The 115,343-nt window shown below is 67.8% G+C and carries 98 protein-coding genes, 1 tRNA gene and 1 pseudogene (2 of these 100 running past the window's edge); 46 read left to right on the plus strand and 54 right to left on the minus strand.

What is annotated here, in order from left to right; translation table 11 throughout:
* Positions 1-261, plus strand: the end of a protein-coding gene (locus tag ASD69_RS02730; protein ID WP_162250602.1) for a diguanylate cyclase. Its footprint begins 1,302 nt before the window's first position; 261 of the gene's 1,563 nt are visible here — the last part of the coding sequence; the start codon falls outside the window, past its left edge; the stop codon is at positions 259-261.
* Positions 262-287: 26 nt separating this feature from the next.
* Here ASD69_RS02730 and ASD69_RS02735 read toward each other — a convergent pair whose 3' ends face one another.
* Genes ASD69_RS02735 through yidD form a run of 3 tightly spaced genes read right to left on the minus strand, consistent with a single transcriptional unit; the run spans position 288 to position 2,748 of the window.
* On the minus strand, positions 288-1,187 hold the full coding sequence (locus ASD69_RS02735; protein WP_056173696.1) for a M23 family metallopeptidase: 900 nt from the start codon (positions 1,185-1,187) through the stop codon (positions 288-290).
* Positions 1,184-2,515 (minus strand): dihydroorotase, encoded by a 1,332-nt coding sequence (locus ASD69_RS02740; protein ID WP_056173699.1) that lies wholly within the window; start codon positions 2,513-2,515, stop codon positions 1,184-1,186. The genes ASD69_RS02735 and ASD69_RS02740 overlap by 4 nt, the downstream gene beginning before the upstream one ends.
* Positions 2,500-2,748 carry a membrane protein insertion efficiency factor YidD gene (yidD, locus tag ASD69_RS21010; protein WP_200943927.1) on the minus strand — a complete coding sequence of 83 codons (249 nt, stop codon included), beginning with the start codon at positions 2,746-2,748 and terminating at the stop codon, positions 2,500-2,502. The genes ASD69_RS02740 and yidD overlap by 16 nt, the downstream gene beginning before the upstream one ends.
* A gap of 278 nt (positions 2,749-3,026) precedes the next feature.
* On the opposite strand from yidD, the gene dksA reads away from it, so the two are divergent.
* The gene (dksA, locus tag ASD69_RS21015; RefSeq protein WP_082576228.1) at positions 3,027-4,103 is read left to right on the plus strand and encodes an RNA polymerase-binding protein DksA; all 1,077 of its coding nucleotides are present in this window, start codon (positions 3,027-3,029) and stop codon (positions 4,101-4,103) included.
* 199 nt (positions 4,104-4,302) lie between these two features.
* Here dksA and ASD69_RS02755 read toward each other — a convergent pair whose 3' ends face one another.
* The 3 genes from ASD69_RS02755 to cysS all read right to left on the minus strand — a co-directional run bounded on the left by ASD69_RS02755 (position 4,303) and on the right by cysS (position 7,640).
* Positions 4,303-5,556: an MFS transporter gene (locus tag ASD69_RS02755; protein WP_056173703.1), complete on the minus strand. Its 1,254-nt coding sequence runs from the start codon at positions 5,554-5,556 to the stop codon at positions 4,303-4,305.
* Entirely contained in the window at positions 5,553-6,005 is a 453-nt protein-coding gene (locus tag ASD69_RS02760) for a SufE family protein (protein WP_056173707.1), read from the minus strand. Before ASD69_RS02760 ends, ASD69_RS02755 begins: the two co-directional genes overlap by 4 nt.
* 258 nt (positions 6,006-6,263) lie before the next feature.
* On the minus strand, positions 6,264-7,640 hold the full coding sequence (cysS, locus tag ASD69_RS02765) for a cysteine--tRNA ligase (protein ID WP_056173711.1): 1,377 nt from the start codon (positions 7,638-7,640) through the stop codon (positions 6,264-6,266).
* A gap of 241 nt (positions 7,641-7,881) precedes the next feature.
* Here cysS and ASD69_RS02770 point away from each other — a divergent pair, with 241 nt between their 5' ends.
* The 12 genes from ASD69_RS02770 (at position 7,882) to ASD69_RS02825 (ending at position 22,324) form a co-directional block, all read left to right on the plus strand.
* Positions 7,882-8,355, plus strand: a complete 474-nt coding sequence (locus ASD69_RS02770) for a hypothetical protein (RefSeq protein ID WP_056173716.1) — start codon at positions 7,882-7,884, stop codon at positions 8,353-8,355.
* 384 nt (positions 8,356-8,739) lie between these two features.
* A complete protein-coding gene (locus tag ASD69_RS02775; protein ID WP_056173720.1) occupies positions 8,740-9,747 on the plus strand; it encodes an N-acetylornithine carbamoyltransferase in 1,008 nt (335 codons plus the stop codon).
* A gap of 145 nt (positions 9,748-9,892) precedes the next feature.
* The gene (locus tag ASD69_RS02780; RefSeq protein WP_056173723.1) at positions 9,893-11,089 is read left to right on the plus strand and encodes an argininosuccinate synthase; all 1,197 of its coding nucleotides are present in this window, start codon (positions 9,893-9,895) and stop codon (positions 11,087-11,089) included.
* 220 nt (positions 11,090-11,309) lie between these two features.
* A complete protein-coding gene (locus tag ASD69_RS02785; RefSeq protein WP_056173727.1) occupies positions 11,310-12,401 on the plus strand; it encodes an acetylornithine deacetylase in 1,092 nt (363 codons plus the stop codon).
* Positions 12,401-13,729: an acetylglutamate kinase gene (locus ASD69_RS02790; RefSeq protein WP_056173730.1), complete on the plus strand. Its 1,329-nt coding sequence runs from the start codon at positions 12,401-12,403 to the stop codon at positions 13,727-13,729. Before ASD69_RS02785 ends, ASD69_RS02790 begins: the two co-directional genes overlap by 1 nt.
* A 1-nt stretch (position 13,730) precedes the next feature.
* The gene (locus tag ASD69_RS02795) at positions 13,731-14,351 is read left to right on the plus strand and encodes a GNAT family N-acetyltransferase (RefSeq protein ID WP_056176448.1); all 621 of its coding nucleotides are present in this window, start codon (positions 13,731-13,733) and stop codon (positions 14,349-14,351) included.
* Positions 14,326-15,288, plus strand: coding sequence for an N-acetyl-gamma-glutamyl-phosphate reductase (gene argC, locus ASD69_RS02800; protein ID WP_056173734.1), 963 nt, complete (start codon positions 14,326-14,328; stop codon positions 15,286-15,288). The genes ASD69_RS02795 and argC overlap by 26 nt, the downstream gene beginning before the upstream one ends.
* A gap of 11 nt (positions 15,289-15,299) precedes the next feature.
* On the plus strand, positions 15,300-16,589 hold the full coding sequence (gene argH / locus ASD69_RS02805) for an argininosuccinate lyase (RefSeq protein WP_056176452.1): 1,290 nt from the start codon (positions 15,300-15,302) through the stop codon (positions 16,587-16,589).
* Positions 16,586-17,767 carry a glutamate 5-kinase gene (gene proB, locus ASD69_RS02810; RefSeq protein ID WP_056173737.1) on the plus strand — a complete coding sequence of 394 codons (1,182 nt, stop codon included), beginning with the start codon at positions 16,586-16,588 and terminating at the stop codon, positions 17,765-17,767. Before argH ends, proB begins: the two co-directional genes overlap by 4 nt.
* Positions 17,764-19,032, plus strand: a complete 1,269-nt coding sequence (locus ASD69_RS02815; protein WP_056173740.1) for a glutamate-5-semialdehyde dehydrogenase — start codon at positions 17,764-17,766, stop codon at positions 19,030-19,032. Before proB ends, ASD69_RS02815 begins: the two co-directional genes overlap by 4 nt.
* Positions 19,033-19,123: 91 nt before the next feature.
* Positions 19,124-21,400: a CocE/NonD family hydrolase gene (locus tag ASD69_RS02820; protein WP_157498928.1), complete on the plus strand. Its 2,277-nt coding sequence runs from the start codon at positions 19,124-19,126 to the stop codon at positions 21,398-21,400.
* 129 nt (positions 21,401-21,529) lie between these two features.
* Positions 21,530-22,324, plus strand: coding sequence for a class I SAM-dependent methyltransferase (locus tag ASD69_RS02825; RefSeq protein ID WP_056173745.1), 795 nt, complete (start codon positions 21,530-21,532; stop codon positions 22,322-22,324).
* Between the two features lie 22 nt (positions 22,325-22,346).
* On the opposite strand, the gene ASD69_RS02830 is transcribed toward ASD69_RS02825, so the two are convergent.
* Positions 22,347-22,724, minus strand: coding sequence for a hypothetical protein (locus ASD69_RS02830; protein WP_157498930.1), 378 nt, complete (start codon positions 22,722-22,724; stop codon positions 22,347-22,349).
* Between the two features lie 304 nt (positions 22,725-23,028).
* Between ASD69_RS02830 and ASD69_RS02835 the strand changes: the two genes are divergently transcribed.
* Entirely contained in the window at positions 23,029-23,811 is a 783-nt protein-coding gene (locus ASD69_RS02835; RefSeq protein WP_056173751.1) for a uracil-DNA glycosylase family protein, read from the plus strand.
* A gap of 4 nt (positions 23,812-23,815) precedes the next feature.
* Here the strand turns inward: ASD69_RS02835 and ASD69_RS02840 are convergent, their stop codons facing one another.
* The 7 genes from ASD69_RS02840 to pgaA all read right to left on the minus strand — a co-directional run bounded on the left by ASD69_RS02840 (position 23,816) and on the right by pgaA (position 31,070).
* Positions 23,816-24,430, minus strand: a complete 615-nt coding sequence (locus ASD69_RS02840; protein ID WP_157498932.1) for a hypothetical protein — start codon at positions 24,428-24,430, stop codon at positions 23,816-23,818.
* Between the two features lie 89 nt (positions 24,431-24,519).
* The gene (locus tag ASD69_RS02845; protein WP_056173757.1) at positions 24,520-24,858 is read right to left on the minus strand and encodes a YciI family protein; all 339 of its coding nucleotides are present in this window, start codon (positions 24,856-24,858) and stop codon (positions 24,520-24,522) included.
* A 23-nt stretch (positions 24,859-24,881) separates the two neighbouring features.
* Positions 24,882-25,190, minus strand: coding sequence for a hypothetical protein (locus ASD69_RS02850; RefSeq protein ID WP_056173760.1), 309 nt, complete (start codon positions 25,188-25,190; stop codon positions 24,882-24,884).
* A 167-nt stretch (positions 25,191-25,357) separates the two neighbouring features.
* Entirely contained in the window at positions 25,358-25,879 is a 522-nt protein-coding gene (gene pgaD / locus ASD69_RS02855) for a poly-beta-1,6-N-acetyl-D-glucosamine biosynthesis protein PgaD (protein ID WP_056173763.1), read from the minus strand.
* Positions 25,876-27,129: a poly-beta-1,6-N-acetyl-D-glucosamine synthase gene (gene pgaC, locus ASD69_RS02860; protein WP_056173766.1), complete on the minus strand. Its 1,254-nt coding sequence runs from the start codon at positions 27,127-27,129 to the stop codon at positions 25,876-25,878. The genes pgaD and pgaC overlap by 4 nt, the downstream gene beginning before the upstream one ends.
* A 4-nt stretch (positions 27,130-27,133) precedes the next feature.
* Positions 27,134-28,954, minus strand: a complete 1,821-nt coding sequence (gene pgaB, locus ASD69_RS02865) for a poly-beta-1,6-N-acetyl-D-glucosamine N-deacetylase PgaB (RefSeq protein ID WP_235567172.1) — start codon at positions 28,952-28,954, stop codon at positions 27,134-27,136.
* Between the two features lie 70 nt (positions 28,955-29,024).
* Positions 29,025-31,070, minus strand: coding sequence for a poly-beta-1,6 N-acetyl-D-glucosamine export porin PgaA (gene pgaA, locus ASD69_RS02870; RefSeq protein WP_082576230.1), 2,046 nt, complete (start codon positions 31,068-31,070; stop codon positions 29,025-29,027).
* 668 nt (positions 31,071-31,738) lie between these two features.
* On the opposite strand from pgaA, the gene ASD69_RS02875 reads away from it, so the two are divergent.
* A complete protein-coding gene (locus ASD69_RS02875; RefSeq protein ID WP_056173772.1) occupies positions 31,739-33,007 on the plus strand; it encodes a S41 family peptidase in 1,269 nt (422 codons plus the stop codon).
* A 93-nt stretch (positions 33,008-33,100) separates the two neighbouring features.
* Here the strand turns inward: ASD69_RS02875 and ASD69_RS02880 are convergent.
* Positions 33,101-33,177: transfer RNA gene (locus ASD69_RS02880), tRNA-Pro, on the minus strand.
* A 196-nt stretch (positions 33,178-33,373) separates the two neighbouring features.
* Between ASD69_RS02880 and hisS the strand changes: the two genes are divergently transcribed.
* The 3 genes from hisS (at position 33,374) to ASD69_RS02895 (ending at position 37,568) form a co-directional block, all read left to right on the plus strand.
* Entirely contained in the window at positions 33,374-34,774 is a 1,401-nt protein-coding gene (gene hisS / locus ASD69_RS02885; protein ID WP_082576232.1) for a histidine--tRNA ligase, read from the plus strand.
* Between the two features lie 303 nt (positions 34,775-35,077).
* Positions 35,078-36,970, plus strand: a complete 1,893-nt coding sequence (locus tag ASD69_RS02890) for an aromatic amino acid ammonia-lyase (protein ID WP_056173778.1) — start codon at positions 35,078-35,080, stop codon at positions 36,968-36,970.
* Positions 36,971-37,022: 52 nt separating this feature from the next.
* Positions 37,023-37,568 carry a 2OG-Fe(II) oxygenase gene (locus ASD69_RS02895; protein ID WP_200943928.1) on the plus strand — a complete coding sequence of 182 codons (546 nt, stop codon included), beginning with the start codon at positions 37,023-37,025 and terminating at the stop codon, positions 37,566-37,568.
* 120 nt (positions 37,569-37,688) lie between these two features.
* Here ASD69_RS02895 and ASD69_RS02900 read toward each other — a convergent pair whose 3' ends face one another.
* Positions 37,689-39,557: a diguanylate cyclase gene (locus ASD69_RS02900; RefSeq protein WP_056173781.1), complete on the minus strand. Its 1,869-nt coding sequence runs from the start codon at positions 39,555-39,557 to the stop codon at positions 37,689-37,691.
* 290 nt (positions 39,558-39,847) lie between these two features.
* On the opposite strand from ASD69_RS02900, the gene ASD69_RS02905 reads away from it, so the two are divergent.
* From ASD69_RS02905 to ASD69_RS02965, 13 genes are all read left to right on the plus strand, one after another.
* Positions 39,848-40,138, plus strand: a complete 291-nt coding sequence (locus ASD69_RS02905) for a YerC/YecD family TrpR-related protein (protein WP_235567173.1) — start codon at positions 39,848-39,850, stop codon at positions 40,136-40,138.
* Between the two features lie 55 nt (positions 40,139-40,193).
* Positions 40,194-41,108: an ATP phosphoribosyltransferase gene (gene hisG, locus ASD69_RS02910; RefSeq protein WP_056173787.1), complete on the plus strand. Its 915-nt coding sequence runs from the start codon at positions 40,194-40,196 to the stop codon at positions 41,106-41,108.
* A gap of 14 nt (positions 41,109-41,122) precedes the next feature.
* Positions 41,123-42,424 carry a histidinol dehydrogenase gene (gene hisD, locus ASD69_RS02915; protein ID WP_056176462.1) on the plus strand — a complete coding sequence of 434 codons (1,302 nt, stop codon included), beginning with the start codon at positions 41,123-41,125 and terminating at the stop codon, positions 42,422-42,424.
* Complete coding sequence (hisC, locus tag ASD69_RS02920) at positions 42,421-43,512, plus strand: histidinol-phosphate transaminase (protein WP_056173790.1); 1,092 nt, start codon at positions 42,421-42,423, stop codon at positions 43,510-43,512. The genes hisD and hisC overlap by 4 nt, the downstream gene beginning before the upstream one ends.
* 22 nt (positions 43,513-43,534) lie before the next feature.
* Entirely contained in the window at positions 43,535-44,614 is a 1,080-nt protein-coding gene (gene hisB / locus ASD69_RS02925) for a bifunctional histidinol-phosphatase/imidazoleglycerol-phosphate dehydratase HisB (RefSeq protein WP_056173793.1), read from the plus strand.
* Between the two features lie 131 nt (positions 44,615-44,745).
* A complete protein-coding gene (gene hisH / locus ASD69_RS02930) occupies positions 44,746-45,348 on the plus strand; it encodes an imidazole glycerol phosphate synthase subunit HisH (RefSeq protein WP_056176464.1) in 603 nt (200 codons plus the stop codon).
* Entirely contained in the window at positions 45,345-46,094 is a 750-nt protein-coding gene (gene hisA, locus ASD69_RS02935; RefSeq protein WP_056173796.1) for a 1-(5-phosphoribosyl)-5-[(5-phosphoribosylamino)methylideneamino]imidazole-4-carboxamide isomerase, read from the plus strand. Before hisH ends, hisA begins: the two co-directional genes overlap by 4 nt.
* Complete coding sequence (gene hisF, locus ASD69_RS02940; RefSeq protein ID WP_056173800.1) at positions 46,088-46,864, plus strand: imidazole glycerol phosphate synthase subunit HisF; 777 nt, start codon at positions 46,088-46,090, stop codon at positions 46,862-46,864. Before hisA ends, hisF begins: the two co-directional genes overlap by 7 nt.
* Positions 46,854-47,519, plus strand: coding sequence for a bifunctional phosphoribosyl-AMP cyclohydrolase/phosphoribosyl-ATP diphosphatase HisIE (gene hisIE, locus ASD69_RS02945; RefSeq protein WP_056173803.1), 666 nt, complete (start codon positions 46,854-46,856; stop codon positions 47,517-47,519). The genes hisF and hisIE overlap by 11 nt, the downstream gene beginning before the upstream one ends.
* A gap of 247 nt (positions 47,520-47,766) precedes the next feature.
* Entirely contained in the window at positions 47,767-49,389 is a 1,623-nt protein-coding gene (locus tag ASD69_RS02950) for a calcineurin-like phosphoesterase family protein (protein ID WP_056173806.1), read from the plus strand.
* A 4-nt stretch (positions 49,390-49,393) separates the two neighbouring features.
* Positions 49,394-49,978 (plus strand): YdeI/OmpD-associated family protein, encoded by a 585-nt coding sequence (locus ASD69_RS02955; RefSeq protein WP_056173809.1) that lies wholly within the window; start codon positions 49,394-49,396, stop codon positions 49,976-49,978.
* Positions 49,979-50,123: 145 nt separating this feature from the next.
* On the plus strand, positions 50,124-50,570 hold the full coding sequence (locus ASD69_RS02960; protein ID WP_082576350.1) for a type II 3-dehydroquinate dehydratase: 447 nt from the start codon (positions 50,124-50,126) through the stop codon (positions 50,568-50,570).
* 21 nt (positions 50,571-50,591) lie between these two features.
* Positions 50,592-50,795, plus strand: coding sequence for a hypothetical protein (locus ASD69_RS02965; RefSeq protein ID WP_056173811.1), 204 nt, complete (start codon positions 50,592-50,594; stop codon positions 50,793-50,795).
* Between the two features lie 540 nt (positions 50,796-51,335).
* Here the strand turns inward: ASD69_RS02965 and mtnC are convergent.
* On the minus strand, positions 51,336-52,031 hold the full coding sequence (gene mtnC, locus ASD69_RS02970; RefSeq protein ID WP_056173813.1) for an acireductone synthase: 696 nt from the start codon (positions 52,029-52,031) through the stop codon (positions 51,336-51,338).
* A gap of 136 nt (positions 52,032-52,167) precedes the next feature.
* On the opposite strand from mtnC, the gene ASD69_RS02975 reads away from it, so the two are divergent.
* Positions 52,168-52,434 (plus strand): hypothetical protein, encoded by a 267-nt coding sequence (locus tag ASD69_RS02975; RefSeq protein ID WP_056173816.1) that lies wholly within the window; start codon positions 52,168-52,170, stop codon positions 52,432-52,434.
* An 18-nt stretch (positions 52,435-52,452) separates the two neighbouring features.
* On the opposite strand, the gene ASD69_RS02980 is transcribed toward ASD69_RS02975, so the two are convergent.
* The 4 genes from ASD69_RS02980 to ASD69_RS02995 form a co-directional block, all read right to left on the minus strand.
* Positions 52,453-53,010: an acireductone dioxygenase gene (locus tag ASD69_RS02980; protein WP_056173819.1), complete on the minus strand. Its 558-nt coding sequence runs from the start codon at positions 53,008-53,010 to the stop codon at positions 52,453-52,455.
* Entirely contained in the window at positions 53,007-53,645 is a 639-nt protein-coding gene (locus ASD69_RS02985; protein WP_056173822.1) for a methylthioribulose 1-phosphate dehydratase, read from the minus strand. Before ASD69_RS02985 ends, ASD69_RS02980 begins: the two co-directional genes overlap by 4 nt.
* Positions 53,646-53,755: 110 nt before the next feature.
* Positions 53,756-55,189 (minus strand): amino acid permease, encoded by a 1,434-nt coding sequence (locus ASD69_RS02990; protein WP_056173824.1) that lies wholly within the window; start codon positions 55,187-55,189, stop codon positions 53,756-53,758.
* A gap of 135 nt (positions 55,190-55,324) precedes the next feature.
* Positions 55,325-56,794 carry an amino acid permease gene (locus ASD69_RS02995; RefSeq protein WP_056173827.1) on the minus strand — a complete coding sequence of 490 codons (1,470 nt, stop codon included), beginning with the start codon at positions 56,792-56,794 and terminating at the stop codon, positions 55,325-55,327.
* Positions 56,795-57,064: 270 nt separating this feature from the next.
* Here ASD69_RS02995 and ASD69_RS03000 point away from each other — a divergent pair, with 270 nt between their 5' ends.
* Entirely contained in the window at positions 57,065-57,526 is a 462-nt protein-coding gene (locus ASD69_RS03000) for an NUDIX hydrolase (protein ID WP_235567174.1), read from the plus strand.
* Positions 57,527-58,100: 574 nt separating this feature from the next.
* On the opposite strand, the gene ASD69_RS03005 is transcribed toward ASD69_RS03000, so the two are convergent.
* The 15 genes from ASD69_RS03005 to ASD69_RS03075 all read right to left on the minus strand — a co-directional run bounded on the left by ASD69_RS03005 (position 58,101) and on the right by ASD69_RS03075 (position 74,006).
* Entirely contained in the window at positions 58,101-60,182 is a 2,082-nt protein-coding gene (locus tag ASD69_RS03005) for a phospholipase C, phosphocholine-specific (RefSeq protein ID WP_056173832.1), read from the minus strand.
* Positions 60,183-60,261: 79 nt separating this feature from the next.
* Positions 60,262-60,645 (minus strand): hypothetical protein, encoded by a 384-nt coding sequence (locus ASD69_RS03010; protein ID WP_056173835.1) that lies wholly within the window; start codon positions 60,643-60,645, stop codon positions 60,262-60,264.
* Between the two features lie 153 nt (positions 60,646-60,798).
* Complete coding sequence (locus ASD69_RS03015) at positions 60,799-61,266, minus strand: GNAT family N-acetyltransferase (protein WP_056173836.1); 468 nt, start codon at positions 61,264-61,266, stop codon at positions 60,799-60,801.
* Position 61,267: 1 nt separating this feature from the next.
* Positions 61,268-61,630 (minus strand): hypothetical protein, encoded by a 363-nt coding sequence (locus tag ASD69_RS03020; protein ID WP_056173839.1) that lies wholly within the window; start codon positions 61,628-61,630, stop codon positions 61,268-61,270.
* Positions 61,631-62,099: 469 nt separating this feature from the next.
* Positions 62,100-62,813, minus strand: coding sequence for a hypothetical protein (locus ASD69_RS03025; RefSeq protein WP_056173842.1), 714 nt, complete (start codon positions 62,811-62,813; stop codon positions 62,100-62,102).
* A gap of 361 nt (positions 62,814-63,174) precedes the next feature.
* Positions 63,175-63,456, minus strand: a complete 282-nt coding sequence (locus ASD69_RS03030; protein WP_157498934.1) for a hypothetical protein — start codon at positions 63,454-63,456, stop codon at positions 63,175-63,177.
* 248 nt (positions 63,457-63,704) lie between these two features.
* Positions 63,705-64,271: an elongation factor P-like protein YeiP gene (gene yeiP / locus ASD69_RS03035; protein ID WP_056173850.1), complete on the minus strand. Its 567-nt coding sequence runs from the start codon at positions 64,269-64,271 to the stop codon at positions 63,705-63,707.
* 123 nt (positions 64,272-64,394) lie between these two features.
* Positions 64,395-65,165, minus strand: a complete 771-nt coding sequence (locus ASD69_RS03040; protein ID WP_056173852.1) for an SDR family NAD(P)-dependent oxidoreductase — start codon at positions 65,163-65,165, stop codon at positions 64,395-64,397.
* Positions 65,166-65,196: 31 nt separating this feature from the next.
* A complete protein-coding gene (locus tag ASD69_RS03045) occupies positions 65,197-66,558 on the minus strand; it encodes an amidohydrolase family protein (protein WP_056173855.1) in 1,362 nt (453 codons plus the stop codon).
* Between the two features lie 196 nt (positions 66,559-66,754).
* Positions 66,755-69,298, minus strand: a complete 2,544-nt coding sequence (locus tag ASD69_RS03050; RefSeq protein ID WP_235567133.1) for an EAL domain-containing protein — start codon at positions 69,296-69,298, stop codon at positions 66,755-66,757.
* A 29-nt stretch (positions 69,299-69,327) separates the two neighbouring features.
* A complete protein-coding gene (locus tag ASD69_RS03055) occupies positions 69,328-70,221 on the minus strand; it encodes a hydroxymethylglutaryl-CoA lyase (RefSeq protein WP_056176469.1) in 894 nt (297 codons plus the stop codon).
* A 2-nt stretch (positions 70,222-70,223) separates the two neighbouring features.
* A complete protein-coding gene (locus ASD69_RS03060; RefSeq protein WP_056173860.1) occupies positions 70,224-72,233 on the minus strand; it encodes a biotin carboxylase N-terminal domain-containing protein in 2,010 nt (669 codons plus the stop codon).
* A gap of 50 nt (positions 72,234-72,283) precedes the next feature.
* On the minus strand, positions 72,284-72,670 hold the full coding sequence (locus ASD69_RS03065; RefSeq protein ID WP_056173862.1) for a VOC family protein: 387 nt from the start codon (positions 72,668-72,670) through the stop codon (positions 72,284-72,286).
* A gap of 115 nt (positions 72,671-72,785) precedes the next feature.
* Entirely contained in the window at positions 72,786-73,175 is a 390-nt protein-coding gene (locus ASD69_RS03070; protein WP_056173866.1) for a VOC family protein, read from the minus strand.
* Between the two features lie 48 nt (positions 73,176-73,223).
* Positions 73,224-74,006, minus strand: a complete 783-nt coding sequence (locus ASD69_RS03075; protein WP_056173870.1) for an enoyl-CoA hydratase-related protein — start codon at positions 74,004-74,006, stop codon at positions 73,224-73,226.
* Between the two features lie 148 nt (positions 74,007-74,154).
* Here ASD69_RS03075 and ASD69_RS03080 point away from each other — a divergent pair, with 148 nt between their 5' ends.
* Genes ASD69_RS03080 through ASD69_RS03090 form a run of 3 tightly spaced genes read left to right on the plus strand, consistent with a single transcriptional unit; the run spans position 74,155 to position 76,543 of the window.
* A complete protein-coding gene (locus ASD69_RS03080) occupies positions 74,155-74,409 on the plus strand; it encodes a FeoA family protein (RefSeq protein WP_056173873.1) in 255 nt (84 codons plus the stop codon).
* A 14-nt stretch (positions 74,410-74,423) separates the two neighbouring features.
* Positions 74,424-76,298: a ferrous iron transporter B gene (locus ASD69_RS03085; protein ID WP_056176471.1), complete on the plus strand. Its 1,875-nt coding sequence runs from the start codon at positions 74,424-74,426 to the stop codon at positions 76,296-76,298.
* A 2-nt stretch (positions 76,299-76,300) separates the two neighbouring features.
* Positions 76,301-76,543, plus strand: coding sequence for a DUF6587 family protein (locus ASD69_RS03090; protein ID WP_056173878.1), 243 nt, complete (start codon positions 76,301-76,303; stop codon positions 76,541-76,543).
* 748 nt (positions 76,544-77,291) lie between these two features.
* On the opposite strand, the gene ASD69_RS03095 is transcribed toward ASD69_RS03090, so the two are convergent.
* From ASD69_RS03095 to ASD69_RS03165, 15 genes are all read right to left on the minus strand, one after another.
* Positions 77,292-78,317 carry a zeta toxin family protein gene (locus ASD69_RS03095; protein WP_056173880.1) on the minus strand — a complete coding sequence of 342 codons (1,026 nt, stop codon included), beginning with the start codon at positions 78,315-78,317 and terminating at the stop codon, positions 77,292-77,294.
* Positions 78,304-78,501, minus strand: a complete 198-nt coding sequence (locus ASD69_RS03100; RefSeq protein ID WP_056173883.1) for a hypothetical protein — start codon at positions 78,499-78,501, stop codon at positions 78,304-78,306. Before ASD69_RS03100 ends, ASD69_RS03095 begins: the two co-directional genes overlap by 14 nt.
* A gap of 156 nt (positions 78,502-78,657) precedes the next feature.
* Entirely contained in the window at positions 78,658-79,020 is a 363-nt protein-coding gene (locus ASD69_RS03105; protein WP_056173888.1) for a hypothetical protein, read from the minus strand.
* Positions 79,017-79,607, minus strand: coding sequence for a polymer-forming cytoskeletal protein (locus tag ASD69_RS03110; RefSeq protein WP_056173891.1), 591 nt, complete (start codon positions 79,605-79,607; stop codon positions 79,017-79,019). The genes ASD69_RS03105 and ASD69_RS03110 overlap by 4 nt, the downstream gene beginning before the upstream one ends.
* A gap of 295 nt (positions 79,608-79,902) precedes the next feature.
* A complete protein-coding gene (locus tag ASD69_RS22585) occupies positions 79,903-81,354 on the minus strand; it encodes a hypothetical protein (RefSeq protein ID WP_056173893.1) in 1,452 nt (483 codons plus the stop codon).
* A 12-nt stretch (positions 81,355-81,366) separates the two neighbouring features.
* Complete coding sequence (locus ASD69_RS03120; protein ID WP_056173896.1) at positions 81,367-82,656, minus strand: J domain-containing protein; 1,290 nt, start codon at positions 82,654-82,656, stop codon at positions 81,367-81,369.
* Entirely contained in the window at positions 82,653-84,344 is a 1,692-nt protein-coding gene (locus ASD69_RS03125) for a molecular chaperone HscC (protein ID WP_056173899.1), read from the minus strand. Before ASD69_RS03125 ends, ASD69_RS03120 begins: the two co-directional genes overlap by 4 nt.
* A gap of 257 nt (positions 84,345-84,601) precedes the next feature.
* Positions 84,602-86,212: a carboxyl transferase domain-containing protein gene (locus ASD69_RS03130; protein ID WP_056173902.1), complete on the minus strand. Its 1,611-nt coding sequence runs from the start codon at positions 86,210-86,212 to the stop codon at positions 84,602-84,604.
* A gap of 176 nt (positions 86,213-86,388) precedes the next feature.
* Positions 86,389-86,781 carry a hypothetical protein gene (locus ASD69_RS03135; protein WP_056173905.1) on the minus strand — a complete coding sequence of 131 codons (393 nt, stop codon included), beginning with the start codon at positions 86,779-86,781 and terminating at the stop codon, positions 86,389-86,391.
* Positions 86,782-86,982: 201 nt separating this feature from the next.
* Complete coding sequence (locus ASD69_RS03140; RefSeq protein WP_056173908.1) at positions 86,983-87,351, minus strand: hypothetical protein; 369 nt, start codon at positions 87,349-87,351, stop codon at positions 86,983-86,985.
* 122 nt (positions 87,352-87,473) lie between these two features.
* Positions 87,474-88,649 (minus strand): acetyl-CoA C-acyltransferase, encoded by a 1,176-nt coding sequence (locus tag ASD69_RS03145; protein ID WP_056173912.1) that lies wholly within the window; start codon positions 88,647-88,649, stop codon positions 87,474-87,476.
* Between the two features lie 724 nt (positions 88,650-89,373).
* Entirely contained in the window at positions 89,374-90,531 is a 1,158-nt protein-coding gene (locus tag ASD69_RS03150; protein ID WP_056173915.1) for an isovaleryl-CoA dehydrogenase, read from the minus strand.
* A 93-nt stretch (positions 90,532-90,624) separates the two neighbouring features.
* Entirely contained in the window at positions 90,625-91,728 is a 1,104-nt protein-coding gene (locus ASD69_RS03155; RefSeq protein WP_056173918.1) for a Glu/Leu/Phe/Val dehydrogenase dimerization domain-containing protein, read from the minus strand.
* A gap of 667 nt (positions 91,729-92,395) precedes the next feature.
* Entirely contained in the window at positions 92,396-93,664 is a 1,269-nt protein-coding gene (locus ASD69_RS03160) for a 2OG-Fe(II) oxygenase (protein ID WP_056173921.1), read from the minus strand.
* A gap of 76 nt (positions 93,665-93,740) precedes the next feature.
* Positions 93,741-94,058 (minus strand): YXWGXW repeat-containing protein, encoded by a 318-nt coding sequence (locus tag ASD69_RS03165; protein WP_056173923.1) that lies wholly within the window; start codon positions 94,056-94,058, stop codon positions 93,741-93,743.
* A 393-nt stretch (positions 94,059-94,451) separates the two neighbouring features.
* Here ASD69_RS03165 and ASD69_RS03170 point away from each other — a divergent pair, with 393 nt between their 5' ends.
* Together ASD69_RS03170 and ASD69_RS03175 are read left to right on the plus strand one after the other, a co-directional pair.
* A complete protein-coding gene (locus ASD69_RS03170) occupies positions 94,452-97,937 on the plus strand; it encodes a methylmalonyl-CoA mutase family protein (protein WP_056173926.1) in 3,486 nt (1,161 codons plus the stop codon).
* A 39-nt stretch (positions 97,938-97,976) separates the two neighbouring features.
* Complete coding sequence (locus tag ASD69_RS03175; RefSeq protein ID WP_157498937.1) at positions 97,977-99,725, plus strand: hypothetical protein; 1,749 nt, start codon at positions 97,977-97,979, stop codon at positions 99,723-99,725.
* A gap of 172 nt (positions 99,726-99,897) precedes the next feature.
* Here ASD69_RS03175 and ASD69_RS03180 read toward each other — a convergent pair whose 3' ends face one another.
* On the minus strand, positions 99,898-101,448 hold the full coding sequence (locus ASD69_RS03180) for an SDR family oxidoreductase (RefSeq protein WP_235567175.1): 1,551 nt from the start codon (positions 101,446-101,448) through the stop codon (positions 99,898-99,900).
* Between the two features lie 293 nt (positions 101,449-101,741).
* On the opposite strand from ASD69_RS03180, the gene ASD69_RS03185 reads away from it, so the two are divergent.
* Both ASD69_RS03185 and ASD69_RS03190 read left to right on the plus strand, forming a co-directional pair.
* Complete coding sequence (locus tag ASD69_RS03185) at positions 101,742-102,299, plus strand: DUF3228 family protein (RefSeq protein WP_056173936.1); 558 nt, start codon at positions 101,742-101,744, stop codon at positions 102,297-102,299.
* Between the two features lie 270 nt (positions 102,300-102,569).
* Positions 102,570-103,787, plus strand: coding sequence for a hypothetical protein (locus tag ASD69_RS03190; protein ID WP_056173939.1), 1,218 nt, complete (start codon positions 102,570-102,572; stop codon positions 103,785-103,787).
* A 374-nt stretch (positions 103,788-104,161) separates the two neighbouring features.
* Here ASD69_RS03190 and ASD69_RS03195 read toward each other — a convergent pair whose 3' ends face one another.
* Entirely contained in the window at positions 104,162-104,647 is a 486-nt protein-coding gene (locus tag ASD69_RS03195; protein ID WP_157489236.1) for a hypothetical protein, read from the minus strand.
* A 386-nt stretch (positions 104,648-105,033) separates the two neighbouring features.
* Between ASD69_RS03195 and ASD69_RS03200 the strand changes: the two genes are divergently transcribed.
* The 4 genes from ASD69_RS03200 (at position 105,034) to ASD69_RS22875 (ending at position 112,184) form a co-directional block, all read left to right on the plus strand.
* Positions 105,034-107,055: a M13 family metallopeptidase gene (locus ASD69_RS03200; protein WP_157498939.1), complete on the plus strand. Its 2,022-nt coding sequence runs from the start codon at positions 105,034-105,036 to the stop codon at positions 107,053-107,055.
* Between the two features lie 563 nt (positions 107,056-107,618).
* Positions 107,619-108,164 carry a hypothetical protein gene (locus ASD69_RS03205; protein ID WP_056173950.1) on the plus strand — a complete coding sequence of 182 codons (546 nt, stop codon included), beginning with the start codon at positions 107,619-107,621 and terminating at the stop codon, positions 108,162-108,164.
* Positions 108,165-108,324: 160 nt separating this feature from the next.
* Positions 108,325-109,647 carry an AAA family ATPase gene (locus ASD69_RS21020; protein ID WP_162250603.1) on the plus strand — a complete coding sequence of 441 codons (1,323 nt, stop codon included), beginning with the start codon at positions 108,325-108,327 and terminating at the stop codon, positions 109,645-109,647.
* 848 nt (positions 109,648-110,495) lie between these two features.
* Positions 110,496-112,184 carry a reverse transcriptase domain-containing protein gene (locus tag ASD69_RS22875; protein ID WP_082576235.1) on the plus strand — a complete coding sequence of 563 codons (1,689 nt, stop codon included), beginning with the start codon at positions 110,496-110,498 and terminating at the stop codon, positions 112,182-112,184.
* A 79-nt stretch (positions 112,185-112,263) separates the two neighbouring features.
* On the opposite strand, the gene ASD69_RS03210 is transcribed toward ASD69_RS22875, so the two are convergent.
* Positions 112,264-112,950, minus strand: a complete 687-nt coding sequence (locus ASD69_RS03210) for a transposase (RefSeq protein WP_056173952.1) — start codon at positions 112,948-112,950, stop codon at positions 112,264-112,266.
* Between the two features lie 1,298 nt (positions 112,951-114,248).
* On the opposite strand from ASD69_RS03210, the pseudogene ASD69_RS22600 reads away from it, so the two are divergent.
* Positions 114,249-115,343, plus strand: a pseudogene (locus ASD69_RS22600) (RHS repeat protein) (its annotated part continues 1,082 nt past the right edge of the window); the annotation flags it as partial.

Consider the following 115,343-nt stretch of genomic DNA (forward strand, 5'->3'; position numbering starts at 1 on the left):
GTCGTGCTGCCCGACACCCAACTGCGCGAGGCCCTGGGCGTGGCCGAGAACCTGCGCTCGTCGGTGAACTGCCGGCCCCTGTCGATCGACGGCAAGCTGCTGGCGTCCAGCCTCAGCCTGGGCGTGGCCGAGCTGATGCCCGAGGAAACCGCCGAGCACCTGCTCGAGCGCGCCGACGCGGCCTTGTACGCCAGCAAGTCCGCCGGCCGCGATCGCGTGACCGGCCACAGCGCTTCGCGCGCGCAGGAACTGGTGCACTAGCGCCCGCGGCGGCGCGAGGCGTGGATTTACTTCGCGCCGGCGCGCACCGCGTCGCCGCGTTCCAGCACCAGCAGCGGATCGATGCGCACGTCGAACCAGTTCATGCCCCAATGCAGGTGCGGCCCGGTGGCGCGGCCGGTGGCGCCGACCGCGCCCACGACCTGGCCCTGCGCGATGCGGTCGCCGACCTTCACGTCGATGCGCGACAGGTGCAGGAAATTCGAACTGATGCCGTGGCCGTGGTCGAGCAGCAGGGTGCCCCCGGTCAGGTACAGGTCGGGCGCGGCGAAGGCGACCACGCCCGCGGCCGGCGCCAGCACCGGCGTGCCCGTGGCCGCGGCGATGTCCATGCCCGAATGGGCTGAGCCGGGCTGGCCGTTGTACACGCGCTGATTGCCGAAGCGCCCGCTGATGCGGCCGCGCACCGGCCACACGAAGGCCTGGGCGAAGTCGGCGCGCTCGTCGTCGCGATCGCGCGCGGCGGTGACCAGGGCCTGCTCGCGGCGGATGCGTTCGGCGATCTCGGGCGGCGGATTCACGGTCTTGGGCGGCACGCCGTTGATCCGTTCGATCGGCCAGTCGCGCGGCAGCACGGCGATGCTCACGCGCTGGCTGCGGCCGTCGGCGTCGATCACCTCGACCTCGACCGGCGCGGCCTGCTCGCGGCCGATGCCGAACACCACCGAGCCGTAGGGCGTGACGCGCAGGGTGCGCGTGCCGTAGCGCACGGTCGCGCCGGCCGGCACCTTGCCGATCACCATCGCGCCTTGCTGCACCGACGGCGGAAACACCACGCGCGGATCGGCGCTGTCCGCGGCCGGCACGGGTGCGGCCATCGGAGCCTGTGCGGGCGGGCTTTGCGCGATCGCCGCGCTGCAGGCGGCCAGCGCCAGCGTCGCCAGCGCGACCGCCGCGGCCGACCTCATCGTGCGAACGCCAGGCGCTGTCCGTTGGCGGCGCCGACCAGACGCGCGCCGTCCCAGGCCAGCACGCCGTTGACCCAGGTCGAGGCGATGCGCGAATGGAAGCTGCGGCCCTCGAACGGCGACCAGCCGCACTTGGACAGCACGTCCTCGCGGCGCACCGTGAAGGGCGTGTCGTCGATCAACACCAGGTCGGCGGCGTAACCCTCGCGCAGGAAGCCGCGGCCTTCGACGTCGAACAGCTTGGCCGGCGCGTGGGCGAACTTGTCGACCACCTGGGCCGTGCTCAGGCGGCCTTCGTGGACCAGCTCCAGCGCGGCGTTGAGCGCGTACTGCACCAGCGGCAGGCCGCTGGGCGCGGAGGTGTAGGGGCGCGCCTTTTCTTCCAGCGTGTGCGGCGCGTGGTCGGTGGCCAGCACGTCGATCACGTCCTCGGCCACGGCGCGGATCAGCGCCTCGCGGTCGCTGGCGTCCTTGATCGCCGGATTGCACTTGATCAGATGACCGAGCGCGGCGTAATCGGCGCGGTCGAAACGCAGGAAGTGGATGCAGGTTTCGGCGGTAATGCGCTTGCCTTCGATCGGGCCGGGCGTGAACAGGGCCAACTCGTCCGCGGTGCTGATGTGCAGCACGTGCAGGCGGGTGTTGTGCTTGCGCGCCAGCGAAATCGCCAGCTCGGTGGACTTCTTGCAGGCCTGGCGCGAGCGGATGTCGGGATGGCATTCGGCCGGGATGTCGTCGCCGTACTTGGCTTTGTAGCGCGCCAGTTCGGCATCGATCATCGGGGTGTCTTCGCAATGCGTGATGATCGGCGTGGGCACGTCGCGGAAGATCGCGTCCAGGGTGACCGGGTCGTCGACCAGCATGTTGCCGGTGGACGCGCCCATGAACACCTTCACGCCCGGCGCGGTTCGCGGATCCAGGCGCTGGATATCGGCCAGGTTGTCGTTGCTGGCGCCCAGGTAGAAACCGTAGTTGGCCCAGGCGCGGCCGGCGGCGCGGCGGTACTTGTCCTCCAGCGCCTCGGCATTCAGGGTCGGCGGGTTGGTGTTGGGCATGTCCATGAAGGTGGTCAGCCCGCCCGCCACCGCCGCGGCCGATTCGGTGGCCATGTCGGCCTTGTACTCCATGCCCGGTTCGCGGAAATGGACCTGATCGTCGATCATGCCCGGCAGCAGGCGGCGGCCGCCGGCGTCGACCACGATTTCGCCGTCGCGCGCGGACAGGCCGGCGCCGATCCGGGCGATGCGGCCGTCTTCGATGCGCAGGTCGCCGTCGTATTCGCGGCCTTCGTTGACCAGGCGGGCGTTGACGATCAGTGTCGATGACATGAGTGTTTTCCGGGGTCCAGGGGCGGCACCGGGTCGTGGCCGCCGGGGTGCAGGGGGTGACAGCGCAAAATCCGCCGCAAGGCGAGCCAGCTGCCCTTGAAGGCGCCGAAACGGGCGATCGCCTGCATCGCATACTCCGAGCAGGTCGGATAGAAGCGACAGCGCGGCCCCAGCAGTGGACTGATCCAGCGCTTGTAACCGCGTAGCAGGACGATGAGGAGGCGGTCGATCACGTTTCCTTAATGCGGACGACCGGTGTCGGATTGCGGTTGCCGCAGTAGTCGGGGCAGGGTATAACAGCGCGCTTTCCTCTCACAAGGCAAGCGCAAGGCAAGGCCGGGCGAACCCCAGTGACAGGGTTGGCCTGACGAGGCGAAAAATGCCGGGTACGGCGGATTTCGCTTGCGGCGGTCGCGCATTTGTGTATTTGATCGCCGAGCGGACCTCGCGGTTCGCGAAGCTTCCGGAACGGTCCGGGAGTTCCCTCAGGGAATAGAAGGACAAGCCGCTCGTGGCAGTGAAAAAACCTGCGAAGAAGGCCGCCAAGGCGGCTAAGAAGACCGTCAAGCCGGCCGTGAAGAAGGCCGCCTCCTCCAAGACTGCGGCCAGCAAAACCGCGACCAAGAAGCCGGCGGCGAAGAAGCCCGCGGCCAAGGTCGCCGCCAAGAAGGTCGCCAAGCAGCCCGCAGTCAAGAAACCCGCGGCCAAGAAGGCGGCGCCGGTCAAGAAGCCCGCGCCCAAGCCTGCGGCCAAGAAATCGCCGGTCGTCGCCAAGCAGGCGGCGCCCGTGAAGAAGCCCGCGGCCAAGCCCGCTGCGCCGGCCAAGAAGCCCGTCGCCGCCAGCAAGGCCCCGGTGGTCAAGAAACCCGTGGTGGCCCCGCCGGCCGCGGCAAGGAAGCCAGAGCCCAAGCCCACCGTCGTCAAGAAACCCGCAGCGAGCCCGCCGACCAAGACCGCACCGGTGGCGACGCCCGCGAGCAAGAACGAACCCGCAAAGAGCACAGTGACCCAACCAGTCTCCAGCAAGTCCCCCACCGCTGCGACCCCGCCCGCCGCCAAGCCCGCCGCAACCCGCCCCCTGGGCAAGGTCGCCGTGGCCGTGGCCGCCAAGCCCCAGGCGCCCGCGCCCAAGGCCAAGGTGAAGGTCGTCCCGTACCAGAACGATGAGGCCACTGGCCGTCCGATCGTGCCGCAGGGCTATCGCCCGGCCGTGGACGAGGAATACATGAGTCCGCTGCAGCTGGAGTACTTCCGCCAGCGTTTGCTCAGCTGGCGCGCCGACCTGGTCGAGGAATCCAAGCAGACCATCGAGAACCTGAAGGACGAAGTCCGCGACGTCGGCGACGAAGCCGAGCGCGCGACCCGCGAAACCGAGAACTCGCTGGAACTGCGCACCCGCGACCGCTACCGCAAGCTGATCAGCAAGATCGACAGCACGCTCAAGCGCGTCGACTCGGGCGACTATGGTTTCTGCGTCGACACCGGCGAAGAGATCGGCCTGGAGCGTCTGGAAGCCCGCCTCACCGCCGAGCGCACCATCGACGCGCAGGAGCGTTGGGAGCACATGCAGAAGCAGATGGGCGACTGAGCCTGGCGGCTCGGATCGCTTGCGAAAGGCCCCGCGCGAGCGGGGCTTTTTCGTTATTGGGCGCGAGCAGGAGCAAATCCCCCTCAATCCCCCTTTTTCAAAGGGGGAGGCAGTGCGTCGAAAGGCCGGCTTGCTGTTCCCCCCTTTGGAAAAGGGGGGCTAGGGGGGATTTGCTTTTAAGCTCGACCGACCAGCGCTGCTACTGCAAATCGCGCAGATTCAAGCGCCGCAGTTTCGGCGCCAGCTTCGCCGTCGCGGCCACCACCGCCAGGGTCATGCAGCCGCCGAACACCACCGACGGCACCAAGCCCAGCAGCTTGGCCGCCACGCCCGATTCGAACGCGCCCAGCTCGTTCGACGAGCCGATGAAGATGCCGTTGATCGACGACACACGGCCGCGCATTTCGTCCGGCGTCGACAACTGCAGGATGGTCGAACGCAGCACCACCGACACGCCGTCGCACATGCCCGACAACAGCAGCATGGTCGCCGACAGCCAGAACTGGCGCGACAGCGCGAAGCCGATGATGCACAGGCCGAAACCGGCCACCGCGTACAGCAGCAGGCGCCCGGCGTGCTTCTGCGGCGGATGCCGCGCCAGCCACAGCCCGACCAGCACGGCGCCGGCGGCCGGCGCCGCCCGCAGGATGCCCAAGGCCTCGGGTCCGTAATGCAGCACGTCGTGGATGAAGGCTGGCAGCAGCGCGACCGCGCCGCCGAACAGCACCGAGAACATGTCCAGCGCCTGCGCACCCAGCACGATCTGGTTGTTGAACACGAAGCGCAGGCCTTCGCCGATGCTCTTGAACACCGGCGCGCGTTCGGCCGCGGGCGCGGGCTCGGTCACGCGCAGGGAAACGATTGCGATGGCCGCGGCCAGCGCGAACGCGGCCGAGGTCAGGTAGGCCGAGGTCATGCCGCCCCAGGCGATCAGGCCGCCGCCCAGCGCCGGTCCCACCACCAGCCCGGTCTGCATGACCACGCTGCCGACGCCGGCGCCGCGCGCGAACTGCTCGCGCTTGAGCACGCGCGCGAACAGCGACATGTAGACCGGCGACAGGAACGCGCGCACCACGCCGTTGATCGCGATCGCCGCATAGATGGTCAGGGTGCCGATGCCGAACGCGCCCGCGGGCAGGTGGCCGCTGGCCACGCCGGCCAGCATCAGGGTGGTCAGCAGCAGGCCCAGGCAGGCGAACATGCCGAGCTTGCGCCGCGGCAGGTGATCGACCGCGTAGCCGGCGAACAGGGCGAAGCAGAAGTAGGGCACCACCTCGGTCAGACCGATCAGGCCCAGTGCGAGGGTGTCCTTGGTGAGCTTGTAGATGTGCCAGCCGACCGTGACCGCGACGATCTGGTACGACAGCATCGCCAGCAGGCGATAGACCAGCAGGCCGACGAAACCGCGGTTATGCAGCAGCGACGGCTCGGGGGCGGTCGCCGCTGCGTTCACAGCCGGCGACGGGCCTGGTCGCGGATGAAGGCCAGCAGCGAGGACAGGCCGTTGCTGCGGGTCGGCGAGAGGTGCTTGGCCAGGCCGATGTCGGCGATGTAATCGGCCTCGGTGGCGGCGATCTCGGCCGCGCTGCGGCCCGAGTACACCCGCAAGGCCAGGTAGATCAGGCCCGAGACGATCGCCGAATCGCTGATGGCGTGGAAATCCAGGCGCTGCGCGTCGCCCTGGGCGACGATCCAGACCAGCGACTGGCACCCGTGCAGGCGGTGCTCCTCGGTCTTCCACTCCTCCGGCAGCGCGGGCAGCTTGCGGCCGAGATCGATCAGGTACTGGTAGCGCTCGGACCAGTCGCCGAAGAAGGCGAACTCCTCGCGGATCGCGGCCTGGGCTTCGGTGGCGGTGGGTTCGAGCGGGAAGGGCGAGATGGGGACGGCGATGGCGTTCATTGCCTGCATATTCTACGCCTCATGCGCGGGAACGGGCGGGACGCTGCGTCGCTGCGTGGGCTGTCTGGTCGCTCGCAAAGCAAATCCCCCTCAATCCCCCTTTTTCGAAGGGGGAGGCAAAAAACCGGTATCGCTGAGCGCCGCGCTTTGCCCCCTCCTTTGAAAAAGGAGGGTCGGGGAGCATTTGCTTTTCGGCACGGCTTAGCGAGCGCGCAAGCCCGGCGTTCGCAAGAGCAGCCGGTGCCGATAGGGCATCGCCTAAGCGCGCTTCCTCACCCAGCGCACGCCCTGCGGGGTGTCTTCCAGCAGGATGCCTTCGCCCGCGAGCTGGTCGCGGATGGCATCGGAGCGAGCGAAGTCGCGGTTCTTCTTGGCCGCGTTGCGTTCGTCGATCAGGGCCTGGATGCGGGCGTCGTCGCTGCCGTCGGCGCCACGGGCGAACCAGGTCGCCGGATCCTGTTGCAGCAGGCCCAGGGCCAGGCCGGCGCCGAGCAGCTCGCGCTTGCGCGCGGCGCGCTCGTCGCCCTCGGCTTTGCGCGCCTCGCCCGCGATGCGCGCGATCTCGGCCAGCGCGTTGGGGGTATTGAGGTCGTCTTCCAGCGCCGCCTCGATCGCGGCCGGAATCTCGAGGCCGTCGACTGCCTGGATATCGGCCAGATCGCGCAAAGTGCCATACAAACGGTCCAGCGTGCGCACGCTCTGTTCGATCAGCGCGTCCGACCAGTCCAGCGGCTGGCGGTAATGCGCCGAGAGCAGGGCATAGCGCAGCGCCTCGGACGGATGCGCGCGCACCAAGTCGTGGATCTTCTCGATATTGCCTAGCGACTTCGACATCTTGGCGCCGCCGAAGTTGAGCATGCCGTTGTGCAGCCAGTGGCGGGCGAAGGTCTTGCCGCCGTGCGCGCACTCGCTCTGGGCGATCTCGTTCTCGTGGTGCGGGAACTGCAGATCGACGCCGCCGGCGTGGATGTCGATGGTCTCGCCCAGGTGGGCGGCGGCCATCGCAGAGCATTCGATGTGCCAGCCCGGACGGCCGCGGCCCCAGGGCGAATCCCAGCCGGGCAGGTCGTCGGTGGACGGCTTCCAGAGCACGAAATCGCCCGGGTCGCGCTTGTAGGGGGCGACGTCGACGCGCGCGCCGGCCAGCATTTCCTCCGGATCGCGGCGCGAGAGTTTGCCGTAACGGTCGAAGCTGCCGATCGCGAACAGGGCGTGGCCTTCGGCCGCGTAGGCGTGGCCGCTGGCGATCAGGCGCTCGATCATCGCGATGATCTGGTCGATGTGCGCGGTGGCGGCCGGTTCCAGGTCCGGCGCGCGCACGCCCAGCGCGGCCATGTCCTCGCGGTAGGCGGCGGCGTAGCGGTCGGTGATGGCCGAGATAGGCACCCCCTGCTCGGCCGCGGCGGCGTTGATCTTGTCGTCGACGTCGGTGATGTTGCGCGCGTAGACCAGGCCGCCGTAGCGGCGGCGCAGCAGGTCGGCGAGCACGCCGAACACCACCGGGCCGCGGGCGTTGCCGATATGCACGTAGTTGTAGACGGTGGGCCCGCACACGTACATGGTCGGGCGGGCGGGATCGATGGGTACGAACGGCTCGACCCGTCGCGTCAGGCTGTTGTAGAGATGCAGGCTCATGGGGGCACGCTATGGTTCGGGCCATTCTAGCGGCAGGGGGCCGCCCGGCGCAGCCGGCATCCGTCCGCTCAGGTCCGCGCGATCCCGATCCGGCCCGAAGCGCTCCTAACGCGCTCGGCGCGCGGAATGAGACTCGCTGCGAGGGCGTCGTGTCGTCGCGGGTTTGGGGGCTGGAGGGTTGATTCAGGTCGTGGCTACACTCCGGTCCTTACAATTTGTTCACGGAACCGATGCGAGCGCAATGAACCGTCCTGACCTGGTAGTCCCACTCTTGCTGGCTGGCGCCTTGGGGGCCCTTTGGGCCGGCGTTGCGTCGGCGCAGAGCACGACGGTGATCCAGGCCGAGAACGTGCGCTACGAGTACGCCCAGGTCCTGCGCGTGACCCCGGTCTACCAGACCCTCACCGCGACCAGCATCGAAAAACGCTGCGACCAGAGCCCGAAACCGGCCACCGACGACTCGCGCCTGTCGCGCATGGTCGGCGCGGTCAAGGACGTGCTGACCCGCGACCGCCACGAGCGCGAACGCCAAGCCGCGGCCGAGAACTGCCGTTCGGTGCCGGTGGAGCGCGAGTTCCGCCAGCCCATCGCCTACGACGTGGATTACGTCTACAAGGGCTCCAAGTACCGCTCGCGCCTGCCCGAGGATCCGGGCAACCGGCTGCGCATCCGGGTCGCCGTGACCCCGGTGGTGGCCCCGCTCAACTCGCGCTGATGCCGATCCGGCATAAGCCCCGGCCCGGTTTCGACTTGCGCCGGCGGGGGCCGCATGCGAGCATTCGCCCCCTAATGACCCACCTGCGCGCCGACGCCGACGTCCTCACCTCCGCCTACATGGCGGCGGGCATGACCTCGCGCGCGCGCCGACCGTTGCCCTGCCAATCCGCTGGGTGACGGTACTCGCCGTCGTTCGTGTAACAAGCCACACACACGAAAAGCCCAGCCTTAGCGCTGGGCTTTTTTGTTTTCTACCGCCGGGATTCGGGATTTGGGATCTGGGATTCGTAACAGCAGCACTACGAGTTCCGTCCCCCGTCGCGCCTCCCACCACCGTTCCCCTGCTTTCCCAATCCCCAATCTCAAATCCCGAATCCCAGCCATGATCAAGCACTTCCTCAACACCCAGGACTGGTCGCGCGCCGACCTCGACGCGCTGCTGGCGCAGGCCGCCGCGTTCAAGCGCAGCAAGCTCGGCGACCAGTTGAAAGGCAAGTCGATCGCGCTGGTGTTCTTCAACCCGTCGATGCGCACCCGCACCAGCTTCGAGCTGGGCGCGTTCCAGCTCGGCGGCCACGCCGTGGTCCTGCAGCCGGGCAAGGACGCGTGGCCGATCGAGTTCGAACTGGGCACGGTCATGGACGGCGACACCGAGGAGCACATCGCAGAGGTCGCCAAGGTGCTGGGCCGTTACGTCGACCTGATCGGCGTGCGCGCGTTCCCGAAGTTCGTCGACTGGGCCAACGACCGCCAGGACAAGGTGCTGGCCAGCTTCGCCAAGTATTCGCCGGTGCCGGTCATCAACATGGAGACCATCACCCATCCCTGCCAGGAGCTCGCCCACGCGCTGGCCCTGCAGGAGCACTTCGGTACCTCCGACCTGCGCGGCAAGAAGTACGTGCTGACCTGGACCTACCACCCCAAGCCGCTCAACACCGCGGTCGCCAATTCGGCGCTGACCATCGCCACCCGCATGGGCATGGACGTGACCCTGCTGTGCCCGACGCCGGAGTACGTGCTGGACGAGCGCTACATGGGCTGGGCCGAGCAGAACGTCGCCGAGAGCGGCGGTTCGCTGCAGATCAGCCACGACATCGAAAGCGCCTACCGCGGCGCCGACGTGGTCTACGCCAAGAGCTGGGGCGCGCTGCCGTACTTCGGCAACTGGGGCCCGGAGAAGCCGATCCGCGACCAGTACCAGCACTTCATCGTCGACGAAGCCAAGATGGCCCTGACCAACAACGGCGTCTTCAGCCACTGCCTGCCGCTGCGCCGCAACGTCAAGGCCACCGACGCGGTGATGGATTCCCCGCAGTGCATCGCGATCGACGAGGCCGAGAACCGTCTGCACGTGCAGAAGGCGATCATGGCGGCATTGATCGGACAGTAATTTCCAGCCCCTCTCCCGCGGCGCGGGAGAGGGCTTGGGGTGGAGGCGCGTTCGCCTTCGCTCCGAAACCTTGACCGCATTCGTTTGCCCTCACCCCAACCCTCTCCCGCAAGCGGGCGAGGGGGCAAAGACAAGAGAGAAAGAAATGAGCAAAGACATCGTCCTCGCCTTCTCCGGCGGCCTCGACACCAGCTTCTGCGTGCCTTACCTGCAGGAGCGCGGCTGGGCCGTGCACACCGTGTTCGCCGACACCGGCGGCGTGGACGCGGAAGAGCGCGCCTTCATCGAACAGCGCGCGGCCGAACTCGGCGTGGCCAGCCACGTCACCGTCGACGGCGGCCCGGCGATCTGGTCCGGTTTCGTCAAGCCCTTCGTATGGGCCGGCGAGGGCTACCAGGGCCAGTACCCGCTGCTGGTCTCCGACCGCTACCTGATCGTCGAAGCCGCGCTCGCGCGCGCCGCCGAATTGGGCACCAAGGCGATCGCGCACGGCTGCACCGGCATGGGCAACGACCAGGTGCGTTTCGACCTGGCGGTGAAGGCGCTGGGCGACTACGAGATCGTCGCGCCGATCCGCGAAATCCAGAAGGAGCACACCGAGGTGCGCGCCTACGAGCAGAAGTATCTGGAAGAGCGTGGCTTCGGCGTGCGCGCCAAGCAGAAGGCCTACACCATCAACGAGAACCTGCTGGGCCTGACCATGTCCGGCGGCGAGATCGACCGCTGGCAGGCGCCGGGCGAGGGCGCGCGCGGCTGGTGCAAGCCGCGTGCCGAATGGCCGACGGACGCGCTGAAGGTGACGATCGGCTTCGAGAACGGCGAAGCGGTGTCCCTGGACGGCCAGAAGATCGCCGGCCACACCCTGCTGGCCAAGCTCAACGGCCTGTTCGCCGAGTACGGCGTCGGCCGCGGCCTGTACACCGGCGACACCACCATCGGCCTCAAGGGCCGCATCATCTTCGAAGCCCCGGGCCTGATCGCGCTGCTCACCGCGCACCGCGCGCTCGAGGAAGCGGTGCTGACCAAGCAGCAGAACCGCTTCAAGCCGGAAGTGGCGCGCAAGTGGGTCGAGCTGGTCTACGAAGGTTTCTTCCACGATCCGCTCAAGACCGACCTGGAGGCCTACCTGGCCAGTTCGCAGTCCACCGTCAACGGCGAAGTCGTGCTGGAGACCCAGGGCGGCATCGTCAACGCGGTCGCGATCAGCTCGCCGCACATCCTCAACGCCAAGGGCGCGACCTACGCCCAGGCCGCGGATTGGGGCGTGGCCGAGGCCGAGGGCTTCATCAAGCTGTTCGGCATGAGCAGCACCTTGTGGGCCGAGATCAACCGCAAGCCGTGATCCGAGCCCCTCTCCCGCGCGCGGGAGAGGGGTTGGGGTAAGGGGGGCGAGCGCCGCAGGCGCAAGCTGCTTTCGCCGTTGCTGTTTCTTCAAGGCAACCGCAAAAGCGCCCTCACCCTGACCCTCTCCCGCCAGCGGGAGAGGGGACTGAGCCGCAAGCCGACGTCGCGACCAAACCCGCAACCGAACCACCGCCCAGACACGACGAGCCACGAACTCCATGCTCCCCGAAGTCCTGAAACACCTCGAAGCCCTGGTGTCCTTCGACACCCGCAACCCGCCGCGCCAGATCGGCACGGGCGGCATCTTCGATTACCTGCGCAGCCAGCTCGAAGGTTTCCGCATCGAGGTCGTCGACCACGGCGACGGCGCGGTGTCGATGCTGGCCGTGCGCGGCAATCCGCGGCGCCTGTTCAACGTCCACCTCGATACCGTGCCGTCCTCGCAGCACTGGAGCGCCGACCCGCACCTGCTGCGCGTGACCGACGAGCGCGCGATCGGCCTGGGCGCCTGCGACATCAAGGGCGCGGCCGCCGGCCTGCTGGGCGCCGCGGCGGTGAGCTCGGGCGATGCCGCGTTCCTGTTCAGCACCGACGAGGAAGCCAACGATCCGCGTTGTATCGCCGGTTTCCTGGCCACCCAGCATGGCTTCAACGAAGTGATCGTGGCCGAGCCGACCCTGTGCGAAGCGGTGCTCGCGCATCGCGGCATCAGCTCGGTGCTGTTGAGGTTCCGCGGCGTCGCCGGGCACGCCTCCGGCGCCAACGCCATGCAGGCCAGCGCCTTGCACCAGACCATGCGCTGGGGCGGCAAGGCCCTGGACTACGTCGAATCGCAATCGCACCAGCGCTTCGGCGGCTTGACCGGCCTGCGCTTCAACATCGGTCGCGTCGAAGGCGGCATCAAGGCCAACATGATCGCGCCCAGCGCCGAGCTGCGCTTCGGCTTCCGGCCGCTGCCGTCCATGTCCATCGACGGCCTGCACGAAACCTTCGGCACCCTGATCGAAGCCGGCGCGATCGAGCGTTACGAGGAAACCTTCCGCGGCCCCTCGCTGCCCGCGGGCGACGTCGCCACGGCCGAGCAGCGCCGTCTGGAGGCGCGCGACCTTGCCGACGCGCTGGACCTGCCGATCGGCAACGCGGTGGATTTCTGGACCGAGGCCTCGCTGTTCTCGGCCGCCGGCCTGACCGCGATCGTCTACGGCCCCGGCGACATCGCCCAGGCGCATACCGCCGACGAATGGGTGAGCCTGGAGCAACTGGAGCGCTACGCGCGCAGCGTCGCCCGCATCATGGGAGGCAATGCCTGATGGCCATCTCCATGGACGCCCATCTGCAGACCCGTCAGACCATCGTGCGCCTGCTGTCCAGCATGGCCAGCGCGAAGGAGATCTCGCAGTACCTCAAGCGTTTCTCCCAACTCGACGCCAAGCGCTTCGCCGTGGTCAAGGTCGGCGGCGCGGTGCTGCGCGACGATCTGGAGGCGCTGACCTCGTCGCTGGCCTTCCTGCAGGACGTGGGCCTGACCCCGATCGTGATCCACGGCGCCGGCCCGCAGCTGGACGACGAACTGTCGGCGGCCGGTATCGTCAAACAGACCGTTAACGGCCTGCGCGTGACCTCGCCGGAAGCGTTGGCGATCGTGCGTCGCGTGTTCCAGTCGCAGAACCTCAAGCTGGTCGAAGCGCTGCAATCCGGCGACGGCCGCGCGACCTCGATCATCTCCGGCGTGTTCGAGGCCGACTACCTCGACCGCGACACTTACGGCCTGGTCGGCGAAGTGAAGCAGGTCAATCTGGCGCCGATCGAAGCCAGCCTGCAGGCCGGTTCGATCCCGGTGATCGCCAGCCTGGGCGAAACCGCGGGCGGCCAGATCCTCAACGTCAACGCCGATTTCGCCGCCAACGAACTGGTGCAGATGCTGCAGCCGTACAAGATCGTGTTCCTGACCGGCACCGGTGGCCTGCTCGACGACAACGGCCGGGTGATCGATTCGATCAACCTGTCCACCGAATACGAAGACCTGATCCAGCAGCCTTGGATCAACGGCGGCATGCGGGTCAAGATCGAACAGATCAAGGACCTGCTGGACAAGCTGCCGCTGACCTCGTCGGTGTCGATCACCAAGCCGGCCGAGCTGGCCAAGGAACTGTTCACCCATAAGGGCTCGGGCACCCTGGTCCGGCGCGGCGAGCGCGTGCTGCAGGCGCAGCGCTGGGACGAACTGGACCTGGTGCGGCTGCGTTCGCTGATCGAATCGGCGTTCGGCCGCAAGCTGGTCGACGACTATTTCGACAGCACCGCGCTCAAGCGCGCCTATGTCAGCGAGAACTACCGCGCCGCGGTGATCCTGATCGAGGCCGAGGGCCGCACCTACCTGGACAAGTTCGCGGTGCTCGACGACGCCCAGGGCGAAGGCCTGGGGCGCGCGGTGTGGCAGGTCATGCGCGAGCAGAACCCCAGCGTGTTCTGGCGCTCGCGCCACGGCAACCCGGTCAATCCCTTCTATTACTCCGAGTCCGACGGCTGCCTGAAGCAGGAGAAGTGGAAGGTGTTCTGGTACGGCATGCAGGGCTTCGACGAGATCGCCGCCTGCGTCGACTATTCCAGCCGGCGCGCGCCGACCCTGGAGGGCTGAGATGGGCGCGAACCAAGCCTGGAGCGCGCAGCCGCGCCTGAGCGGCGAGCACGTCGCGCTCGAGCCCCTGAGCCTTGCGCACGCCGACGGTCTGCGCGCGGCCCTGGCCGGCGGCGAGCTGGCCCGGCTTTGGTACACCAACGTGCCGGCGCCCGAGGGCGTGGACGCCTACATCGAGGCGGCGTTGGCGATGCGCGACCGCGGCCAGGCCTGGCCCTTCGTGGTGCTGGACGGGCAGGGTGGGGTGGTCGGCAGCACGCGCTACTACGATATGGACGCGCAGGTGCCGCGCCTGCAGATCGGCTACACCTTCTACGCCCCGCGCGTGCAGCGCACCGGCCTGAACACCCAGGCCAAGTGGCTGCTGCTGCGGCACGCTTTCGAAACCATGGGCTGCATCGCCGTGGGCTTGGAGACCAGCTGGTTCAATCTGGCCTCGCGCACGGCCATCGCCCGGCTCGGCGCCAAGCAGGACGGCGTACTGCGCAACCACCGCCGCCATGCCGACGGCAGCCCGCGCGACACGGTCGCGTTTTCGATCATCGATACGGAATGGCAGGCGGTGAAGCGCAACCTGGAGTACAAACTGGCACGCGATGCCACCGGAGCCCAGCATGACTAAGACCGTCGGCATCGTCGGCGCGCGCGGCCACGTCGGCGCGGAACTGATCCGCCTGATCGCCGCGCATCCGGGCTTCGAGCTCGGCTTCGTGTCCTCGCGCGAGCGCGAAGGCCAACGCGTGGCCGAGCATTTCCCCGAGGTCGGCGGCGAGCTGCGCTATAGCGCGCCTTCGCACGAGCAGTTGCCCGGCTACGGCGCCGACGCGGTGATCCTGGCCCTGCCCAACGGCAAGGCCGCCGACTGCGTGGCCGCGTTCGACACGGCCGGCGTCGACCCGGTCATCGTCGATCTGTCGGCCGATTACCGTTTCGACGATGGCTGGTATTACGGCCTGCCCGAACTTACCCGCGCGCGCTACGCCGGCCAGCGCCGGATCAGCAACCCGGGCTGCTACGCCACCGCGATGCAGCTGGCGGTCGCGCCCCTGCTGGATGTGCTGGACGGCCCGGTGCAGTGCTTCGGCGTGTCCGGCTATTCGGGCGCGGGCACCACGCCCTCGGACAAGAACGATCCCGACAAGCTGCGCGACAACCTGATGCCGTACGCGCTGACCGGTCACGTGCACGAGCGCGAGGTCACGCGTCAGCTTGGCCACGCGGTCGAGTTCCTGCCGCACGTGGCACCGCATTTCCGCGGCCTGACCATCACCGCCAACCTGCGCCTGAGCCAGGCGCTCACGCGCGAAGCCCTGGTTGCGCGCTATCGCGAACGCTACGCCGGCGAAGCTCTGGTGCGCGTGCTCGACGAGGCGCCGTGGGTCAGTGCGATCGCCGGCCGCCATCATGTCGAGCTGGGCGGTTTCGCCCTGGCCGACGACGGCCGCCGCGCGGTGGTGGTGGCGACCGAAGACAACCTGCTCAAGGGCGCCGCCACCCAGGCGCTGCAGAATCTCAACCTGGCGTTCGGTTACGACGAAACCGCCGGCATCCCCCTTTGAAGGAAGGCTCCATGTCCGATCTGCTCTGGCAAAAACCCGGCGTCAAGGTCGACGCGCGCATCCAGCGTTTCCTCGCCGGCGAGGACGTGATCCTGGATCGCGAGTTCTTCCTGTTCGACATCGAAGCCAGCCGCGCTCACGCGCAAGGGCTGCAGCAGATCGGCATCCTGTCCGCCGACGAGCTGGCCGGGCTGTCGCGCGAGCTCGATACGCTGGCCGCGGACTTCGGCGCGGGCGACTTCGTGCTCGACGAGCGCTACGAGGACGGCCATTCGGCGATCGAATCGCGCCTGATCGAGCGCCTGGGCGATGCCGGCCGCAAGATCCACACCGGCCGCAGCCGGAACGACCAGATCCTGGTCGCCACGCGTTTGTGGTTGAAGGACCGGCTGTCGCGCCTGCACGCGCTGTGCCGCGAAAGCGCGCAGGTCGCGCTGGCGCGCGCCGAAGTCGAAGCCACCCTGCCGCTACCGGGTTACACCCATCTGCAGCGCGCCGTGGTGTCCTCGGCCGGTATGTGGTGGGCGGCCTGGGCGGAAGGTTTCATCGACGACGCGCTGCGCGCGCGCCAGACCCTGGACTGGGTCGACGCCAATCCGCTGGGCAGCGCGGCCGGCTACGGCGTGAACCTGCCGCTGGCGCGCGACCACACCACCCAGGCCCTGGGCTTCGGCCGCCTGCAGGTGTCGGCCGCGTACGCGCAGCTGTCGCGCGGCAAGTTCGAGATGGGCGCGATCGAGGCGCTGTCGTCGGCGCTGCTGGACCTGCGCCGCCTGGCCTGGGACCTGAGCCTGTTCACCAGCGCCGAATTCGATTTCGTCGCCCTGCCGGCCGAGTACACCACCGGCAGTTCGATCATGCCCAACAAGCGCAATCCCGACGTGATCGAGCTGATGCGCGCCAGCTATTCGGCCGCCGCCGCCGCGCGCACCGAGATCGAGCAGTTGCTGTCGCTGCCCTCTGGCTATCACCGCGATCTGCAGTTCTCCAAGGGCGCGATCTTCCACGCCTTCGGCCGCGGACTGGCCGCGTTGGAGCTGCTGCCGGATCTGCTGCGCAATCTGGAATGGAAGCCCGCGCGCCTGCGCGCGGCGCTGGACCCTTCGATGTACGCCACCGACCTGGCGGTCGATCTGGCGCGCGAAGGTCTGCCGTTCCGCGACGCCTACAAGCAGGCCGCCGACCCCGCGCGCTGGGCCCAGGGCGATCCCGAAGCCAGCCTGGCCGCGCGCGTCTCGCCCGGCGCCGCCGCCGATCTGCGCCTGGATAGCCTGCGCCAACGATTGCAGGATCTGACATGAGCACGACGGCAAAGGACTTCGCAGCGCAGCCTTTGCCGTCCTGGCGGCGCGCGGTATTGAAGGTGGGCAGCAGCCTGCTCGCCGGCGCGCCCGACCGGCCGTCCGAGGACGGCCTGGACCCGCGCTACGCCACCGAACTCGCGCATTTCATCGCCCACGCGCGCGCCGAAGGCCGCGAAGTGGTGCTGGTGTCCTCCGGCGCGGTCGCGGCCGGTCGCGGACGCATCAAGACCGGCGGCGACGGCCTGGTGCTGCGCCAGGCGTTGGCCGCGCTGGGCCAGGCCTCGCTGGTCTCGTTCTGGCAGTCGCTGTCGCCCGCGCCGGTGGCGCAGGTGCTGCTGACCCACGACGACCTGCGCCACCGGCGCCGCTATCTCAACGCGCGCGCCGCCTTGCGCGAGCTGCTGCGGCTGGGTGCGCTGCCGGTTATCAACGAGAACGACACCGTCGCGGTCGACGAACTCAAACTCGGCGACAACGACAACCTCGCCGCCGCGGTGGCCTCGCTGGTCGACGCCGACCTGTTGCTGATCGCCACCGACATCGGCGGCCTCTACAGCGGCCACCCGCAGCGCGATCCCGACGCGCGCCCGATCGAGCGCGTGGCCGCGGTGACGCCCGAACTGCTGCAAGCCGCCAGCGGCGGCGCCGGCGCGCTCGGCACTGGCGGCATGCGCACCAAGCTGGAGGCGGGCGCCAAGGCCGCGATGGCCGGCATCGCCACCGCGCTGTTCTGCGGCCGCGACGCCGAGGTCGTGCGCGCGCTCGGCGAGGGTCGTCTGCACGGCACCCTTATCGCCGCGCGCCGCGATCGCGCGCGTGCGCGCAAGCAATGGCTGCGCCACGCGCCCGCCAGCGGCGCGCTGCGCATCGACGCAGGCGCGGTGAGCGCGCTGCAGGCGCGCGGCGCCTCCCTGCTGCCGGGCGGCGTGGTCGAGGTAATGGGCGAGTTCCGGCGCGGCGACGTGCTCGAACTGCGCCCGCACAACGATCCCGCCGCGGCGCCGTTGGCGCGCGGCCTGGCTCAGTACAACGCCGCCGAGACCCGACGCATCGCCGGCCGTCATAGCCGCGAGATCGAGGCGTTGCTCGGCTTCCGCTACGGCGAGGAAGTGGTGCACCGCGACGACCTGGTGCTGTTGGACGCGCAACTCACCGATCTGGAGACACCGGCATGAGCGGCTACGTGCGCAATCTGGCGCTACAGGCGCGTGCAGCCTCGGCCGCGCTCGCGGCCAGCGATGGCGTGACCCGGCGCCGGCTGATCGAAGCCATGGCCGCGCAGTTGGACGCGCAGTCGGCGCAGGTGCTGGCGGCCAATGCTGAGGATCTCGAACGTGGTCATGCCGCCGGTTTGTCGCCGGCGATGCTGGATCGCCTGCGCCTGGATCCCGCGCGCCTGGCCGCGATCGCCGAGGCCCTGCGCGAAGTCGCGGCCCAGCCCGATCCGCTGGGCGAAGTCACCCGCCGCGAGCAACGTCCGAACGGCCTCACGATCGAGCGCCAACGCGTGCCGCTGGGCCTGATCGCGATGATCTACGAAGCGCGCCCGAACGTGACCGCCGATGCGGCCGCGCTGTGCCTGAAGGCCGGCAACGCGGTGTTGCTGCGCGGCGGTTCGGAAGCGCGCGCCAGCAACCGCGCGATCGCCGCCTGCCTGCATGCGGCCTTGCGCGAAGTCGGCCTGCCCGAAGCCGCCGCGACCCTGATCGAGGACACCGCGCGCGAGCACGTGCTGGAACTGCTGCAGCTGTCGGACCTGATCGATCTGGCGATCCCGCGCGGCGGCGAAGGCCTGATCCGTTTCGTCGCCGAACACGCGCGCGTGCCGGTGATCAAGCACTACAAGGGCGTGTGCCATCTCTACGTGGATCGCGCCGCCGACCCGGAGCGCGCGCTGGACTTGCTGATCGACGGCAAGACCTCGCGCCCGGGCGTGTGCAACGCCCTGGAAACCCTGCTGGTGCACGCCGACATCGCGCCGGCCTTCCTGCCGCGCGCGCTCGCGGCTTTGGCCGAGCGCGGCGTCGAGCTGCGCGGCTGCGCGCGCGCGCAGGCGTACTCGGACGCCGTGCAGCCGGCCAGCGAGGCCGACTACGACGCCGAGTACCTGGACCTGATCCTCAGCCTGCGCGTGGTCGACGACCTCGACGCCGCGCTGGCGCACATCGCCCGCCACGGCTCCGACCACACCGAGGTGATCGCCACCGAGGACGCAGCCGCGGCCGAAGCCTTCGTGCGCCGCACCCGCAGCTCGGCGGTGATGGTCAACGCCTCTTCGCGCTTCAACGACGGCGGCCAGCTAGGCCTGGGCGCGGAGATCGGCATCTCGACCACGCGCCTGCACGCCTACGGCCCGATGGGCGTGGAGTCGCTGACCATCGAGCGCTACGTGGTACGTGGGGCAGGGCAGGTCCGGCATCCGGAGTCGAGACAGGCCTGAGCGCCGGCCGGTCCCTGCCGCCATCGACCTTGTGCGACGATTCGGCAGCCTGGATGCATCCCTTCCAGGAACCGTCACGCCTGGAGGGCGAATGTTGCGACCGATCCTGTGTGCATGCTTGTGGCTGGCCGCGTTGCCCGCATTCGCCGATGCCCCCTATGCGTTTCCCGCCGCGGCCGTCGAGGACCGCGCGGCCTTGGACGCCGCGATGCCGATCCTGGCGCGGCAACTGCTGACCGACTATCGCGACGAAGACCGTGCGCGGTACTTGAACAACCGCTTCCGCCTGCAGCTGGTCGCTGGCCAGTACGACGAAGCCGAGCGCAGCCTGGTCGAGATCCGCAGCACCGCGCCAAGCACCGGCCCCGTGCCGGTGCGCCCCAACCTGATTCAGTACGAGCTCTATGCGCGCGCCAAGGCGCTGCAGACGCGCGACGGCACGAGCTTCGAGACGGCGTTCCGGCGTGCGTTCGCCGACGTGGTCGGGGCGATGGACGACCCGACGTCGGCCCTGGCCATGCGAGTGCTGAACCTGGACCCCACCGAAGACGCGCAGGAACGACGCGCGGTGGACGATGCGCTGGCCGCGCAGAAGGGCAAGGCCACGATCGAGCGCGACCCGGCCTTGGGTCTGTCGCGGGTCTATCAGATCGAGCAGGTCTATCGCGACCTCAGGCCATTGCTGCCGCGCTTGGTCGCGCAGGACGACCAGCGCCGCTACACGATCCAGCGCGACATCGCGGTGCGCACGCCCGAAGGCGCGACCGTGTGCGCGCTGGTGGTACGCCAGCGCTCGGCGCCGGCGAAGTCGCCGACGTTACTCAACTTCACCATCTACGCCAATCCGGTGACGCTGCTCAACGAGGCCCGGCGTTCGGCCGCCCACGGCTACGTCGGCGTCGGCGGCGCCAGCCGCGGCAAGGCCTGCAGCCCTGACAAACCCACGCCCTACGAATACGACGGCCGCGACGCCGCGGCGCTGATCGACTGGATCGCGGCCCAGCCCTGGAGCGACGGCCGCGTCGGCATGTACGGCGGCAGCTACGAAGGCTTCACTCAGTGGGCCACGGCCAAGCATCGGCCCAAGGCGCTCAAGGCGCTGATGCCCTCGGCCACCGGCGCGCCGGGCATCGACGTGCCGATGGAAGGCGGCATCACCTACGGCTTTCAGTACTATTGGCCGTTCTACGTGACCAATAATCGCAGCGTCGACAACGCGGCCATGGAGGACTACGCGCGCTGGCAGCGCATGCAGCGCGAGTGGTATGTGAGCGGGCGCAGCTACCGCGATCTGGAAAAGATCGACGGCGTGCCCAACCCGTTCTACCTGCGCTGGCTGGACCACCCCGACTACGACCGCTACTGGCAGGACATGATCCCGTACCGCGAGGAGTTCGCCGACCTCGACCTCAAGGTGCTCACCACCACGGGCTATTACGACGGCGCCCAGATCGGCGCGCTGTACTACCTGCGCGAGCACTACCGCTACCGCCCGCAGGCCGAGCACTATCTGGTGATCGGCCCCTACAACCACATCAGCGGCCAGCGCGGCACGGTCGCCACCGGCGATTGGCTGCGCGGCTACAAACTCGATCCCGTCGCGCAAATGGATATCGGCGTGCTGCGCTACCAGTGGTTCGACTACGTGTTCAAGGGCGCACCCAAGCCGGCGCTGCTGGCCGACCGCATCAACTACCAGGTGATGGGCGCCAATGTCTGGAAGCACGCTCCTTCGCTGGCTGCGATGGGCGAGCGCCGCCAGCGTTTCCACTTCGGCCCGGCAGGCGAGGGCGATCGCTATCGTTTCCTGACGCAATCGTCGGGGCACGACGCCTACGTGACTCAAACCGTGGACATGCGCGACCGCAGCGACGCCGACCGCATGGTGCCCGGTGGCGGCATCGTCGATAAAGTCATCGACACCGCCGACAGCCTGGTATTCGTGAGCGCACCCTTCGCCGAGGCCGGCGAATTCAGCGGCCTGTTCTCGGGACATCTCGACCTGGTGGTGAACAAGCGCGACTTCGACTTCAACATCGGCCTGTACGAGCTCAACCCGCAGGGCGAGTACTTCGAGCTGTCGCGCTACCAGTCGCGCGCCAGCTACGTCGCCGACCTGTCGCGACGCGCCTTGCTCACGCCGGACCAGCGCACCCAACTCGACTTCAGCGCCGGCCGCCTGACCAGCCGGCGCTACGCGGCCGGCAGTCGCCTGGTCGCGGTGGTCAGCGTGCTGCGCAACCCGCAACAGCAGATCAACTACGGCAGCGGCAAGCCGGTGTCCGACGAGACCATCGCCGACGCCGGCGAACCGCTGCGGGTGAAGTGGTACGGCGATGGGTATCTGGAGATTCCGCTCAGCCGTTGAGCGCCGTCCGCATGCGACTCATGGATGGGCCGGGACCGACGCCTTTGTGCGAGGCGTCGCGTCCGGTGCGGGGGGCGGGTGTTAGGGTTTCAACCAGCCCGCGATCGATCGCGAGCGCAGAGAGCCGCCATGCAATCGCCCGACACTACATCGCCGGACCCGCACCCCAAGAGCGTCGGCGGTGCGGTGGACTACGACGCGGAACTGCAGTTGCACGACCGCGTGTTCCGCAGCGCCTGCGCCATCGCCGCCCATGAGCGCGTGCTGGACATCGGCTGCGGGGCAGGGCAGACCACCCGCGATGCGGCGCGTGCGGCGGCGTCCGGTAGCGCGATGGGCCTCGATATCATGGCCCCGGCGATCGAGAAAGCGCGCGCATTCGCCGCAGCCCAAGGCGTGCGCAACGTACGTTTCGAACACGGCGACGCAGCCACCTATCCGCTCCCATCGCAAGCCTTCGACGTCGCCATCAGCCGCTGCGGCACCATGTTCTTCGCTGACCCGCTGGCTGCGTTCCGCAACATACGCAGCGCGCTGACCGAAGACGGCCGTCTCGTCATGATGGTCTGGCAGGCCCGCGAGGCCAACGAGTGGTCCACCGCCGTGCATGGTGCCCACGCCAAATCCACCGCCGCGTTCTCGCTAGCGGACCCGGCGGTCACCGAGCGCCTGCTCGCCGAGGCCGGGTTCGCCCAGGCGACGTTTCAGAACGTACACGAGCCTGTGTACTACGGCGACAGCATCGAGGCCGCCTTGGAATGGATCGAGCAGTTCCAGGCCACCAAGGCCGCCTTGCAATCGCTGGACGTAGCGGCCGCCGCGCGCGAGCGGGCGCGACTGCGCGAAGTCGTCGCGCAGCACTATGGGAATGGAGGCGTGTGGTTCGGTTCGCGGGCGTGGATCGTCAGCGCGGGAGGCCGGTGATGTTGCGAGTCCAGGTGGTCGCCTAGAAGTCGCACCTCAAGCTTCCGTCGATGGTGCGCGTGCTGATCTTGAGCTGGGCTTTGCCCTTCTGCCCGATCAGAGTGAAAGACGGCGGCAGCGAATCGTCGCCAGGGTTGCGAAACGTCAGATCGACGGTCGCCGTCTTTTGGCTGAACTGTTTCAGGGTGTACTGCTTCGACGACAAGGTAATCAGATCGCCGGAGCCCAAGGTCGTCGAGCTGAAGACGACCATCGGGTCGATGTCGGTGTAGCCGATGAACTCCACCTCGTAGTATTGCGGCGATTCGCCGCCGGTGAACCGGCAGGCGGTCTGTGAGGCAGTGGCGGGCTGGCCGAAGAGGGCCAATAGGGCGGTAGCGAGAACTATCCTTGGTCTCATGGGGCGGTTCCTGATGGGGCGTGCCGCAATGCGGCTTCGGCGGGCGAAGAGCTGCTAAGCCGCGATCGCTGGGATGCCGCCCAGGCTGGCTTTGTACACGTGCGTGAGCGGTCGGCGGTCGCGGCCGATCTATGAGGCCTAAGCCATTGAACTTATGCAAGCTGGATGCGGCGAGCCGGTGGAGGCGGGGTCGGAGCCGGTGCGCAGCCTTGCGCGGCAGCCTTCAGTCCCGCCCCGACCATGGCCGCCGACCAGGAAAGACCGCGTTCCTAGATAGCGACGGCGCTAAGCCAGGGAGTCAAGCATGAACACGGACCCGTTCGATACCGGCCCTACGGGCAAATTCCGCACGCTGTGCCAGAAGTATCCCGACGACACGGTGTATCGGGGTGCGGACGGTTTTCGTTCGCTGTGGGGGCCGATCTTCTACCGCGGCCGTGCCAATGGCAGCGCGCGTTTGTTGGTCATCGGCCAGGACCCTGCGCAGACCGAGGCATTTACGCGCCGGATTCTGTCGGGGCAGGCCGGGCGGCGCGTGCAGGGCTTCGTCGAGAAGCTGGGCTACACGCGCAGCTATCTGATGATCAACGCGTTCGTGTACGGCATCTTCAACCAGAACATGGCGATGCCGCACCTCAACGACCCGGAGATTCAGGCCTATCGTCATCAGTGGCTGGAGGCGGCGTTCGCGAAGGGCAAGATCGAAGCGGTGGTGACCTTCGGCAACGCCGCGTTCAATGCCTGGACCGCGTTCAAGGCGACGCCGGCCGGGCAGGCGGTGACGGCCTTCCATCAGAAGGCGCTGCACCCTACGGCCGACAAGCCCGGTGGGCCAATCACGCGCAAGGACCTGCTCGATAACTGGAATGTCGCCCTGAACAAGCTGCGCCCGCACATCCAGAACCCGGACGTAAGCAAGCCCCTGGTTCCCTACGGCAACGACTTCACCGCGGCCGAGCTGCCGGCGATTCCCAGCCGCGACTTCCCGATGGGCCTACAGCCCTGGATGCGCAACACGGACTTCTGGGCGGGCATGTCGGACCCACCCGGCACCGAGCGGGCCAACATCTCCATCGTGGTCCCGTAAGTGCTCAGGCCACCACCGAGGGATCGGCGACTTCGATCACCCGCGGCGTGTCGCCCAAGGCATTCGGGGCGCACCAGACGCGCGCCTGCGCGCCTACACCGGGAACTTGGGTTTGCAGCAGATGCTCGCGCGAGTGCTCGGGATGCCACTGGCCGCTAATCGGCCGGTCGCCGGGGATCTGCACGACGAGCGCGAACGAAGCGACCGCACCGTCTTCGGCGAGCGTCCAGCGCCGCTCGCTCACCCGGCCGGTCGTCGCGATCGCGTTGGGCCCCATTGCGCGCCAAGCCGCTTGCAGCCGAGCTTCGTGCTTCGCCTGCCGGATCGAAGCGATCAACAGCGCCCACAGCGCGGCCGTGAGCCCGCCGATCATGACGGTGAAGATGAGGTTGAACCAGGCGCCGGGCGTGTCGCTGGTCCAGAGCAGATGCAGGGCCCAGGCGGCGCCGGCCGATGCGATCGCGTTCATGAGCGCGAACGACCTGCGCCCGGCGACGCTCATGCGACGTGGGAGTCTTAAAGCCTCCGGCGCCCGCTCCAGCGATGATGCCGTTTCGAGCCGCGGCAAGAGATGGATGACATGGCCGTCGGCGTAGTCGTGCGTGCTGGGCGTCGGCATGCGCGCATGGTAGTGCGCCTTGTCGGATTCGGGCTAGCGTTCGCCGGCAGGGAGCCGCAGGGCCGGCGACGCGACGACCGACGCCGCGATCAGGACTCCGGGTTGTACATGATCTCGCGCACTTCCTGGGCGCAACGGCAGGACGCGGCGAGCTTGGCCGCCCACTGCAGCGCCTCGTCCCGCGAGGGCACTTCGATGATCGAAAAGCCGCCGATCACTGCCTTGGTTTCCGGGTAGGGGCCGGCGGAGACCGAGCCGTCGCTGGCCACGATGCTGGCCTGCTGGCTTAGAAGTCCGCCGCCGAAGATCCAGACCCCGGCGGCCTTGGCTTCGCGCACCACGGCGTGCGAGGCCTCGGATACCGCGGGCAAATCGGCTTCAGGAATCGTCATCGTTCCGTCATCGAACGAGATCAGGTATCGCATCATCTCCACTCTCCCGTGATTGGCGGTCAGGACACTTGCGGTTTGTCGGCGCGTGCACGGCGCACCACGAAACGCCGAGCCAGCCAGGTGAGTAGCACCAGCACGGCGGGGCAGGCCCAGCCGAAAGCGGCGGCGATGGCGACGTTGTCGTCCGCCGCCGGGGCCGGATCCTGGGCGGCGAACGCATAGGCTAGGTTGAGCGCCCAGCCCAGCGCGACCGCGATGCCCGCCGCGACCAGGCCGTGCAGGCGCGTGCGCGATCGCAACAGCCAGAACGCGACTACCGGCAGCGCCAGCGCCGCGAGCAGGAGTGCGAGGACTGCGTAGTGGTCCATGAGCCATCCGCCGAATCCAGCGATAGCGGGATTCTGGGTATCGCGGGGCGCGGCCGTCAATCCGGCCTCGCGGCGCGGTGAGGGCGTTACAGAAGCGGCGCGACCCACGGCCGCACACGACGTCACGGGCCGTTCCGTGGGCGCGGTTCGCGCCGCTCCTGCAAGCCTTAAGCGGGAACGGGTTCCTCGGTGAGCGCAAGCACCGCGCGCACGCCGCGCGGGATCGCTTGAGCGTCCATGTTCAGCACGACGACGCGGCCGGCGTTGAGGGCCGCGCCGATCTCGATGTCGGCGCCCAAAGCACGCGCGATGTCGTCCAGCGGCGCGCTGGGCGGCGCGCCGCGGCGGTCCTTGCCGGAGAAGCGCCAGCGGTTGTACTCGGCCCAGGCGATCAGCAGCACGGTCGCGCACAACGCCAGGGTCGGCAGCGCGATCAGCAGGAAGGGCTCGACCCGGTGCTCGCGCATGTACAGCTCGAAGTAGGCGTTGCGGATGCCCAGCACCCACAGCAGGAAGGTGATCACCGGCATCCACAGGTACACGTACATGCCCCAGAACACCGCGGTCACGAAGCCCCAGGCGGTGCGGCGCAGGCGCGGTTGCGCGCGTCGCTTCTGGATCAGGCGCGAGTCGTATTTGGCCGCGCTCTGGCGGCCGGCCGGGTCGCGGCCAGGCTGGGTGGTGCTCATCGGATTCCCCTGTCAGGACTGACCCAGGTCGCGCGCGTGTCGCGGCGCTTGAGCAGCGCCTTGGGCAACGCGGTGACCGTGGTCGCGAAACTCAACAACCAGTACGCCATCGGGTACCAGATCATCCAGTAGTAGTTGCGGCCGACACCGGTCTCGTAGCGGCGGTCGATGATGATGCTGGCCGCGAACTGCAGCAGGCAGACCATCGCCAGGATCATGCCGTGCCAGGACGGCAGCAGGCTGCGGATGGTCAGCTCCGGCGGCAGCGGCAGGAACAGGCCCAAGGCCCACAGCAGCATGATGAAGGCCATGGTGTAGGCCCAGACCACGCTGAGCATGTATTCGGCCATTACCGCCCACATGCGGCGCTTGCGCCAGGACAGCAGGTCGCGGCTGTGGCGCAGCAGCACTTCGACGCCGCCCTGGGCCCAGCGCAGGCGCTGGCGCCACAGGCCCTTGAGCGTTTCCGGCATCAGGATGAAGCACAGCGCGTTGGGTTCGTAGCGGATGTCCCAGTGGTCCATCTGCAGGCGCCAGCTGATGTCGATGTCTTCGGTCACCATGTTGTCGGACCAGTAACCGATCCGGTGCAGGGCGGTACGCCGGAACGCGCAGATCACGCCCGAGACGGTGAACAAGCGGCCGTACACGCGCTGGGCGCGCTTGATCATGCCGATGATCGAGGAGAACTCGCCCACTTGCAGGCGACCCAGCAGGGTGGAGCGGTTGCGGATGCGCGGGTTGCCGGTGACCGCGCCGACGCGCTGGCCCGAGGCCAGGTGCCAGACCATCCAATGGGTCGCGTACTCGTCCAGCAGGGCGTCGCCGTCGATGCAGACCAGGTATTCCGAGCGCGCGGCCAGCGCGCCCATGCGCATGGCGTTGGCCTTGCCCAGGTTGCGGTCGAGGTGGATCACGCGCAGGCGCGGGTACTGTTGGGCCAGCGCGTTGAGCTTCTCGGCGGTGTCGTCGCGGCTGCCGTCGTTGATGGCGATGACTTCGAAATCCGGATAGCGCTGCGCCATCGCCGCGCCGATGGTCTCGTGGACGTTGTCGCCCTCGTTGTGGCAGGGGATCAGGATCGACACCAGCGGGGTGTCCGCCAGCGGCGGCGGATCGGTGCGCGGGCGCTCGTGGCGCTCGCGGCGCAGGTAGTAGTACAGCCCGCCCGAGATCCAGAAGAACGACATCACGATCGGATAGAAGAACGCGAACTCGAACAGCAGGTAGAGGAGACGATGCATGATCATCGCCTCACTTTTCCAGGTACGGGAACGAACGCGCCGACAGCGCCTCGCGCGCGTCGGCGGTGCTCGGCAGATCGGCGACGAAGTCGTCCGGATACCAGCCCAGATGACGCACGCCCTGGGCGAGCAGACGCCGCACCTGCGCCTTCAAGCGCTCGGCCGGAATCGGCCGGCGACTGCGCCAGTCCACCGTCTGCAGTTCGAACAGGGTCTGGGTGAGCTGCGGATCGTGCGCGCGCGCGGCCGCGACCAGGCGGTCCAGCCAGCGCTCGGGCTGGCGGCTGCCTTCCATCCACGGCATCGCCATCAGCGCGGTGTAGTCGTAGGCGCGGTTGAAGGTGTCCAGGCGCTGGGCGAACCAGGCCTCGCTCTGCGGTTCCAGCACCGGGCGCGCGTAGAGGTTGCGCACGGTCTTGAGCTTGGGCCGCCAGCGTTCGGCGGCGCGCTTGAGTTCCAGAGTGAAGTCGATCAGCTCCTGGGTACGCGCCTGCGATTCCACCGCGGCGCTACCCTTGAGCTCGGTGTCGCGCAGGTAGGCGTCGTCGTGGAACAGCAGGCCTTCCAGGTAGGAGCCGGCGGCGAGGTCGGCGTAGATGCCGGCGACCAGGCGGCGCACCTCCGGCTGGGTGTAGTCGAGGCGATAGACCTCGTCGGCGCGCGCGCCCGGGATCGCCAGCGCGGCGCGCCGGGCGGGATCGGGCAGCTCGTAGCCCAGCACCGGCAGCCAAGCGTAAACCACCACGCCCGCGCGCGACTTGAGCTGCCAGGCGACGCGGTTGAACAGGTCCGCGCGCATCGGCAGGGCGCGATTGGGGAAGTACAAGGCATCGGCCGAGCCGTTGCCGTCCGGGTCGGCGAAGGCCTGCAGGAACACATGGCTGGGCGCGATCTGCTTGACCCGTTCGATCAGGGCGTCGAGGTTGCGCTCGGTCTGGGCCGGGTCGGCGTCGTAGACCGAATCCAGATCCACTTGCAACGCGCGCACGCCGGTGCGCTCGTCGTCGTGGCGCAGCTGATAGGCCAGGTCGCCGACGTTGGGGTTGTTCATCACCAACAGACGCGCCAGGCCGTGCAGGTCCGACGGCATCGGCGTGCTGCGGCCTTCCAGGTCGAACGAGACCGACATGCCGAGCTGCTCGGCGATGTCGTTGGTGACGCTGCTGTAGGCCGCGTACGGCCACACCACCGCGCGCGGGGCGCGGCCGAGTTCGCGCTGCAGGCGTTGTTTGCTGCGCTCCAGGTCGGCGCGCACGCGCGCGAGGTATTCGGCCTCGCTTTCGTAGCGCGCGCTGGCCGGATCGTAGCGACGGGTGACCGCGGCCGGGGTCGAGTTGCCCTGCGGATTGGAGACGATGCCGTGGTGCAGATCGTCGCTGTGGCTGGCGACCTCGATCAGGCCGCTGTCCTGCATCTCGCGCAACTGCGCCCAGGTCACGAAGTCGTCGCCGGTGAACGGACGCGGGCCGTAGTCGACGGTTTCGCCGGCTGGCAGCTCGACCCAATGCGTGACCACCGCGGCCAGGGCCGGGTAGTTGTAGGCGCGCAGCAGCGGGAAGGCGCGCGTGTACAGACTGCGCAGGCCGTCGTCGAAAGTGATCAGCACCGGCTTGGACGGCAGCGCCGCGCCGCCGTTGTTGGCCGCGATCACTTGCGCCAGCGAGACCGGGTGATAGCCGTGCCCGGACAGCCAGTCCAGGTGGGCGGCGAAGTTCTGGGTGCTGACGGCGTAGGCATCGCCGTCGCCCTTGCGCGCGACGTCGTCGCGCACGTCGTGGTAGCTCAGCACCAGCAGCGGCTCGGCGGCGCGCGCGGCGGCGGGCAGCAGCATGCAGAACACCAGCGCGTACAGCGCCAGCACGATCAGGATCAGCCGCGAGGGGCGGTGTGGACGGTTCATCTCATTCTCCCCAGCGGAATTCGGCGTCGAAGCCCAGGCGCTGTTCGCGCTGGCCGTCGTAGACCGGGCGCGACCAGTTCAGGCCGTAGCTCAGCACCCGCCCCGGGGCGAACTGCCACTCGTGTTGATAACGCAGCGACGGCACCCAGGCCGTGCCGTAGTCGCGTTGCCAATAGGCGCCCGAGGACAAGGTCAGGCGCTGGCGGAAATGACGGTCGTAGCGCCGCCAGGTCAGATGATCGAAACGGATCCCGAATTCCACCGAGGCGTCGCGCGAAGGATTGAAGTAGGGCGCGTCGTCGCGGCTGCCGCGGCCGGCGCCGAGGCTGGCCAGGCCGTCGATCAGCAGGTGCGGGCGGCTGAGCAGGCGCTGGTCCAACGCCAGGCTGAGCTGGTCGCGCCGATTGCCGTCGTCGTAGCGCCAATGCTGCAGGCTGGCGCCGAGCGCGGTGCGTTCGCTGGGGTGGTAGTCGGCGCCGATCTCGACCAAGTCGCCGGTGATGCCGGACGCGCGCGCCTGCAGCGAGGCGGCGGCGTCGTTGCGGCTCACGCGCGCACGCAGGGAGTAGCGATCGTCGATGCGCCAGCCGGCGCCGACGGCGATCGCGGTGCCGCCCAGGCCGTCGCGGTCGCGGCCGACATAGAGCTGCGCATCGAGACGGTCGTAGGCGTAGCCCAGGCCGACCTCGTTGCGTTGGGCGACGCTGCGGTCGCCCTGGAAATCGGCCCAGCGCCGGCCGCTGCGCGCGAGCAGGCGCCAGCGATCGTCGATCAAGGGCGTGGCGACTTCGACGCCGTACTCGCGGTCGCGGTTGCCCAGCGGCGAAGCGCCGCCGCCGTCGCGGTTGCGTCCGCCGGCCGCGTACACGCGCGCCTGCCAGCCGCGGCGCATGTCCCAGTTGCGGTCCATCGAGCGCACGTGGGCTTCGTTGGGGTAGCGCGCCAGCAACTGGTCGTGGATCGGTCGGGCCAGGTCGTAGCGCTGCAGCGTGGACAGGGTTTCGACCTGGCCGATGCGCGCCTCGACATTGCGCTCGTCCAGGGTGCTGGCGATCGAGAAGCGCTCCAGCGCGCGGCTGGGCCAGCCGCGGAACATATAGATGGAGCCCAAGGACGCTTGCAGATCGGCGTTGTTGGGGCCGATCGCCGCCAGCGGCTCCAGCATCGCCTGGGCGCCAGGCTGGTCCTCGCCGAAGGCGCGCGCCAGGGCGTAGTTGGTCTCGGCGTCGTAGCGTTGCCAGTTCTCGTAGCCGCGGCGCGCGCCGGGCGCGTGCGGCCAGGGCGCGCGCGCCTCGACCAGCCCGCGCAGCAGCGGTAGGGCCAGGTCGTAGCGTTCGCGTTCCAGATGCGCGTAGCCGAGCTGGATCGGCAGGTCGGGGTCTTCGGGGTCGGCCTGCACCGCGCGCTCCAGCGCGATCGCGGCCTCGTCGGGGCGGCGCAGGGTCAGCAGCGAATCGCCGACCGCGCCCAGGGCATAGCCCGGCACCGGGCGGCCGCTGTTTTCCAGGCGACGGTATTCGTCGGCGACTTCCTGATGGCGGCCGAGCCGGTTGAGCACGACCAGGCGGTCGTAGGCCAGGCTGGCCGGCTCCGGCGTGCCGGCGCTGGCGAGCTGCGCACGGTAGGCGTCGATGGCGGCGTCGGCGGCGCGCGCCTCTTCCAGGCGGGTGGCCTCGTCGACCGCGTAGGCCTTGCTCCAGACGATGCGCCGGGCCAGGCCGGCGGCGTTGAGGTTGGCGGCTTGTTCGGCGCTGAACAGTTGCGGGCGCGCCAGGTACAGGGTGCGCGCGCGGTCGCGGGCGCCGATGTCGGCCAGGGTCAGCACCCGCAGGCGGTACAGATCCGCGTCGGCGCGGTGCACCGCGAGATGGCGTTCGATCAAGGACAGCGCCGCCAGCCAATCGCGGTCGGCGCGCAGTCGTTCGATCTGGGCGTAGGGGATCTCGGCCGCAGATTGACCTTCAGCGGCAGCTACTGACGTGATGTGTAAGGTTCCACCGGCCAAGACCAAGGCCAGGGACAACGTAAGTCGATGTAAAGACGGCATGGATGGTCCGTATCCCGTATGACTGAAGGGGGCGGGGCGGCCCCAGGGGGATGGACTCAGAGAAAGTGTGATCTGAGTCACGGAGTTGGGACGCAAAGTCTGTGCCACCGCGATATATCTCGACGCGATTGTTCATGTACGACAGGCACTTAGCAGCCGGGGCCCTCGCTAGCGAGGCTTGAGGTCGAATCCGGGTCCGAAACAGCGGATCGAGCCGGGCGAGGCATCGACGGGCCAAAAAAAACCGGCACGAGGCCGGTTTGGGGGACAGGAGCAGAACCTGTCAAAGCGGAGCCGCCTGTGCCGATCCTGGCCGGAGCGGGGGGCGGACCTGTCTCTAAGGGATGATCGCCACGGCCGATCCGTCGCATTCGGACCCGTGTCGGTGCGGTTGGCGATCCTCCATCGCTTACGGTCGGGCCGCTGGCGCGCCCGGCGCCGGCGACGATACCCGGACGCACAAGCAAGAGGCGCTCGGTGGGCCGGTGCTTGAGTCGTAACGGTGCGGTCTGCGCCAAACCGGGGGTGGGACGGCAGATTCGGCAAAGTGGCGGCCGTCCGACGCCCGCCGGCCGGCCACGTCCTGCCGCACGCAGCGGGCGCCCCTCTTGAGCGCTGCGGAGCGCATTGTTAGCGTCGCCCGTCTCCGTAATGCAGGGAACATCCCAGTGGCGAAACGCAGCGCGGTGGCTTGGGCGATCGTCGCCGGTTTGCTGTGCGGGGCCGCCAAGCCCGAGCCGGCAACGGACTATGCCGCGCTGTTCGAGCGGATCTGGACCCGCGTCGATCAGAACTACTACGACCCCGGTTTCCACGGCGTGGACTGGCAGGAGGCCGGGCGCCGTTACCGCGCGCAGCTGCGCCAGGTCCGCGACGACGCGGCCTTCAAGGCCCTGGTGGCGCGCATGCTGGGCGAGCTCAAGAGCTCGCATACCTCGCTGTCGGCGCCGAGCAAGAGCGGCGACCAGCGCCGCGGCATCGGCGCCCGTTTCGAGCTCGTGGACGGCGTGCAGACCGCGGTCGACGTCTCGTCGCTGAGTCCGGCGTGGCGGCACGGTTTGCGGCCAGGCGACCAGTTGCTGGGTTCGCCGGACGATCTGCCCGGGCCGCTGGGCAGCAGCGCCGAGGTCGCGATCCGCGACTGCGCGGGCGGCGAGCGTCGCCTGAATGTCGAGCGCGTCGCGATGGGTTGGCCGCCGGAACATCCGGGCTGGCGCTGGACCCGCTACACGCCGCGCAGCGGCCTGGCGGTGGGCTATCTGCGCGTGGACCGCTTCGACGACGGCGCCGCCGCGCTGGCCGATCAGGCCATGAGCGAGCTGGCCGACACTCAGGCCCTGATCGTCGACCTGCGCCGCAACAGCGGCGGCAACACCTCGGCGCTGCGCCTGGCCAGCTATTTCATGCCCGCCGGCGAGACACCGGTGCTGGGCCTGTTCGCACGCCCGTATCTGCAAAAACTGGGCCACGCGCCCAGCGCGGACGAGGTGCGCGCCGGCCCCAAGGTGGTCGGCGCCTACACCGACGAGGCGGTGTTCAAGGCCGTGTCCGAGCACGGCGGCGCGGCGGTATTCCATAGCGACGCCCTGGACGGCCGACGCTACGCCGGCCGGGTGCTGGTGCTGATCGACCACGAGACCGCCAGTTCCGGCGAAGGCTTCGCCTGGGTTCTGCGCCTGCACACGCCGGCCCGCTTCATCGGCCGCGCCAGCGCCGGCGAACTGCTCAGCGGCGAGCGTTTCGCGCTCGGCCAGGGTTGGAACCTGACCGTGCCGGTGCATGGCCTGTGGGGCGCCGACGGCCGCGACTTCGCCGATCGGCCGGTGCAGCCGGATCAGGCGGTGGCGTGGACGCGCGAGGACTACTGCAGCGGTCGCGATCCGGACCTGGAGGCGGCGATGCGGGCGGCGTCGGCCGTGCCGGAGGCGGCGAAGTAGCGCGCGCGGCCCGCCAGCACGGCACCGCGCATAGCAAAAAGGCCCTGAAGGCCCGCATCGCTGCGGCTTTCAGAGCCTTTGCTTTCAGCAGATTGGTCGGGGAGACAGGATTCGAACCTGCGACCTCTACGTCCCGAACGTAGCGCTCTACCAGACTGAGCTACACCCCGACAGCTGAGCCGACAATTCTAGCGACACCGATCGAGGCGAGCAAGAGGCAGGCCGCAATCCGTCGCGCGAGCCCGCGCAGGCGCCGTTCCGGGTGAGGGTGCGGCGTACGGGCGGAACGTTAAACTACGGGCCTTGCGTCCACCCGGCGCGCGCCGCAGCGCGCCGGGCCGGCGCGTCTTTCCTCCGGAGTCCCGCTTGATCAAGCCACGCACCACGCCCGGCGTCATGGAGCTGCTGCCGCCCGACCAGATCGCGTTCCAGCGCATGCTCGATACGATCCGCCGCAATTTCGAGCGCTTCGGCTTCCTGCCGGTGGAAACCCCGGTCATGGAGCTGACCGAGGTGCTGTTGACCAAGAGCGGCGGCGAGACCGAACGCGAGGTGTATTTCGTCGAATCCACCGGTTCGCGCGCGAAGAACAACAAGGCCGAGGAACGCGCCACGCCCGAACTGGCGCTGCGCTTCGACCTGACCGTGCCGCTGGCGCGTTACGTGGCCGAGCACGAGCACGACCTGGCGTTTCCGTTCCGCCGTTATCAAATGCAGCGGGTCTATCGCGGCGAGCGCCAGCAAGCCGGCCGCTATCGCGAGTTCTATCAGTGCGATATCGACGTGGTGGGCAAGGATTCGCTCAGCGTGCGCTACGACGCCGAGTTGCCGGCGACGATCTACGCGGTGTTCTCCGAACTCGACATCGGTGCGTTCACCATCCAGCTCAACAACCGCAAGCTGCTGCGCGGCTTCTTCGAGGCCCAGGGCGTGGCCGATGCCGAGCTGCAGGCGCGGGTGCTGCGCGAGGTCGACAAGCTCGACAAGCGCGGCGCCGACTACGTGCGCGAAACCCTGACCGGCCCGGAGTTCGGTCTCAGCGCCGAGGCGGTCGCGACCATCCTGGATTTCGTAGGCGTACGTTCGACTTCGCACGCCGATGCGATGGCGCGTCTGGATGCGCTCGGCGAGGGTAACGACACCCTGCGCGAAGGCGTTGCGGAACTGCGCGAGGTGCTGGAACTGATCCGCGCGCTGGGCGTGCCGGAACAGAATTACGCGCTGAACTTCTCGATCGCGCGCGGCCTGGATTACTACACCGGTACCGTCTACGAGACCACGCTCAACGATTACCCGGGGCTGGGTTCGATCTGCTCGGGCGGGCGTTACGAAAATCTCGCCAGCAACTACACCAAGTCGCACTTGCCGGGGGTCGGCATCTCGATCGGCCTGACCCGCTTGTTCTATCAGTTGCAGAAGGCCGGCATCGTCAGCACCGCCGAAAGCACGGTGCAGGTGTTGGTCACCCAGATGGAGGACGCGCACCTGCCGCACTGCCTGGCGGTGGCCAACGAGCTGCGCCACGGCGGCCTCAACACCGAAGTGGTGATGGAGCCGTCCAAGCTGGGCAAGCAGTTCAAGTACGCCGACCGCGCCGGTATCCGCTTCGTGGTGGTGCTGGGCGAGAACGAGATCGCCAATGGCACCGCGACGGTCAAGGACCTGCGCCGCGAGGACCAGTTCGAAGTCGCGCGCGGCGATCTGGCGCGCACGCTGCGGATCGAGCTGGAGCAGGCGCGGGTCATGCCGCAGGCCGTGTCCGAGTGAGCAATCGAGGCGCGAACGGCCTTGGCGCCGCGGGTGGTACGACCGCGTTGCCGCCCGATCGCGCCGTTGGATCGCGGTACCGGATGCGCGGGTTCGCCTCCGGATTCCGCTACACGGTGCGCCGCGACCCGGATGGGAATCCGGCGTGACGGCGCACCGAATCACTCCGCGGCGCGCATCCGCCGTCGCGGTTCCCAATGTGGCATAGACGCACCGACTCCCGAGTACGCTCGGCCGGGCCAGACCGTTCGCGGTGAACGCCCGCCGTTCAGATGATCGCCAGGGTGCGAGGCGAGGTTGCAAATGAACAAGATTCAACTCGATGGCCGTTCGCTGACGCGCGCGCAACTGGTGGCGGTGGCTTACGGCGCGCAGGTCGAACTGGCCGCGGCGCAACTGCCGGCGGTGCAACGCGCGGCCGATTTCCTGGCCGAACAGGTGCGTCGCGAAGAACCGATCTACGGCGTCTCCACCGGCTTCGGCAGCAACGCCGACCGCCTGCTGGGCGCCCATCACCTGCGCGACCAACTGCCGGGCGCGCAGGCCTCGGGCGAGACCCTGCACGAGGAACTGCAACGCAATCTGATCGTCACTCACGCGGTCTGCGTGGGCGAGGCGTTCGCGCCGGAGATCGTGCGCGCGATGCTGTGCATCCGCATCAACACCCTGATGCGCGGCCACTCCGGCATCCGCGTGCAGACCCTGCAGGCGCTGACCTCGATGCTCAACGCCGGCATCGTGCCGGTGGTGCCGCAGCTGGGTTCGGTCGGCGCCAGCGGCGATCTGGCGCCGCTGTCGCATCTGGCGATCGTGCTGCTGGGCGGCGGCGAAGCCTTCTATGAGGGCGAGCGCATGCCCGGCGCGCAGGCGCTGGAGCGCGCCGGCCTGAAGCCGGTCACGCTGTCGTACAAGGAAGGCCTGGCGCTGAACAACGGCACCGCGCAGATGCTGGCCTGCGGCGTGCTGGCGCTGGAGAAGCTGGAGGATCTGGCCGACACCGCCGACCTCGCCGCGGCCATGACCATCGATGCCTTCGCCGGCCGCCTGGGCGCGTTCGCCGAGGAAGTGCATGCGCTGCGCCCGCATCCGGGTCAGGTCGAGGTGGCCGCGCACCTGCGCCGCCTGCTCGAAGGTTCGACCCTGTCCGACATTCCCTACCACCTGGTGCCGCGCTTCCGCGCCTGGCAGCCGCACAGCTGGGACACCCCCGAATCGCAGGCCCTGCGCTTCGACATCGGGTGGGACTGGGTGCCGTTCGGCCAGCGTCACGGTCGCGAGAAGTTCTACCTGCGCTTCCGGCCGTTCCGCGGCGGCAAGAAGCACCAGCCGCAGGACAGCTATTCGCTGCGCTGCATTCCGCAGGTGCACGGCGCCGTGCGCGACGCGCTGGCCCAGGCCGCGCGCGTGCTCGAGGTCGAGCTCAACTCGCTCACCGACAATCCCATCGTGTTCCCGGACGCGCAGGCCGAGCACGTCGAGCAGCAGGTGATCTCGGCCGGCCACTTCCACGGCATGCCGCTGGCGCTGGCGATGAGCTACGTCAAGGCCGCGATCCCGGTGCTGGCGAGCATCTCCGAGCGCCGCCTCAACAAGCTGGTCGATCCGGCCACCAACGACGGCCTGCCGGCGTTCCTGATCGGCAACGAGGACTCGACCGAGTCCGGCCACATGATCGTGCAGTACACCGCCGCGGCGATCGTCAACGACCTGGCCAGCCGCGCGCATCCCGCTTCGGTGTATTCGATCCCGACCAGCGCCAACGCCGAGGACCATGTCTCGATGGGCGCCAACGAGGCCCGGCATGTGCTGGCCATGGCCGACGATCTGGGCAAGGTGCTGGCGCTGGAGTTGTACACCGCCGCCCAGGCCCTGGACCTGCGTCGCGACATGATCAACGCCGCGCGCGATCTGGCCGACCGCGCCGATGCGCAGGGGCTTGCCGGCAAGGTCGCCGGCGGTCCGCTGCCCAGCGACGCCGATCACGCCGGCTTCCTGGCCGAGGTCGAAGGCCTGCGCAGCGAGCTCGCGGCGGCCGAGGAGTTCCGTCCGGGCCGCGCGGTCGCGGCCGCGCACGCGGCGATCCGCGAGCGCATCGCCTTCCTGTCGCGCGACCGCGCCCTGGACGGCGAAGTCGCCACCGCGCTGCGCATGGTCTCCGACGGCAGCGTGCTGGCGGCGGCGCGTTCGGTGCTGTGAAAACCACGACGGGATACGGCGCCGCCGTATCCCGTCTCTGCGAGGTTGCGTCATGCGGGTGATCGCGCATACCGAACACGTGTTCAGCGTCGAGGGCTTCCTCGGCGCCGACGAATGCGCGGCCCTGATCGCGCTGGCCGAGGCGCGCGGCTTCGCCGCCGCCGACGTGCGCGCGCCGGGCGGCGCGCGTGCGCTGCCGCATGTGCGCAACAACGAACGGGTGGTGTTCGAGTCGCCGGATTGGGTGTCGCGCTTGTGGCGTGGCCTCGGCGAGCTCGCCTTGCCGCTGCTGGAAGGCGAGGCGGCGATCGGCCTGCCGCGCGCGCTGCGCTTCTACAAGTACGGGCCCGGGCAGCGTTTCCGCATGCACAGGGACGGGCCCTGGCTGGAGGACGGGCGCAGCAGCCGCCTGACCTTGCTGGTCTATCTCAACGAAGGGTTCGCCGGCGGCGATACCGACTTCCGCGGCTTCCGTGTGGTGCCGCGCACCGGCGCCGCGCTGCTGTTCGTCCACGACACCTGGCACGAAGGCGCCGCGGTCGAGGCCGGCAGCAAATACGTGCTGCGCTCGGACGTGATGTACGCACCGTCCGCCTGACGCGGCCGTAGGCTGTGGTGAGCCGTAGGCGAACCGCACCATCGCATTGCAGGGTGCGTTGCGACATGGCGAGCGATGCGGTTCGCTGGGCTCACCGCATCCTGCGTGGCGCGCTGGGCGCTAATTTTGTCGGCGTTCTTCCGGGGCCGAGGTGCGCACGCAGTCGCGGCCGTCGGCCTTGGCCTGGTACAGGGCTTGATCGGCGTCCTGCAGGGCGGGATCGATCGCGTTGTCGCAATCGCTGTCGTTGTCGGCCTCGCGCGCGATCGCGTGCACGCCGATGCTGGCGGTGATGGTGATCGCGTATTCGCCGCTGCGGCAGGGCTGTTCGCGCAGGTGCTGGCGCAGGTCCTCGGCCACCCGCGAGGCCGCCTGCAGGTCCAGGCCGGGCAGGGCGACGATGAACTCCTCGCCGCCGAAGCGCGCCAGCAAGGCGCGGTGCGGTTGCAGGGCGTGGCCCATGGTGCGCGCGGCCCAGCACAGGCATTCGTCGCCGACCAGGTGGCCGTAGCGGTCGTTGATCTGCTTGAAGTGGTCCAGGTCGATCATCAGCAGCGACAGCGGCCGTCCGCTTTGCTGCGATTTCTCCAGCAGTTCCTGGAACACGTTGCGGAAATGGGTGCGGTTGTGCAGGCCGGTCAGGCCGTCGCGCTGGCTGCTTTCGCGCAGGCGTTCGTGCGCGTCTTCCAGCTGCGCCAACGCGCTGCGCAGTTCGACCGTGCGCTGCTCGACCTTGTGTTCGAGCTGGGTCTTGGCCTCGTGGACGATGCGTTCGTTCTCGTTGCGTAGCGAGGCGTAGCGATAGCCCAGCGCCACCGACAGCAGCAGCATCTCCAGCGCCGAGCCGATCTGCACGCCGTACTCGGTGATGAACACCTTGGGCAGCAGGCCGAACGCGATCGCGGTGAACATGCCGGTGCCGAGCAGGAACATCGACCAGGCCAACAGGAACAGCTGCGCGGGCTTGTAGCCGCGGCGCAGCACCACCAGCGTCGCGACCGCGATCCAGGCGATGCTGAAGAACACCGCCGCCGACGCGATCGGAGTGGCGACGTGGTAGGGCAGGCGGGTCGCGGCGATGCCGAGCAGCACGAAGAACGCGATCATGCCCAGGCCGACCCGGTCGCCCAGGCGCCAGCGCTGCTTCAGGCCCAGGAAGGTGCGCGCGAACTGCTGCATGCCGACCTGGGCCAGACAGATCGACAGCGGCACCGATTTGTCGGCCAGCCAGGTCGAGCGCGGCCACAGATACTCGAAGCCCAGGCCGTTGAGGGTCAGCAGGACCAGGCCGAAGGCGGAGATGTGCAGCAGGTACCAGAAGTAGCTGGCGTCGCGCAGGCTCAGCCACAGCACCAGGTTGTAGATGAACAAGGCCAGCAGGATGCCGTAGTACAGGCCGATGCCGAACTGCGCGTCGCGCGAGACCTCGGTGAACGCGGTCGGCGTGAACAGGGTCAGCGGCACCTGCATCGAGCTCTGGCTCTGCACGCGCACGTACAGATCGGCGGGCTGGTCGGCCGGCAGGTTCAGCCAGAAATTCGGATGCCGGTAGCGGATGCTGCGCGATGCGAACGGCAGGCTGTCGCCGCCGGCCAGGTGTTCGACCTTGCCGTCGGCGTGGCGGGTATAGACGTCGATGCGGTCGCTGAGCGCGTACTGCTGCACCAACAGCCAGCGCGGCTCGTTGCGGTCGCGGTTGAGCAGGCGCACGTGGAACCAGTACGCGCCCGGCTGGAAGCCGAAGGCGGCGTTGCCGTTGGGCAGGGGCGCGTAGAGGCCCTCGCGCAGGGCGCGTTCGGCGCCGATCAGATCCTGGCGGCCTTCGACGTCGTGGTAGTAGGCGATGTGCGGCTCCAGCGGCACGCCGACGTGGGTGCCGTCCAGTACCAGCGCGGTCTCGGTGTTGGCGAACGCGGCCCACGATGCACCGGCGAGGCACAGCCCGAGTGCGAGCAGCCAGATATGTAGCCCTCTCCAACCACGCCCCATGCGCACCCTCTCCGTTGGTCCGGCCGGCGTTGGGTCTTCGCGGCACGGGCTCGGAGGCAGTCTACGCTCCGGCACCGCCCTAGTTTGCGGCCTGCGCGGCCACAGGCGAGGCGCCAGCGACCGCCGGTCGGTCGCTCTTACTGTGATGAACGGCGGCTTTCGCCGATGCCGGCCGGCGCGCGGGCGCGGGAGGCGACGACTTGACGGGACTGGGGTGCATCGTCTAATGTATTAACGCGTTAATACATTATCGATAGAGCGAAGCACCCGTGAAGCGCCGCGCCATAGACATCGACGACAGCGAAGACCCGATCGCCAGCCTGGCGACCGCGCTGCTGGGGCTGCGCAATCCGGAGCAGATGCGGGCCTTCCTGGAAGACCTGTGCACGCCGGCCGAGCTGGAAGCCATGTCCGATCGCTGGCGGGTCGTGCCCTTGCTGAGCGAGGGCATGCCGTATCGCGAAATCCACACCCGCACCGGGGTCAGCGTGACCACGATCGGTCGGGTCGCGCGAATGCTGGAACGCGGCGCCGGCGGCTACGCCGCGGCCCTGCATCGACGCCCCACGCGCGTCCGCTGAACCGTAGTGCCGGGGCCTTAGCGCCCTCCATCCCCCGCCTTTCGAGATGTTCCCCATGAGTCCTACCGCCAGCCCGGCCGCGCGCGACCGCTTGCGCATCGCGATCCAGAAATCCGGCCGCCTCGCCGAGCCGGCGCGCGCGCTGCTGGCATCGTGCGGCCTGAGTTGGCGCGAAAGCCGCGACCGCCTGTTCTGCTACGGCGAAACCCTGCCGGTGGACCTGCTGCTGGTGCGCGACGACGACATCCCCGGCCTGATCGCCGACGGCGTCTGCGACCTGGGCGTGGTCGGCCGCAACGTGCTGCTGGAGCAGGATGGCGACCGTCGCGGCAACGGCCGCGCCGCGGCCTTCCGCGAATGGCGCGCGCTGGGTTTCGGCGCCTGCCGCCTGGATCTGGCCGTGCCCGAAGGCTGGGACTGGCAGGGGCCGGCGCAGCTGGCGGGCAAGCGCATCGCCACCAGCTACCCGGCCCTGCTGTCGCAATGGCTGGCCGCGCAGGGCGTGGACGCGCAGGTGGTGCTGCTGTCCGGTTCGGTCGAGATCGCGCCGCGCTTGGGCCAGGCCGAGGCGATCTGCGACCTGGTCTCCAGCGGCGCCACCCTGGCCGCGAACCAGCTCAAGGCGGTGACCACCCTGATCGAGAGCGAGGCGGTGCTGGCCGGCCCGATCAACCCCTTCGACGACGTGCGCGGCGAGCTGGCCGACCTGTTGCTGCGTCGCCTCGACGGCGCCCTGCGCATCCGCCACAGCAAGCTGCTGCTGTTCCAGGCCCCGCGCCAGCTGCTCGCGGACCTGCTGCCGCTGTTGCCCGATGCCGAGGCGCCGACGGTGATGCAACTGGACGGCGGCGACGGCGTCGCCCTGCAGGCGTTGTGCCACGGCGCGGTGACCTGGCAGCGTCTGGAAGAACTCAAGCGCGCTGGCGCGCGCGGCCTGATGGTGCTGCCGGTGGAGGGCATGCTGGCATGAGCGGCGAGGGCATCATGCAACGCCTGCAGTGGAATGCGCTGGACGAAAATCAGCGCGAGTCCGCGCTGCGCCGTCCGGCCCAACAGACCCGGCGCGAAACCGCCGAAGCGGTGACGGCGATCCTGGAACAGGTGCGTCGCGACGGCGATGCCGCGCTGCGCGCGCTGGGCGCGCGCTACGACGGCGTGGCCCTGGACGCGTTCGCCGTCGGCGCCGAGGAATTCGACGCCGCGCAACGCGAGGTCGCCGCGCCCTTGCGCGCCGCGATCGATCAGGCCGCCGCCCGCATCGAAGCCTTCCACGCCGCCGGCATGACCCAGCCTTACACCTTGGACAGCGGCGACGGCGTGCGCTGCGAGCGCATCCTGCGACCGATCCAGCGCGTCGGCCTATACGTGCCGGCCGGCTCGGCGCCGTTGCCGTCGACCGCCTTGATGCTGTGCATGCCCGCGCGCCTGGCCGGCTGTCCGCAGATCGCCCTGTGCACGCCGCCGCGCCGCGACGGCCGCGCCGATCCCGCGGTGCTCTACGCCGCGCGCCGCTGCGGCGTGAGCCGGGTCTACAAGCTTGGCGGTGCGCAGGCGATCGCGGCCATGGCTTTCGGCACCGCCAGCGTCGGCAAGTGCGACAAGCTGTTCGGGCCGGGCAATGCCTACGTCACCGAGGCCAAGCGCCAGGTCGCGTTGCTGGAGGGCGGGGCGGCGATCGATCTGCCGGCCGGGCCTTCGGAAGTGCTGGTGATCGCCGATGCCGGCGCCCATCCGGCGTTCGTCGCCGCCGACCTGCTGTCGCAGGCCGAGCACGGTCCGGATTCGCAGGTGATCCTGCTCAGCGACGACAGCGCGATGCTGGACGCGGTCGAGATCGAGATCGACGCCCAACTGGCGGCCCTGCCGCGCGCCGAGACCGCGCGCGCCGCGCTGCGCGCCTCGCGTTCGATCCGGGTCGATTCGATCGCCGACGCGCTCGAGGTCAGCAACCGCTACGCGCCCGAGCACCTGATCCTGGCCCTGCGCGACGCGCGCGCCTGGCTGCCGCGCGTGCTCGCGGCCGGTTCGGTGTTTCTCGGCGATTGGGCGCCCGAAGCGCTGGGCGACTACTGCAGCGGCACCAACCACGTGCTGCCCACCAGCGGCGCGGCGCGCTACGCCGGCGGCGTCAACGTGGCCAGTTTCCAGGTCGCGATCACGGTGCAGGAGGTGCAGCCGCGCGGCATCGCCGCGATCGGCCCCTGCGCGGTCGAACTGGCCCGCGCCGAAGGCCTGGACGCGCACCGCATCGCGGTCGCGCTGCGTTTGCAGCAGGTGGCCGCATGAGCGCGCCGCTGTCGCTGCTGCGCGAAGACCTGCGCGATTTCGCCGGCTACAAATCCGCGCGCAGCGAGGCCTTGAGCGGTTCGGTCTGGCTCAACGCCAACGAATCGGCCTGGGCCAACGCCGCCGACGACGCCGGCACGCTGCGCCGCTATCCCGATCCGCAACCGCCGCGCCTGCGCGCGGCCCTGGCCGCGCTGTACGGCTGCGCGCCCGAGCAACTGCTGGCCGGACGCGGCAGCGACGAGGGCATCGACCTGCTGCTACGCGCGTTCTGCCGCCCCGGTGGCGACGCCATCGTGACCACGCCGCCGACCTTCGGCATGTACGCGGTGTGCGCGCGCCTGCACGGCACGCGCGTGGTCGAGGTCGGCTTGCGCGACACGCCCGAGGGTTTCGTCTGCGATTTCGAAGCGATCGCGCGCGCGGCCGAGCAGACGGCGGCCAAACTGGTGTTCCTGTGCTCGCCGGGCAATCCCTCGGGCACGCTGCTGCCGCTGGATGCGATCGCCGCACTCGCGCAACGCCTCAGCGAGCGCGCGCTGGTGGTGGTGGACGAAGCCTATCTGGAATACGCGCAGGCGCCGTCGGCGGTCGGCCTGATCGCCAGCCAGCCCAACGTGGTGGTGCTGCGCACCTTGTCCAAGGCGCATGCGCTGGCGGCGGCGCGGATCGGCAGCACCATCGCCGACGCGGCCCTGATCGCGGCGCTGCAGCGTTGCCAGGCGCCGTACCCGCTGGCGGAGCCCTGCGTGGCGTTGGCCCTGCGCGCGCTAGACGCCGGCGCGCGCGCGCTCAGCGAGGCCAACGCCGCCGCCTGCGTGCTGGAGCGCGAGCGCCTGTACGCCGCGCTGCCGGCGGTGCGCGGCATACGCCAGGTCTATCCCTCGCAGGCGAACTTCCTGCTCGCGCGTTTCGAGCGGGCCCAGTCCGCCTTCGATGCGCTGCTCGCCGCCGGCGTGGTGGTGCGCGATATGCGCGCCGCGCCGCAGCTGGGCGATGCCCTGCGCATCAGCCTGGGCACCGCCGAACAGAACGCGCGCGTGCTGGAGACGCTCGCGCGCACCGACGCCGGCGAGCGCGCCGCATGAACCCGACCATCGAATCGTCCCTATGAGCCAGACCCCGCTTTTGTTCGTCGACCGCGACGGCACCCTGATCGCCGAGCCCGAGGATTTCCAGATCGACAGCTACGCCAAGCTGCGTTTCGTCGACGGCGTGATTCCGGCGATGCTGCGCCTGCGCGATGCCGGCTATCAGTTCGTGATGATCAGCAACCAGGACGGCCTGGGCAGCGAGGCGTTCCCGCGCGAGGACTTCGAGGGCCCGCACGCGCTGATGCTGCAGGTGTTCGCCAGCCAGGGCATCGTGTTCCGCGACGTCCTGATCGACACCAGCCTGCCGGCCGACAACGCGCCCACGCGCAAGCCGGCGATCGGCCTGGCCCTGCCGCTGCTGAAGGATCGCGGCATCGACTGGACGCGCACGGCCATGGTCGGCGACCGCGACACCGACATCGCGTTCGCGCGCAACCTCGGCGTCCGCGGCTTCCAACTGCGCACCGATAGCTTCGGCGGCGAGTGGGATTGGGCGGGCATCGCCCACGCGCTGGCCGACGCGCCGCGTACCGCGCGCATCCAGCGCAACACCCGCGAGACCCGCATCGAGGTCGGCGTGGACCTGGACCGCGAGGCCGATCCCAGCGTGTCCACCGGCCTGGGCTTCTTCGATCACATGCTGGAGCAGTTGGGCAAGCACGGCGGCTTCGCGCTCGAGCTCAAGTGCCAGGGCGATCTGCACATCGATGAGCATCACACCATCGAGGACAGCGCGCTGGCGCTGGGGCAGGCGCTGCGCGCGGCCCTGGGCGACAAGCGCGGCATCGGCCGCTACGGCTTCGTGCTGCCGATGGACGAAAGCCTGGCCACGGCGGCGCTGGATTTCTCCGGCCGGCCTTACTTCGTGTTCGAGGGCGCGTTCGCGCGCGAGCGCGTGGGCGACATGCCGACCGAACTGGTGCCGCACTTCTTCCGTTCCCTGTGCGAGACGGCCGGCCTGAACTTGAATCTGAACGTCCAGGGCGAAAACGACCACCACAAAGTGGAGGCATGTTTCAAAGCGGTCGCGCGCGCACTGCGCCAGGCGATCCGGCGCGAGGGCCACGGGCTGCCCAGCACCAAGGGCACGCTTTAAGGGCACTCGGCGTCGTTCAGAAATGTGTAGTCAGCGCCGGCGCGGCGGTCGCAAGTCCGCTTTGCGTCCGGAATCGCGATAGTTGAGCCGATCCCAGCGTGGTCGGCGGTAGCACGAGCAAGAGGTTTTTCGTGACGGGCGTCGTACTGATCGACATGGGTGGGGGGAACATCGGCTCGGTGCGTTATGCACTGGAGCGGTTGGGTGCGTACGCAGTACTGAGCGCCGACCCCGCCACGATCCGTACGGCCGAGCGCGTGATCCTGCCGGGGGTCGGGGCGGCGGCGCCAGCGATGGCGCGGCTGCGTGAGCTCGGTTTGGTCGACACCATCCGGGCGCTGCGTCAGCCGCTGCTCGGGATCTGTCTGGGCATGCAGCTGCTGTTCGAGTCGTCCGAGGAAGGCGACGTGGAGTGTCTGGGGCTGTTGCCCGGACGCATCGGCAAACTGCAACCGCGCCAGGGAGTTCGCGTGCCGCACATGGGATGGAATGCATTGGAACGGCGACGTCCGTCGCCCCTGCTGGACGGCATCGCCGACGGCGACCGCGCTTACTTCGTGCACAGCTATGCGGTGCCGGTAGGCCCCGACACGCTGGCCGCGAGCGAACACGGCGTGCCGTTCTCGGCCGTGGTCGGGCGCGGCAACCGCTACGGCGCGCAATTCCACCCCGAGCGTTCGGCGGCGGTGGGCGCGCGTCTGCTGCGCAATTTCCTCGACGGGGTGCCGGTATGAACAACTGCACGCTGTACCCGGCCATCGACGTGCGCGCCGGCCGCGTGGTGCGCCTGCGCCAAGGCGACTACGAACAGGAAACCGCCTACGACGAAGAACCCCTGACCATGGCCAAGCGCTACGCCGACACCGGCGCGCGCTGGCTGCACCTGGTCGATCTGGACGCCGCCCGCTACGGCGGCTACACCCTGGCGCCGCTGCTGCGCGCGATCACCACCACGAGTTGGATGCGCGTGCAGACCGGCGGCGGCGTGCGCAGCGAGGCCGACATCGAGGCCATCCTCGACGCGGGCGCCGACCGCGTCGTGGTCGGTTCGCTGGCGGTGCGCGAACCCGACCGCGTCGGCGACTGGCTGCAGCGCTACGGCGCCGACCGCATCACCGTCGCCCTGGACGCGCGCCAATCCAGCACCGGCCACTGGCGTCTGCCGGTCGCCGGCTGGACCGAGGACAGCGGCGCCCAGCTGGAACCGATGCTGGAGCACTTCGCCAACGTCGGCGTGCGCCATCTGCTGTGCACCGACGTGTCCCGCGACGGCACCATGCAGGGGCCGAACCTGGACCTGTATCGGCACGTGCGCTCGATCGCACCGGAGATGCAGGTGCAGGCGTCCGGCGGCATCCGCGATATCGCCGACATCGTCGCCGCGCACGAAGCCGGCTGTCGCGGCGCGGTGCTGGGCAAGGCCCTGATCGAAGGCCGCTTCGGCCTCGGCGAAGCCCTGCACAAGGCGCAACGATGCTGAGCCGCCGCATCGTCCCCTGTCTGGACGTGCGCGAGGGTCGCGTCGTCAAGGGCGTGCGCTTTCGCGATCACGTCGACATGGGCGATATCGTCGAACTGGCCTTGCGCTATCGCGACGAGGGTGCCGACGAGCTGGTGTTCTACGACATCACCGCCAGCCCGCAGGGCCGCAGCGTGGACCGCGACTGGGTGGAACGGGTGGCGCGCACCATCGACATCCCGTTCTGCGTGGCCGGCGGCATCCGCAGCGTCGAGGACGCGCGCGCGGTGCTCAGCGCCGGCGCCGACAAGATTTCGATCAATACGCCCGCACTGGAACGTCCGGCGCTGATCGGCGAGATCGCCGATGCCTTCGGCGTGCAATGCGTGGTGGTCGGCATCGACAGCCTGCGCGACGAGGACGGGCAATGGCGCGTGCGCCAGTACACCGGCGATCCCGAGCGCACCCGGGCGCTGGCGCGGCGCACCTTGGACTGGGTGGTCGAGGCGCAGGAGCGCGGCGCCGGCGAGATCGTGCTCAATTGCATGGGCAGCGACGGCGTGCGGCGCGGCTACGACCTGGAACAGCTGGCGGCGGTGCGCGCGCGCTGCGAAGTGCCGCTGGTCGCATCCGGCGGCGCCGGCGAGATCGCGCATTTCACCGAGGTATTCCGCGACGCCGATGCCGACGCCGCACTCGCGGCCAGCGTGTTCCATTCCGGCGCGATCCGCATCCCCGAGCTCAAGCGCGAACTGCGCGCACAAGGCGTCGAGGTACGCGATGTCCATTGAATCCAGCGGCGCGGCCGCGCGCCCGTGGGCGGATTTTTCCGTCGAAGCGCTGTCCTGGGACAAGCAGGACGGCCTGCTGCCGGCGATCGTGCAGGACGCCGCGACCCTGCGCGTGCTGATGCTGGGCTACATGAATCGCGCAGCCCTGGCCCAGACCCTGGCCAACGGCCACGTCACCTTCTACAGCCGCAGCCGGCAACGGCTGTGGACCAAGGGCGAGACCTCGGGCAACGTGCTGCACTTGCTGGCGATCGAAACCGATTGCGACGGCGACACCTTGCTGGTGCAGGCCCGCCCGCAGGGGCCGACTTGCCACCTCGGCCGCGACAGCTGCTTCGAGCACGCGCCCGACGATTTCCTGGCCGAGCTAGACCGTCTGGTCGCGCGCCGCGAACGCGAGCGCCCGGCCGGTAGCTACACCACGCGCCTGTTCGAACAGGGCCGCCGCAGCATCGCCCAGAAGGTGGGCGAGGAGGGCGTGGAGACCGCCCTGGCCGGCGTGGTCGAGGACGATGCGGCGCTGTGCGGCGAGGCCGCGGATCTGCTCTACCACCTGCTGGTGTTGCTGCGCGCGCGCGGCCTGTCGCTGGACGACGCGGTGGCGGTGCTGAAGTCGCGCCACGGCCAGCCGCATCGGGGTTCCGAGCCGGCCTGAGCAGGTTTTCGCGCCCCTGGGTTCCTGCTGTCTGTGGGAGCGGCGTAAGCCGCGATTCGACCTTCGGCATGCGACGAGAGCCGCGACCTACCGAGAGAACGCCGGCCTGGAGCCGCGTCGGTTGACGTGTTGTCGCGCATCGCGGCTCACGCCGCTCCCACAGGAAGCGACGGCGCGCACTCGTGCGCTCCGGCACATGGATCGGTAACTCAGCGCCGCATAATGGGGCCCCCGCCCGGAGCCCGCCATGCGCCCATCCGTCACCGCCTGTGTCCTCGCACTGGCCCTGATCGCCCCGGCCCGCGCGCTGGCGCTGCCGCCGCCGTGCAACAGCGGCATCGTCTACGAAGACCGCAACGGCAATGGCAGCCGCGACGACAGCGAGCCGGGTCTGCCGAATATTCGCGTGTCCGATGGCGTCGAGCTTGTCGTCAGCGACGCCCACGGCCACTATCACCTGCCCGCGATCGACGGCCGCACCAGTTTCGTGATCAAGCCGCCGGGCTACCGCGTCGGCCGTCGCGGCAACGGCTTGCCCGACTTCAGCTTCAACGTGCAGCGCGAGCCGGGCCCCAAGCTCAAGTACGGCGGCATCCCCGCGGCTTTCCCGAGCTGCCGCGACTACGCCCTGACCCGCGAGGCCACGCCCGCGAACGCGTCGCTGGACGTGCTGGTGTTCGCCGATCCCCAGCCCAAGACCGCCACCGACGTCGACTACTACCGCCGCGACATCGTCGAACCGCTGCTGGCGCAGCGCAAAGGCGCCGACGCGATCGCCGACCTCGGCCTGAGCCTGGGCGACATCGTCAACGACGACCTCTCGCTGTATCCGGCGCTGAACCGCGCCACCGCCGAACTCGGCGTGCCCTGGCTGCACGCGCCCGGCAATCACGATCTCGATTTCGACGCCGGCCGCGACGAAGACTCGCTGTTGAGCTATCGCCACGTGTTCGGCCCCGACACTTACGCCTGGGAAGAGCACGCGGCCTCGTTCGTGATGCTGGACGACGTGGTCTACCAGCCCGGCCAGAAGCCGGACTACATCGGCGGCCTGCGCGAGGATCAGTTCGCCTTCCTCGAGCGCTACCTGGCCGGCGCGCGCAAGGACCGCCTGCTGGTGATCGGCGTGCATATCCCGTTCTTCGACGCCGCGCCCGGCCGCGAGACCTTCCGCCGCAGCGACCGCGAGCGCCTTTTCGCGCTGCTGCGCGACTTCCCGCGCGTACTGCTGCTCAGCGGCCACGGCCACATCCAGCGTCACGTCTACCACGACGCCCAGGACGGTTGGCACGGCGCCGCGCCCCTGCACGAATACAACGTCGGCGCCGCCTGCGGCGCGTTCTGGTCCGGCATCAAGGACGCCCAGGGCATTCCCGCCGCGACCATGGCCGACGGCACCCCGAACGGCTACGCGCGCCTGGGCGTGAGCGTGGACGGCGCCTACCGCCTGAGCTGGCATCCCGCGCGCCTGCAGGCGATGGCCGCCTCGACCCAGGCGATGTCGCTGCATGCGCCGCGCACGCTGCGCCGCGGCGCCTATCCGGCCTTCGGCGTGTACGCCAACGTTTACATGGGCCAGGACGACAGCCAGGTCGAGTTCCGCATCGACGACGGCGCCTGGGCGCCGATGCGGCGGATTCCGAAGCAGGACCCGGCGCTGCTGGCCGAGAACGCGCGCGACGACGAGGCCGCGAGTCTGCGCGGCTACGATCGTTCACCCGAGGCCGAACCCTCCGCGCACCTGTGGCGCGGCAGCTTGCCGACCGACCTGGCGGTGGGCGAGCACCGCATCGAGGTGCGCGTGCTCGATCCCTGGCAGGGCGAGCAGCGCGCGCAGACCGTTTACCGCCTGCAGGATGCGAAGGAATAGCCGCATGCCCGTCGAACTGCCGACCGATCTGCCGATCGAACTTTTCCCCGACGCTGCGGCCTGGGAGCGCTGGCTGGAAGCGCACGCCGACGCGCCGGGGCTGTGGCTGAAGATCGCCAAGAAGAACCAGGGCGTGGTCTCGGTGTCGTATCCGGAAGCGCTGGACGTGGCCTTATGTCACGGCTGGATCGACGGCCTTAAGCGCAGCTGCGACGAACGCTATTTCCTGCAGCGCTTCACCCCGCGGCGGCCGCGCAGCATCTGGTCGAAGATCAACATCGGCAAGATCGAAGCCTTGATCGCGGCCGGGCGCATGCGTGCGGGCGGGCTGCGCGAAGTCGAGGCGGCCCAGGCCGACGGGCGCTGGCAGGGCGCCTACGCGTCGGCGCGTACCATCGAGGTGCCCGAGGATCTGGCCGCGGCGCTGAAGAAGAAGGCCAAGGCGCAACGGTTCTTCGAGCAGCTCGACCGCACTAACCGCTATGCGGTGCTGTGGCGGGTCGCGACGGCGAAGAAGCCGGAGACGCGCGCGGCCCGGATCGAGAAGCTGGTGGCGATGCTGGAGCGCGGCGAAAAGATCCACGGCTGAGCGGCCGGCCTGAACGCACGCCATCGGCGCGCGCGAATTTACGCGGCGGTTACGCCCGTGCCGCCGCCGCGACATGGAGGCTTTACGCCGCGCGCGCCTACAGTGCTCGCAAGCGCGCCGCCCCGAGCGCGCAGCGAGCGACAACGTGTCCATCGTGATCTTGCGCGGTCCCGACTCCCCTCATGCCGGCGCCAATGCGCGCGTGCCCGACGCGGTGCGCGCGCGCCTGGCCGAGTCCGCGGCCGACGCCGGCAAGACCATCGCCCTGCGCAGCTGCCGCAGCGAGGCCGAACTGGTCGAAGGTTTGTGCGGCCTGCGTTCCGACGGCGTCGAACTGCTGCTGTTCGACCCTGGCGCCTGCGCGCCGGCCAGCGAGCGCCTGCGCCGCGCGTTGGAAGCCTTGGAAATGCCCTACATCGAGGTCCACGACGACGATATGGCCAAGCCCGAGCCTTCGCTGGCCTCCTGCGGCGGCGCCTGCCTGGCGCGCGTGCACGGCTACTCCGCGCAGAGCTACACCCTGGCGCTGGCCATCGCGCTGGAACACCTGGGCTGCGCCGAATGCGGCCATGGCGTGCACGTGGGTACCTGAGCCGGGCGGGTCGGTATCGCCATGAGCGCGCATTACTACTACTTCGCCGATTACGAAATCCTGGTCGGCGGACGTTTCATCGTCTGGGGCCAGTGCACCCTGGACTACGCCCCGACGACGCCGTTCGATCCCGCCGAAGTGCTGCAGCGCATCCGTCGCCAGGCGGCGGACGCGCACGGCGTGGAGAGCGCGGAAGTGCGCGTGCGCAACGTAAGCCGCCTATAACGCGACGATCCGCCTTGGGGTAGGAGCGGCGTAAGCCGCGACCGCGAATCGGCGACCGCGAATCCGCGATCGCCGTCGTCATCGCGCCTGCCCGCGTGCACTCCAACCCTCGCGCTCGGAGGCGGCGTTCGTCGCGTTTGCGGTGGCGCGGTCGCGGCTTACGCCGCTCCTACCCGGGGTGGCGAGGGTGGGGCGATAGGCGGTGGGACGGTCGGATTGCTGGCGTTGTTGGGGAAATCGCGGCTTACGTCGCTCCCACAGGGACCGGCAGGTAGGCGTTCGCGGTCTTCATCGCCTACGCGGTCTCATCGCTTATGGCATGCACCTTGCGCCCTTGGAGGCGGAGGGGCTCTCGCAAAGATGTCCTTCGCTGGCTCGCGATCCCTACTTGGGCGGGGCCGGTCGGACATGGGCCGTAGTCTGTCGCGCGCGGGCTTTCTGTGGGAGCGGCGTAAGCCGCGATTCGCGACCTGCAGAGCGCGCGATGGCCCCACGCGCGCTATTCAACAGCGCCGATCCGGTGGCGCCAAATCGCGCCGCCTACACCTCGACCTGCGCGAACGAGGTCAGCCGCGCATGTCCATGCGCCGCCTCGCCCTCGCGCGGCTGCGGGTAGTCTTCCAAACGGTCGATCAGCACCGTCGACAGGCCGGCCTCGCGGGCGGCATCGACTTCCTCGACCACGTCGGACAGAAACAGGATCTCGCCCGCCGGCAGGCCGATCGACTCGGCGATGCGCGCGTAGCTGGCGGCTTCGCGCTTGCCGCCGATCTCGGTGTCGAACCAGCCCGAGATCAGCCCGGTCAGGTCGCCGTCGTCGCTGTGGCCGAAGAACAGCCGCTGCGCCGGCACGCTGCCGGAGGAATACACGTACAGCGGCAGGCCGGCCGCGTGCCAGGCGCGCAGCGCGAGCGCGGCGTCGGAGTAGATGTGGGCGGTGAAATCGGCGCCCTGGTAGCCGTCGGCCCAGACCATGCCCTGCAGCGCCTTGAGCGCGGTGTGCTTGCGGTCCTCGTCGATCCAGCCCTGCAGCACCTCGACGATCATCTCGTCCTGGCATACTCCGCCGCTCTCGGCCGCGACCGCGTCCAGCCATTTGCGCACCGCCGGCTCGCGACCGCGCGCTTTGACGAAGCCGGGCAGGGCGCGGCGCGCGTACGGGAACAGCACGTCCTTCACGAACGAGATGCTGCTGGTGGTGCCTTCGATGTCGGTGAGGATGGCGCGGATGGGCATGGCGGGGCGTCGCGGCGGGGACCTGGGATTGTCGCCTCCCGGCGCCGCCTAGGCAAAGATGCGGCGGTTCACGCATCGCCGCCGGCGGCGTTCTAGCAGGTAAGCGGGCCGCCCCAGGCCCGATCGCGGAGTGCGCATGTCCATCGAATTCATCGTGGCGATCGCCGACAACACGGCCAACAGGACCATCGTGGAAGGCAACGATGTGCGCCTGAGCGGTGGCGGCGGCACCCTCAACGGCAAGGTGCTCATCAGGATCCTGCCGTCCGGGGTGGGGGCGGCCAACATCCGCCTGCACATCCGCAGCCCGGGCCCGTGGTGGGCCCTGGACGACGTACGCGATCTGCAGCGCTTCAGCCCGCTGGTCGAAACCGCCGTGCTCGCGGTCGAACGCCTGAGCTGAGCGCGGCGGCGCCCGGCTTCAGGCCGCCTGGCCCTTCTCGTAGCGCGGGAAGCGCCGGGCGATGTCGGTGCCGGTGAAATGGCCGACCCAGCCGTCCGGCTCGGTGAAGAAACGGATCGCGACGAAGCTGGGCTCCGGGCCCATGTCGAACCAATGCAGGGTGCTGTCGGGCACCGAGATCAGGTCGCCTTGTTCGCACTTGATCTCGTACACGCCGGTATCGACGTGCAGGGTGAACAGGCCGGAGCCGGCGACGAAGAAGCGGACCTCGTCTTCCTTGTGATAGTGCTCGTCGAGGAACTTGTCGCGCATGGCCTCGCGCTGCGGGTTGTCCGGCGCGATGCTGACCACGTCCACGCTCTTGAAGCCGCGCTCGGCGACCAGGCGGTCGATGTCGGCGCGGTAGGCGTCCATGATCGCGTCCGGCGCATCGCCGGGCTGGACCGGGCGGCTGGCCTGCCATTGCTCGAAACCGACCCCGATCTTGCCCAGCTCGCGCGCCATCTCGGTGCGATCGCTGGTGCTCAGGCGCGGGCTGACGGTGTCGTCTTCGTCGAATATGCGCAGGCGGCTCATCGCTGCAGTCTCCTCAATTCCAGTTCGCATCCGAGCAGGAACTCGAACGCCTCCAGATGGCGCCTCGCCTCGGGCATATCGCGGCCCCAGGCGTACAGGCCGTGGCCGTCGATCAGATAGCCCCACATCGCCTGCTGGTCGAGCAGGGCGTCGACCTGGGCGGCGAGGGTGTGCATGTCCTGGGTGTTGGGCAGCACCGGCAGTTCCAGGCTGGTCTCGTGCGTGGTGTTGCCGGTGAAGGCCTTCAACAGCTCGTAGCCCTCCAGATGCACATGGCCCAAGCCGGCGTACAGGCGCGAGGCCACGGTCTGGGTTTGCGAATGGGTGTGCAGCACGCAGCCGATCTCGGGATAGCGCTTGTAGAGCTGGGTGTGCAGCAGGGTCTCGGCCGAGGGCCGGTGGCTGGTGGCGACCGGCGCGCCTTCCAGGTCCACGACCATGATGTCGGCCTCGGTCAGACGGCCCTTGTCGCGGCCGGAGACCGTGATGGCGGCGTGCTGGGCATCGATCCGGCGCGAGAAATTGCTGCTGGTCGCGGGCGTCCAACCGCGCGCGGACAGCTCGCGCACGTTGACGATGATTTCGCCGGCGCAATGGGCCAGGCGTTGCGGGTCGTAGGGCAGGGCGGTGCTCATGCCGCCAGTTTACAAACTCTGCGTGCCGGCGGCGTATCCGCGGACGGCGACGCAGCGTTCCGGTCGGGCGGCAGGCGGCCTGGGCCGCCCGCCGGGGACCGTGGCCGGGCTCAGCGCCCCGAGGCCGCGCGCAGGCGGCTGTGGCGGATGCCGTACAGGAAGTAGATCAGGAAGCCGATCGCGGTCCAGACCGCCATCAGGAACCAGTTGTGCGCGGTCATGGTCGACAGCAGCGCCAGGCAGCTGAAGATGCCGGCCAGACAGATCACCCAAGCGAACGGGATCTTGAACGGGCGCGGCAGGTCGGGCTGGGTGCGGCGCAGGATCAGCACGCCGGCGCAGACCGCGGCGAACGCGATCAGGGTGCCCATCGAGGTCAGCTCGCCCAGCACGTCCAGCGGGAATAGCGCGGCCAGCACGGCGATGCCGATGCCGGTGATCACGGTGTTGATGTGCGGGGTGCGGTAGACCGGATGGATCTTGGTGAACACCGGCGGCAGCAGGCCGTCGCGGCCCATGATCATGAAGATGCGCGGTTGGCCGATGATCATCACCAGCACCACCGAGGACAGGCCGATCAGGGCGCCGATCTCCACCACCACCCGCAGCCAGCCCAGTTGCGGATGCGCGGCCACCGCGGTCACCACCGGCTCGTCGGTGCCCAGCAGGGTGTAGGGCACCAGGCCGGTCATGATCGCGGCCATGGCGATGTAGAGCACGGTGCAGATCGCCAGCGACAGCAGCATGCCGATCGGCAGGTCGCGCTGCGGCTTGTGCGATTCCTGCGCGGCCACCGACACCGCCTCGAAGCCGATGTAGGCGAAGAACACCAGCGCCGCGCCGCGCAGCACGCCTTCGAAACCGTACTTGCCCGGGCCCTGGTTCTCGGGGATGAACGGATGCCAGTTGGCCGGGTCCACGTACTTCCAGCCGGCGACGATCACCAGCAGGATCAGGCCGGTCTTGAGCACCACCATGGCCATGTTCATGGCCGAGGACTTGCGGATGCCGACGTAGCACAGCCAGGTCAGCAGTAGCACGATGGCCGCAGCGGGCAGGTTGGCGATCGCGCCGGTCGGGCGTAGCTGCGCGTCCAGCGGCGCGCTGACCAGGGCGGTCGGCAGGTGTATGCCGAAATGCTCGAGCAGGCTGAGGAAGTAGCCGGTCCAACTGACCGCGACCGCCGAGGCCGAGACGCCGTACTCCAAGACCAGCATCCAGCCGATGAACCAGGCCGCCAGCTCGCCCAGGGTGGCGTAGGTGTAGGAATAGGCGCTGCCGGATACCGGCACCATCGCCGCGAACTCGGCGTAGGCCAGGGCGCAGAAGGTGCAGCAGATCGCCGCCAGTACGAACGACAGCATGATCGCCGGGCCGGCGTGGTCGGCCGCGGCCTGGCCGGTGATCACGAAGATGCCGCCGCCGATCACCGCGCCGATGCCCAGCGCGGTCAGGCCCCAGGGGCCGAGCGTGCGGTGCAGGCTCAGGCCTTCGGCATCGGCGTGTGCGGCGTGCGGGTGTTTGGTCGCCCAGAGTTGTTTCATCGGATCTTCCTGTCGCCGGGGCGCGGCGCCTCCGGCGGAATCGGGCAGGCCCTGCGGCCTGAACTGTCGGTCCTGAAATGGACAAGGCCGGCGGGCTGTTTATAGCCTCCGCCGGCCTTGCGCATCTTGCTACGTTCAGCCCGCCTTGCGCAGCTTGCTGTTGCGGTAGCCGTAGAAGAAGTAGATCAGCATGCCCAGCGCGGTCCAGCCGGTCATGACCTTCCAATGCTCGGCGAACGGCTTGGAGAACAGGTACAGGCAGATCAGCGCGCCCAGCGGGCAGACGACGACCGCCAGCGGCACCCGGAACGGGCGCGGCAGGTCGGGACGGGTGCTGCGCAGGATCAGCACGCCGACGCAGACGGTGGCGAAGGCGAGCAGGGTGCCCATCGAGACCATTTCGCCGAGCAGGCCGATCGGCAGGAAGCCGGCCAGCACCGCCGCGAACACGCCGACGATGATGGTGCCGATGTAGGGCGTCTGGAACTTCGGGTGCACCTTGGCGAAGAACTTCGGCAGCAGGCCGTCGTGGGCCATGGTGTAGAAGATGCGCGGCTGGCCCATCAGCATGACCAGGATCACCGAGCTCAGGCCGGCGATCGCGCCCAGTTCGACCACCATCTTCAGCCAACCCAGGGCCGGGTAGGTTTCCAGCGCGGTCGCCACCGGCTTGGGCGTGCCCAGCTCGGTGTAGGGCAGCAGGCCGGTCAGCACGCCGGCGACGATGATGTAGATGATGGTGCAGATCACCAGCGAGCCGAGGATGCCGATCGGCATGTCGCGCTGCGGGTTCTTGGCCTCGCCGGCGGCGGTGGAGACCGCGTCGAAGCCGATGTAGGCGAAGAACACCACCGAGGCGCCGCGGATCACGCCATCGACGCCGTACTTGCCGGGGCCCTGGTTTTCCGGAATGAACGGCACCCAGTTGTCCGGGTTCACGTACTTGGCGGCGAAGGCCACGAACATCGCGATCACCACGATCTTGATCGCGACGATGATGGAGTTCACGAACGCCGACTGGGTGATGCCGACGTAGCACAGGCCGCTGATGGCGGCGATGATCGCCACCGCCGGCAGGTTGACCAGGCCGCCGGTGTAGACGATGGCGCCGTCGACCACGTTAAGCGGCGCGGCCGCCAGCGACGCGGGTAGGCCTAGCCCGAAGTGTTCGAGGAAGCTGTTGAGGTAGCCCGACCAGCCCACCGCCACGGTGGACGCGGCGAACATGTACTCCAGCACCAGGTTCCAGCCGATGAACCAGGCCACGAACTCGCCCAGGGTGGCGTAGGAATAGGAGTAGGCGCTGCCCGAGACCGGCAGCATCGCCGCGAACTCGGCGTAGCACAGGCCGGCCAGGGCGCAGGCGAAGCCCGCGATCACGAAGCTCAGCACCACCGCCGGACCGGCGTGGTTGGCGGCGGCGTGACCCGAGAGGACGAAGATGCCGGCGCCGATGACCGCGCCGATGCCCAGCATCACCAATTGCGTCGAAGTCAGTGTCCGCTTGAGCGTGACCTCGCCTTGCAGGCTGCCTTCTACCGGCTCTCCCGCGTCGACGTGCGGTGCAGCTTGCACCGGCTTGGTGATGAATAGGCCCTTAGACATCAGTATCCCCAGATGATGAGAGGTCGGCTGGCCGTACAAACGGCACACCCGGCGTATGGCGCAATGGCGGGCCACCATAACCCAGCGGGGAAAGCAGCGGCAAGCGGGACAAAGTCATGGTCTTTGCCGGCATAATCCGCGTCCGAATCAAGCCGCAGTGCAGCATTTGGGATGCTCGTGAGACATTCAGACCCGGACGCCGAGCTGCGTTCCAATCTCGTCGACTATGCGCGACGCTGGCCCGACGAGGCCGAGCGCGTACAGCCTTTCCTGGACCTGCTGGACGACGCCCAGGACCCGTTCCGGCGCGAGCGCCTGGAGGGCCACTACACCGGCGGCTGCTGGCTGGTCGACCGCGCCGGCGCACGGGTGCTGCTGACCCACCACCGCAAGCTCGAACGCTGGCTGCAACTGGGCGGCCACGCCGACGGCGACCGCGACCTGGCGCGGGTGACCCTGCGCGAGGCCGAGGAGGAGTCCGGTCTGTCCGACCTGAGCGTGGAACCTGAGCCCTTCGATCTGGACCGCCACTGGATCCCGGAACGTCGCGACGTGCCCGGGCACTGGCACTACGACGTGCGCTACGTGGTGCGCGCCAACGGCAGCGAGGACTACGTGGTCAGCGACGAATCGCTGGACCTGGCCTGGCGCCGCATCGACGAGCTGGTCGACGACCCCGGCAGCGACGAATCGATGCGGCGGATGGCGAGGAAGTGGTTGGCGCGCAAGTAATCTGTCCGGTCGCGCGGCCCGTGCTCGGGCCCCTCGCAGGATGCGGTGAGCCGAAGGCGAACCGCATCGCCGCGCCGGTCCGGCGATGACGACGGTGCGGTTACCACCGCACCCTACGGCCGCGCCGCGTAATCGCCGCGCTTCGAGCTCCCTCCTTTGTAAAAGGAGGGTTGGGGAGGATTTGCTCTTCATGCCGCCGAAGCGCCCCCGCTCGTAGGATGCGGTGAGCCCCAGGCGAACCGCATCGCCGCGTCGGTCCGGCGATGACGACGGTGCCGTTACCACCGCACCCTACGGCCGCGCTGCATAATCGCCGCGCTTCGAGCTCCCTCCTTTGTAAAAGGAGGGTTGGGGAGGATTTGCTCTTCACGCCGCCGAAGCCCCCGCTCGTAGGATGCGGTGAGCCCCAGGCGAACCGCATCGCCGCGCCGGTCCGGCGACGACGACGGTGCGGTTACCACCGCACCCTACGGCCGCGCTCCGTAATCGCCGCGCTTCAAACTCCCTCCTTTGTCAAAGGAGGGCTGGGGAGGATTTGCTCTTCATGCCGCCGAAGCGCCCCCGCTCACAGCCATCAACCCGCCCCGATCGCCGGATCGCTGACGCTAGCCCGCCCGGTCTCCACATGCCCGGCGAAGCGACGCAGATAGCCCGCATCGTGGTCCGAGCTCAGGCTCAGGTCGTACCAATGCGCGCTGGCCGCCAGCGGCCAGCTGTCGTCGATGCTGGCGCCCGGCGCGAGCGGATAGCTGCGCGCCGGCGCGCTGCTGTAATGGTTGGGGCGCAGGGTCAGGCGGCAGGCGCCGCTGCCGCTGTTGCTCAAGCGCAGCAGCAAGCGTTCGTTGACCAGGTCGTATTCGATGCGCAGTTCCGGATTCGCGCCGCCGCTCGCGGTCGCCTTCAGCAGATCGCCCTGGAACACGCGCAGGAACCCGTTCGGCCCATGCGCGCTGAGATCGTACTTGCCCTGCGTATAGGCCTGGGCGCTCCAGTAATCCGACAGCTGCGTGCCCGGCGTCAGCGTGTAATACCACGGGCCGTCGCTGCGGTTGCGCGCGTACACGTTGAAGCCCGCGCCAGCGACGCCGGTATTGGCGAAGTCCAGCCAGTAGCGGCCGCTGGCGGCCTCGATGCGGCCGTGCACGTGCAACTGATACGGCAGCGCGCGCGCCGGGCGTTGGCCCAGCTCCTGGCGCGGCATCTTCGGCTGCTTGGGCGCGCTGGGCACCGGCAACTTGCAGGACTGATCCGCGCGCGTCATGTGCTCGCGGGTGTCCGGCAGCACCGGCCAGACCGGGTCGGCGCCGGCGAAATCCAGGGCCGTGCTGAGGTCGCCGGCGACCGCGCGACGCCACGCGCTGATGTTGGGTTCAGCCACGCCGAAGCGCGACTCCAGGAAGCGCAGCACCGAGGTGTGATCGAACACCTGCGAATTCACCCAGCCGCCCTTGCTCCACGGCGAGACCACGAACATCGGCACGCGGATGCCCAGGCCGACCGGCACGCCGTTGTAGTTCTCGGTGGCGGTGTCGACGGTGCTCTTGCCGAGACTGGAGGTGATCGCCGGCAGCGGCGGCGGGACGTGGTCGAAGAAGCCGCCGTTCTCGTCGTAGTTGATGATGAACACGGTCTTGGACCAGACCTCGGGATTGGCGACCAGCGCCTCCAGCAGGCGCGCGGTCAGCGATTCGCCGTAGGCCGGGGTCGCCGCCGGGTGCTCGCTCATGATGTAGGGCGGCACGATCCACGACACCGCCGGCAAGGTGCCTTCGCGCACGTCCTTGGCGAAGGCCGCGACCAGATGCTCGCCGCGCGAGGTGGCGGCGTTGGCGGCGGTCGAGCCGTCCACCCAGGCGCGGCCGCGCTTGTAGAGTTCCGAATTGCGGTCCAGGTTGCGGAAGTTCGCGAACGACTGCAGCGAGTTGTCGCCGTAGTTGTCGTACTCCTGATACACCCGCCAACCGATGCCGGCGTTCTGCAGGCGCTCGGCATAGGTGCCCCAGCGGTGGCCGGCGAACGTCGCCTTGTCCTTGGACATGTCCGAGGTCCAGTTGCCGTCGTCGGCGTTGTTCACCGCCTGCGCGCCGAAGTCGCCCACGGTCATGCCGCTGGTGCCGGTGAACAAATGCATGCGGTTCGGATTGGTCGGGCCGTGGTGCGAGCAGTAGTACGCGTCGCAGACCGTGAACGCGTCGGCCAGGGCGTAGTAGTAGGGCAGGTCGGTGCGGGTGAAGTGGCCCATGCACATCGGGCCCTTGGTCGCGATCCAGGCGTTGTAGTCCTTCCAGCGCGCGTGCGTGCCCTTCCAACTGTGGTCGATGTCGGCCAGGCACTGCGAGGCGGTGCTGTCGGTGCTGAGCCGGAACGGCAGCACGGCCTGGCCGCCGCTCTTGGGCTGGCGCCACACCGGGTCGCCATTGGGCAGCGCGATCGGGCGCGGGTCGTCGAAGCCGCGCACGCCGCGCAGGGCGCCCAGGTAATGGTCGAAGGAGCGGTTCTCCTGCATCAGGATCACCACGTGCTGCACGTCCTGAATGGTGCCGGTCACGCGCGCGGCGGGCGTCGCCAGCGCGTTGCGGATCGACGGCGGCAGCATCGCCAGGGTGGCGGCGGCGCCGGCGAACTTGAGGAAATCGCGACGGGTGTCGGAGACCATGGATCTTCCTTGCGAGCGGTGATGCGGGGGAAGGGGCGATGCTGGGCGAGGATGGTTGCAAGGGTATGGCAGGCGGCGCTCAGGGCCCGTGGACGAATTCCAGTTTCGACAACACGGCCGCGACCGCAGGCACGTTCTGATAACGGCGTCGCAGTTCGGTCAGGCGGCGGTCGTTGCCCTTGCAGGCGCGGTTGGCGCCCTGGACGATCTCTTTGCTGCGTTGCCTGTCGCCTTGCGGCGCTTCCTCGCCGCGCCAATGCTCGCAGTCGTCGTAACGCTGCAGGAAGGCGCGCACCTCGTGCGGCTGCTCACACCAGCTGGGATGGCGCTCCGGCGCCTCGCACAAGCAGCGCTCGCGCGGGCTGAGATGACCGTTCGGGCGTGGGTCATCGAGCTTGGGCGCGCGCGCCTGCGCGGCGGCGAGCGGGATCAGACAGAGCAGCAGCAGGCTAGGGCGGCGCATGGATCCTTCCTCGGGCCAAAGACGATGCGTGTGGCCGAGCGTAAACCCGCGGCGTCGGCGCCCGATAGCGGGGCCGTTACTCAGCGCGATAAGTGTGCCAAAAATGTGGCTATGTCGGCGTCAGGGCAAGGCGCGGCGCCGACACGGTCCGGCTTAGTCGCTCGCATCCAACCAGCGCGTCATCAGGCGCCGCGCATGCGCCGTATAGCCCGCGCGTTCGTAGATGCCGCGCGCGCGTTCGTTGTCGTCGTTGACCTCCAGCCGCAGCGCCCGCAGGCCTTCCGCGCGGCACAGCGCCTCGGCCTCGGCCAGCGCGCGCTTGGCCAGCCCGGCGCCGCGGTGCGCGGGCAGCACGAACAACTCGTCGAGCAGGCCGTAGCGGCCGCCGAACTCCAGGCTGAAGCAGAACCCGACCGCGAGGTGCCCGGCGATCTCGTCGCCGCGCAGGATCAGGCGCAACCGTCCCGCGTTCGGGTCGGCGATCAGCACCGACAGCGCCGAGCGCAGCGCCGGTTCGTTCCAGGGCAGGTGCTCGACTGTGTAGAACTCGCGCAGCACCGGCATCAGCCGCGGCAGGTCCGCCTCCATCGCCGCCGCGAAGCGGTAGTCGTTATGGCTCATCTCAGGCCTGCTCCGGCCACTGACGGAAGTTCACGCAGACCGTGGTCTTGTCCAGCATCGCGAACTCGCGCGAGCCCCAGGGCTTGAGCGCGACCTTGCTGGAATTGGGATGGAGCAGCTGCGGCGCGCGCGCGGACAGCTCGCGGTACACCGCATCGACGTCGTCGGTGTCGATGCCCAGCTCCGGACGATCCTTGGCTGCGTACTCCGGACTCTCCACGAGGTAAGCCTTGGCCCCATCGCGCGCGATCACGGCCATGTTCGCGTCCCGATACTGCACTTCGAACCCCAGCCCATCGACGAAGAATTCGAGCCCGTCTTCGAGGCGGTCGTAGAAGATTTTGGGGATGAGGTTCTTGAACATGGGAACTCCCTGTGCTCTATCCAATCTTGCTATTGAGAAGATTGAGTGGAGGGCGATTGGCTGGAGACGCACTGAACGGTACCGAATAAGAGCCGATTCGGAGAGATGGCAGACATCGTGCCTTCGTTGAGCAGATACATTTCATCGAAACCAGTCGGGTTCGTTTTGCTGGATACCGTGTAGTGGGGTGAGCCACAGAGCTCCATGGCTCGCTGACGAAAGTACGAATCAAGTCGTTCGCCACGCTGCCATTCGAAACCGTAGTACTCAAGCTCGTACGTGCTTTCACCAGTGCGTACTTCCCGGTAGCCAGCGCCCCAACCGAAGTCGTGCTCGGGTGCGGGACGGTAGGCATTTACGCCGCCACCGCAAGAGGCGAGTGAGAGGCTGAAGGCGATAGCGAATAGGACTGCTCGCATGCGGGAGGGGCGATCGAACTAAATCAGATATGGGTGAATGACGCGCTGCCTTAGTCGTCAGCCTGGGGCTTCCTGATATCGCGTCGCAAAGTGTCGTCGAAGGTGCCGAAGCAGCATAGCCAGCCGTACTGACTGAAGGAGTACAGGCCGACGCTGGCCGGATCGCGTTCCAAGCCGGCTGGCAGCGGATGCGGATGGGCCTGTTTCAGGATATGGCTGCGCACCAAGTAGTCGACCTGCCTGACCACGTAGCGGTAGTCCATGCCCGGGCCGCTGGACGTGGCCAGAATCTGATGGATGACCAGCGCGCTGCTGGTGGTGGTGAAGTGCGCCAGGAAGGTCAGCGCGCCGGTCCAGCTGCGGCAGAAGTAGATCCGGTCGGCGTAGAGGTAGATGTCCCACTTCTCTTCCATGCGCGAGGCATGGAACAGGACGCCGTCAGTGGTTTCGCCGTCGAAGGGATACTCCAGCCGGCATTCCAGGGCGACCGCGCCGGACGGCACCAGGCCGATGTGTTCCTGACCCAGGCTGGCGCGCAGGGTCGAGAAGGAGGTGGCAACGGCCGGATCCTGGGTGGTCGACAGCATGGACCGGACGAAGGCCAGGCAGTCGTAGCCGTTCACGGTGAAGGGATTCTTCGGGTCGTCCTTTTCCAGCCATTGGACGGCCGGCTGCGACTCGTTGAGTACGGGCCCTGCTGCAGGCGCGGAGGCGTCGGCCCCCGATGTCTTGCTGCCAAACATGTTGCGGAAAAATTTGATCATGCGGACTCCCCCTTGGCCAGGCGCCCGAGTGATGCGGGATAGCGACGCAACCAGGCTCGAAGACAGGATCGAGCCGCAGTCGCGCCCACGGGCGGCTGCGCTTGCCTAGGATGTATCACATAGCGCGCTGCGATGCCCGTACGCGGCGAGCCGGTCCGCATGGTTTGCGCCTGAGCGGTCGTGCCATCTACGACTGGAGATGCAACCGATTGTGCCCGGAGGCGTCCTGTTCATCGGGTGCCGCTTCGATGATGTGGCCGGAGGCGACGGGATCCTCGTGGTACTTGAACTTGCGCAGATCCATCCGGTGTCCTAAGGGGCGGCGCGCTTTCGCGTAGGACAGCTGCGCGCGCGGATATCGCTAGCGCTTGCCTGTCCGTGCCGCAAGCAAGCCCGCTGCCGCCGCAAAGATCAGCGCAAGCGACAGGTCGGCAGTGAAATAGGCCAGGTGGAAATCGTAGTTATCGCAAGCCGAGGGCGAGCAATCGCCGCCGATTCTGTGAAAGGCGAGGGGAAACCCGGCGACTTCCTGGCCGTCGCGCTGGTACGCATGGCGGGTGAGCAGGTAGGGCAGTGCATTGGCTAGCGAGGCGATGCCAGCCGCCGTCAGAAACGCTGTGAGGAATCTAGCCTTGGCTTGCATGGCGACGTCCGATGTTCGGGCCAGGGCCTGCCGCCCGGCGACTTGGCCGCGGAGGCGGCGCATGTCGCTGCAGTATGCGGCCGAGCGGCGCCAGCGCACAGCCTGTGTATGCGCCGGTGCCGCGTTTCCGGCACCGGTGCCGTCGATCGATTGCCTGCAGCCTGCGCCGCATCGGCGACAAACGCGGGAGCGCCGCGTCCGTCGCCGGTGCGTAGGTCGTGGCGGCCCGCAGGCTCGCTACGCGTCGATCAATCCGCGCGCCCGGCGAACTCGCCGGTGGCGGTGTTCACCAGCACGCGTTCGCCGTTGACGATGTACTCGGGGACCATGATCTCGATGCCGGTCGAGAGCTTGGCCGGCTTCGGGCGCTTGGTGGCGGTGCCGCCCTTGAGTTCCGGCGGGGTCTCGATCACTTCCAGGGTCACGCTGGCCGGCAGCTGGATGGCGACCGGCTGGTCGTCGATGATCTGCACGTAGCAGCCCGACAGGTCGTCGACGATGTAGCCGGCGGCGTCGCCGATCACGTCGGCGTCGAGCGTGTACGGGGTGTAGTCCTCGTCGTCCAGGAACACGAAGGCGTCGCCGTCCTTGTACGAATAGGTCACCTGGCGGCGGCTGAGTTCGACTTCCTTGAGTTCGTCGTCGCCGCCGACGCTGAGGTCGAACTTGGTGCCGCCCGGAACCGAGTACATGGTGAAGCGGAACTTGACGTTGCCGCCGCGGCCCTGCGGCGAGCTGCGTTCGATGTCGCGCACCTGGTACACGGTGTTGTTGTGCTCGATTACGTTACCTTTTTTGACGTCGTAGGCTTTCATGGGCTTGGGATTCGAGATTAGGGATTCGGGATTGGCAGGAGCAGGTCGGGCGGCGATGGTTCGGGATGGAGCGGGTGCTTATGGCGAATCCCGAATCTCCAATCCCGAATCCCTGCTCCTGACTTACTTAGGCGCCAAACGGGTCGCGCCGTCGAGACGGATGGTCTCGCCGTTGAGGTAGGTGTTGCCCAGGATGTAGGCGACCAGGTCGGCGAACTCCTGCGGGCGGCCCAGGCGCGAGGGGAAGGGAATCGACGCGCTCAGCGACTGCTGCACCGACTCGGGCATGCCGTCGACCATCGGGGTCCAGAAGATGCCCGGGGCGATGGTCATCACGCGGATGCCGAAACGCGCCAGTTCGCGCGCCATCGGCAGGGTCATGCCGACCACGCCGCCCTTGGATGCCGAGTACGCGGCCTGGCCGATCTGGCCCTCGTAGGCGGCGACCGAGGCGGTGTTGACGATCACGCCACGCTCGCCGTCGGTGCCGGCCTCGTTGTGCTGCATCAGGTTGGCGGCGGCCTTGGCGACGTTGAAGCTGCCGACCAAGTTGACCATCACCGTGCCCTGGAACTGCGCCAACGGCATCGGCGCGTCCTTGCCCAGCACGCGGCCGGCGCCGAGGATGCCGGCGCAGTTGATGGCGACGTTGAGGCCGCCGAGGAAGTCGCGGGCCGCAGCGACGTTGGCGACCACGCCGGCTTCGTCGGCGACGTCGGTGCGGAAGTAGCGGGCATTGTCGGCGCCGAGTTCGGCGACCGCGCTGGCGCCCTTGTCGTCGTTGAGGTCGAACAGGGCGACCTTGCCGCCGTGGGCGACCAGGTGCTGGGCGACCGCGAGGCCGAGGCCGGAGACGCCGCCGGTGACGATGGCGCGCACGGTGTCGAGTTGCATAGGAAGGTCCGGGTCGGGGAAAACGGCGATTTTACCGGACTGGCTGGGCCGCCGCTGGCGCCGGCGCCAGCGCGTCGCGGCCCGGTTCGCGATAGACCACGCCGTCCTTCACTACCAGTACCGGCTGTTTCAGGGCCGCGATGTCCTGGCTGGGGTCGCCGGCGAACGCGGCCAGATCGGCGCGCAGGCCCGGCGCGATCCGGCCCAGGCGCTCGGACTGGCGCAGGATGCGCGCGGCCACCGAGGTGCAGGCGCGCAGGGCTTGAGCTGGGGACATGCCCAGCTGGGACATCCACACCGGCTCGCGGTAGTTGTCGCCATGGCGGAACACGCCGACGTCGCTGCCGCAGCCGATCGTGGTCTTTTCCGCCAGCGCGGTGCGGAACGCCTGTTCGGCTTCACGCAGCTTGGGCGTGGGCGGGGTTTGGCCGGGGACGTAGCCGGCGTAGTACTGCTCGGTGGACTCCACCGCGGTCAGGGTGGGCAGATAGGCGACGTTGCGTTCGCGCATCAGGCGGAAGGTCGCGGCGCTGCCGCCGTAGCCGTGTTCGATGCTGTCCACGCCGGCTTCGATCGCCAGGCGCATGCCGGCGTCGCTGGCCGCGTGCGCGGCGACCGGACGGCCGCTGAGGTGGGCGGTGTCGACCAGGGCGCGCAGTTCGGCGGCGCTGAAGGTGGGTCGGGCGCTGCCGTCGGCGCCGATGCGGTAGTCGGCGTAGACCTTGATCCAGTCGGCGCCGTGGCCGGCCTGCTCGCGCACCGCGCGCACGGTCTCGTCGACGCCGCTGACCTCCTGCGCGCCGCCTGGCAGTTCGATGTCGTCACGGAAGCCGTGCGGGCCGGGGCCGTAGCTGGCGGTGGCGACGATGGCGCGCGTGGCCACGAACAGGCGCGGGCCCGGGATCAGGCCCTCGTCGATCGCGCGCTTGAGCGAAAGATCGGCGTAGCCGGCGCCTTCGGTGCCCAGGTCGCGCAAGCTGGTGTAGCCCGCGCGCAGGGTCGCGCCAGCGTGACGCGCGGCGAGCAGGGTGCGGTAGGCCTCGGGCTCCTTCAGCACCTGATCGTTCCAGGGGGTCTCGTTGTAGGGGTGCAGGAACAGATGCGCGTGCAGGTCGATCAGGCCCGGCGTCAGGGTGGCGCCGGGCAGGTCGATGCGGCGTGCGTCGGCGGGCGCTTCAATCCCATCGGCGGGCCCGGCCGCGACGATGGCGCCGTCGCGTACCAGCACGGCCCAGTTCGCGTGCGAGGGGCTGTCGTCGCCGGTCCAGACGCGCTCGGGGCGCAGCAGCAGGGTTTCGCCGCGTGCGGCGGGTTTGGGGTCGGCAGCGTGGGCGAGTCCGGCGGTCAGAGCGAGCAACAAACCGGAAAGCGACAGGCGCAGGCGGTGGTTCATCGGCGGACCTTGCGGGGAATGGGGCTGAGGGGCTTGGCGCGGTCTGGCGCTGAAGTCACTGGATCCCCGCCTTCGCGGGGATGACGACAAGAAGGCAGGCGACGGCAAAAACGCCTGGGCGATGGAAAGAAACCAGACCCGGGATGACGCAGGAACGTGAAAGTCGGAGCGAGAGCAGAGGCCTTCTTTTGCGCGCTTAACCCGGCAGCACCAGCGGCGAGCGGTAGTACTGCTGCAGCTCGTCCGGCATCAGGCCCGGCGCGAACAAAAAGCCCTGGCCGATCTCGACGCCGAGCGAGAGCAGGAAGGCGCGTTGGCGCTCGGTTTCCACGCCCTCGGCGACCAGGCCCAGGCCCAGGCTGCGGGCGATGCCGGTCACCGCCTGGCAAACCGCGACGTCGGACTGGTTGTCGGGCACGCCCTGCACGAACAGCTGGCTGAGCTTGAGGCCGTGGATGGGCAGGCGGCGCAGGTAATTCAGCGCGCTGTAGCCCTCGCCGAAATCGTCGATGGTCAGCATCACGCCCATCTCGCGCAGGGCGTGGAAGGTGCGCATGGTGTCGGGCACGTCCTCGATCAGCACGCGTTCGGTGAATTCCAGTTCCAGCGCGGTGCCGGGCAGGCCGGACTCGGCCAGGGCCGTGGCCACGGAGCTGGCCAGGTCCTCGCCCAGGAACTGGCGATAGGACACGTTGACCGCAACCCGGTGCACGTCCAGGCCGCGCTCGTGCCAGCGCCGCAACTGCCGGCAGGCTTCCTTCAGCACCCAACCGCCGATGCCGACGATGTCGCCGGTAGTTTCGGCGTGGTCGATGAAGCGGTCCGGCCGCATCTCGCCCAGCGATTGGTTGCGCCAGCGGATCAGCGCCTCGACCGCGACCACCGAGCCGTCGGCCAGATTGACCTGCGGCTGATAGACCAGATGGAACTCGTCGTTGTGGACCGCGCGGCGCAGGTGGGTTTCCAACTGCAGGCGGTGCAGCTGCTGTTCGGCCAGCTCCGGCGTGAAGCTCTGCCAGCCGTTGCGGCCGCGGCGCTTGCTGTCGTACATGGCGACGTCGGCGCTCTGGATCAGCTGCTGCGACCGCACCCCGTCGATCGGGGCCTGGGCGATGCCGATGCTGGCGGTGATGCTGAATTCCTCGCCGTCCAGGCGGAAGCTGTCGCCGAAGATTTCGAGGATGGAATCGGCCAGACGCTCGGACAGCGCCGGGTCGTTGCCGGTTTCGCACACCACCAGGAATTCGTCGCCGCCGAAGCGCGCGATCAGTCCCTCGCTGCCGACCGCGCGCTGGATGCGGCGCGCAGCCGAGGCCAGCAGACGGTCGCCGGCGGCATGGCCGAGCACATCGTTGACCACCTTGAAGCGGTCGAGGTCGATGTACAGCACCGCCAGCGCCGCGCGGTTGGGGTCGTCCAGCCGGCTTTCCAGCTCCGACAGCACGGCGTCGCGATTGAGCAGGCCGGTGAGCGGATCGCTGCGCGCCTGGATGCGCAGGTTCTCCTCGTCGTGCTTGCGTTCGGTGATGTCCTGCAGGGTGCCGATCAGGCGCGCGTTGAGCGCGTCGGCGGCTTCGGCCTGGGCGATGGTGCGCACCCAGAAGCCGCGCCCGTCGGCGCGCATGCCTTGCAGTTCCAGATCGATGTTGCGGCCGAACGCGATCGCGTGGTCGAGCGCGTCGCGCAGGCGCAGGCGGTCGCCGGGACGCAGGCAGTTGAGCATCTCGCCCATGCTGGCCGGCGCGGGATCGTGGCCGAGGATGCGCTGCGCTTCCTCGGTGAGGTAAAGCAGGTCCGGGCCGGCTTCCCATTCCCAGCCGCCGATCTGGGCCAGGCTCTGGGCGCGGTCGAACAGGGCGCTGTCGCGCTTGATCGCGGTGACGTCGGTGAACATCGACAGCACCTGGTTCGGGCGGTCGCCGCCGGCCGGGAACTGCGGCAGCGCGGTCACCGTCAGCCAGATCAGGTTGCGGCGCTCGCGGTGGTACAGGCCCAGCACCATGCTGTCGACGCGCTTGCCGGTGTCGAGCGCGCGCTGCGCCGGAAATTCCTTCTGGCTCAGTTCGCGGCCGTGCTCGTCGATCACCATCCAGTGCTCGGAGCGCATTTCCTCGTCGGCGCTGTGCTGGTGGCCCAGGCCCATGATGCGCATGGCCGCGCCGTTGGCGTAGATCACCCGGAAGTCGGGGTCGTGGACCACGATGCCGCGGTCGATGGTCTCCATCAGCTCGCGATAGCGCAGCTCGGCGTCGCGGCGGCCGCTGAGGTCGCGCGCGACCGCGACGATGCAGCGCCGTCCTTCGTGCTCGAAGCCGGCCGAATGCACCTCGACCGGGAAGCGGGTGCCGTCGCCGCGCATGTTGGTGACTTCGATGACGTAGGTCTCGCCGCGATTGAGCGTTTCCCAGACCGGATTGAGGTGGTCGTGCGGCAATTCCGGGTTAAGCACGTGGATGGGCTGGCCGACGATCTGATCGCGCGGGCGCCGGTAGGCGGCCATGCCGGCCTTGTTGAGGTCGAGCACGGTGCCGGCTTCGTCGAGGATGCTGACCGGGTCGGGTACCGCGTCGAACACCGCGCGGTAGCGCGTGTGCGCGACGTCGGCGTCGTCGCTGCTGCTGCGGATCGCTTCGGCGGCTTCCAGCAGCAGCGCGCGGGTGGCGTCGGACAGGCTGCTGTCGTGGCTGGCCAGTTCCAGCGCCGCCAGGGTCGAGGCCGCGTCCACCGGGGACGGCGACACGGTCGGTTCGTTCCCGGGCGGATGCTGGCTCATGCCGCCGCCAGCGCCTTGCCGACCTTGCTGCCGGTCTCGCGGCCGAGCAGGCCGGCCAGCCAGCGCCCGGTCTCGGCCAGCGCGTTCAAATCCACGCCGGTCTCGATGCCCAGGCCGTGCAGCATGTACACCACGTCCTCGCTGGCGACGTTGCCGCTGGCGCCCTTGGCGTAGGGGCAGCCGCCGGTGCCGGATACCGCCGAATCCACCACCGCCACGCCTTCTTCCAAGCAGGCCAGGAGGTTGGACAGGGCCTGGCCGTAGGTGTCGTGGAAATGCACCGCCAGCGCCGGCATCGGCACTTCGGCGGCGACCGCCTTCAGCATCGCGCGCGCCTTGCCGGGCGTGCCGACGCCGATGGTGTCGCCCAGGGAAATCTCGTAACAGCCCATCGCGTGCAGGGCCTTGGCCACGCGCACCACGTCGGCCACCGGCACCGCGCCCTGGTAAGGGCAGCCCAGCACGGTCGAGACGTAGCCGCGCACCGCCACGCCGTCGGCCTTGGCGCGCGCCAGCACCGGCGCGAAGCGGGCCAGCGATTCGTCGATGCTGGCGTTGATGTTTTTCTGGTTGAAGGCTTCCGAGGCCGCGGTGAACACCGCGATTTCCTCCACGCCGACCGCGCGCGCGCGTTCGTAGCCTTGTTCGTTCGGCACCAGTACGGGGTAGTGCACGCCGGGTTTGCGCTGGATGCCGGCGAAGACCTCGGCGGCGTCGGCCAACTGCGGCACCCACTTGGGGCTGACGAAGCTGGTCGCCTCGATGCTGCGCAGGCCGGTCGCGGACAGCCGATCGATCAGGGCGATCTTGTCGGCGGTCGCGATCTGCGCCTTCTCGTTCTGCAGCCCGTCGCGCGGGCCGACTTCGACGATGCGGACCGAGGGGGTCATGCTCATGCGTCCAGCACCACCAGCACCGCATCGGCTTCGACGAATTCGCCGGCGGCCGCGCGCACTTCGGCGACCGTGCCGGCGCGCGGGGCCTTGAGGCTGAGTTCCATCTTCATCGCTTCGATCACCATGACCTCCTGTCCCGCTTCGACCGTGTCGCCGGCGGCGGCTTTGACCACCACCACCCGGCCCGGCATCGGCGCCACCACCTGGTTGCCGGTGCCGGCGGCCGCGGCCGATTCGTGACGATACATCGGGACCGGCAGCAGGCGCAGCCTGCGTTCGCCGTCGTGGACCACCACCCGGCGCTCATCCCCCAGCAGCGCGAAGCGGCGCGCGCGGCCGTCGATGCGCAGGCTCAGGCCATCCGCGCCGTGGCGGGCGCCCTGGACCTGGCGGGTGCGGCCGGCCTGTTCGATGCGGTAATCGCCGGCGCTGCCCTGAGCGTGCAGCTCCAGGCGTTCCTCGCGGCGCAGGAAGGCCAGACTGCGGCGGCCGCCGTGGCCCAGGCGCCAGCCGTCGGCGATCGCCCAGGGCGATTCCGGGTCGTTGGAGGTGGCGGCCGTGCGGCGGGTCTCGCGCTCCTGTGCCAGCAGTTCGGCCACGGTCGCGGCGATCAGCAGGTCGTCGGCCTCCTCGGCGTCGCTGCCGTCGGCGGCGGGCATGAACTCGTCGAGGTGGCGGTCCAGGTAGCCGGTGTCGATGCGGCCCTCGACCACGGCCGGATGGCGCGCCAGGCGCTCCAGGAATTCGATGTTGGACTTGGGCCCGGCGATCTCGCATTCGGCCAGCGCCGCGCGCAGGCGGGCGAGGGCGCTGGGGCGGTCGATGTCGGCGACGATCAGCTTGGCGATCATCGGGTCGTAGAAGATCGTGACCGTGTCGCCCTCGATCACGCCCGAGTCGATGCGCACGTGTTCGCTGGGCGTGGGCAGGCGCAGGCGCTCGAGCTTGCCCGAGCCGGGCAGGAAGCCGGCCTCGGGGTCTTCGGCGTACAGACGCACTTCGATCGCATGGCCGCGCTGCACGATCGCGTCCTGCGCCAGCGGCAGCGGTTCGCCGGAGGCCACGCGCAGCTGCCACTCGACCAGGTCCAGGCCGGTCACGTACTCGGTGACCGGGTGTTCGACCTGCAGGCGGGTGTTGATCTCCATGAAGTAGAAACCGCCGTCCTGGCCGACGATGAACTCGACGGTGCCGGCGTTGACGTAGTCGATCGCGTGACCGGCCTGGACCGCGGCCGCGCCCATGGCCTGGCGCAGTTCCGCGCTCAGGAACGAGGACGGCGATTCCTCCAGCACCTTCTGGTAGCGGCGCTGGGCCGAGCACTCGCGCTCGTTGAGGTGGATCACCTGGCCGTGGCGGTCGCCGAAGATCTGGATCTCGATGTGGCGCGGCTGTTCGACGTAGCGCTCCAGCAGCACGCGGTCGCGGCCGAAGGCGTTGCGCGCCTCGCGCTGGCAGCTCTCCAGATGGGCCAGGAACTCGTCGCTGGCGCGCACGATGCGCATGCCCTTGCCGCCGCCGCCGTGCGCGGCCTTGATCATCAGCGGATAGCCGATCGCGTCGGCTTCGCGATGCAGCACTTCGGGGCTCTGGTCGGCGCCGGTGTAGCCGGGCACCACCGGCACGCCGGCGGCCTGCATCAGCTCCTTGGCGCCGGCCTTGCTGCCCATCTTGCGCATCGAGCCGCCGGCCGGGCCGATGAAGGCCAGGCCCGCGGCCGCGACCGCGTCGGCGAAGTCGGCGTTCTCGCTGAGGAAGCCGTAGCCCGGGTGCACGGCCTGGGCGCCGCTGCGCAGCGCGACCTCGATGATGGCGTCGCCGCGCAGGTAGCTGTCGGCCGGACGCGGCCCGCCGATCGGATAGGCCTCGTCGGCCTGGCGCACGTGCTGGGCGTCGGCGTCGGCATCGGAATACACCGCGACCGTGCGGATGCCGAGGCGGCGGCAGGTGCGGATCACGCGGCAGGCGATTTCGCCGCGGTTGGCGATCAGGATCTTGCTGAACATGCGGGGCTATCCTTCCCGGTCAGGGATGGGCGAGACGAGGGGCCGACGGTTCATGCCGGCGGCCGATGGCAGACCGCTTCGATGTTGTGCCCGTCGGGGTCCAACACAAACGCGGCGTAGTAATGCGGGTGGTAGCGCGGCCGCACACCGGGCGCGCCGTTGTCGCGTGCGCCGGCGGCCAGCGCGGCCTGGTGGAAGGCGTCGACCTGTTCGCGCGAGTCCGCGCTGAAGGCCACATGCAGCCGCCCGGACACGCTGTCGCCGCGACCGATCCAGAACAAGGGCCGGCCGGGCGGGCCGTAACCGGTGCCTTCGTGGCCGTCGTCGTCGCGCGCGATCTCCAGCACCGGCACCATCCCCAGCGGCGCCAGCGCACGCGTGTAGAAGGCGCGGCTGCGCGCCAGGTCGGAGACGGCGAAGTCGATGTGGTCGAGCATGCGGCTACCTACGGCCTCCGTGCGAATCGCGATTGGGGACGCTAGTGAACGCGGCGGCGCCTCGCGCGGTCAACTGCGCGCGAGCAGCCTGCACCGTTTCTGTGGTCTGCGTGAATCAAGCCGGTGGCAGGTGGCAGACCGCCTCGATGTTGTTGCCGTCCAGGTCGTAGGCGTAGGCGCCGTAGTAATTGGGGTGGTAGTGGGCGCGGATGCCGGGCGCGCCGTTGTCGCGCGCGCCCTGCGCCAGGGCGGCGGCGTGGAAGGCGTCGACCTGTTCGCGCGAGCCGGCGTTGAAACAGATGTGCACGCCGCCGCCGTGCGCCGGGCCGGTGCCGACCCAGAACTTGGGCTGCTGCGGCGGACCGAAACCGCAGCCTTCGTAGCCGCCGCTTTGTTCCTTCGTCACCGCCATCACCTCGGCGTAGCCCAGCGTCGCCAGCACCTGGCTGTAGAAAGCGCGGCTGCGCGGATAGTCGGCGACGTTGATACCCATATGGTCGATCACGGTACGGCTCCTTGTAGCGGTCGGGGGCGGTGCGGCGGTGCGCTCGGCTCAGGGAATCCAGGCTGGCTTGCGCTTGTCGAGGAACGCGCCCAGGCCTTCCTGGCCCTCGGGCGAGACGCGCAGGCGCGCGATCAGGTCGGCGTTGTCGGCGTCGTGGCGGTCGCGGTCGCCGTGCGCGGCGACCCGGCGCACCAGCGCCTTGGCCTGGGCCGCGGCGACCGGGCCGGCCTTGAGCAGCAGGTCGATCTGGCGCTGCACCGCGGCGTCGAGTTGATCGGCGGGCACCACCGCATGCAGCAGGCCGATCGCCAGGGCGGTGTCGGCGTCGAAGATTTCCGCAGTCGCGAACCAGCGCCGCGCCTGGCGCGCGCCGATCGCCTCGATCACGTACGGCGAGATCACCGCCGGCAGCAGGCCCAGCTTGCTCTCGGTCAGGCCGAACTTGGCCTCCGGCGCGCCGATGGCGATGTCGCAGCAGGCCACCAGGCCGACGCCGCCGCCGAAGGCCGCGCCGTGCACGCGCGCCACGGTCGGCTTGGGCAGCTCGTCCAGGGTCCGCATCAGCCGCGCCAGGGCCAGGGCGTCGTCGCGGTTGGCGGCTTCGCTGGCCGTGGCCATGCCGCGCATCCAGTTGAGGTCGGCGCCGGCCGAGAACGAGGCGCCGTCGCCTTCCAGCACCACCACCCGCACGCTGTCGTCGTGGCCCACCGCCTCCAGGGCGCCGGTCAGGGCGGCGATCAGGACCGCATCGAAGGCGTTGTGCAGGGCGGGGCGGTTCAGGCGCAGCCGGGCCACGGGGCCCTCGCGCAAACTCAGCAACGGATGGTTCATCGCGGGCGGGGGCTGGCTGTATGGAGTCTGGCGAATGATACGCGGCGTCCGCCGCGATCCGCCCCGGTACGGCCGGCGATGATAGAATGAGAACTATTCCTATTCGTGATGTCCGCTCGGACACCCCGCCGCGTCCATTGGTGAAGCCTTGAAATTGTCCGAACTGCCGCGTCGCGTCGCGGCCACGGTCGAATCCGTCGAAGACCAGGCCCCGAACGACGCGATCGCGCGGCGTCTGCGCGAGCTGGGTTTCGTCAAGGGCGAGCGGGTCGAAGTGATGGCGGCCGGGCCGATCTCGGCCGAGCCGCTGCTGATCCAGATCGGTTACACCCGTTTCGCCCTGCGCCGCAGCGAGGCGGCGCGGATCCAGGTCCAGCCCGAGGCTGGCGGGAGCGACACATGAGTCACGCCGCAACCATGCAAGCCGCCGCTACGCCCGGGATTCCGCGCGTGGCCCTGGTCGGCAGCCCGAACTGCGGCAAAACCGCGTTGTTCAACCTGCTCACCGGCAGCCGCCAGAAGGTCGCTAATTACGCCGGCGTCACCGTCGAGCGCAAGGAAGGCCGGCTGCACGCGCCCTCGGGCCGCAGCTACGCCGTGCTCGATCTGCCCGGCGCTTACAGCCTGCACGCAGCCAGCCTGGACGAAGCGGTCACCCGCGACCTCTGCCGCGGCTTCTATCCCGGCGAGCCCGCGCCCGACGTGCTGGTTTGCGTGGTCGACGCCACCAACCTGCGCCTGCACCTGCGCTTCGCGCTGGAACTGCGCGAGCTCGGCCGGCCGATGGTGCTGGCGGTCAACATGATGGACGCGGCCAAGCGCCGCGGCATCGACGTCGATCTGGCCGTGCTCGAACGCGAGCTCGGCGTGCCAGTGGTGCCGACGGTGGCGGTGCACCGCCACGGCGCGCGCGAACTGGTAGCGATGCTGGACCGCGTGTCCGAACTCGCGCATGCGCCGCACGCCACGCCGACCGAAGGCCTGCAGCCGGAGGATCTGCACGCCGAGACCCGCCGCCTGCTCGCGCTGGCGGTGACGATGCCGCGCCGCACCGCCGAGATCGACGACAGCCTCGACCGCTGGCTGCTGCACCCGGTGCTGGGCCTGCTGTCGCTGGCGGTGGTGATGTTCCTGATCTTCCAGGCGGTGTACGCCTGGGCCACGCCGTTGATGGACCTGATCGAAGCCGGCACGGCCTGGTTCGGCGCCTTCGTCGGCGGGGTCATGCCCGAAGGACCGCTCAAGAGCCTGATGGTCGACGGCATCATCGCCGGCCTCGGCGGCGTGATCGTGTTCCTGCCGCAGATCCTGATCCTGTTCGCCTTCATCCTGGCGCTGGAGGAATCCGGTTATCTGCCGCGCGCGGCCTTCCTGCTCGATCGCATGATGGCCGGCGCCGGTTTGTCTGGACGCTCCTTCATCCCGCTGCTGTCGAGCTTCGCCTGCGCGATCCCCGGCATCATGGCCACGCGCTCCATCCAGGACCCGCGCGACCGCCTGGCCACCATCCTGGTCGCGCCGCTGATGACCTGCTCGGCGCGCCTGCCGGTGTACGCGCTGCTGATCGGCGCCTTCATCCCGCAGCAGAAAGTGCTGGGCGTGCTCAACCTGCAGGGCCTGGTGCTGTTCGCACTGTACGCGGCCGGCATCCTCAGCGCGCTGATGGTGTCGTGGGTGATGAAGAAGTGGCGTCGCGACAAGGGCGAGCATGCCTTGTTGCTGGAACTGCCCTCGTACCGCCTGCCGCATCCGCGCGATCTGCTGATCGGCCTGTGGGAGCGCGCCTGGATCTTCCTGCGCCGGGTCGGCGGCATCATCCTGGCCCTGACCATCCTGCTGTGGTTCCTACTCAACTTCCCGGGCGCGCCCGCCGACGCGACCCTGCCGGCGATCGACTACAGCCTGGCCGGCCGCATCGGCCACGCCATGACCGCGGTGTTCGCGCCGATCGGCTTCAACTGGCAGATCTGCATCGCCCTGATCCCGGGCCTGGCCGCGCGCGAAGTCGCGGTGTCCTCGCTGGCCACGGTGTACGCGCTGTCGGCCGCCGACGACGACGCGGCCGCGCAGGCGCTGTCGCCCATCATCAGCGACGGCTGGTCGCTGGCGACCGCGCTGTCGCTGCTGGTGTGGTTCATCTACGCGCCGCAGTGCATCTCCACCCTGGCCACGATCCGGCGCGAGACCAACTCCTGGAAGCAGGTCGCGATCAGCGCCGGCTACCTGTTCGCGCTGGCCTACCTGGCCTCGTTCGTGACCTACCAGGTCGCCGTGGCCCTGGGCGCGGGTTGAGCATGGACGCCGGCCTGCTCGCGCAATACCTGGTGATCGCGCTGGCGGTGATCGTCAGCGCGGCCGTGGTCGCGAAGAAGCAGTTCCCCGGCGCCGTGCGCCGCCTGCGCATCGCCTGCGCGCTGCCGCTGGTGCGCGAGGGCCGTCCGCACTGGATGCGCCGCCTCGGCCGTACGATCGCGCCGGTACCCAGCGCCTCCGGCCCCAACTGCGCCGGCTGCGACACCTGCGGGCCGTCGGACTGACGTCGCGGTCCCATCTCACTCTGAAACCCGATCTCGGTTTCCGCTTTGAAACGTTTCGGTTTCCCCCTTTGAAAAAGGGGGGCCAGGGGGGAGGCTCCACCGCAGTCGAAAAGCAAATCCCCCTCAATCCCCCTTTTGCAAAGGGGGAGGCCAGAGCGTTATTTCGCGCAGAGTCGCGCAGATAGATACCGGCAGCGAACAAGCCCGCCGCACGACTACCAACCCCCGCGTCGCATTCCCCCCTTTGCAAAAGGGGGGCCAGGGGGGATTTGCTCCACTACAGTCGAAAAGCAAATCCCCCTCAATCCCCCTTTTGCAAAGGGGGAGGCCAGAGCGTTATTTCGCGCAGCGTCGCGCAGATAAATGCCGGCAGCGAACAAGCCCGCCGCACGACCACCAACCCCTGCGTCGCATTCCCCCCTTTGCAAAAGGGGGCTAGGGGGGATTTGCTCCACCGCAGTCGAAAAGCAAATCCCCCTCGATCCCCCTTTTGCAAAGGGGGAGGCCAGAGCGCTATTTCGTGCAGAGTCGCGCAGATAGATGCCGCAGCGAACAAGCCCGCCGCACGACCACCAACCCCGCGTCGCATTCCCCCCTTTGCAAAAGGGGGGCCAGGGGGGATTTGCTCCACCGCAGTCGAAAAGCAAATCCCCCTCAATCCCTTTTTGCGAAGGGGTAGACCAGAGCGCTACTACGCGCAAGAAAAAACCCCGCAAGCGCGGGGTTTTTCGTGACGGTCCGAACCGCCTCAAAGCTTCGAGCGCGGCCCCTGCGATGGCGGCTCCTGCCCAGGCGGCGGCATCTGCCCTTGTTGCTGCTGTTGCTGCTGGCCCTGCGCCAGCGCCGGCGCGACCACGTGCGAGGTCGCCGGGTGCTTGCCGTCCGCGCCGAAGGCGTAGCCGATCTCGACCTGGGTGCCGCGGTGTTCGGGCCGGGCCAGGGCCACGTAGTCGCCGGTCGGGGCCACGCCGCGGTCGTGCACCACCAGCTTGGGCTTGCCGCTCTCGTGCTCGGGCACGAACTGCATCACATGGCTGTCGGTGGTCTTGGCGACCAGGCCCCTGTAACTCAGGCCGCGGCCGATGTCGGCGTCGACCATCATCGACGACGAACCGGGCTTAATCTGCTCGGCCAGCGTCGCCAGTTCGGCGCGCGACTTCTCGCGCTGCTCCAAGGGCTTTTGCAGGCGCTCCACCACCCAGGCCGGCGTCTGGTCGCCGAGCGGATAGCTCATGTGGCCGTCGGGATGCTTCTCGGCCACCAGCATCGGCTTCTTGCCGGTGTTGTCGTAGATGTGCGCGGTGTCGGCCTTCTCCACCGCGACCGGCAGCAGGCCCATGGCGCGCTCGTAGCGCTCGACGATCTTGGCGCCGTCGACCGAATGCCCGCCCTCGGCGGCGCGGTTCTCCACGCGTACCTTGTTGATCTGCGCGCTTTCGGTGGTCACGAACACCAGGTCGACGCCGAAGCCCCGGCCGCGCGCCTCGTCGAACAGCGCCAGCTTGCCGGGCGTGGACATCACCGTCTCGAACGCGAACGGCTTGTCGCCGTTGACCGCGGCCTTGCGCTGGTCCTCGGCCATGTTGGCCGCCTGCAGATTGCGCAGATTCTCGTCGGGGACACGCTCCTTGAGCGTCACCGCGATGTCGTCGGCGTTGATGTAGTTCTTGGGGAAGTGCTCGCTCTGGCGGAGTTCGCGAGTGATGGTGCTCTTGCCGGATCCATTCGGGCCGGCCAGCACCACCATCAGCGGTGCGTCGTCACCGGTCGGCATGGGAAGCCTCCCCATCGATCGGTTCGATCCGACCGTCCGGGTATCGCTTGACCCACACGCCATCGATTTTCACGGCTTCCGGCAGGCCGCGCGCCTGCGCTTCGGCGACCGCGTCGGTCACCGCCTTCTCTATCATCTGATCGGCGCGCTCGCGCCCGATCTGGTCGATCAATGACTTGGTCATCGGCTACGTCTCCTTGTAGGGGCTGTCCGTTCTCTGGCACCGTCGGACCGCGTGCGCGCTGGCGCAGGGGCGGATTCGGTGTGTCCTGGGCATGCTAACGCGGGCCGACCGGCGCAACCAGCGCCGGCCATGCCGAAGCGTGATCCCGATAGCGGATCAGCGTTTGCGCTTGACCGCCTTGTAGCCGGTCGCGGCGACCGCCTCGACGGCCAAGGTGAAACTGCGTTGCTCGCCCGGAAACAAGGCGCCCACGCCGACCACTTGGCGTGTGATTTCGTGGCCGTCCTCGTCGCGGATAGACAGCAGCATGGTGTACTCCCACGCGCCCTCGGCGGGCGCGTGGATCGTGCCCTCGACATGCAGCGGCGAAAACTTCGCCGCCGCCTGTTGCAGCGCGTCCGGGTCGAACTTGAGATGGTGCTTGCAGGCGGGGCAGACGTTGGCGCTGTCGAGGATGGTCGTCTTGCAATGCGGACAGGTGCGCGTCGCCCCGGGCAGGCCCGGGCGTGCGGCGTTCATGCGCCGGCGCCGTTCTCCGATTTGCCGCCGTTGTCGGATTTGGCGGACTTGTCGCCACCGGGCTTGCTGTCCTTGTCGTCGAAACCGAACTCGACCTGGCCGCGCATGCGCGAGCCCGGCGCGACGGTGACCACGCCGGCCTTGACGTCGCCGACCATGCTGCCGCCTTCGAGCAGCTCGACGCGCTGCGCCGAGTTGATGTTGCCTTCGAGCTCGCCGGCGATCACGACCTTGCGCGCGCTCACGCCGCCGTTCAACTTGGCGCCGACTTCGATGGTGAGATCGCCGTCGACCTGCACGTCGCCCTTGAAGCGGCCGGCGATGCGGATATGGCCCGAGCCCTGGATCTTGCCTTCGATCGACAGATCGGACGCGATCAGCGATTCCTTGCCGCCTTCGCGCTCGACCGGCTTGGCCGAATACGAGGGCGCGGGCGTGGCGCTGGCGAACGGCGCGGGTGCCGGCGTCGAAGCCTGGCCGAAGTTGATCTCGTTGGCCGTGTCCGGCTCGCGCTTGAGTGCGGTCTCCGGCTGCAGCGGCGGAAGCGTCTCACGCTTGGGCGGGTTGGGCTGGTTGAAAATGGCCATGACGCGGCGTCCTCTAGTTCGGGGGAACGTTCGGGTGAAGAACGAGTAACAGCGAGGTTGAGCTTTGGAGCCTAACACGCTGATACAACGCGACCGATGTGATGCGCCTCACCAATCCGCATAGCGAAAACGCACATCGCGGATTCAGTTTCGCCGTCGATTGCGCACGACCAACAACAACGCGGATTTGCATGCTTCGCGCCGCAGCCTTGCATCCGGTGCGAGGCCAGAATGGTTCAGAAATTTTTCAGGACGATGAATAGGGCGAGCGCGACTGCCCCATCGCGCAAGGCACTCAAGGCGCGTAGATGGAAGTCGCCATCAGCGTGGCCAATGCCAGGCCGAACAGCGGCCACAACCAGGCCGAGCGGCTGCGGACTTCGCGCAGGGGGATGCGGCGCAGCGCCGCATACAGGACATCGGTCGCGATCGGGGTCGCAGCGCCCATTGCGACCGCTATGGCGGGATGGTCGGTCGTGCCCAGCGTGGGCAGCACGGCCACGCCGCAGAACAGGCCGGCGAGCACCATCGCGCGTCGCGTTGCCGGCGTGCGTGCGCTGGTCCAGCCGATCAAGGCCATGCCCGATAGCAGCATCGAGACTTCCGGCTGCGCCGATTGCAGAGACAGGGCTGCGGCCAGGCTGGGCAGCGCCAGCGTCAACGGCCCGTCCCAAGGAGTGCGCCGTTCGATCGCCGCTGCCAGCCTGCGCACGCCGACATCGCCCGATATCCACAACAACCAGATCGCGGCGACGATGCCGCTTTCGCGCAAGGCCAAGCCCAGGAAATCGCGGTCGCCCCGCAACATCGCGACCAGGCTTACCAGCGACATGCAGTACAACGCGGCCCGCACGCACCCGATCAGCGCGCGGCGCCAATCCAGGCGCGTGCGGTCGGTCGCGGCCTGCCAGAACGAGACCGCCTTTGGATCCAGGCGCTCTTCCGCGAGTTCGGCGCCCAAGTCGGACAGATGACGCCACCAGGCCAGCGTGCGCGATGGCAGGCCAGGGATCAGCGCGATGAACGCGCGTCGCAGCCAATGGGCCGGGCCTTCGAGCTCTCGCACCAAGAGGCGATCGACCGAGGTCGTGTGCTCGCTGCGTAGACGTGCGATCTCGTAATCGTAGTCCTCCACGGCTTGCGCGCGCCGCAGCACATATGCCGCCTGCGCGTACAGCCAGCCGTCGCTGGGCGATACCGTGTCCAGGCCGAAGAACGCCACCACGGCGCGCGCGTTGGCGGCGCGCGGCGGCGGATCGGCCTGGGACATCTCCAGCGCCACCGGCAGGCGTAGCGCCGCCTTGAGGTCGAGCGCGTACAGCGCCGGCAATTCGCGCAGCCAGCGCTCCAGGCTGCGCGCGGAGTCTTGCCGCGTGCGCCGCACCAATTCGGCGAGGAAGGCCTGCGCGTCGAAGCGGTCCGAGTCCCCGGGTTCATGGTCCGTCTGCGGTTGCGCAGGCGGCTCGCCGGTAGCGGCCAGAAGCGCGTCGTGGCTCAGTGTGGCGGTGAAGACGCTGGCGTCGACGGTGGGCTCTTCGACGAGTTCCTCGTCGTTGTCTTCGTCTTCGCATTCCAACGACGCCGTTGCGAACGCCAGACAGCGTTGGTACGCCTCGTTGAGGCGCTGGAAGCCGACCGGGTCTTCATCTGGTCGGGTCGTGCGTAGGCGCCGCGCATACGCGCGCTTGATCGCGCGTTCGTCGGCGTCGCGATCCAAGCCCAGTGCGGCGAACGGGTCGACGTGCATATCGGTGGCCGCTCAGCGTGCCGGTGTCGGCGCAGCGGCCGCCTGCCGCGCCGCCTGGCGGCGGTCGCGCCAGGCGTTGATGGCGTCGAAACCTATCGTCGTCGTGCCTACGATCGCGCCGATGCTAAGGAACCAAAGACCGGCGTCCAGCGGATATTCGCCGAGCAACAGCCTGCCCAACAGTAGGACGCCCAGGGCCGGCACGATCGCGCGCAAAGCGGCGACGACCCAACGCCAGCGTCCGAAATAGCTCTTGCGCGCGACTTGAAGGAAGAATTCGCACTGAGTGGCATTCAATTGCGATGGCCGTTCCCCATAACGTTGACTCAGACGATGGGCCAGTCGCGCGACCCGGCGCGACCACTCCGGTATCACCGCGATCGCGAGCGCGCGCGGCAGGCCGAAGCGGCGCTTGAGTTGGCGAATCGGCCATTTGGCATTTTCGCCCAGGTGCCCGGTGTTTTCGCTCTCGATGCTCCAACGCGCCGTACTGCGTGCTTGTAACTGCGCGGAGTCTTCATAGCCGAACAAGGAACCGAGCAGATCCAGGATCGGCGAGGAGAGGTAAGGGGTGTCGTCGAGCCATAACCAAACGTGCAGGCGCTGGCCGACGTAGTCCCTGACGCCACGGTCGTTCAAGGCATGCTGCGAACGCAGCCAGGCATGTACTCGGTACAGCGATTGATCCCGGGATTGCGCGATCAGCTCGGCCTGGAAGCGCTCGTAATCGAAGTGCGCGAACAGACGCAGCGATTGGAAGGCGGACTGCACCGGCGCCGGATAATTCCCGACGCTGCCGAGGTCGAAGAAGTCCGCGATCGCATCCAGAGCGGCGGGCGACAGCGCCGAGTCGGCTTGCAGGACCAGCTTTCGGACCAGGGCGATCGCGACGTCGGTTTTACGCTGCAGGGAGTACAGCGGCGTGTATTGCTGCAACCATTGCGCGAACGTCGCTGCGGGATGCGTCGACGCCGCCTCGAACACCGCGACCACCATCTGAGCGAGCGACACCGATTCGGCCAGCGTCGCCGTCGTGGCGGCCGGCGACGCCTGGGTCGGGTCGATCGATATCGGGCCGCTGCTCCAGCCCGTGCGCACCGCGCCGACGGGCAGCGCATGCGCGCCGCGTACGTCGCCGCGCTGCTGCTGCAGTTCCAGCGCGGCCCGGTAGGCTTCGTTCACCCGTTGGAACTGTTCCGGGTCCTGATCGGGGCGCGTCACGCGCACAGCGGCCGCGTAGGCCCGCTTGATCTCTCGCGCGTCGGCCTGCTCGTCGAGCCCCAGCACTTCGAACGGATTCATGCGTGGCCCTGGGCCTCGATCTGATCCAGGAACACGCTTAGCTGGCCGCGGTGATCGGCGATGACGCGTACATCCTGGCCGTCGAGCACGCCGCGAAATTGCACCAGCGCGCTCTGCAATTGCTCGCGCGCCCATAACAGTTCCTCGTACAAGCGCTCGGCGCGCGCGATCAGGGCGATGTTCTCCTGCTGGTCGCGCGGGTGCACCTTCAGCGCCTCCAACACCGCCAGGCGCGCGCGGATCTCGTCGGGGCTGAGCACGCCAGGGTTCTTTTCCAACACCACTTCACGGGTCAGGCCGGTCGACAACGCGGTGGCTTCGACCTGCAGCAGGCCGTTGATGTCGTAGGTGAAGCGGATGTCGACCGGGTTCTCGTTGCGACGCTTGGGCGGAATGTCGATGGCGACGCTGCCCAGGCGTACGTTGTTCTCCACCCGTGGGCTCTCGCCCTGGTAGATCTCGAACTCGACCTGGCGCTGGCCGTCGCGCAACGGGTAGTAGCGCTCGACCCGGCTCACCGGCACCGTGCTGTTGCGGTGGATGATCGGCGAGAAGATGCCGTTGGCGAGCTGGCCGTTGCCGGTTTCCTCGGAGGTGTTCACGCCCAGGGTGTGCGGGCAGACGTCGGTGAGGATGATCTCCTCCAGCGACTCGTCGCGCGCCTTCATGCCAGCCGCCACGCAGGCGCCCATCGCGATCGCCTCGTCGGGATTGACGTGGCGCAGCGGCAGGCGCCCGAACATGCGCGAGACCAGGCGCGCGGCCAGCGGCATGCGCGAGGCGCCGCCGACCAGCACGATCTCGTCGAGCTGGTCCGGACGCAGCTTGGCGTCGCGCATGGCGCGCTCCAGCGGCGCGCGCAGGCGCTGCACCAACGGGTCGCAGAGCTGGGCGAAGGCGTGCTCGTCCATGCGCCAGCGCCGCGGCTGGCCGTGCAACACCAGCTCGACCTCGGCGGGTTGGCCGTGCGCCAGCTCGCGCTTGGCCAGCTCGAGGCGGCGCTCCAACTGCGCCAGTTCGGCCAGGGACAGACTGTCCAGATTCAGTTCGTTGTCGCGCAGGAAGGCATCGCGCATGCAGCGCGAGAAGTCCTCGCCGCCGAGGAAGTTGTCGCCGGCGCTGGCGTGGACCTCCATCACCCCGTCGTACATTTCCAGGATCGAGACGTCGAAGGTGCCGCCGCCGAGGTCGAACACCAGGTAGCGGCCCTCGCTGCGCTGCTGCAGGCCGTAGGCCAGCGCGGCCGCGGTGGGTTCGTTGATCAGGCGTTCGACCCGGATTCCGGCCAACTCGCCGGCGATGCGCGTGGCCTTGCGCTGGCTGTCGGAGAAGTAGGCCGGCACGCTGATCACCGCCTCCTCGATCTTGCGGCCCAGCTGGGCCTCGGCGTCGGCCAGCAGCGACTTCAGGATCAGCGCCGACAGTTCCTCGGGCCGGAACGCGTGCTTGCCCAGCGCGGTGCGCCGGTCGGTGCCCATCCAGCGCTTGAACGCGCCGACGCTGCGCTGCGGGTGCGAGACCATGCGCTCCTGGGCGGCGCGGCCGACGATGATGGCGCCGTCGTCGTCCACGCTGACCACCGACGGCGTCAGCAGCTCGCCGAGTGCGTTCGGGATCAGGCGCGGGCCGTCCGGACCATAGCTGCCGATCAGGGAATGGGTGGTGCCGAGGTCGATGCCGACGATCATGGTCAGGGATGTGCGTGGGTGGGTCGGAATGAGGCAGTGCGTGGACGTCGCGTTGGTCGGGCGGGGACGCCCACGGCGGCGCATCTGCGCGCAGCTCGGGAAGATACCCTGCCGCGGGGCGGCTCGGCGGCGCGCGCGGACGCGGCCGGGCGGTTCTGCGGCAAGGCGGTGGCTCGCCGTGGGCGGCGGCGGGCAGGGCGCACGGAGAGCGGACGGCGCGCGCAGGCGCCGCCGGAATATCCCCTCGGCCCTACCGCTTACATCCGGAACACGCCGAAGCGCGTGCGGTCCTCGATCGGCGCGTTGAGGCTGGCCGACAGGCCCAGGCCGAGCACGCGCCGGGTGTCGGCCGGGTCGATGATGCCGTCGTCCCACAGGCGCGCGCTGGCGTAGTAGGGGTTGCCCTGCGATTCGTACTGCTCGCGGATCGGCGCCTTGAAGGCTTCTTCCTCGTCCGGCGTCCACACCTTGCCGGCGGCCTCGATGCCGTCGCGGCGCACCGTGGCCAGCACCGAGGCGGCCTGTTCGCCGCCCATGACGCTGATGCGCGCGTTCGGCCACATCCACAGGAAGCGCGCCCCATAGGCGCGTCCGCACATGGCGTAGTTGCCGGCGCCGAAGCTGCCGCCGATCACCACCGTGAACTTGGGCACGTGCGAGCAGGCCACCGCGGTGACCATCTTGGCCCCGTCCTTGGCGATGCCCGCGTTCTCGTACTTCTTGCCGACCATGAAGCCGGTGATGTTCTGCAGGAACACCAGCGGGATGCCGCGCTGGTTGCACAGCTCGATGAAGTGCGCGCCCTTGAGCGCGCTCTCGGCGAACAGGATGCCGTTGTTGGCGACGATGCCGACCGGGTAGCCGTGGACATGGGCGAAGCCGGTGACCAGGGTCTTGGCGTAGCGCGCCTTGAACTCGTGCAGGTCGCTGCCGTCGACGATGCGCGCGATCACCTCGCGGATGTCGAACGGGCGGCGGGTGTCCTTGGGCACGATGCCATACAGCTCCTGCGCCGCGTACAGCGGCTCGCGCGCGGGCTGCACGGCCACCGGCAGGGTCTTGCGGCGGTTGAGGTTGCCGACGATCTCGCGCGCGATCTGCAGCGCGTGGCGGTCGTCCTGGGCGAAGTGGTCGGCCACGCCGGACACGCTGGTGTGGACCTCGGCGCCGCCCAAGGCCTCGGCGTCGACGACTTCGCCGGTCGCGGCTTTGACCAGCGGCGGGCCGCCCAGAAAGATCGTGCCCTGTTCCTTGACGATGATCGACTCGTCGCACATCGCCGGCACGTAGGCGCCGCCGGCGGTGCAGCTGCCCATGACCACGGCGATCTGCGGGATGTTTTCCGCGCTCAGCCGGGCCTGGTTGTAGAAGATGCGGCCGAAGTGCTCCTTGTCCGGAAACACCTCGTCCTGCAGCGGCAGGAAGGCGCCGCCGGAGTCGACCAGGTAGATGCAGGGCAGGCGGTTCTCGCGCGCCACTTCCTGCGCGCGCAGGTGCTTCTTCACCGTCATCGGGAAGTAGGTGCCGCCCTTGACCGTGGCGTCGTTGGCCACGATCACCACTTCCTGGCCCTGGACCCGGCCGATGCCGGCGACCATGCCCGCGGCCGGCGCGGCCCCGTCGTACATGCCCTCGGCGGCCAGCGGCGCGATCTCCAGGAACGGCGAACCCGGATCCAGCAGCGCGGCGATGCGGTCGCGCGCGAGCAGCTTGCCGCGTTCGGTGTGCTTGTCGCGGGCCTTGTCGCCGCCGCCGTGGGCGGCGCGGGCGAGGCGGGCGTCGAGTTCCTCGACCAGGGCCTGGTGATAGGCCGCGTTGTCGCGGAAATCCTGCGAGCGCGGGTCGAGCTGGGAGGTGATCGCGGGCATCGATGCGGGCTGTTCGAAAGACGCGGCATCAAACCACAAAGCGTAGGCGCCGGCCAATGACGCTTTCGCCGGCGCGCGACCGGGCGCCGGCGTACGGAGCGGGGCTGCGCATACGCATGGCACAAAAAGAAAGGCCCGCTTGCGCGGGCCTCTCGGTGTTACGGGCTAGCAGCGAATTACTTCTTCGCTTCGGCCTTCGCTTCGGTCGCAGCAGCGTCGGCCTTGTCGGCGACCTTCTGAGCGGCGTCGGCGGTGGCGTTGGCGGCGTCGGCGGTCGCAGCGGCGGCGCCGGCAGCGGCGTTCGCGGCAGCGGCGCCAGCGGCGTCAGCAGCGTTGTTCACGGCAGCGCCGGCTTCGGCAGCGGCTTCGCCGGTGGCGGCAGCAGCGGCGTCGGCGCCTTCGGCGACGGCGGTGCCGGCAGCGTCAGCGGCCTGGGCGGCGGCGTCGCCAGCCTGCTCGGCGGCGGTCGCGGCCTGAGCGGCCTCGTCCTTCGCAGCGTCGGTGTTGTTGGTGCAAGCCGACAGAGCCAGGACGGCGACGGCGAGGAGGACGTGGAGCTTGGTGTTCATGGTTGTCTCCGGAGGAGTTGTCTGAAGGATTATCTGTGTAAGCGCGGACGTACATCAGGCAACGCCAGTGCGCGCAGCGACCCGGGCTGTGCCGGTTCTATCGTTCACTGACCACTGTTTCAGCTACGGAAAAGCCGCCGGTAAACCGGCGGCTCTTCCTGACTTGCGTACCCGATCGGTTCTAGCGAACCGAGGAGGGCATTACTTCTTCGGCTCTTCCTTAGCAGCGTCGGTCGCCTGGGTGGCGGCCGAAGCGGCGTCGGCGGCAGCGTCAGCAGCCTTGCCAGCGGCGTCGGCAGCGGCGTCAGCAGCGGCCGGGGTAGCGGCAGCGGCGGTCGCGTCGGCCGAGGTGGCAGCGGCGTCGGCAGCGGAAGCGGCCGTGTCGGCAGCAGCCTGAGCAGCGTCGGCAGCGGCGGTGTCGCCGGTGGCGGCAGCGGCGTCGGCGGTGGCCTGGGCTTCGGTCGAAGCAGCGGCGGCATCAGCAGCAGCTTCATCAGCCTGCTTCTGGTTCGAGCAAGCGGCCAGGGCCAGGCCCAGAGCCAGGGCGAGCAGCGCCTTGTTGAAAGTCATGATTCGGTTTCCTCGTCGATTAGTTAGGCAACGCGCAGTTGCGCGCCGATAACATGATGACAAGCCAGTGACGCGTGTCAAGCGGCTGGCCGGTTTTTTTTGCACAACGCGTTTTTAACTTTTTACAGGAGCTCGACCGCGATCGCGGTCGCTTCGCCGCCACCGATGCACAGCGAGGCCACGCCGCGCTTGCCGCCGCGGGCGCGCAGGGCGTTCAGCAGGGTGACCACCAAACGCGCGCCGCTGGCGCCGATCGGGTGGCCCAGGGCCACCGCGCCGCCGTTGACGTTGAGCTTCTCGTGCTGGATCCCAAGGTCCTTCATGGGAGCCATGGCGACCACTGAAAACGCTTCATTGACCTCGAACAGGTCGACATCGGCGACCGTCCAGCCGGCCTTCTCGAGCACGTTTGAAATCGCTTTCACCGGAGCGGTGGTGAACCATTCCGGGGCCTGGGCGTGGCCGGCGTGGGCGACGATGCGGGCCAGCGGCTTGAGCCCGCGCGCGGCGGCCTGGTCGGCCGACATCAGCACCGTGGCGGCCGCGCCGTCGGAAATCTTCGAGGACGCGGCGGCGGTCAGCACGCCGTCCTTGCCGAACGCCGGGCGCAGGCCCGGGATCTTGCTGACGTCGATCTTGCCCGGCTCTTCGTCGCTGTCGACCACGACATCGCCCTTGCGGCCCTTGACGGTGACCGGGACGATCTCGTCCTTGAAGGCGCCGCTGGCGATCGCGGCCTGGGCGCGCTTCACGCTTTCTTCGGAGTAGGCGTCGATCGCGGCGCGGTCGTAGCCGTATTCGGCGCAGGTGGCGTCGCCGAACACGCCCATGGCCTTGCCGTCGTAGGGGTTGGTCAGGCCGTCCCAGGCCATGTGGTCGAGCATCTCGGCGCTGCCGTAGCGGATGCCGGTGCGCGAGTTATTCAGCAGGTGCGGGGCATTGGTCATCGACTCCATGCCGCCGGCCACCACGACCGTGGCCGAGCCGGCCTTGATCAGGTCGTGGCCCAGCATGATCGCCTTCATGCCCGAACCGCAGACCTTGTTGATGGTGGTACAGCCCGCCGCGGTCGGCAGGTTGGCGCCCAGGGCGGCCTGGCGCGCCGGCGCCTGGCCGAGGCCGGCGGGCAGCACGCAGCCCATGATCACCTCGTCGACCTGGTCGGCGGCCACGCCGGCCTGCTCGAGCGCGGCCGAGATCGCGGCGCTGCCCAGGGTCGGGGTGGGGACGCCGGTGAATTGGCCGAGGAAGGAACCGATGGCGGTGCGCTTGGCACCGACGATGACGATGTCGCTCATGGCGGACTCCGAAATAGTGCGGCCGGCGCGGCGGCCGGAACTTTCCGATTATGCGACTCGATGCTGCACTGCCGCAAATGCCGGAAAGGGCCCGGTTCGGGCGGGTCGAAGCCCGGCCCGGGACGGGCTGAGCGGGGCATCAAAACTGTGGATTGCGTCGCAGGGACCGCTGAGAGCGGACTAACGAAATCTTCGCAATCCCGCTCAGCTTGGTGTACGCCAACGAAACGCCCACGAAGGTGACTGCGCCCAAATGCGCCGGCCTTGGCTGCGTCCAGGCGCACCCGGCGGGCTGGCCCGCGGTCTCGGGGTAGGGGCGGCGCAAGCCGCGACCGCGTTACTCGACTACAGCGCGAGCTCGGAGGCCAGTCGCGGCTCACGCCGCTCCTACCCAAAGCTAAGCGCCCTTCGCAACCGCTCCCTGTAAGAGCGGCGTAAGCCGTGACCGCGAAACCACACACACCGGCGCAACCATGCGCCCCCAGCTTCCTGTGGGAGCGGCGTAAGCCGCGATTGCTGAGGTGTGGTTGTCGCCGCGATTCCGACGCTTGCGCGATCGCGGCGAATGGCCGAAGGAAATCCCAGTGGGACGCCGCTCCCACACACAGCAGCTCCCACAGAAAGCGGGCAGCGCAATGCATCGAAGCCGCGGCAAGCGAATCGTACCGCCGCGGCCACCGCACCCCACGCTCACTCCGGCATCCCGAAGCGGGCGCGATCTACCTCACGACTTGCCGTCGAACAACTCGCGCCCAATCAGCATACGGCGGATCTCGTTGGTGCCCGCGCCGATCGCGTACAGCTTGGCGTCGCGCAGGATGCGGCCGGTCGGGTACTCGTTGATGTAGCCGTTGCCGCCCAGGGTCTGGATCGCTTCCAGCGCCACCTGCACCGCGCTGTCGGACGCGTGCAGCAGGCACGAGGCCGCATCCACGCGGCTCTTGTGGCCGGCGTCGAAATCGCGCGCGACCTGATAGGCGAAGGCGCGGCTGGACTGCAGCGCGGTGTACATGTCGGCGATCTTGCCCTGCATCAGGCCGAAGGTGCCGATCGCCGCGTCGAACTGCTTGCGCTCGCGCACGTAGGGCAGGGCGCTGTCCATCGCCGCCTGCATCAGGCCCAGCGGACCGCCGCTGAGCACCAGGCGCTCGGTGTTCAAACCGCTCATCAGCACCTTGACGCCCTGGTTGACCTCGCCCAGCACGTTGGCGACCGGGATCTCGCAGTTCTCGAACACCAGCTCGCAGGTGTTGGAGCCGCGCATGCCAAGCTTGTCCAGCTTTTGCGCGGTGCTGAAGCCCGGCATGCCCTTCTCGACGATGAAGGCGGTCATGCAGCGGCTGCCGCTGTCCTTGCCGGCGGTGCGCATGTAGACGATCAGCACGTCGGCCTCGGGGCCGTTGGTGATCCACATCTTGTTGCCGTTGGCGACCCAGACCTCGCCCTTGAGTTCGGCGCGGCAGCTCATCGAGCCGACCACGTCGGAACCGGCGCCCGGCTCGCTCATCGCCAGCGCGCCCTTCCACTCGCCCGTGCACAGCTTGGGCAGGTACTTCTGGCGCTGCGCGTCGTTGGCGTTGGCGTACAGATTGGACACGCACAGGTTGGAGTGCGCGCCGTAGGACAGGCCGATCGAACCGGACGCGCGCGAAATCTCTTCCATCGCGACCAGGTGAGCCAGGTAGCCCATCTCGCTGCCGCCGTACTCGCCCGGCACGGTCATGCCCAGCAGGCCCATCTCGCCCAGCTTGGGCCACAGGTCCTGCGGGAAGGCGTTGTCGTGGTCGATCTGCGTGGCGCGCGGCGCGATTTCGGCTTCGGCGAAGCGGCGCACGGCCTCGCGCAGCGCATCGATCTCTTCACCCAGGGGGAACGGACGCATCGGAACTCCTGTCGATCTGATCTGGTTGCACAAATTGTGTGTGTAGCGCCCAAACAGCGACGGGGCCTTGCGGCCCCGTCGTCGTCGAATCGCTTAGTGGCCGCCGCGGATTCGACCCCGGAAGCTCGGAGCCGAGCGGCCCATCGGCAGCTTGAGCTTGCCGATCGCGTCGATGCGCTCTTCGGCGAGGCGGTCGGCGGCCTTGTAGGTCGGGATCGCGTCGCGCTCGGCGATTTCGAAGATGCGGCCGAGGTTGTGATAGATCGTGCGCATCATGCGCATGGCGCGCTCGCGGTTGTAGCCGTCGAGTTCCAGCGCCACGTTCATCACGCCGCCCGCGTTCACCGCGTAGTCCGGCGCGTACAGGATGCCGCGCTTGGACACTTCGTCGCCGATCGCGTTGTTGGCCAACTGGTTGTTGGCCGCGCCGCAGATAATCTTGGCCTTCAGGCGGGGCAGGGTCTGCTCGTTGATGGTGCCGCCCAGTGCGCAGGGCGAGTAGACGTCGGCGTTGACGTCGTAGATCTCGTCCAGGCCCACCGCTTCGGCGCCGTATTCGCTCACGGCCTTGTCGATCAGGCCCTTGTTGATGTCGGTGACGAAGATCTTGGCGCCGCGTTCCTTCAGCAGCTTCACGAACTCCATGCCGACGTGGCCCAGGCCCTGCACGGCGTAGCTGTACTTGCCCACTTCCTCGTCGCCGAAGCGCTTGTTCAGCGCCGCCATCAGACCCTGCAGGGTGCCGTAGGCGGTGAACGGCGAGGGGTCGCCCGAACCGCCGTGGACCTGGTGCACACCGGTGACGTACTCGGTCTCGCGGTAGACGTATTCCATGTCGTTGACGTCGATGCCGACGTCCTCGGCGGTGATGTAGCGGCCGCCCAGCGAATCGACGAACTTGCCGAACGCGCGGAACAGCGCCTCGGACTTGTCGGCGGCCGGATCGCCGATGATCACCGCCTTGCCGCCGCCGATGTTCAGGCCCGCGACCGCGTTCTTGTAGGTCATGCCGCGGCTCAGACGCAGCACGTCGTTGAGCGCGTCCTGCTCGGTCTTGTACGGCCACATGCGCAGGCCGCCCAGGGCCGGGCCCAGCACCGTGTTGTGGATCGCGATGATGGCCTTCAGGCCGGCGTCCTTGTTGTGGCAGAACACGACCTGCTCATGGCCGAAGGTGTCGAGGGTTTCGAAAATCATCGGGTGCTCCGAAACGGCGTGGATCGCGCGTTGCGCTTAACGCCAGGAATGTCTGGTAAGTCGGTGAAAAAGAAGGAATTCGCCTGCGCGGAGCCCGCACTACCGGCGCCGCAGGGGCGACAGTCTAAAGCAATCGGGGGATACGGCTACGTATGCGTGCCCAACCGCCAGAACCGGCCCCGGTCCGGCGCGAAGATGAATGCGCCTCCGGCCAGCCCGGCAGCATCCTCCGCAACCGCACCCTGTAGCAGCGGCGCAAGCCGCGACCGCGCCACCGCACGCGCCGGCGCCACGCCCCGCAGCTACCGAATCGCGGCTCACGCCGCTCCCACAAGAAGCGCGCGGCAGTCACGGAGTCCGCGACAGTCCTTGCCTCGGCGCAGCGCCCTGCCTTCTGTGGGAGCGGCGTAAGCCGCGATCGCGTCATCGCAACAACGGCGCCAGCTCGGGAACCCCGTCGCGGCTTACGCCGCTCCTACCCCAAAGCCGAAGCGCCTTGCGGTCTCGCTTCGGGCGCAGCGCCTGCTTTCTGTGGGAGCGGCGTAAGCCGCGATCGCGGTATCGCAACAACGGCGCCAGCTCGGGAACCCTGTCGCGGCTCACGCCGCTCCTACCCAAAAGCAGTGCGCGCGCAGGCATTGCCGAATACCGAATATCGAACCGCCCCTCAAAACAACCGATACGGCCGCTCGCGCAGCCACAGCGTCGCCAACCATTTCTCCCCGCGCTGCACCGGCAAACCCGCGTGCAGCGAATCCGTATCCGGCCGCCCGTCCGCGTGCAGGTTGTCGAAGATCACCGCGCGCCCCGGCAGCGGTGCGACCCGCAGCCCGGCGACCGGGAACTCGGTCTCGCCGCCGGCCTCGACCGCGTTGAGGTAGACGCAGATCGTGCGCAGCCGGTTGCCCGCCTCGGGCCGGTCGCGCTCCAGCGAGCCCGGCGGGCGGTAGTCGCGATGCGGGCGGTACTCCTCGCCGGGCGCGTAGCGCAGCACGGTCAGGTGCTCGGCCTGCGGCAGCGCCACCCCGGCCGCGTGCGCCATGCGCAGCTGCACCACGCGCAGCGCCAAGTCCTCGACGATAGGGTCCAGCGCCGAGTCGCTGCTGGTGCGCTGCTCGTGCGGCATCGGCGCGCCGGTGTCCGGATGGATGGTTTGCGAACGCTGCAGCGAAGGCTGCGCGGTCGCAATCAGCAATCGGCATTCGTCCGCCGACAGCAGGCCGTCGACCGTGGCCACGCGCGGCGCCGACGCGCGCGGGGTGATCGCGACGGGTTGCAGCGCCTCCTCCAGGGCCAGCGTGCCCGGCACGATCTGCGCCCGCATCGTCGGCTGCGGCGGCGTAGTGGCCGGCAAACGGGTCACCCCATGCGCGGCCAACTGCTGCAGGATTTCCTGCGCCGCGCGCGGTTGCGCCGGGCAGCCTTCGCCGCGCGCCAGGCGCTCGGCCAGCAATCGCGCGGCGACCACGTCGCCGCGCCCCGCGCCGCGTTCCAGCAACTGCAGGCACAGGGTCTGGTCGCGCTCGTTGGCGCGACGGCCGAAGTGGATCGCGGCCGCGCGCAAGGCCGGCGGATAGTCGGCCTGGATCGCCGCCAGCAGGCGTTCGTTGCTGCGCCCATCGTGCGGCAGGGCCCTGCCGCCCAGGGCGATCAGGGCCAGGAAATACCCCGCGATCGGGCTGCCCGCCGATTCCGCGCGCAGCAGCCATTCCACCGCGTGTTCTGGGTCGGGCACGGTGCCCACCCCGAACATCAGCATGCGCGCGTACTCGATCTGCGCGTTCGCCAGCCCGGCCTCGGCCGCGCGCCGGTGCAGCATGCAGGCTTCGTCCAGGCGCTGGCGCACCACCAGCGCGGTCGCCAGGTGGTACAGGGCTTGCGGCGAACCGCGCTCGGCATCCAGCCGCAGGCGGGTGAGTTCGGGATCGTCGGTCATCGCCGGAGCGTAACCGAGGCGCACGCCGCTGGGCAGACGCCGCGGGCGTTACGGTTTCGCAACGCCCGCGACGGATTCAGCGCCGCGCCCAGTGGCCGTCGTTGAAGCGCCAGCCCGGCCCGTGCCGGTACCAGCGCGGCGCGACATAGGCATAGCCCGGCCGCACCCGCACGTAATGCCCACCGACCCAGACGTGCTGGCGCCCGGTCCATCGCCAATAGCCCGGCGCCCACACATAGCCGGGCCGCACCCGTACCCGCTCGTAACGCACCGGCGGCGGCGCTACCCGCACGCTCACATCCACATAGCCGCGCGCCTGCGCCGGCGGCACGTGCACCGTACCCAGCGCGGCCACCGCGACCGCCGCCGCCAATACCCAAGGACGCATCGTCATGTTCCTGCTCCGCTACCGGCGCCATCCGCCGTCAGCCCAGACAACGCCCGCGTCGCGCGCGGTGTTGACGCGGCCCGTGCCGCGATTCAGTGCAACGCCAGCTAGCTGAAGCCCAGCTCGCTGCGCGTGAACGGCTCTGGCTGTGGCGCGGGCTCCAGCTCTCTGTGGGAGCGGCGTGAGCCGCGATCGGTGTGCGGTGTCGCAGCCAATCGCCACGTGGCGCCGGCGTGTGCGGTGGCGAATCGCGGCTCACGCCGCTCCCACAGAAAGCAGGAAGCTCAAGGGCGGCCGCCTCGTCCCGCGCCCCATACCCGCCCGCACGTCCCCGGCCTCCAGCCCCGCCACCCCCGCGCGCTACAATGCGCGCTATCCGTTTTTCGTATTGAGCGCGCCATGAGCACTCCCGTTGCCGTAGTCCCCGCCGCCCAGACCGACGCCACCCCGTTGCGCTTCGTCACCGCCGCCAGCCTGTTCGACGGCCACGACGCCGCGATCAACATCATGCGGCGCCTGATCCAGGGGCAGGGCGCGGAAGTGGTCCATCTGGGCCATAACCGCTCGGTCGAGGACGTGGTGCGCGCCGCCCTGCAGGAAGACGCCGACGGCATCGCCCTGTCCAGCTACCAGGGCGGCCACGTCGAGTACTTCAAGTACATGGTCGACATGCTCAAGGAGCGCGGCGCCGGCCACATCCGCGTGTTCGGCGGCGGCGGCGGCACCATCACCCCCGAGGAAATCCGCGAGCTGCAGGCCTACGGCGTGGAGCGCATCTACCACCCCAACGACGGCATGCACATGGGGCTGGTGGCGATGATCGAGGACGTGATCCGGCGCGCCAACGAAGGCCGCATCGCCGATACCGCGCCCGACAAGCCGGCCGCCATCGACGACGAGATCACCATCGGCAAGACCCTGTCGGCGATCGAAGAGGGCCTGCTCGACGAAACCCAGCTCGCCCACCTGCGCAAGCAATGGCAGCTGTCCGGCGGCAAGACCCCGGTGGTTGGCATCACCGGCACCGGCGGCGCCGGCAAGTCCTCGGTCACCGACGAACTGCTCAATCGCTTCCTGGCCAATTTCCCCGAGATGCGCATCGCGGTGATCTCGGTCGACCCGACCCGTCGCCGCACCGGCGGCGCCTTGCTCGGCGACCGCATCCGCATGAACTCGCTGCGCAGCCCGCGCGTCTACATGCGCTCCATGGCCACCCGCCGCCAGCACGTGGCCACCAACGCCGTGCTCAAGGACTGCATCGCTTTCCTCAAGGGCCTGGGCTACGACCTGGTCATCGTCGAGACCGCCGGCATCGGCCAGAGCGACTCGGAGATCGTCGACCTGGTCGACTTCCCCATGTACGTCATGACCAGCGACTTCGGCGCGCCCAGCCAGCTGGAAAAGATCGACATGCTCGACTACGCCGAGCTGGTCGTGCTGAACAAGTTCGACAAGCGCGGCGCCGAAGACGCCCTGCGCGACGTGCGCAAGCAGTGGAAGCGCAACCGCGTCGCCTTCACCACCAAGGACGAAGACATCCCGGTCTACCCGACCATCGCCAGCCAGTTCAACGATCCCGGCATCAGCTGGATGTTCGCCAACCTGTGCCGCCTGCTGCGCGAGAAGCTGTCGCTACCGGCGCAGCGCTGGACCCCGGACGTCAACACCGACCTCAAGGAACCGCGCGCCACCGTGCTGATCCCGGGCGCGCGCGTGCGCTACCTGGCCGAGATCGCCGAACAGGGCAGGGCGATCAACCGCCAGATCGAAACCCAGGCCGAGATTGCCGACCGCGCGCAGTCGTATTGGCAGTCGCTGCACGATCTGGGCGACGAAGCCCTGCCCAAGCAATTGGATCTCTACGCAGCCGATGCCCTTCTCCCGCCTGCGGGAGAAGGTGCCCGCAGGGCGGATGAGGGCGCTCTTGCCGTCGACCGCACCCTGCTGACCCTGCGCCAGCGCTACAACGACGCCGTCCAATCGCTCACCTCCGAAGCCCTCAAGCTGCTGCGCGACTGGCCCGCGCGCCTGAAGTCGATCACCGACGAGGTCAACGAGTACAAGGTCCGCGACAAGACCATCCGCGTCGAGAACTACCGCGACTCGCTCAGCCACCAGAAGATCCCCAAGATCGCCGCGCCCACCTACAAGAGCTGGGGCGAGCTGCTGACCTTCCTGCAGAAGGAAAACCTGCCGGGCTACTACCCCTACACCGGTGGCGTGTATCCCTACCGCCGCACCGGCGAAGACCCGATCCGCATGTTCGCCGGCGAAGGCACGCCCGAGCGCACCAACCGCCGCTTCCACTACCTGTCCGTGGGCCAGCCGGCCGCGCGCCTGTCCACCGCCTTCGACAGCGTCACCCTGTACGGCGAAGACCCGGCCGTGCGCCCGGACATCTTCGGCAAGATCGGCAACTCCGGCGTCAACATCGCGTCCTTGGACGACATGAAGAAGCTGTACTCCGGCTTCGACCTGTGCGCCCCGACCACCTCGGTGTCGATGACCATCAACGGCCCCGCGCCGATGCTGCTGGCGATGTTCATGAATACCGCCATCGACCAGCAGGTCGAGAAGTACCTGCGCGAGGACGGCGCGCGCTGGGACGCCGCCCACGACGCCATCGAAAAGCTCTACGAAGGCAAGCAGCGCCCGCAGTACGGCGGCCTGCTGCCGGAAACCAACGACGGCCTCGGCCTGGGCCTGCTCGGCGTCACCGGCAACCAGGTCGTCGATGCGGAGACCTACGAAGCCATCAAGACCCGGACCCTGGCCACCGTGCGCGGCACCGTCCAGGCCGACATCCTCAAGGAAGACCAGGCCCAGAACACCTGCATCTTCAGCACCGAGTTCGCCCTGCGCATGATGGGCGACATCCAGCAGTACTTCGTCGACAACAACGTCCGCAACTTCTACTCGGTGTCGATCTCGGGCTACCACATCGCCGAAGCCGGCGCCAACCCGATCAGCCAGCTCGCCTTCACCCTCAGCAACGGCTTCACCATCGTCGAGTACTACCTCGCGCGCGGCATGAAGATCGACGACTTCGCGCCCAACCTGTCGTTCTTCTTCAGCAACGGCATGGACCCGGAGTACACCGTGATCGGCCGCGTCGCCCGCCGCATCTGGGCCCGCGCCATGCGCGAGCGCTACGGCGCCGACCCGCGCAGCCAGATGATGAAGTACCATATCCAGACCTCGGGCCGTTCCCTGCACGCCCAGGAAATCCAGTTCAACGACATCCGCACCACGTTGCAGGCCCTGTACGCGCTGTTCGACAACTGCAACAGCCTGCACACCAACGCCTACGACGAAGCCATCACCACCCCCACCGAAGAGTCGGTGCGCCGCGCCGTGGCGATCCAGATGATCATCAACAAAGAGCTGGGCCTGAACTTCAACGAGAACCCCTGGCAGGGCAGCTTCGCCGTCGACTACCTCACCGACATCGTCGAAGAGGCCGTCTATAAGGAGTTCGAGGCCATCAGCGAACGTGGCGGCGTGCTCGGCGCCATGGACACCATGTACCAGCGCGGCAAGATCCAGGAAGAGTCGCTGTACTACGAACACAAGAAGCACGACGGCTCGCTGCCGCTGGTCGGCGTCAACACCTTCCTGCCCAAGGACCACGGCGGCGACATCGTCACCGAGATCGAACTGATCCGCTCCACCGAAGGCGAGAAGGGCCAGCAGATCGACAACGTGCTGGCCTACCAGACCGGCCGCAACGCCTACGCCGCCGACGGTCTCAAGGGCCTGCAGTCCGCCGCGCGCGAGCGCAAGAACGTGTTCGCCAGCCTGATGGAAGCGGTCAAGACCCACAGCCTAGGCCAGATCAGCCACGCGCTGTACGACGTGGGTGGCGAGTACCGCCGCAATATGTAAGGTCGCGTGGGCGCGGGAGCTTTGCCGCGCCCACCCGTAGTGCCGGCGCTGACGTGCGCCGGTGTTCGATGCGCCGGGGGGACGCATCCGCTCGGCTCCCTCGGCATGAATGCGATTCGTCCAGGGGGAGTTCGAGTGCGAGCCATATTGTTTGCGATGGGCCTGATGCTGGCGCTGCCGGCAACCGCCAAAGAGAAACCGCAGGTGCCGGCCGAGTTGGCGCCTACGCACGGTTATGTCTATGTGGCCTTTCCGAAGGGTGGCGGCGAAGCGATCACTGTCGCTCCGGTGGCGGGTGGCAAGGATGTGGTGATCGACACGCCGGCGGCTGCGACGTCGTTGCCCGCCGCGCATGCATTCGCGAAGTGGCTGCCCGCGGGCCGGTACAAGATCAAACTCTGGGGTGTGCTCAAGTGGCCGATCACGCCTGCGTTCGGCCCGCCAGACAAGCCTGCGTCCGATTGGCCGGACGGGCTGGAGTTCGATGTCCAGGCTGGGCGAGTGACGGACCTGGGCGACCTGATGCCGGTGAATGTGGGCGGGTACCAATTCGTCGTGGTGCCGGTGCCGCATCCGGAGCATGCGGGGTCGCTGGCGGAAGCCATCAAGCCGATCGCGGCGGTGCTGAAGGACCCAACCCCCGTTCCGTACACGATGACTTCGGTATCCGGGGCCATCACGATCCATCAGCAGAGCACGGGCCTGGGTTTGATCGCCGACTTGCTGCTAGCTCACGATCGCAAGGTCAACAAGCCCTCCACCCAGGACGCGCTGATCGCCGCCAAGGACCCCAAGGAGTTCCTGCGCCTGCTCCGTGGCATTACGCCGCCGCTGCAGGACGAGCCTGCGAGGCTCGACGACGGCACGCTGTACTTCCCCGCGGACCTTGGACAGTTGCGTAAGCGCACGCCGGACGGCCAATGGAGCAGCCTGGGCATGGACACGCTGCGCCAGATATTGGCGGTGGAGTACGCGAATGGTCGCCTGATCGCCGGCAGCGACGACGGCCACCTGCGCGCCAGCCGCGACGGCGGCGCGACCTGGACGGAGCTGAAGGCCCTGGGCCGTCTGGAATCCATCATCGACATCGACCACGCCGACGGCACCTGGATCGTCACCTCCACCGAAAAGTTCGAGGATTCCAAGGCCCCGCGCGGCAACGGGCTGGTGGCCGCCGCGAGAGGCACGCCCTCGGTGCGTCTGCGCGTCTACACCGGGCGCGGCGACGATCTCGCCGACCTGGCCCTGTCCAAGGAATTCGTCCTGGCGCCCAAGGATCAGGCCGGTTGGCTCGGCGCGCGCGGGCAGTTGGCGGGCGGACGCTACTACGTCCTGGCCGGTACGGCCCTGCAGCGGCTGGATCTGGCCAGCGGGCAGTGGAAGACCATCACCCCCGGCGCGCGCATTTCCTCCCATCGCATCGATCCGACCACCGGCGTGGTGAGCGCGCTTTGGAGCCAGGGCGCCTTCTCCAAGGTCCATATCTCCTCCGACCACGGCGACACCTGGACCCAGATCGGTCGTCCGCCCTACATCATCCACGACGTGCAGATGGACAGCGCCGATCGCGGCTGGGCCAGTCGCTGGAACATGAATGCCTTCAGCGGCGTGTGGGAGACCTACACCTTCGTGCCGGCCAAGAACGACTGGGACAAATCGGGCGAGGCGCCGTTCAATTGCCGCCTGATGCGCATCGCCCCGGACTTGCCGGTGCTGTGCTTCGCGCCGGATGCCAGCATCCTCGGCCTGCATGACGGCAAATGGGAAGCGGAGTTCTCCGCGCTGTAATGGCTGCCGCAAACGCGCAGGACTGGCGTTGCAGCTGGGCCGGGTTTCGTCGCCACGCGGCGGAACCCCGGCTTGAACGTGGACCGCACGCCGGCGCCGACCCGCCGGCGCGCGCGCATGCCGGATAATGCGCCGTCACCGCGCCCAGCCGCCTTCGCTTACGCGATAAGGCTCACCAATCCGTCGGTGCGTAGTCCTTCAGGAACTGCCCCCAAACATGCTCGCCGGTGTTGAACCCGTGGATGATCGGGTCGACGATCCGCGCGGCGCCATCGACGATGTCCAGCGGCGGATGGAAGCGTTCCTCGACGATCTTGCGCGCGGCGATTTCGACCGGATCCTCGTCGGTCACCCAGCCGGTGTCGACGCTGTTCATGTGGATGCCGTCGCCGTGATAATCGGCGGCCGCGGTGCGCGTCATCATGTTGAGCGCGGCCTTGGCCATGTTGGTGTGCGGGTGTTTGGTGGTCTTGAAGTTGCGGTAGAACTGGCCTTCGACAGCCGAGACGTTGACGATGTGCTTGTCGCGCGCGGGCTGTGCGCCCACGGGTTCGCGCAGCATCAGCGGCTTCAGGCGCGCGTTGATGATGAAGGGCGCCACCGCGTTGACCAGTTGCGTCTCCAGCAATTCCACCGACGGCACCTCGTCCATCTGCAGGCGCCATGAATTGCGCCCACGCAGATCGACCTGCTGCAAATCCTGGTCGAGTCGGCCTTCGGGGAACAGGTGGGTCTGACCGAGCAGCTCATCGGGCAGCAGCGGTACTTGCGAGAGCTCGGCGGCACGGGCGAGGCCCATCGCGCCCAGGTCGGATCGGCTGGCTTGCAGCGCGGTCGCCTCGGCACCTGGCAACAAGTCGCTGCTGCGCAGGCCCTGGTACTGGCCGATCAACTTGCGCACGTGCTCGGGCAGGGTCTGCAAGGCGGCGGTCTCGCCGGCCATCATGTGCGCATAGAACGCCGGTGGGCGGCGCACGGTCTGGCAGGCATTGTTGATGATGAAGTCCAGGCGCTCGCGCGTGGCCAGCAGCTGCGTGCAGAACGCTTCCACGCTGGGGGTGTGGCGCAGGTCCAGTCCGAACACTTCCAGCCGATCGCCCCATTCGCCGAAATCCGGCTCGGCGGCGTAGCGCGCGGCCGAATCGCGCGGGAAGCGGGTGGTCACGATCAGGGCCGCGCCCGCGCGCAGCAATTTCAAACCGGCCTGGTAGCCGATCTTGACGCGCCCGCCGGTCAGCAGCGCCACGCGTCCGCGCAGGTCGGCGGTTTCGGTGCGCTTGAAGAAATTCAGTTCCGCGCAGGGCGGACACAGCTGATCGTAGAAGTGATGGATGCGCGTGTATTTCTGTTTGCACACATAGCAATGCAACAGTTCCGGCGACTCGTTATGGCCCACCGGATCGGTCGCACGGTTGCTGGGGTCGTGCAGGCCGGGGGCCTGCGGCGGGAAATAGTTGGGCGTGGTGAACACCGGCTTGCGGCGCAGGGTACGGATGCCCGTCTGGTCCAGCAGCGCCTCGGTCGCGCGGGCTTTCTCCTGCGCCCGTTCGCGCGCCTGATCTTTGGACTTGCGTCGCCGCGCCCGCGGCTCGGGATGGTGAACCAGCGCGATCGCCTGCATCAGGCGCTCGCGTTCGTCCGCGGGCAGCGCATCGAGCAGGCTACGGTCGGCGATGATCGCTTCCAGCAGCGCCAGGGTGGCCCGCAGACGATCGCCGGACAGGCCGGCTTCGGTGTCGCTGGCCGGCGAGAGGGGCGGGGTAGGTGCAGCGTTGGTGTTCAAGGACAGGTCCGTGTTGCATGCCGAAACGGTGGCAAAGGGTACGGGAAAAGCGGGCTGCGGTGATTTATTCGCCAAAATAGCGCGGCAGCCGGGCCCTGAACGCGATCGCCCGGTCGGCCTGATTGCGATCCCAGCGCTCAGGCCGCGTTCCGGGGGATCTGAGCGAAGCACGGCGGCCGCCAGTCGCCGGGTTCCCGGCGCGTCCCTGGCCCCAGCTGCCCGATAATGCGCCCATGACCATCGTCCTCACCGACTTCGCCCGCCCGCGCTTGTTCCCGCGCGAACCGCGCCGCAACACCATCCAGGACTGCACGCCCGAGCAGTTCGAGCGCCACCTCAACGAGGTCGCGCCGCTGCAGGTGCTGGACGGCTACGCGCCGTTCTGCAAGCTGCACGTGCACCGCAACTGGACCTCGACACGCTGCCTGGCCGTGCCCATCACCGAGGCCAACCGCCACCTGCTGCGCACCGACTACGACGCGCGCACCAAGGACGAACTGCCCGTGCTGGTGCGCTGGTTCGAAGGCCTGGACCCGCCCGTGGCTGACTACCTCATCGTCATCCTCTACAGCCGCGAGCAGTTGGCGAAAGAGGGCACTCATACCGACGCCGACTGGGGCGTGGTCGGCTGCATGTACACCGCCGAACCCGTCGAAACCCCGATGGCGCCCATCACCATGATGCGCAACGCCCTCGGCGTGGAGGAAGGCGGCTCCGGCGTAACGCTGGACCGCGCCGCCTATCAACGCAGCGTCGAGTTCTGGCGCACCCACGCCAACTGGCGCGGCTAAGCACAGCCCCTCGCTGTCTTCCCCAACGAAGTCTCCCCCTTTGAAAAAGGGGGATTAAGGGGGATTTGCTCTTGCTCCACCCGCAGAGCCACACAGCCCCCTATTGCCCTCCCACACCAGCGCAAGCCCCCATCCCGCGTTCTGCAACCCACCCCACAAATCCGCAACCCCCACCGCCGCCCCTGTCATATCCCCGCCTGTCCCCCCGTCTGAGGAAACAGCACGCCGCAATGACTGCGGCGTCTGCCCACCAAGGAATCCAGGCAACCCATGAACAAGCTCAAGCCGCGCCTGCTGGTGTCCCTGCTGCTGTCCGCGCTCTCCCTGCCGGCCCTCGCATTGGAGCCCTGCAACCCCTGCGACCCCGTCGACACGCCCAAGGTCTACGCCGTCGGCGTCGCCTACCTGCCGAACTGGCAGGCCGCGCTGTGGGTGGACGGCGTGCGCACCGATCTGCCGCCGCTGGTCAACCAGTACAACACCGGCGCCAAGGAAGCCAACGACGTGGTCGTGGTCGACAACTTCATGACCGGCGAGCCCGACATCTACGTGGCCGGCACCGCCAACATCACCACCAACAACGCCGCCGCCGCCGACTCCTCGGCCATGGTCTGGAAGAACGGCGAGATCCACAGTCAGATCCCCAGCATCTCCAGCACCTACGTCAACCAGTTCGCCGGCGCCAAGGGCTTGTTCATCGACAACGGCAATATCTACACCGCCGGCTACACCGACGCGAAGTTCAGCAGCATCGCCGGTCCGCAGCCCAACTTCGCCGACATGAAGCCGGTGTACTGGAAGAACGGCCAGATGACGTTGCTGCCGATCAATCCCAGCGCCTACCGCGGCATGGGCACGCGCATGACCGTGCGTAACGGCAACACCTACGTCATTGGCACCCACGCATTCACCCAGGAGGGCCACCCGGCAACCCCGGGCGCGTTCGGAAGCGGGGCCTTGTGGGTCAACGGCACCGAGGTGCTGTACACACCGATGCCGTACCCGGAGACCGTCACCACCACCACCACCCAGCTCTACGTCGGCGGCGCGCTCGCGCCCTACGCGAACGAAACGGTCTACCGCGCCGGGTACATCTACCGCGCCCTGTCGCTGGGCTCGGTCTCCGCGGGCACCGGCTCGCCGGGCATCTTCTACGGCGTGATCCTGGGCAAGGCAGGCATGACCTCGCGCGTGACCGACATGCAGATCGTCGGCACTCGCATCTACGCTGTCGGCTGGGAGCTGCGCCCCAGCGGCAAGTACGTGGCCAAGCTGTGGATCAACCAGTCCGGCGTCGACTTGTCGGAAGAGAGCGAAAGCGCCATCGCCACCTCGGTGTTCGTGCACGGCAACGACGTCTACGTTGGCGGCAGCACCAACAACATCCTCAACCAGTACGCCAAGGCGGTGATCTGGAAGAACGGCGCGATGACCAGCCTCAACGGCACCGCGCTGGGCTCGCACATCACCTCGATCTACGTGAAGTAAGCCCACGCGTCGCACCCGGGACGCTCGTGAGCGAGCGTCCCGGCATCCGCGATACTCCGCTGTGGGGTAGGAGCGGCGTAAGCCGCGACCGCGCTATTTCGACGACGGCGCCAGCTCGGAGGCTAGGTCGCGGCTCACGCCGCTCCCACCCCAAGGCCAAATACCCTTCGCAGCCGCCCCCTGTAGGAGCGGCGCAAGCCGCGACCGCGCGCGCCCACAAGCCGGCGCAACCGCGCCTGCCAGTTTCCTGCGGGAGCGACCTAAGCCGTGATTGGCTGGCACGTGGTTGGCGCGGCGATTCCGAGTCCACGCGATCGCAGCTAATGGCCGAAGGAAATCTCCAGCGGACGCCGCTCCTACCCCGACGGGTCCGACTACCAGGTCACCGTCAAATGCACGCGGAACCGATGCAACGCATCGCCCGAGATCGACCCGCTGCGCATCTCCACCGTGTACCCGCAACCGCCGGCCGGCATCGTGCCGGTATAGCGGTAGGCATGGGGCTCGAACGGGCCGTAGTCCACGCCCAACCGCTCCCATTGCTTGCTGTCGTTAATCAGCGCAACGTAATCGCGTCGCAGCGCGACCATCTGGTCGTAATTCATCAGGCCGAACCACAAGGTGCAGTAGCGATTCGCGCAACGCGCACCGTCGATCTGCACGCCCTCTGGCAGCGGCACCGCCTCAGGCCAGCCGTCCGGGCGCGCCGCGACTGCGGCACCCACGCCGACCTTGGTCACACGCTCCGACATCGGAACGCCAGCCTCGGCATCCCGTCCCGCCGACGCATAACCCGTCAGCGCGCACAGCCCAACCGCCGCCATCACCGCCAGACCGCGGCTACTCAAGTATCGATTCATCTCATCCCCCTGTTGTATGCATCCACGCAAACGGCTGCCTGCGTAGCCTTACCTGTCGACAGCGGCAGCCAGTAGGCGCGGCCCGGAACGCCACGAGCTTAAGCGAGAAGCCAGCCCGGACGAGGCCGCTTCCCGTGCTCCCTGTAGGGGCGGCGCAAGCCGCGACCCGCCACCCCACACAGCGCCATTCCCATCTCGCAGCTTTGGGGTAGGAGCGACGTAAGCCGAGACCGCCAACTCCATATGCCGACGCAAGCCTCCGCCGGCCCGGCTCACGCCCCACGCCGCACCTACCCACAGCAAGGCCACCCCAGCCAGGACTTCTGGGACGGGCCCCTCTCCAGCCCCTGGCTATAGTGGCCCTACCTTCCAGCAGGGACGTTGCCGTGATCAGGTCCAGCCTTCCGCTCGTCGTATTGCTCGCCGCCACCACCACCGCCTCCGCCGGCGCCGTGCACGGCATCCAGCCCGCCGACATCAACCGCGCCGGCGACCCCTGTACCGACTTCTTCGACTACGCCAACGGCGCCTGGCGCAAACAGAACCCGATCCCGGCCTACATGGACCGCTGGAGCCGGCGCTGGCAATCCGGCGAGGTCAACAAGGAACATGTGCGCGACATCCTCACCGAGCTGTCCGCGCGCACCGACTGGCCCAAGGGCAGCGCCGGCCAGCTGGCCGGCGATTTCTACGCCGCCTGCATGGACGAATCCCGCATCGACGCGCTGGGCAGCCAGCCGATCCAGCCCTGGATGGCCGAGATCAGCAGCCTCAGCGGCAAGGACGGCGTGCAGCGCATGATCGGCAAGCTGCACGACGTCGGCGTGCCCGTGCCCTTCGGCGTCTTCGCCGGCGAAGACCTGCACCAGCCCTCGCGCACCATCGCCCACCTCTACGCCGGCGGCCTGGGCATGCCCGACCGCGACTACTACCTGAAACCGGAGCCGCGCTTCGTCGAAGCGCGCGCCAAGTACCTCGTGCACGTGGCCAAACTGTTCGAGCTGGCCGGCTTGCCGGTGGAGCAGGCCAAGCAGAACGCCCAGGTCGTCTTCGAGTTCGAAAAACGCCTGGCCGAAGCGTCGCTGGACAACGTGCAACTGCGCGACCCGAAACTGCAGGACAACACCACCGCCTTCACCGACCTGGCCAAGCTCGCCCCCAGCTTCGACTGGGGCCGCTACTTCGACGCCGCCGGTATCCCGCGCAACGCCGTCAACGTGACCCAGCCCAAGTTCCTGCGCCAGTTCGAAAAGGAGCTGGCCACCACCTCGGTCGCGCAATGGCAAACCTACCTGGAGTGGCAGCTGCTCAACTACGCCGCTGACTCCCTGTCCACCCCGTTCGTCGAGGAAAACTTCGCCTTCAACGGCAAGTTCCTCACCGGCGCCACCGAGATCAAACCGCGCTGGAAGCGCTGCGCCGAACTCACCGACAACCAGCTGGGCGAAGCGCTGGGCCAGAAGTACGTCGAAAAATACTTCCCGCCCGAAGCCAAGGCGCGCATGCAGGACATGGTCAAGAACATCCTGCTGGCCATGGACGACACCATCCGCGAGCTCGACTGGATGGACGACGCCACCAAGCAAAAGGCCCTGGAAAAGCGCGCCACCTTCTTCCCCAAGCTGGGCTACCCGGATAAGTTCAAAGACTACCAAGGCGTGGTCGTCTCGCGCGCATCGGCCTGGGACAACCTGGTCGCCGCCCAACGCTGGAACGTCACCGACGGCCGCAGCCAGATCGGCAAGCCTACCGATCGCACGCGCTGGGGCATGACCCCGCCCACCTCCAACGCCTACTACAACCCGCTGCAGAACGAGATCGTCTTCCCCGCCGGCATCCTGCAACCGCCCGCGTTCGACGTAAACGCCACCGACGCCGTCAACTACGGCGCCATCGGCGTGGTCATCGGCCACGAGATCAGCCACGGCTTCGACGACCAGGGCGCCCAGTTCGACGCCCAGGGCCGCCTGGCCAACTGGTGGACGCCCGCCGACGGCAAACAGTTCGCCGCCAAGGGCCAATGCGTGGTCGACCAGTTCGAGGGCTACTTCATCGAACCCGGCGTCCACCACAACGGCAAACTGGTGCTGGGCGAATCCATCGGCGACCTCGCCGGCGCCAAGCTCGCCTACCGCGGCTACCTCAAGTCGCGCGAAGGCAAAGGCCCCGAACCCACCCTGGACGGCTTCACCCCCGAACAGCAGTTCTTCATCGCCTGGGGCCAATGGCGCGGCGATGAAACCCGCTTGGAAACCCAGCGCAGCATGATCCAGGGCGACCCACACCCCATCGCCAAGTACCGCGTCAACGGCCCGCTCTCGAACCTGCCCGCATTCCAGCAGGCCTTCCAGTGCAAGGCCGACGCCCCGATGGTGCGGCCGGCCAAGGACCGCTGCGAAGTCTGGTGAGCCGACCCAACGCGCAGGGCGGGCCCCGCCCGCCTTGCGCCCCGTCGTCGCACCCAGGGTGGCCACCGGCCCCGTCGCCGGTCACCCGCCTGCTTCCTGTGGGAGCGGCGTAAGCCGCGATTAGCCACCCACAGACCGCGCCCCTCCCACCCAGCAAGCAGACAGGGAGGCGGCCCACCGGCCAACGCCCGCCAGAATTTGATCACGCGCACATTTCGTAGCAGCATGCGGCACTAGGGGTAACACCGGCATACACCACGCAACCCGGCTCCACACGGCCGGGCGGCACGCCGTCATCGAATCTAGGGAGAGGATCGATGCTCATGCGCCTCAACGGTCGGGCTGGACAGCCCGCCACGCGTTCGGCCACCGGCTGCGCAGCCCGCGCGCGCCGCGCCGGTTCCTGCATCCATCGCCAACCGCACCCCACCGAGCGCCGCGCAGCCGCGCCATCCACCGCTGCCGCCCACGCGCCGGTCATCGGCCGGCGACGCGTGCCTGTCCACGCCTATCGGCGCTAAGCGCCACCGCCCTTACACACCACTCATCCCTCAGGACGCCCCATGCCCATCACCCTACGCAACACCACCCAGTACATCGCCCAGTTTGTGGTGCGCAAAGGCGGCCAGATCATCGCGCGCCTGCCCGGCATCGCGCCCGAAGCGCAGATGACGGTGCCCACCGCAGACAGCTACCAGGTCACCGCCATGACCATCATCGACGGCAACACCTACACCTCCGCCCCGATGGACGTGACCGGCGCCGTCAGCTTCCTGGCCCAAGTGCGGCAAGTGCGCGAGCAAGGCACCTACGAATTCGACGTAGTGCAGGGCTACAGCACCCGCCCCGACCAGATGCAATTCCAAAAGACCACCATCGCGCCGGTCACCTTCACCATCGAAAAGGACGGCGTGCCCATGCAGGCGGTGGTGGTGGCCGACAGCTTCACGATGCAGACCCTGGATATCAGCGACACCTTCTACGTCTATGCGGTCGTAAACGGGGTCACCACCGACACGTTCAGCACGGCCAATCCCCATGCGACGGTGACGGCGATTAGCGATACCAGCGCCTTAGAGCAGGGGTACTTCACGCTTGAAATCGGTTAGATGACGCAGGTGCGGCGGGGTTCGCCGCACGCCGACAGCGCCTACACTGCTCAGGACGCGCCATGAGCCATCTTGCCCTACCAAGCCAAACGTGCTACCGCACCCATTTTATGATAGGTATTATGGAAAACAGCCTCTTGATTGGAAATGGAGCTCGCTAGTGAAGGCGATATATATCGAGGGTCTGAAGTCATTCTTTAAGAAGCAGAAAATTCAACTTTCTGACATTACAATTCTTGCGGGCGCGAATAGTTCCGGAAAGTCGACGGCGTTGCAGCCTTTGCTTTTACTTAAACAAACGGTCGAGTCTCAGTATGACCCCGGGGTCATGCTGTTGGATGGGCCAAACGTTAAGTTCACGTCCCTGGATCAAATGTTCTCCAAGCGATCTGGTGAAAATATTCGCGCCTCGTTTAGCGTTGGATTTGAGGTTGAAGACGGTGCTGTTCTTACTGTTGCCTATGGCAGAGGAACTTCTTCTGGTGTTGAAGTCAGGTCAACGATTTTAGCGCTATCTACCGGTAATTCTGTAAGTGTCAAAATTGGTAAAAAACTCACCAATGCAGAATCGAAATTGCTAATTGAGGCGATGCCAGACGGTGGGCCCGGCAAGGAGCTCATTAAGAGTGATCGAATTCCGTATTCCTGGGATGTAACTTCTTCCAGATGTTTTCCGGATGTGGAGTTGGTAGGGGAGTTCAAGCTTGGCGACAAGGAGAGCAGATTTCTTCCTGTGGCTAATTTCCCGTTACAAGACTACATTAAACGAACGATTGCTGATTTGATCCATATTCAAGGTCTTCGCGGAAATCCCGAGCGAACTTACTCCGCAAATGCGCGTGTAATAAAGCGATTTCAAGGGCTTTTTACAGATTACGTAGCCTCGGTTCTGCAGCAATGGCAGGATGATCGGAGTGACAAGCTTGAATATCTCGGCAGCGACTTGCGTGAGCTTGGGCTGTCCTGGAAAGTAAGGACTTCTCGTGTTCATGACACTCAAGTTGAGATTAAAGTAGGAAGGCTTCTGGCGTCTGCGCAGGGCGGAGCACATGATTTAGTAAATCTCGCAGATGTAGGCATCGGGGTATCGCAAGTGCTTCCATTCTTAGTTGCGCTTCGTGCGGCAAAGAAGGGTCAGGTCGTCTTCGTAGAGCAGCCGGAGATTCACCTTCATCCAAAGGCTCAATATGCATTGGTTGGGATTATCGTAGACGCGATGCAGCGCGGCGTTAAGGTTTGGCTGGAAACGCATAGCTCGGCGATTCTGCGGGGCTTTCAGACTAAAGTTGCAGAAGGTTATATTGATCCGAAGAAGATTGCGCTTAATTGGTTTTCCAGAGATTCTGCAACGGGCGGAACGTCAGTTGAGATTGCTCAGCCAAATGATAAAGGTCAGTACGGTAATTGGCCCGTCGATTTTGATGAAACAAATCTTTCAATAGAAAGGGCTTACTTAGACGCTGTAGCAAAGAAGCTATTTTGAGGGGGCGATGGTGGGTGATTGCATTGTCGACGCATGTGTGCTGAAAGGGGCTGGTACAAGTGATGTGATTGATTCAATTAGATGTAGGGGCGCGATCGATGCAGTAAGAGTGCACAAGCATGTTCTTCTAGTTGATCCAAAGCTTTGGGATGAATGGAGAGTCCATCTGACTCGATATTCGGCCTCGTGGCTTACAGATATCATCTCTAGAGAGCAGCTTGTTTTTGTGACGTTGAGTGACCGCCATCGTCATGGGCTGACGGCTGCAATTTACACATTGCCTGTTGCGCAGCAGCCAGCTGCGTTAAAAGATTTACATATCCTGCAAGCGGCCGTCGAGCACAATGCGCTTGTCATTTCCAATGAGCAGGTTTGTAGAAGAGCCTATGTATCTTGCGGCTCAAGCTACCCGCCAATTCAAGGCGTCTACTGGGTTTCACCTTTAATGTGTGCAGACCTTCCGCATTGGTTGGCTCAGAGAGGGCCTCCGAACGCGGGCTGGCTCCTTATCTAACGATCGTTTTAGTTGTTTGAGATTTTTTGCAAGAGGCATAAAACAAATTCGTAGGCATTTGGGCTGTTATCGATAGATGGCCTATCTTTGCAGCCGCCAGTGAGCAGGATTGCTTTACTTCATGCTGCGGCTCTGCAAGCCTTGCTAAGGCTCGATTTATTGAATAAGCTAGCTTGGGGTCCCTGGAGCATGTCGTTAGCCGATGCATTCGTCGGCATTCAACGGACTTGTGAAAACAGGAGCGTCGCTTCATGTCTTCCTCTAAGTTTTCATCTAGTCTTACTTAGTCTTAGGTGTCTACTGTTCGCTATAGAACGCGGTGGGTTGATGCTCTATGGGGCCCCTTTCTCTTTCTTCCGAAGCGACAGCGTTCTCCGGGCTAAAGACTCGCGAAGAATTAGCTAGTTGGCTTGGACTTACCGATCGAAAGCTCTGTTATCTGTTGTATGTACTTCCATCTACGAAGAAGTACATAACTTTCCAGGTGGCGAAGAGAAATGGCGGCTCAAGAACGATAGACGCGCCTCATCCCGCGCTGAAAACGATTCAGCGCAAGCTGCTTTCTGTGCTCCGCGAGCTGGCGCCTGCAACAGGCGTTGCAAAGGGGTACGTCAGCGGCGTAAGTGTGATAGATCACGCTCGTCTGCATCGGCGCCAGCGGTACGTGGTACTCGTTGATTTGGAAAACTTCTTCCCAACCATTACGTTTCCGCGTGTTAGGGGGGCGTTGCTGGGAAGGCCCTTTTCGTTTCCTCCAAAGGTTGCCACGTGCATTGCACAATTGTGTTGTAAGGATGGCGCCCTCCCGCAGGGAGCGCCGACCTCTCCGGTAATATCAAATCTGATATGCAGATCACTTGACCATAAGCTATTGGCGCTTGCCAAGGCCAATCGTTGTCGAGTGTCGCGTTACGCGGACGATATTTGCTTCTCGACAAGCTTGTCCGAAGTTCCTTCGATCATCGCAACGCGATTCGGGGATAATTACGTTGCTGGGCCGTCGCTGATTGAGTCGGTGTGCTCCTCCGGGTTCTCCATAAATCCAAAGAAGTTCAAGGTGAGGTCGCAGCAGACGCAGCAATTGGTCACGGGCTTAGTTGTTAATAGAGGTGTCTCCATGCCGCGCCGCTGGCGAAAGCAGTTGCGCGTGCTTTTGCACTTAATTGATAAGCGAGGTGCTGTCAGAGCTACCGAAATCGCCGGGAATTGGACGGGGCTGGCTGCGTTTCGGCGAGCAGCGGGGTCTATCGAGCAACTTGTGAGGGGCAAGACAAACTACGCGCAGCATGTCGATCTACGTTGTGATAGGAATTTTTCCGAGTTGATCTACAGAAATTACAGCGGCGTTCGTAAGCTAATGCCTCGGCCGCTGAAAGGTCACCAGTTCCGCGTCATGTCAGAAGGGAAAACGGATTTGCTTCACCTTGAGGCTGCTTTGAAGTGGTTTCAAGAGAGAGGGGAATTTTCGGATTTTAAGCCTCGTTTTGTTAATTTTCCTGGTGAGGTTGGAGATGTCGAGCTGCTTAAGACGCTCGAGCGCATCGCAAAGTCGGATGTGCCCGAGCTTACGATAGGCGTGTTTGACTACGACAATGTCAAGTTTATGAATAGAGAAATGCTTGCGCCTGGAATTCATCGCCAGCTTGGAAGTCGGGTCTACGCGATGTGTTTAGGTGAGCCCCTCGGTCTAGTTGGGTCGGAGTTCTGTATTGAGTTGCTTTATTCGAGAGCTCAGCTGGTTGCCATGACGACTGATGGGCGAAAAATATTCCTGCCCGAGGATTTTGATCAGGGAGGGGTAAGCCTAGATGGTCTATATAAGCGAGCCTTCCCGAAAGCAACTGCTCCCATAGTTTCTGACAAGGTGGTTCGAGTGAGTGATGGCTTTTCAGTCGCCTTGTCAAAAGGGGATTTCTCCGAGATGGTTTACAAATCAATTCCTCCTTTTGATGAGATGGATTTTAGTGGATTTAGGCCGACCTTTGATGCGCTACGACGCATTGTCGAAGAGGTGTTTCGTTAGAACAATTCCACCTGCAGGGCCGAAACAGGAGAGCGAAACAGCGGTCAGAGTGCACTTTCATCTACAGCGCACCGCCAGCTCACGCCTTAAGTGGTCGCCCGATCTTCGCCGGTCCGGCGCGACGCTGTAGTTGTTCCTCGATCATGGTGCGGAAGCGATCTCCGCCGAGTGCGTGCTGGCGTTGTAGGCGCAGTCGAATGACATCCAGCTCTTCTGGGTCGAGCGCTTCTTCGACGAACTCGCGATACGCATGTGCGCGACGTTCGGTCTGCGGGTCTAATGCCAGGTAGGCGGGGTGCGCGGTGATCAGTGGGGCGTGTTCGCCTAGCGCATTGGCGTGATAGCTAGACCAGCGATACAGGCCAGGCGTTGGTGCCAACCCTGCCCGCACGGGGTTGAGCTCGATGTAGCGGTAGCACCGCAGTAGGTAATGGTCGCTGTCCACCAGGCAGGCCTTGTAACGCCCCTCCCAAAGCGTACCGGTGCGGTGGTATCGATCGTTCACGTAGCGGACATAGCGTCGGCCGAGTGCTTGCATCATCGAGCCGACTTGGCCCGTCTGGGATGGCGTCGCTAGCAGGTGCACGTGATTGGTCATCAGGACATAGGCGTGGACCGCGCAACCTATGCGCCCGGCGATATCGCTAAGTTCGCTCAGATAGCGCGTGCGATCGATCTCCTCGAAGAAGCAGGGGCGGCGATCATTGCCGCGCTGTACGACGTGTTGAGGGACGTGCGGCAGGTCGAGGCGGGGCTGGCGGGGCATGCGACGTCTCCATGCGAGCTGCGTGCAGTCTCCGAGAGTCGCCATTGGACATCCGTAGGCGGGCGTCGGCCGTTTGGGTAGGAAAAGTCCACTCTGACCCCGGTTTTTGGACCCCGGTTTTTGTTTTCTATCCGGGTGCTATGGCTAAGGCTGAGTGGGGTGGCGGTAGGTATTTTTTACTCACCCGATACACGCCGGAGCGCCGCCTACACCCGATTGAATGCCGGCGCTGCGACCGAGTCCTCGATTCGGATACGGCTGCCCAGCAAGGTCAGCATCGACGACCCCACTCCGCCATAAATAGACAAGCCGCGCGCCTTGTGCCGCGTGGGCCCCGACCGCGATCATGTCTGCTGATCGCAACACTTCGGGGACTGGGGATGACACGGATTACACGGGCCTTCGCGCTGGCGCTGCTGCTGCTGTGCGCAACGGCCAACGTTGGGGCACAGGAGCATACGCTGCCGTCCACCACCATGTATCAGGCCGGTGTTGACGGCAAGACCTTGCTCTTTGCGAATGCGAACGTGGCCTGTCGACTGGTGGGCGACTCCCTCACCCGGAACTCGCCTCAACCGCCGATCACCTACGCGAATGGCCGATTCGGCACCCATCCGACCTCCGGCATAGGGTGCTATTACGACGTGACCGATCGCTCGACCGGGCAGACGCAGTACAACGTTTTCCACCAGAACTACGTGGCGCTCAAACAGGTGTGCCCGGCTGGGTACAACTACCTGAAGAACCAGTTTACCTGCGTGCGCTACTTGTCGGCGGTGGCGCCCGCCAAGGCCTGCCAGCACTGCCCCACGGACGTCGGCAACCCCATCTCCGTCAACAGCGGCGTCAAGATCGAGCGCACGCGCGATGAGCTGACCGCGCAGTTGAGCCTGGCGCGCAGCTACAACTCGTTCCCCACCTTCCTCGGCTCACCGAATCCGTATGGCGGCTCCTGGTTCTCCGATCTGACGCGCGAGTTGGTCGTGAGCGATGTGCGGCCCTCGCAGTTCCAGGCGGCGCTGGTGATGCGTGCGGACGGGCGCTCGCTGGCGTTCACCCATGACGGCAATGGCCAATGGAAGCCCGAGGACGACCTGCGCCAGTACCGGCTCATTCCGTATCAGGTGGGCGGGCAAAGCTTCTGGGAGCTGCGTAAGCCGGGCAACGCACAGGAAATCTACGACGCTCAGGGCTTGATCCAGCGCGATCTGCGCGACGGCCGCGTGGTGGCGTCCTACGCGCGCGATGCTAACGGCCGGGTGGCCTCCGTCACCGACGCCAACGGCCGCGTGTCCACGATGACCTACGGCGTCAACGATCAGCTCAGCCGCATCGACCTGCCCGACGGGCAGGCCATCGTCTACGCCTACAACGCCGACGGCCAGCTGGCCAGCGTCACCCAGGGCGCCTCTGTCACGTCCTACAGCTACGTCAAGATCGTCAACAGCTGGTACCTGACCGAAGTGGCGCACAACGGCGTGGCGTACGCTACGTTCACCTACGACGGCAACGGCCGCGCCGTCACCACCGAACATGCCGGCGGTGTCGACCGCTACGTGGTCAACTACGGCGCCGACGGCAGCAACGTCAACGTCACCACGCCGCAGGGTGGCAATACCCAGTTTCAGTTCCAGACCCGGTTCGGCGTGCGGGTGCCGAGCCAGCAGGTGGAGTCGGGGGCAGGTGGGGTGACCATCGCTGCGGGCACCGTCTACGACACCAAATCGAACGTCTCTAACCGCCGCCGCGGCGACTTGCTGACCTGTCTGTACTACGACGCCGATTGGCTCCGGGTGATCGCCCGCTACGACTACCCGGCGGCCACCACCGCCCAATGCCCGGCCACCGATGCCTTGGCCGCTGCCAGCAACCGCTTGCGCAGCGAAGCCACGGCCTGGGACACCGCTCTGGACTTGCCCACGCAGCGCCAGACCTACACCGCCGGCGGCGCCTTGTTGGCCAAGCAGGACTACAGCTACAACGCGCGCGGTCAGACGCTGACTTCGACTGCCACCGACCCCGCGGCGCCGGCCAACGCCCGCACCGGCGCTGCTACCTACTGCGAACAGGCCGACATCACCGCCGGCACCTGCCCGCTGCTGGGTCTGGTGACCTCGGTCAACGGCCCACGTACCGACGTCACCGACACCACTCAGTTCGCCTACTACGCTAGCGACGACGCTACCTGCGCCAGCGCTCCGACCACCTGTCCGCACCGCAAGGGCGACCTGTGGAAGGTCACCAATGCGCTGGGCCAGGTCATTGAAACCCTGGGCTACGACGGCGCCGGCCGTCCGCTGTCGGTCAAAGACCCTAACGGCGTCATCACCGACCTGGAGTACCACCCGCGCGGCTGGATGACCGCCAGCAAGGTGCGGGGTCCCACTGCCGGC

The organism is Lysobacter sp. Root604 (assembly GCF_001427505.1).
Classification (GTDB): domain Bacteria; phylum Pseudomonadota; class Gammaproteobacteria; order Xanthomonadales; family Xanthomonadaceae; genus Lysobacter.

Coding starts and splice junctions, on each gene's coding strand:
- ASD69_RS02735 (WP_056173696.1), bottom strand. CDS start 1,187: ATGAGGTCGGCCGCGGCGGTCGCGCTGGCGACGCTGGCGCTGGCCGCC.
- ASD69_RS02740 (WP_056173699.1), bottom strand. CDS start 2,515: ATGTCATCGACACTGATCGTCAACGCCCGCCTGGTCAACGAAGGCCGC.
- ASD69_RS02760 (WP_056173707.1), bottom strand. CDS start 6,005: ATGAACGCCATCGCCGTCCCCATCTCGCCCTTCCCGCTCGAACCCACC.
- cysS (WP_056173711.1), bottom strand. CDS start 7,640: ATGAGCCTGCATCTCTACAACAGCCTGACGCGACGGGTCGAGCCGTTC.
- ASD69_RS02770 (WP_056173716.1), top strand. CDS start 7,882: ATGAACCGTCCTGACCTGGTAGTCCCACTCTTGCTGGCTGGCGCCTTG.
- ASD69_RS02775 (WP_056173720.1), top strand. CDS start 8,740: ATGATCAAGCACTTCCTCAACACCCAGGACTGGTCGCGCGCCGACCTC.
- ASD69_RS02780 (WP_056173723.1), top strand. CDS start 9,893: ATGAGCAAAGACATCGTCCTCGCCTTCTCCGGCGGCCTCGACACCAGC.
- ASD69_RS02785 (WP_056173727.1), top strand. CDS start 11,310: ATGCTCCCCGAAGTCCTGAAACACCTCGAAGCCCTGGTGTCCTTCGAC.
- ASD69_RS02790 (WP_056173730.1), top strand. CDS start 12,401: ATGGCCATCTCCATGGACGCCCATCTGCAGACCCGTCAGACCATCGTG.
- ASD69_RS02795 (WP_056176448.1), top strand. CDS start 13,731: ATGGGCGCGAACCAAGCCTGGAGCGCGCAGCCGCGCCTGAGCGGCGAG.
- argC (WP_056173734.1), top strand. CDS start 14,326: ATGCCACCGGAGCCCAGCATGACTAAGACCGTCGGCATCGTCGGCGCG.
- argH (WP_056176452.1), top strand. CDS start 15,300: ATGTCCGATCTGCTCTGGCAAAAACCCGGCGTCAAGGTCGACGCGCGC.
- proB (WP_056173737.1), top strand. CDS start 16,586: ATGAGCACGACGGCAAAGGACTTCGCAGCGCAGCCTTTGCCGTCCTGG.
- ASD69_RS02815 (WP_056173740.1), top strand. CDS start 17,764: ATGAGCGGCTACGTGCGCAATCTGGCGCTACAGGCGCGTGCAGCCTCG.
- ASD69_RS02820 (WP_157498928.1), top strand. CDS start 19,124: ATGTTGCGACCGATCCTGTGTGCATGCTTGTGGCTGGCCGCGTTGCCC.
- ASD69_RS02825 (WP_056173745.1), top strand. CDS start 21,530: ATGCAATCGCCCGACACTACATCGCCGGACCCGCACCCCAAGAGCGTC.
- ASD69_RS02830 (WP_157498930.1), bottom strand. CDS start 22,724: ATGAGACCAAGGATAGTTCTCGCTACCGCCCTATTGGCCCTCTTCGGC.
- ASD69_RS02835 (WP_056173751.1), top strand. CDS start 23,029: ATGAACACGGACCCGTTCGATACCGGCCCTACGGGCAAATTCCGCACG.
- ASD69_RS02840 (WP_157498932.1), bottom strand. CDS start 24,430: ATGCCGACGCCCAGCACGCACGACTACGCCGACGGCCATGTCATCCAT.
- ASD69_RS02845 (WP_056173757.1), bottom strand. CDS start 24,858: ATGATGCGATACCTGATCTCGTTCGATGACGGAACGATGACGATTCCT.
- ASD69_RS02850 (WP_056173760.1), bottom strand. CDS start 25,190: ATGGACCACTACGCAGTCCTCGCACTCCTGCTCGCGGCGCTGGCGCTG.
- pgaD (WP_056173763.1), bottom strand. CDS start 25,879: ATGAGCACCACCCAGCCTGGCCGCGACCCGGCCGGCCGCCAGAGCGCG.
- pgaC (WP_056173766.1), bottom strand. CDS start 27,129: ATGATCATGCATCGTCTCCTCTACCTGCTGTTCGAGTTCGCGTTCTTC.
- pgaB (WP_235567172.1), bottom strand. CDS start 28,954: ATGCTGCTGCCCGCCGCCGCGCGCGCCGCCGAGCCGCTGCTGGTGCTG.
- pgaA (WP_082576230.1), bottom strand. CDS start 31,070: ATGCCGTCTTTACATCGACTTACGTTGTCCCTGGCCTTGGTCTTGGCC.
- ASD69_RS02890 (WP_056173778.1), top strand. CDS start 35,078: ATGAACAAGATTCAACTCGATGGCCGTTCGCTGACGCGCGCGCAACTG.
- ASD69_RS02895 (WP_200943928.1), top strand. CDS start 37,023: ATGCGGGTGATCGCGCATACCGAACACGTGTTCAGCGTCGAGGGCTTC.
- ASD69_RS02900 (WP_056173781.1), bottom strand. CDS start 39,557: ATGGGGCGTGGTTGGAGAGGGCTACATATCTGGCTGCTCGCACTCGGG.
- hisG (WP_056173787.1), top strand. CDS start 40,194: ATGAGTCCTACCGCCAGCCCGGCCGCGCGCGACCGCTTGCGCATCGCG.
- hisD (WP_056176462.1), top strand. CDS start 41,123: ATGCAACGCCTGCAGTGGAATGCGCTGGACGAAAATCAGCGCGAGTCC.
- hisC (WP_056173790.1), top strand. CDS start 42,421: ATGAGCGCGCCGCTGTCGCTGCTGCGCGAAGACCTGCGCGATTTCGCC.
- hisB (WP_056173793.1), top strand. CDS start 43,535: ATGAGCCAGACCCCGCTTTTGTTCGTCGACCGCGACGGCACCCTGATC.
- hisA (WP_056173796.1), top strand. CDS start 45,345: ATGAACAACTGCACGCTGTACCCGGCCATCGACGTGCGCGCCGGCCGC.
- hisF (WP_056173800.1), top strand. CDS start 46,088: ATGCTGAGCCGCCGCATCGTCCCCTGTCTGGACGTGCGCGAGGGTCGC.
- hisIE (WP_056173803.1), top strand. CDS start 46,854: ATGTCCATTGAATCCAGCGGCGCGGCCGCGCGCCCGTGGGCGGATTTT.
- ASD69_RS02950 (WP_056173806.1), top strand. CDS start 47,767: ATGCGCCCATCCGTCACCGCCTGTGTCCTCGCACTGGCCCTGATCGCC.
- ASD69_RS02955 (WP_056173809.1), top strand. CDS start 49,394: ATGCCCGTCGAACTGCCGACCGATCTGCCGATCGAACTTTTCCCCGAC.
- ASD69_RS02965 (WP_056173811.1), top strand. CDS start 50,592: ATGAGCGCGCATTACTACTACTTCGCCGATTACGAAATCCTGGTCGGC.
- mtnC (WP_056173813.1), bottom strand. CDS start 52,031: ATGCCCATCCGCGCCATCCTCACCGACATCGAAGGCACCACCAGCAGC.
- ASD69_RS02975 (WP_056173816.1), top strand. CDS start 52,168: ATGTCCATCGAATTCATCGTGGCGATCGCCGACAACACGGCCAACAGG.
- ASD69_RS02980 (WP_056173819.1), bottom strand. CDS start 53,010: ATGAGCCGCCTGCGCATATTCGACGAAGACGACACCGTCAGCCCGCGC.
- ASD69_RS02985 (WP_056173822.1), bottom strand. CDS start 53,645: ATGAGCACCGCCCTGCCCTACGACCCGCAACGCCTGGCCCATTGCGCC.
- ASD69_RS02990 (WP_056173824.1), bottom strand. CDS start 55,189: ATGAAACAACTCTGGGCGACCAAACACCCGCACGCCGCACACGCCGAT.
- ASD69_RS02995 (WP_056173827.1), bottom strand. CDS start 56,794: ATGTCTAAGGGCCTATTCATCACCAAGCCGGTGCAAGCTGCACCGCAC.
- ASD69_RS03005 (WP_056173832.1), bottom strand. CDS start 60,182: ATGGTCTCCGACACCCGTCGCGATTTCCTCAAGTTCGCCGGCGCCGCC.
- ASD69_RS03010 (WP_056173835.1), bottom strand. CDS start 60,645: ATGCGCCGCCCTAGCCTGCTGCTGCTCTGTCTGATCCCGCTCGCCGCC.
- ASD69_RS03015 (WP_056173836.1), bottom strand. CDS start 61,266: ATGAGCCATAACGACTACCGCTTCGCGGCGGCGATGGAGGCGGACCTG.
- ASD69_RS03020 (WP_056173839.1), bottom strand. CDS start 61,630: ATGTTCAAGAACCTCATCCCCAAAATCTTCTACGACCGCCTCGAAGAC.
- ASD69_RS03025 (WP_056173842.1), bottom strand. CDS start 62,813: ATGATCAAATTTTTCCGCAACATGTTTGGCAGCAAGACATCGGGGGCC.
- ASD69_RS03030 (WP_157498934.1), bottom strand. CDS start 63,456: ATGCAAGCCAAGGCTAGATTCCTCACAGCGTTTCTGACGGCGGCTGGC.
- yeiP (WP_056173850.1), bottom strand. CDS start 64,271: ATGAAAGCCTACGACGTCAAAAAAGGTAACGTAATCGAGCACAACAAC.
- ASD69_RS03040 (WP_056173852.1), bottom strand. CDS start 65,165: ATGCAACTCGACACCGTGCGCGCCATCGTCACCGGCGGCGTCTCCGGC.
- ASD69_RS03045 (WP_056173855.1), bottom strand. CDS start 66,558: ATGAACCACCGCCTGCGCCTGTCGCTTTCCGGTTTGTTGCTCGCTCTG.
- ASD69_RS03055 (WP_056176469.1), bottom strand. CDS start 70,221: ATGACCCCCTCGGTCCGCATCGTCGAAGTCGGCCCGCGCGACGGGCTG.
- ASD69_RS03060 (WP_056173860.1), bottom strand. CDS start 72,233: ATGTTCAGCAAGATCCTGATCGCCAACCGCGGCGAAATCGCCTGCCGC.
- ASD69_RS03065 (WP_056173862.1), bottom strand. CDS start 72,670: ATGCTCGACCACATCGACTTCGCCGTCTCCGACCTGGCGCGCAGCCGC.
- ASD69_RS03075 (WP_056173870.1), bottom strand. CDS start 74,006: ATGAACCATCCGTTGCTGAGTTTGCGCGAGGGCCCCGTGGCCCGGCTG.
- ASD69_RS03085 (WP_056176471.1), top strand. CDS start 74,424: ATGCAAGCCGCCGCTACGCCCGGGATTCCGCGCGTGGCCCTGGTCGGC.
- ASD69_RS03090 (WP_056173878.1), top strand. CDS start 76,301: ATGGACGCCGGCCTGCTCGCGCAATACCTGGTGATCGCGCTGGCGGTG.
- ASD69_RS03095 (WP_056173880.1), bottom strand. CDS start 78,317: ATGCCGACCGGTGACGACGCACCGCTGATGGTGGTGCTGGCCGGCCCG.
- ASD69_RS03100 (WP_056173883.1), bottom strand. CDS start 78,501: ATGACCAAGTCATTGATCGACCAGATCGGGCGCGAGCGCGCCGATCAG.
- ASD69_RS03105 (WP_056173888.1), bottom strand. CDS start 79,020: ATGAACGCCGCACGCCCGGGCCTGCCCGGGGCGACGCGCACCTGTCCG.
- ASD69_RS03110 (WP_056173891.1), bottom strand. CDS start 79,607: ATGGCCATTTTCAACCAGCCCAACCCGCCCAAGCGTGAGACGCTTCCG.
- ASD69_RS22585 (WP_056173893.1), bottom strand. CDS start 81,354: ATGCACGTCGACCCGTTCGCCGCACTGGGCTTGGATCGCGACGCCGAC.
- ASD69_RS03120 (WP_056173896.1), bottom strand. CDS start 82,656: ATGAATCCGTTCGAAGTGCTGGGGCTCGACGAGCAGGCCGACGCGCGA.
- ASD69_RS03125 (WP_056173899.1), bottom strand. CDS start 84,344: ATGATCGTCGGCATCGACCTCGGCACCACCCATTCCCTGATCGGCAGC.
- ASD69_RS03130 (WP_056173902.1), bottom strand. CDS start 86,212: ATGCCCGCGATCACCTCCCAGCTCGACCCGCGCTCGCAGGATTTCCGC.
- ASD69_RS03135 (WP_056173905.1), bottom strand. CDS start 86,781: ATGAACACCAAGCTCCACGTCCTCCTCGCCGTCGCCGTCCTGGCTCTG.
- ASD69_RS03140 (WP_056173908.1), bottom strand. CDS start 87,351: ATGACTTTCAACAAGGCGCTGCTCGCCCTGGCTCTGGGCCTGGCCCTG.
- ASD69_RS03145 (WP_056173912.1), bottom strand. CDS start 88,649: ATGAGCGACATCGTCATCGTCGGTGCCAAGCGCACCGCCATCGGTTCC.
- ASD69_RS03150 (WP_056173915.1), bottom strand. CDS start 90,531: ATGCGTCCGTTCCCCCTGGGTGAAGAGATCGATGCGCTGCGCGAGGCC.
- ASD69_RS03155 (WP_056173918.1), bottom strand. CDS start 91,728: ATGATTTTCGAAACCCTCGACACCTTCGGCCATGAGCAGGTCGTGTTC.
- ASD69_RS03160 (WP_056173921.1), bottom strand. CDS start 93,664: ATGACCGACGATCCCGAACTCACCCGCCTGCGGCTGGATGCCGAGCGC.
- ASD69_RS03165 (WP_056173923.1), bottom strand. CDS start 94,058: ATGACGATGCGTCCTTGGGTATTGGCGGCGGCGGTCGCGGTGGCCGCG.
- ASD69_RS03170 (WP_056173926.1), top strand. CDS start 94,452: ATGAGCACTCCCGTTGCCGTAGTCCCCGCCGCCCAGACCGACGCCACC.
- ASD69_RS03185 (WP_056173936.1), top strand. CDS start 101,742: ATGACCATCGTCCTCACCGACTTCGCCCGCCCGCGCTTGTTCCCGCGC.
- ASD69_RS03190 (WP_056173939.1), top strand. CDS start 102,570: ATGAACAAGCTCAAGCCGCGCCTGCTGGTGTCCCTGCTGCTGTCCGCG.
- ASD69_RS03195 (WP_157489236.1), bottom strand. CDS start 104,647: ATGAATCGATACTTGAGTAGCCGCGGTCTGGCGGTGATGGCGGCGGTT.
- ASD69_RS03205 (WP_056173950.1), top strand. CDS start 107,619: ATGCCCATCACCCTACGCAACACCACCCAGTACATCGCCCAGTTTGTG.
- ASD69_RS22875 (WP_082576235.1), top strand. CDS start 110,496: ATGGGGCCCCTTTCTCTTTCTTCCGAAGCGACAGCGTTCTCCGGGCTA.
- ASD69_RS03210 (WP_056173952.1), bottom strand. CDS start 112,950: ATGCCCCGCCAGCCCCGCCTCGACCTGCCGCACGTCCCTCAACACGTC.